Raw genomic sequence first — 114,980 nt, 5'->3', positions numbered from 1 at the left:
AAAAAGCTCATTTAATTTCCCTCATTAATAAAATTATCAGACGTTTAACGGCGGAACCGCTTTGCCCGTCCGTTGGTAGAACTCGCTAACAAAGCGCTCCAATTTACCCTCTTCAATAGCCTGGCGTAAACCCGCCATCAGGCGCTGGTAATAGCGCAGGTTATGAATGGTATTCAGGCGCGCGCCGAGTATTTCGTTACAGCGATCAAGATGATGCAAGTAGGCACGGCTGTAATTGCGACAGGTGTAGCAATCACACTCCGCATCCAGCGGCGAGGTGTCGTCTTTATGCTTCGCGTTACGGATTTTCACCACGCCGTCGGTGACAAACAGATGGCCGTTGCGCGCGTTGCGCGTCGGCATCACGCAGTCGAACATATCTATGCCGCGACGTACGCCTTCCACCAGATCTTCCGGTTTGCCGACGCCCATCAGGTAACGAGGTTTATCCTGCGGGATCTGCGGACAAACGTGCTCCAGGATGCGATGCATGTCCTCTTTCGGCTCACCCACCGCCAGGCCGCCCACAGCGTACCCATCAAAGCCAATCTCTACCAGACCTTTGACCGAGACATCACGTAAATCTTCGTAAACAGAACCCTGAATAATGCCGAACAGCGCGTTCTTGTTGCCCAGGCTGTCGAAGCGGTCGCGGCTGCGTTTTGCCCAGCGCAGCGACATCTCCATAGAGCGTTTCGCGTAGTCCCAGTCCGCCGGGTATGGCGTACACTCATCGAAGATCATCACGATGTCCGATCCCAGATCGAACTGAATCTCCATCGACTTTTCAGGATCGAGGAAGATCGGATCGCCGTTGATCGGGTTGCGGAAGTGCACGCCCGCTTCGGTGATCTTACGAATATCGCCGAGGCTGAAGACCTGGAAGCCGCCGGAGTCGGTCAGGATCGGGCCTTTCCACTGCATAAAGTCGTGCAGGTCGCCGTGCAGCTTCATGATCTCCTGACCGGGACGCAGCCAGAGATGAAAGGTGTTGCCGAGAATAATCTGCGCGCCGGTCTCCTGTACCTCTTCCGGCGTCATGCCTTTAACCGTGCCGTAGGTGCCCACCGGCATAAACGCCGGGGTTTCCACCACGCCGCGATCGAAAATCAGACGGCCACGGCGCGCGCGCCCGTCGGTAGTGTCGAGTTCAAACTTCACAAAGCCTCCATCAGAGAAACAGTCTGATGCGATGGTTAAACAAGCAGTTTACGGCGCAGCCGTAAACCGGACGTCATCAGGCACCGACTTTCTCGTGCGGCGCCTGCGGATTTTTAGTAATGAACATTGCGTCGCCATAGCTGAAGAAGCGATAGGCTTCGGCGACGGCAGCCTGATAGGCCGCCATAGTATGCTGATACCCGGCAAACGCCGACACCAGCATAATCAGGGTGGATTCCGGCAGGTGGAAATTGGTGATCAGCGCGTCGATCACCTGATATTCGTAGCCCGGATAGATAAAGATCTGCGTGTCGTCAAAGAAAGGCGCAATCAGCGCCTCTTTGCTCGCCTGCGCGGCGCTCTCCAGCGAGCGCACCGACGTCGTGCCGACGGCGACCACTTTATTGCCGCGCGCTTTGCACGCCAGCACCGCATCAACCACCTCCTGCGGCACCTCAGCATATTCGGAATGCATCACATGCTCTTCAATGCTGTCGACGCGCACCGGCTGGAAGGTGCCCGCGCCAACGTGCAGCGTGACGAACGCCATCTCTACGCCCTTCTCGCGCAGCGCGGCCAGCAAAGGCTCGTCGAAATGCAGACCGGCGGTCGGTGCCGCCACCGCGCCGGGACGGGCGCTGTAGACGGTCTGGTAAAGCTCGCGGTCCGCCTCTTCATCAGGACGATCGATATAGGGCGGCAGCGGCATATGGCCGACGCTGTTGAGGATATCCAGCACCGCGCGGTCGTCTTCGAACGCGATCTCAAACAGCGTATCGTGGCGCGCCACCATAGTTGCTTTAACGCTTTCGTCATCGCCAAGCAGCAGCTGCGCGCCGGGCTTAGGCGCTTTGGAGGCGCGCACGTGCGCCAGCACGCGCTTCTCGTCCAGCATGCGCTCCACCAGCATTTCGATTTTGCCGCCGCTCGCCTTACGGCCATAGACGCGCGCCGGGATCACCCGCGTATTGTTGAATACCAGCAGATCGCCGGGATTTAGCTTCTCCAGCACGTCGGTAAACACCCCGTGCGTCAGCTGCCCGCTCGGACCGTCCAGCGACAGCAAGCGACAACCGCTACGCTGCGCCTGCGGATAGTGGGCGATTAAGGATTCAGGCAACTCAAAAGCAAAATCGGCAACACGCATGGCTAACTTCTTACTCAGGCATAAAAACAGGCGGCACAGTTTAGCGGAAAAGCGGCCAATTCTGAACAACTGGCTGCGCGTTCGCACTTCTGGCTATAATGCGGCATGAACTTTCTTGCTCATCTTCACCTCGCCCACCTCGCCGAAAGCTCGCTGCTCGGCAACCTGCTGGCGGATTTCGTGCGCGGAAATCCGCACGAACGGTGGCCGATGCCGGTCGCTGACGGCATTCTGATGCACCGCCGACTGGATGCGATGACTGACGCGCTGCCTGAAGTGCAGGAAGCGCGCCCGCTGTTTCGTCCGCAGACGCGTCGCGTCGCGCCCATTACGCTTGACGTGGTCTGGGATCACTTTCTCGCCCGCCACTGGGACCAGATCTGCCCCGACATGACGCTGACCGCCTTCTCGCGCTTTGCCGAACAGCGCGTCGTGCCGCAGCTGGCGGGCACGCCGGAGAGCTTCCAGGCGCTGAACGCGGTGATGTGGCGCGAACGCTGGTTTGAGCACTATGCCGAGCCGACGCGCATGGCGCGCGTGCTCAACGGCATGGCCCAGCGGCGGCCGCGCCTCGCTGCGCTGCGCGACTCTTATCAGGACTTCACCGATCACTACGCCCTGCTGGAAACGCTGTTTTTCCGCTTCTATCCGCGCCTGATGACGCTGGCGCGCAGCAAAACGCTCTGATCTTTTCCCGACTTGCCAGCACTTCGCATTTCCGGCTTAATGAAACCCTGCTTAACAATAGCGCGCTCCCCGCGCGTTATTTCCGGCCCGTGATCGATTCAGCCTGTGATAAATGATAAGAGGGAAAGGATGTCATCCGCTTCACAAACCGAAACAGACGCACGTTACCACTATGCCTGTGAAATCGCCCGCGCGGCGGCCAGCCGCGCCTATGCATGGTACCAGCAGCGCCAGCAGCTGGTGGTGGAACACAAGCGGGATTTACAGGATGTTGTCAGCGAGGCGGATCGCAACGTTGAAGAGCTGATTAAAACCCTTATCGCCGAACGTTTCCCGGACGATGCGGTGCTGGGCGAAGAGAGCGGTGGCGACGTCGAAGGCGCCCGCTGGGTATGGGTCGTGGACCCTATTGACGGCACTGCCTGCTTCCTCAACGGCCTGCATAACTGGTGCGTCTCGCTTGCCGTACTGTGCGACGGCGAAGCGCTAATCGGTGTCGTCTGCGATCCAAACCATCAGGAGCTGTTTCACGCCCGCGCGGGCCGCGGCGCCTGGGTCAACGAGACGCGCCTGCAGGCACACGGCGCGCAGCACCTCAGCGAGGGCGTGCTGGGGTTAAGCAACTCCAGCCGCGCGCCGGCGGCTCAAACCGCCGGTTTCATTCAGGGCCTGCTTGAACAGGGCGGCATGTTCGTACGTATCGGCTCTGGCGCGCTCACCACCGCCTGGGCGGCCGCGGGCCGTTTGATCGGCTACTACGAAGCGCATATGAATCCCTGGGACAGCCTGCCAGGTATCGTGCTGATGCGCGAAGCGGGCGGCGTTACCAATGACTATCTGGCCAACAACGGCCTGAAAAACGGCAATCCGGTGCTGCTTGCTAACCCGGCCATCTATGCGCAAGTTAATGCGCTGCTCGGCGCTGCTGCCGTTGAGCAAGGGTAATCGCAAACGGAGAGCGCCTTCGTCTGAGACGCGGCTGGCAGGTCGCGTCGTTACCCTGCCCGCGTTAATTCCGCCGTTATCTCACTGTAACGCTTCTTATCTGTCGCCCTTTTATCCATAACCTTCCCTACACCATTTTTTTAGCGCCGCTACGGACTTTTCTATATTCACCCTCTGCATGATTTCATCGCCTTTTTTTGACTTAATATAGTGGCGTCAATCATCCCTTTATCATTATTTATTTTGTCATTTGCTTATTTCGGCGACTGGATTCGCCGATTTCTTTATGGGCAGCGCCAGCGCATCAGCGGTATTCACTACCTTTGCCGATACTCGGGGAACCCAATAATGAAAACGCGCTTACCCGCGGATTATCGCGCGGATATTGATGGCCTGCGCGCCATAGCGATCCTGATGGTTGTGCTGTTCCACGCAGGTGTCAGCACGTTGCCGGGCGGCTATACGGGCGTCGACATCGCCTTTGTTATTTCAGGCTTTCTTATCGGCTCTCTTCTCAGCCGCGACATCGCCTCCGGCCAGTTTTCACTCTTTCAGTTCGCTCTGCGACGTATTCGTCGCATTGCGCCTGCCCTGATGACCATGCTGTTCAGCCTGCTCTTTATCGGCTATTTCCTGCTCTCGCCGCTGGAATATAGTCAGCTGGCGAAATACAGCTTCGCCCTGTTTCTCTCGGTGCCCAATATTATTCTGCTAAAAGGCGCGGATTATTTCAGCGCCCCGGCAGATTTAAATCCGCTGCTGACAACCTGGTCGCTCGGCATTGAAGTGCAGTTCTATATTGCGCTGCCGATCATAATGCTGCTGGCGGCCAGAGCGCGCCTCCCGATGTTCGTCGCGGTGGCGCTGCTGAGCCTGCTGTCTCTGGCGAGCTGCATCTGGCTGACGCCGCAAGAGAGTTCGCAGGCCTTCTATCTGCTGCCGACGCGCGGCTGGGAGCTGGGTGCCGGGGTGCTGCTGGCGCTGTGGAAGCCGAAACCAGTCGGCGGCGGCTGGGCCAGCCTCTTTACCCTCGCCGGGCTGGCGCTCATCGCCTTCTGCGCCCTGAAGCTGAATAAAAGCGACGCGTTTCCCGGCTATCAGGCGCTGCTGCCGGTGCTGGCGGCGTGCCTGATTATTATGGCGCGCGGCGCGCTCAGCCGTCTGGCGCTGGAAAATGCGCCGATGCGCTTTATCGGCAAACTCTCCTACTCCTGGTATCTGTGGCACTGGCCGCTGCTGGCGCTGGCGCGTATCTGCAGCGACGGACCGGTCAGCGTCAACCAGGGACTGAGCATCAGCGCGATGGCGCTGGGGATCGCCTGGCTGACCTGGCGCTATGTCGAACAGCCCTTTCGCCGCCCGGCCAGCGCGCCGCGCGCCGTCATTCCTGCCTACTGCCTGATCTCGCTCGCCGCTGCCGCCGCAATGGTGGGCGTATGGAGCAGCGGCGGCCTCCCCTGGCGCGTTAACGACAAAGTGATCAGCAGCGAAACCTACAAAATTGACGCCCAGGCGAATCCTTGCCTGCTTGATACCGGCCCAAATCTGCCCTCGACGGATAAACGCTGTCAGCCGGAGACGTCGCGTCCCGGCATCGCGCTGGCAGGCGACAGCCATGCAGCAGCGATGCGCAGCGCCGTGGCACGCTACGCAGAAGCGCAGCATAAGCCGCTCTATCAGTTCACTAAAATCGCCTGTCCGCTGCTGGCGGCGGGCTTTACGCGCGCGCTTTACCAGCAGCCGGCGCACGCCAGCCAGTGCGCAGCGTTCAATGAGGCGGTAATGAAAGAATTATTAAGCGACCGCATCGATGAGGTCGTGATCGCCGCCTCCTGGGCGTCAGGCATCGAAACCCTGCCCGGCGCTGGCTACCGCGATCTTACTCATCCCGATAAAGACAACCTCAGCGCCCTGAACCAGGGCATGGGCGGGGTCATTGCCCAACTGCGCCAGGCGGGCAAAAAAGTGGTGCTGATTGAGGAGGCACCATCGCTCTCTCTGGACCCTCTGCGCTACAGCAACAACCGCAATATGCCGCTGCGCCGCGAGCTAAGCCAGTGGTTAAGCGACTGGAAACCTCTGCCGACGCAGAACGCACGCACCAGGCTCTATTCGCTGCCGGAAGCGGATTTGACGCGGCTGCTGCACAGCTATGAACAGCGCGACGTGCGCGTGGTGTCGTTACAGGAGAATCTTTGCAATCGCAGCGGCTGTCTGGTGACCTGGCAGGGTCTGCCGCTCTATTACGACGATAACCATCTGAGCCCGCAGGGGGTGGAAATCGCGCTGGGCAGTCGCTGGTAGGTGGGCTGAAAGAGGCGTCATAACGCCAGATGCGGCAGGCGCCGACCGAGCGCCATAAAGATTAAGGGGGGCATCGCCCCCCTCTGATTATGCAGTCTTGCGTACCAGCTTATAGCCCGCCAGCAGCAGCACGATCCACACCATTCCCACATAGAGCGAAATGCGCGTATCCGGGAAGTAGCCGATCAGCGCAATGATAAAGCCCAGGAACAACACGCCGAACAGAGATGTCCAGACGCCGCCCGGCACGGCAAACCGCAGCTTGCTCGCCGCCTCTTTGCCAATCTTACGGCGGAAGGCGATCTGCGACAGCAGGATCATAATCCACACCCAGACGGTGGCGAAGGTCGCCAGCGAGGCGATAACCAGAAAGACCTTTTCCGGCATCAGGTAGTTGAGATAGACCGCCACCAGCATCGCCGCCATCATCACGACCACTGTAACCCAGGGAATGCCGCGTGCTGAGACCTTCATAAAGACTTTCGGCGCATGGCCCTGCTGCGCCATACCGTGCAGCATGCGGCCTACGCCGAACACGTCGCTGTTAATCGCCGACAGCGAGGCCGTCAACACCACAAAATTCAGGATAGAAGCGGCCGCCGCGATCCCCAGATGCTGGAAGGTCAGAACGAAAGGCGAGCCGCTGGTGCCGACCTGATTCCACGGATAGATAGACATAATCACAAACAGGGTGCCGACGTAAAACACCAGAATACGCATCGGCACCGAGTTAATAGCGCGCGGAATCGACTGCGCCGGATCTTTGGCTTCGCCAGCGGTGATGCCGATAATTTCAATGCCGCCGTAGGCGAACATCACCATTTGCAGCGACAGCAGCATGCCGACCACGCCGTGGGCAAAGAAGCCGCCGTTGCTCCACAGGTTATGAATGCCAGTTGGCTGGCCGCCGTTGCCGATGCCCCAGAAAATCATGGCGAAACCGGCAATAATCATCACGACAATGGTGGCGACCTTAAAGAAAGAGAACCAGAACTCAACTTCGCCGAACACCTTTACGCTCATCAGGTTGACGGCACCAATAATCAGCACCACGCTCAGCACCCATATCCAGTGCGGCACGTCCGGGAACCAGACGCCCATATAGATGCCGAAGGCGGTAACGTCGGCAATGGCGACAATCAGGATTTCAAAGCAGTAGGTCCAGCCGGTGATGTAGCCCGCCAGCGGCCCGAGATAATCCTGCGCATAGCGCGAGAAAGAGCTGGCCTGCGGATTGTTCACCGACATCTCGCCGAGGGCGCGCATGATGATATACGCCACCGCACCGCCGATAATATAGGCGAGCAGCACGCTTGGTCCCGCCATTTTGATGGCATCCGCCGACCCGTAGAACAGTCCGGTGCCAATCGCCGATCCCAGCGCCATAAAACGGATGTGGCGCGTGCTCAGTCCGCGTTTGAGCTTATTGGTTTCTTGCATAACAACCTGTACCTGTGAAAAGAAAAACCACGGGCAAGCCCGTGGTCGGAGAAAACAGCTGTGGCGGTTACGAGTGAACGCTAACCTGCTCGCGTCCTTTCACGCGATCCACAATCGCCGCGATCAGCAGCATCACCAGCGCGGGCGGCAACCAGGCGAGTCCCTGGTCCGCCAGCGGCAGCTGCTGGCAGAACGCGGGCAGCATATCTTTAAAGCTGGTGGTTTTCACCCCGTCGATGATGCCGAAGATCAGGCTGACCAGCATGGTCGGCGCAATCAGGCGGCTGCTCTTGTTCCACCAGTTAAGGGTGAAACTCAGCACAACCAGCACAATACAGGGCGGATAGATCGCCGTCAGCACGGGAATCGAAATCTGAATCAGATGGCTCAGGCCGAGGTTTGACACCACCATCGAGAACAGACCCAGAATAAAGACCAGTGCTTTATACGACAACGGCAGGTGTTGCGCAAAAAATTCCGCACAGGCACAGGTCAGGCCGACCGCCGTCACCATGCAGGCGACGAAAATCAGCGCCGCAAGGAAGAAGCTGCCCATGCCGCCGAAGGTCTGCTGTACATAAGCGTGCAGGATTGCCGCGCCGTTCGCGCTCTGTGCCACCAGCGCGCCGCTGCCGTTGCCGAGCTTAAACAGGCTGAGGTAGACCAGCGTCAGGCCGACGCCCGCGATAAGTCCCGCCATCACCGTGTAACGCGTCAGCAGGCTGGCGCTCTCAACGCCGCGCGAACGCGCCGCATTAACGATAACGATGCCGAATACCAGCGCGCCAAGGGTATCCATAGTGAGATAACCGTTAACGAAGCCGCTGGAGAAGGCGGCGCGCTGATAATCTTCGGTGGCAGGCGCGATGGTACCCGCCGGCCAGATCAGCGCCGCAACGCCGAGCACCGTCAGCGCCACGATTTTCAGCGGCGCCAGGAAGTGGCCCACGGTATCCAGCAGCTTGCCCGGATAGAGCGAAATGGCGATCACCAGCGCAAAGTAGATAAGGCTGTAAATGAACAGCGGCAGTGCGCCGTCGCCGGTCAGCGGAGCGATGCCCACTTCAAATGAGACGGTCGCAGTACGCGGCGTGGCGAACAGCGGGCCGACCGCCAGATAGCAGACGGTCGCCAGCAGCAGGCCTGCGGCCTTGCCGATAGGCGAACTGAGCGCGTCAATGCCGCCGCCGACGCGCGCGAGCGCGATAACGGTTATAACCGGCAGGCCAACAGCGGTGAGCAGGAAACCAAGGGCGGCGGTCCAGACGTGTTCGCCTGACTGAATACCGACCATCGGCGGGAAAATAATGTTACCCGCGCCAACAAACAGGGCGAACGTCATGAAGCCCAGCGCGAGGATATCCTTCGAGGTTAAGCGGTGTGTCATACAACTGTATAGCCTGTTACGAGTGTTGCGGTGGAAGTTGGGTTTCTGTTGTCCCCAAACCGCGCAATGACAACGATTTAGCACACGATGCCAGAGCATTGTGCTTGCTGTAATCGAATCGCGCAGGTGATTTAAGCTGCTTTTGTTCTGTTCACAAGGGGGATGATGCGACAACGGCCGTTAGTAGAACGTTTATAGCGGAGAAAGGCAATACGGGATCGGAAAACCGGAAGGTTATGGCGGAAAACAGAGGAAAAGCAGTGAAAACAGCGGTTATATCACCACAGGGCATCAGATGATGTGCTTATTTTTACCGCAGCGCGTGGGAAATTTCAGCATTGACGCCCGTTGCTATGCACAAAAGGCGCGTATTACGCGCCTGTTTGCACAATTTTACAGCGTTACCACACCTGACCGGCGATATCGACCACCAGGCGGATCTTCGCCCACTGCTGCTCTTCGCTCAGGCTGTTGCCCTCTTCGGTCGAGGCGAAGCCGCATTGCGGGCTAAGGCAGATCTGGTCAAGGCTGACGAATTTCGCTGCTTCCTGCAGACGCGCTTTCACCTGCGCCGGATCTTCCAGCTCGCCGTTTTTGGTGGTCACCAGACCCAGCACCACTTTCTGATGGCCCGGTTTGATAAAGCGCAGTGGCTCAAAGCCGCCGGAGCGCTCGTTATCATACTCCAGGAAGAAAGCGTCGATGTTCACGCCGCCGAACAGGATCTCCGCTACTGGCTCATAGCCGCCTTCGGAAATCCAGGTGGAGCGGAAGTTGCCGCGACAGACATGCAGACCCACGGTCAGATCGGCAGGCTTGCCCTCCAGCGCCTTGTTAAGCACGCGGGCATAAGTATGCGCCAGCTGCTCAGGATCGTCGCCGCGCTCGCGGATCTGACGCTTCTGATCTTCCGAGCAGAGATAGGCCCAGACGGTATCATCCAGCTGCAGATAGCGGCAGCCCGCATCGTAAAAGGCTTTAATCGCTGTTTTATAGGTTTCGGCCAGATCGTCAAAGTAGTCCGCCAGATCGGGATAAACGGTCTCGTCGATCACCTTGCGGCCGCCGCGGAAGTGCAGCACGCTCGGGCTGGGAATGGTCATCTTCGGCACTGCATTGCCTGCGATACTTTGCAGGAACCGGAAATGCTGCAGCATCGGGTGATCGCGAAAGCCCAGCTTGCCCACAACGCGCACGCCGTGTGCTTTGGTCTGCACGCCGTTAAACTGAATGCCCTGCTCAGCTTCGAACAGCTCAACGCCCTCCAGCCCGCCGAAAAAGTCGAAGTGCCACCAGGCGCGGCGGAATTCGCCGTCGGTCACCACCTGCAAACCGTTGGCGATCTGCTTGCTGACGACGTCGCGAATCGCTTCATCTTCGACACGGGTCAGCTCGGTTTTATCGATCTGCCCAGCGGCATATTGCTCGCGCGCATTTTTAATCGCGGCGGGACGCAGGAAGCTGCCGACGGTATCGGCGCGGAAGGGGGCGGTCTGTACGGTCATCTTCACTCCTGACACCCTGACCGTTAATTACGGCAGGGAATAATTTCGCTAAGTTATGTGCAGCCATCTGGATGGCTAAACGTCTGGAAACAGAGTGACATGAGCGCGGTTCATCTGCAACAGAAGAAATTTCAGCTGTGATGAAAAAAATTCATGTTAGCGTTCACTGCGCTTCAATCGCCGCCAGCGCCTGCGCGCGCTGCGCCGCCGATAACGGCAGATAGCCTGCCTCGCTGACTCGCTGCTGCCCCTGCGGCGAGAGCACCTGATGTAAAAAGGCATTTACCAGCGGCGGCAGTGGTTTGCCAGGGGGTTTATTAACGTAGATATAGAGCGGGCGCGCCCAGGGATAACGCCCGCTGCGGATAGAGTCGGCGTCCGGTGCGACCGCCGCGCCCTGCGCATCGACTACAGCGAGCATCTTCACACCGCTGAGATGAAAGCCGAAGCTGGCGTAGCCGATGCTGCGCGGATTAGCGGCGACCGCCTGTACCACGGCCGCTGAGCCGGGAAACTCCGCCACGTCAGAACGAAAATCGCCGTTGCACAGCGCCTGCTGTTTAAAGAAACCCCAGGTCCCCGAGGCGGAATTGCGCCCGTAGCGCTGGATCGGTCGGCGCGCCCAGTCGGGCTGGCGCTCGCCCATATCGCCCCAGCGCGTTGGCACCTGAGTCGCACCGCACAGGCGCGTCACGGAAAAAATAGCGTCCAGCTGGCGCATATCGATCTGCGTCAGCGGGTTGCGCTGATTGACCACCACCACCAGCGCGTCGAGCGCCACCGGTACGGCGAGAGGCGCATAGCCATAGCGCGCCTGAAAGGTTTGTCGCTCTTCCGCCTGCATGGGACGGCTCATCGGGCCTAGCTGCGCGGCGCCTGCCGCCAGCGCGGTCGGCGCGGTGGAAGAGCCAGAGGCCTGCACCTGCAAATTCACGCCCGGCGCCAGCGCGCTGAAATCCTCGCTCCATAGCATCATCAGCGTGCCCAGCGTGTCTGATCCGACGCTGCTGAGGTTGCCGGTCAGCATTTCGGGCTGCGGCGCCGCCAGCGTCATCGCGGGCATAAAAAGTGAAAGCAACAGCAGCAAGGCGCGCATGAAAGATTCCATTAACGGTTAATGGACGGCATTCTCCTGCAATCCCGCGCTGACGATCAACCTCGACGGCAGCGTAAAGGTAAAACAGGTCTCTTTATCGGGAATGCTGGTGATCTCCAGCCGCGCGTTATGGTGGCTGAGGGCGTGCTTAACGATCGCCAGTCCCAGCCCGCTGCCGCCGGTTGCGCGCGAGCGCGCCTTATCTACGCGGTAGAAGCGCTCCGTCAGGCGCGGCAGATGTTCAGCCGGAATACCAGGCCCGTTGTCGCATACCTTAAACTGCGCGCCCTGCCGGTTGCGCAGCCAGCTGATGTCGATACGGGTGCCTTCCGGCGTATGGTTCACCGCGTTATAGACCAGGTTAGAGATGGCGCTGCGCAGCTGATCGTCATCGCCGAGCACCTTGAGATGCGGGTCGGTATGAAAATGGATCTCGTGGCGGCCGCTGCTCAGCGTCTCCGCTTCGCGCTGCAGCAGATGCAGCATCATCGGCACGTCTACCGTCTCTTTCATATCGATCGCTGGCGCGGCCTCGATACGCGACAGCGTCAGCAGCTGGCGCACCAGGCTGTCCATCCGGCGCGTCTGCTCCTGCATAGTCTGCAGCGCCTTGCCGCGCGAGCGCTCGTTCATTACCGAGTCGTTCATCATCTCCAGATAGCCCTGCAGCACCGTAAGCGGCGTGCGCAGCTCGTGGCTGACGTTGGCGAAAAAGTTGCGGCGCGCGCCCTCCAGCTGGTGCATCTGCGTGACGTCGCGCGCCACCATCAGCCACTGCCCTTCGCTATAGGGCATAACGCGGAACTCCATATGGTGCTGGTTATTCAGGATTAAGGTGAGCGGCTTATTGAAATCGCGCTGGCGGATGTAGCGGGAGAATTCGGGATAGCGCAGCAGGTTAAGGATGTTCTGCCCGTTATCTTCCGGCCAGCGCAAGCCAAGATGCTGCTGCGCCAGCCCGTTGCACCAGAAAATGGTGCCCTCTTCCGTGGTCAGCACCACCGCGTCGGGCAGCGTCTCGGCGCCGCTGCGAAAGCGCTTAATCAGATTGCCCAGCTCGCGCCGCCGCCGCCGGTTGCGCAGCTGCATCTGATAAAGGCCGTAAAACAGCGGCTCCCAGCTCGCCTGGCCCGTTGGGGGCGTCATGGTGCGATCCACCCACAGCCAGTGCGACAGGCGCATCAGATTGTGAAAGTGCCACAGCAGCACCGCCAGGGCGCTAATCAGCAGTAGCCAGGGCAGATAACCGAAAATCAGCCCGATAATCAGCGCGGGCAGAGACGCCAGCGCCAGCTCAGAGAGCAATCTCTTCCAGGAGAGTCGTTCCAGCACGGTTAAGACTCCGTTTAGTAGCGGGCGGAGAAACGATACCCCGTACCGCGAACGGTTTGAACCATGCGGTCATGGCCGGAAACTTCCAGCGCCTTACGTAAGCGGCGGATGTGCACGTCAACGGTGCGATCCTCCACGTACACATTGGTGCCCCAGACGTGGTTCAGCAGCTGTTCGCGGCTGTAGACGCGCTCTGGATGCGTCATAAAGAAGTGCAGCAGTTTATATTCGGTCGGCCCCATTTCCAGCGGCGTCGACTCCGACATCACGCGGTGCGACGAAGGGTCCAGACTCAGGCCCTGCATCTCGATCACCTCTTCCACCGCCATCGGCGAAATGCGGCGCATTACCGCCTTGATACGCGCCATCAGCTCTTTCGGCGAGAAAGGCTTGGTGATATAGTCGTCCGCGCCCACTTCCAGACCGCGCACGCGATCTTCCTCTTCGCCGCGCGCCGTCAGCATCATCACCGGAATATCGCGGGTCAGCGCTTCGCGCTTCAGATGTTTAATAAACTGAATACCGCTGCCGCCCGGCAACATCCAGTCCAGCAGAATTAAATCTGGCCAGGGCTCAATCAGTTTCCCTACCGCGCTGTCATAATCCTCGGCCTCGATGGGCTGGTAGTCGTTCTGCTCCAGAACGAAGCACAACATTTCACGGATAGGGGCTTCATCTTCCACAACCAAAATGCGCTTAGCCATTGTAACTCCTGCTGATGTGACCGCTGTCACCGTTATATGCGGCGCCATTATGCGTCAGATTTATGACACTTTTATGAAAAACATAGCCGCTTAATCAGCGCTTTAACACTGCTTTATGACAGCCGGCGCGGCTTTTTTCGCTTTTGCGCCATAGCCGGTATAATCGTCCGGCAAACCGTTACGGCAGGGAGTTTTATGCGCATCATTCACACCGCGGACTGGCACCTCGGTCAGTTTTTCTATAACAAGAGCCGGGCGGCTGAGCACCAGGCTTTTCTGGACTGGCTGCTGGCGCGCATTGAAGAGCATCAGGTCGATGCGCTGATCGTCGCAGGCGATCTCTTTGATAGCGGCACGCCGCCAAGCTACGCGCGTGAACTTTTTAACCGTTTCGTGGTGGCGCTGCAGCCCACCGGCTGCCAGCTGGTGGTGCTGGCGGGCAACCATGACTCGGTCGCCACGCTCAACGAGTCGCGCGCGCTGCTCGCCTGTCTTAATACCCAGGTGATCACCACGCCGCAGGCGGATCATAACCTGCTGCTGCTGCGGGATCGCGCCGGCGAGCCGGGCGCGCTCCTGTGCGCCATTCCCTATCTGCGTCCGCGCGATATTATGCGCAGCCGGCCGGGCCAGTCGGGGCGCGAGAAGCAGCTCAGCCTGCTGGAAGCGATAGCCGCGCATTATCAGCGCAGCGTCGACGCGGCGCGCGCGCATCCGCTGACGCTGCCGGTGATCGCCACCGGCCACCTCACCACCGTCGGCGTCAGCAAAAGCGACTCAGTGCGCGATATCTATATCGGCACGCTCGACGCCTTTCCCGCGTCAGCTTTTCCCGACGTCGATTACGTGGCGCTCGGCCATATCCATCGCGCCCAGCGCGTCGCCAACAGCGATCATATCCGCTACAGCGGCTCGCCTCTACCGCTCAGCTTCGACGAGCTCGGCAGCGAAAAGAGCGTGTTTTTAGTGGAGCTGGGTAACGCAGGCTTACAAAACGTCACAGCGCTGCCGGTACCGCCGTTCCAGCCGATGAAAATGCTGAAAGGCTCGCTGGCGCAGATCGAAGCCCAGCTGGCACCTTTCGCCGCCCATGAAGGCGAGAAGCCGGTATGGCTCGATATTGAGGTCACCACCGAGGAGTTTCTCAGCGATCTGCAGCGCCGCATCGAAGCGCTGACCGCTGAGCTGCCGGTCGAAGTTTTGCTGCTGCGCCGCAGCCGCGAACAGCGTCAGCACAGCCTGGCGCAGCTGAAAAACGAAACCCTGAGCGAGCTAAAGGTAGAAGAGGTCTTCGCCCGCCGCATCGCACTGGCGGAAGATATTGATGAGGCGCGGCAGGCGCGCCTCAGCGACCTGTTCCGTTCCACCCTTGCGTCCCTTGAGGAGAGTGAATGAAGATCCTCACGCTGCGCTTTAAAAACCTTAATGCGCTGAAAGGCGAATGGTTTATCGACTTTCGCGCCGAACCCTTCGCCAGCAACGGCCTGTTCGCCATTACCGGCGCAACAGGCGCAGGCAAAACCACCCTGCTTGACGCCATCTGCCTGGCGCTTTATCACCAGACGCCGCGCCTCGGCGTGCTGTCGCAGACGCAAAACGGGCTGATGACGCGCGACACCGCCGAATGCCTCGCCGAAGTAGAGTTTGAGATCAAAGGCGAAGCCTGGCGCGCCTTCTGGAGCCAGAACCGCGCGCGCGGCGCGGCCGACGGCAAGCTGCAGGCGCCGCGCGTCGAGCTGGCGCGCTGCGTCGACGACAAAATTTTCGCGGATAAGGTAAACGATAAACTAAAGCTGATTGAGTCGCTGTCGGGCCTCGATTTTGAGCGCTTTACCCGCTCGATGATGCTGTCGCAGGGGCAGTTCGCCGCCTTCCTGAATGCGAAGCCCGGCGAGCGCGCCGAACTGCTGGAAGAGCTGACCGGTACCGAAATCTACGGCCAGATCTCCGTCGCCATCTATGAACGTCACAAGGCGGCGCGGCTGGCGCTGGAGAACCTGCGCAGCCGCGCGGGCACCCTGACGCTGCTCGACGCTGACGCGCGCGACGCGCTGCAGCAGCAGCTGGCGACGCTGACCGAAGCGGAGCAGGCGCTTACTCAGCAGAACACGCGCCTGCATCAGCAGCATCAGTGGCTGACCCAGGCAGAGCAGCTGGACAGCGATATTCAGGCCGCGCAGGCGGCGCTGGACGCGGCGGAGCAGGCATGGCTCGGCGCAGAAGCGGATCGCCAGCGCCTGGCGCGCAGCGAACCGGCGGAGAAGCTGCGCGATAAGCTCGTCCAGCGCGACAGCCTGCTGCATGAACAGCAACATCTGCAGCAGACGCAGCAGCAGCTGGCGCAGCAGCGTCAGGCCATCGAACAGCAGACAAAAAGCGACCAGCAGCGCCGTGACGCAGCCCAGGCGGCGCGCGACGCCGCGCTGCGCGAGCAGCAGGCGCAGGAGACGCTGCTGACGGAACAGGTGATCCCGCTCGATCAGCAGATCGCCGCCCTGCTCGCGCAGGCGCAGCAACAGCAGCGGGAAGCTGACCAGCAGCAGCAGGCGCTGACGCAAAGCCAGAAGGCGCTGCAGCAGGAAACGGCGCAGCGGGAGCAGTTACAGGCGGCGCTGACGGAGCAGCAGCAGTGGCGCGCGGATCAGGGCACGCTGCCGCAGTGGGGCCCTTCACTGGCGCTGTGGCAGGAGCGTTTCGCCCAGCTGGCGCAGCGGGAAACCGCGCTGGAATCGCTTCGTGAGCAGCGGCGTCAGCAGCAGCAGACGCTGGCGCAGCGGCAGACGAATATCGCGCAGCTGCAGCAGCAGGCGACGCCGCTGAGCCACGCCGAGCGGCAGGCGGCCGACGCGTTGCAGAGGGCGGAACAGGCGCAGGCCGCGTCAGAGCAGACCCATCCGCCACAGGCGCTGCAGGCCCGTCAGGCGCAGTTTGAGGCGAGCCGCCCGCTGCGCCAGCAGCTGGCGGTGCTGGCCTCGCAGTGGACGCCGCTGCAGCAGCATATCTCCGCGCGTCAGCAGCGCCTCGCCGCGCTGGAAAAGACGCTGCGGCAGGATGACGAGACGCTGCAAACGCTGCGCGCGACCTTTGCACGCGAAAAAGCAGCGCTGGCCGATATCAAAAAAATCTGCGAGCTGGAGCAGCATATCGCCGATCTGGCGGCCTGGCGCGCACGCCTTGAGCCGGAGCAGCCCTGCCCCCTGTGCGGCTCCTGCCAGCACCCGGCGGTGGAGCGCTACGCTGCGCTGGAGCTGAGCGAGAATCAGCGTCGTCTGGCCGATCAGGAACAGCAGGTCGAGGCGCTGCGCGAACAGGGCATCAAAAAAGGCGAGGCCGTTAAGCAGGCGAAAGCCGAACAGCAGCGACTGCAGGAAGAGCTTGCCGCAGAAACCCAGCAGCTGGACGCGCTAAATCAGCAGTGGCAGGCCCTGCAGAGTGAGCTGGCGCTTACATTCGATGCGGGCGACAGCGCCGCACTGGCCGCCTGGCAGCAGCAGCAAAGCAGCGAGGAACAGGCGCTGCAGCAGCTTGTCCGTCAGCAGGAGGCCGCCGCGCGCCAGCGTCAGCAGGCGAAAGATGAGTACCTGCGACATCAACAGGCGCTGCAGCAGCATCAGCAGCAGCTTCAACTGGCCCAGCAAACGCTCACTAACCTGCAGGAGAGCGCCACAGCGCTGGCGCAGCGTCTGGAGCAGGAGGAGCGCGAATGGCGGGAGCGCAGCGACGCGCTGCAGCAGGAACTGGCCGGTGCGGGAGTCGCCCTGCCCGATGCCGCGGCGCGCGACGGCTGGCTGCAACAGCAGCAGCAGCGCTGGCGGCGCTGGACTGAGAGCGAGCAGCGGCTCGCCGAGCTACAACCGCAGCTGGCGCGCGCCGAAGCGCAGTGCGCCAGCCTGCAGCAGCGCGTGGAGAGCGAGCGTCAGCGGCTCGATACCCTGCAACAGCTGCGCGCGCAAACCGAGGCGACGCTGACGCAGCAGCGCGCGGCCCGGCAGGCGCTGTTTGGCGATCGCGACGTCGCTGCGGCGCGGCGACAGGCGCAGGCGCAGCTCCAGCAGCAGGAGGCCGCGCTCTCCGCCGCGCTGGAGGCGCTGCAAAAAACGCAGAGCCAGCTCAGCCAGCTGGCGGGACGCGCGGCGGAACTCGACGCGCAGCAGGCCAAAGTCACTCAGTCGCTGAGCGCGGCGCAGCAGCAGCTCAGTGCCGCGCTGGCCGCCGCCGACTTCAGCGATGAGGCCAGCCTGCGCGCCGCGCTGCTTGATGAAGAGGAGGCGCGCGCGCTGCGAAGCCAGATGCAGCAGCTTGAGCAGCAGCGACACGCCCTGCAGGCCCAGCGGCAGCAGCTGGCGCAGCGTCGGGCGACGCATCAGCAAAGCCAGCCAGAGGAGACGCCGCAGAGCGCCGCCGCGCTGGAGGCGCAGCTTGAGCAGCTGCGTCTGGCGCTGCGCGACAATGCGCGTCAGCAGGGCGAAGCTCAGCAGCAGTTGCAGAGCGATGCGCGCCTGCGCGAACAGCAGCAAAGCCTGATGACCCAGATAGAGGAAGATGAAGCGGCGCTTGAGCAGTGGAGTCAGCTGAATGATTTGATCGGCTCCGCCAGCGGCGATAAGTTCCGCCGCTTCGCGCAGGGACTGACGCTGGATCACCTGGTGGCGCTCGCCAACCGCCAGCTTGATCGGCTGCACGGTCGTTATCTGCTGCAACGCCGCGCCAGCGACGCGCTGGAGCTGGACGTGATCGATACCTGGCAGGCCGACGCCGCGCGCGATACGCGCACCCTTTCCGGCGGCGAAAGTTTTCTGGTCAGCCTCGCGCTGGCGCTGGCGCTTTCAGATTTAGTCAGCGTGAAAACGCGCATAGAATCTTTGTTTCTCGACGAGGGCTTCGGTACGCTGGACGCCGAAACGCTCGACACCGCGCTGGACGCGCTGGATGCGCTCAACGCCAGCGGCAAAACCATCGGCGTTATCAGCCATGTCGAGGCGATGAAAGAGCGCATTCCGGTGCAGATCCGGGTGCGCAAGATTAACGGGCTAGGCTACAGCAAACTGGAGCTGCCCCGCGCTCAGGAGGCGTAATGAAAACAGGCATGGCGCTGCTGCTCGCCAGCGCGCTGCTGGCGGGATGCAGCAGCAAACCGCAAAGCGATCCCGCCTGCGACCGCCACTACTCGGCGGCGCAGTGCAACTATTTACGCGACGTTCAGCAGCAGCTGATGGGCACCTTTAACAGCACCGTCGCGCCGCGCTATCCGGGGCGGACCTGTCTGGTTTCGGCGCACCGCCGCGCCGACGGCGGCTACAGCGTGCTGCGCACCGAAGGCGACGAGGCGCTTTGCCTGCGCGCCTGGCAGCAGGTAAGCAGCGCGCGCAACCTGCCGCTGCCGCCGGTCGGGGTGCCGGAGGACTGGCAGTTCGCCTTCGGCTCGGCGCAGTAACGCGTCACGCTTAACCTTTTAGCGGCTTAGCGGCCACAGCCAGGCCGCGCCGCGCACCCCGCTTGAATCGCCGTGTTTTGCCTTCAGCACCGGCGTTTCGCACTCTCCGCCGAATACCCACTGCTTCATCAGCGTCGGCACGTTCTGATAGAGACGATCGTTATTGCTCATGCCGCCGCCGAGTACAATCACATCTGGATCCAGCAGGTTTACTACCTGCGCCAGCGACTTCGCCAGCCGGGTTTCGTAGCGCCGCATCGCCTGCTCGGCGATCGGATCCTGCTGCGCGATCAGCCTGACGATCTCCGCGCCCCGCAGCGGCTGTCCGCTCAGTCGCCGGTAATCGGTGGCGAATCCGGTGCCGGAGACAAAGGTCTCGATACAGCCCTTCTGCCCGCAGTAGCACGGCACTTCCTCGCGGTAGCGCAGCTCCTCTTCGTCCATCCACGGCAGCGGGTTGTGGCCCCACTCGCCCGCGTTGCCGTTGCCGCCGATGCGTGCCTCACCGCCGATCGCCACGCCCGCGCCCGATCCGGTGCCGATGATCACCGCAAACACCAGCGGCTGGCCCGCGCCCGCGCCGTCCACCGCCTCGGAAACCGCCAGACAGTTGGCGTCATTGGCGATGCGCACCTCACGCTGCAGCGCCAGCGCCAGATCGCGATCCAGCGGCTGGCCGTTGAGCCAGGTGGAGTTGGCGTTTTTCACAAGGTGCGTGTATGGCGAAATCGTGCCGGGAATGCCGACGCCGACGCTGCCGGTCTGGCCGGTCTTCGCTTCGGCGAGATGCACCAGGTCGGCAATTGCCTTTACCGTGGCGGCGTAGTCGTCGCGCGGCGTATCCACGCGGTGGCGAAACAGCTCAATTCCCTCGTCAGACAGGGCGATCACTTCAACTTTGGTGCCGCCCAAATCAATACCTATACGCACGTGTTATTCCTCATTCCTGGTCAGGGTGAGAGATACATTAGGAGCGGCGTCGGGGAAAGGCAATGAAACCGCTCCGATGTTTCGCTATCATGCGCGCTGACCTCTCGACTTGTGCGCCAGATCGCGCGCCCCGGTAAGGAATTGTGATGTTGTGGTTTAAAAATATGATGGTTTATCATCTCAATCGGGACATTCCCCTCTCGGCAGACGATATGGAAAAGCAGCTTGAGGCGTACACGTTCTCGCCCTGCGGCAGTCAGGATATGAGTAAAACCGGCTGGGTGTCGCCGATGGGTAACCGCAGCGATGCGCTGACCCATGTGAACAACGGCCAGATTGTGATCTGCGCCCGTAAAGAGGAAAAAATCCTGCCGTCGCCGGTAGTGAAACAGGCGCTGGAGGCGAAGATCAGCAAGCTGGAGGCGGAGCAGAGCCGCAAGCTGAAGAAGACCGAAAAAGATTCTCTGAAAGATGAAGTGCTGCACAGCCTGCTGCCGCGCGCCTTCAGCCGTTTCAGCCAGACCTTTCTCTGGATCGACACCGTTAACAACCTGATTATGGTCGACTGCGCCAGCGCGAAAAAAGCGGAAGATACGCTGGCGCTGCTGCGTAAGAGCCTGGGTTCCCTGCCGGTGGTGCCGCTGACCCTAGAAAAACCTATTGAGCTGACGCTCACTGAGTGGGTGCGCTCCGGCGACCTGCCCGCTGGTTTCGCCCTGATGGACGAAGCAGAGCTGAAGGCGCTGCTGGAAGATGGCGGCGTGATCCGCTGCAAAAAGCAGGATCTGGTGTGCGATGAGATCGCCAACCATATCGAAGCGGGCAAAATGGTAACCAAACTGGCGCTCGACTGGCAGGAGCGCATTCAGTTCGTACTGGCGGATGACGGTTCGGTGAAGCGCCTGAAATTCAGCGACACGCTGCGCGAGCAGAATGACGATATCGACCGCGAAGATTTCGCTCAGCGTTTCGACGCTGATTTTATCCTGATGACCAGCGAGCTCGCCGCGCTCACCAGCAATCTGGTGGAAGCGCTGGGCGGCGAAGCGCAACGCTAAAAAGAAAGGGCCGCGTTGCGGCCCTTTTTTTAGTCTTTCAGATAGCGGCAGAGATAGGAGCTCGGCTCGCCCACCTGCAGATGAAACTCGCTGTGGCCCGGCACGTTGAATACCGAACCTGCTTCAAACCATTGCCACTCGGTCTCGCCCGGCAGCAGTACCTTCAGCGATCCGCTCACCACCGTCATCTCTTCCGGTTGCGCCGTGCCAAAGGTGTATTCCCCTTCCGCCATCACGCCAACGCTGGCACGACCGGTGCTCGCACTGTCGAAACCAATAGATTTCACTTTTCCGTCAAAATACTCACTTACATTGAGCATGTTACTTCCTCACAGCACATTAAGGTGTCTGGCAGTGTAGAGCGGAACTCGCTGATCTGTCACGCGAATTGCAGCTTCGCCTCTGGGTTTGTGATCGCGCGGGGATTAGACGATAAGCTCCGCGGCGAGTTTAGCCACCAGCACGTTAGAGAGCAGCACCGGAATGCCGAGCAGCTTCTGCAAAAAGTCGCGATGCGTCTGGTTATAGCCGATGCAGTCGAGCACCACGACATCCGCGCCCTGCTCCTGCAGCGAGAGCGCGGCATCGGTGAGCTTCTCATTATCAGGGATGTAGGGGCTGGCGACGGCGAAACAGGGGCGATGCTTCAGATTGCGCCATTTATTCGCCTGCTGTTGGATCTGCTCCTCCACCGGCACCACGATGCCGACCTGATGGTCCTGCACAATAGCGGAAACCAGCGGCGGGATAATGCGGTCGGGCTCCAGCAGCAGTGCGCTTTGAGTCTTCAGCGCGCCGAACTCGCCGGTGCAGAGCAGCAGGATCGTGTCGTAGCCCTCCGCTTCCAGCGCGTCGATTTTCGCCTGCAGTCCCTGCTCTACCTTCGCCGTGGCCAGCCGCGCCTGCGCGCCGTTCTGCAAACGCGATACCAGCACGCCGTCATGCTCGTCAGGCGCGAAGCGCGCGGCGATCTCCGCCTCGCTCAGCCCGTCCAGCAGGCCGACATGGTCGGTATGCTCGCTCGGTAAAAACTCTGTCAGCAGCGGCATGATATCGCTGCGCGGCGACTGACCAATGGTCAGCGTAACCAGGGATTTCGTCATCGTTAGTCTCGTTTACGCAGGTGGCTCAAACTACCATACAACGCCAGCAAACGGCTATATTCGTCCGCGTCGTAGAAATGGCAGGTCTCACGGCCAAATTCCTTCGCCACTTCCACCGCAAACTTCGCCGCCGCCGCGATATCCACTTCATGGCTCGCGCCGGTGCCGCAGCCCGGTACTACCGACTCGGCGGTGATCGCCACGCCCACGACCGGCACATCGGTCGCGGTAGAGGGTTGCAGAATGCTGTTCAGGTGATAAATGCCGTTGCCGTAAGGAGTAATGTCCTGGGTGGTAATCGGGAAGGTCACCGCGGGACGGCCGGTGGTCATCTCCATAATGCGCAGCAGATCGTCCGACACGCGCAGGACATAACCCTCTTTTACCGTAGGCGAAAGCGCGAACCCTTTGTGATTGATAATGCGGTTGCCTTTGGTGGTATCAATCGACAGGATGGCGTCTACCTCCTGCACCACTTCATTATCGTTCATGGTGACATCGTCGATAGGCGAATCCATAAAATCCACCGGCTCGTGCGGACGTGTCGGCGCATCCGGGCAGATATGAGTGGTAACAATGACGTCGCCCGCCAGCACGTCGCCTTTGGTCTGCATCAGCGCCAGCTTTAGCGCGCTGGTCACCGCCGCGACGGCGCCATCGGCGTCAGAAACCATACCGATACGCGTCGGGCGCGCGCCGATGCCGCCAAGACGGCCGATAATACCCAGCGTCGGCGCGCTGCCGCCGCTGGCTTTGCCCTGCGCGCCTGGAATGTCGATGCGAACGAAATCGGTGCGCCCTTTCGGCCCGCTGACGCGTTTATAGCTGGCCTTAACGCCGGGAAAGGCGCTGAAGAGATCCACCACCTGCTGACCATCAACGAAAGCGCTGTCGAATAACTCAAAGACCTGTAATGTCTGATGCAGACTCATGGGATTCCTTAATTATTTTTTTCCGCTGGCAAACAGCGAGTTAAAGAAGCTGTAGAGAGCGTCGCCGGCGATAAAGCCTGCCGCCATCACCTCCATCGGCGAGCGGCCGCGTTCGCCCCATACGCGAATAATGACGATGCGCAGCGCAATACCCACCACAACCGCCCAGCCGGCCATCGCGTTATTGATCAGCAAGCCGGTGGCGAGCAGTACGCCGAGCTGGCGCTTAGGCCCGCCGATCAGCTGAATAATGGCGCCTGGAATCGCCCACATCAGCAGGCTGCCGGCGATACCGGGCTCGGCGCCCGCCTGGATGGTTTTAGCGTAGACGCGCGCAACGGGCGGCAGCAGGTTTTCCGCAAAGAACAGGTTGTGCGCGTACCAGACGACGGGAATCGAGACAAGAAAGGCGATCATGGCGGCGATCAGCTGAATGCGGCGCCCCCACAGCTCCTGCTGCAGATCCGCGCCGTTGCCGCGCAGAATAAAGCCTGCTTTAAGGTCATAGCCCATATCGGCGAAGGCGGGTCCGGTCGCCGCGGTGAAGCCGCACAGCAGGCAGAGCGCCAGTGGCGGAAAGCCAAGCAGAATGCCGACGATCAGCGTAATGAGCGCCACGGCGAACGCCGGGAACCAGCCGGAGTGCATCGCGGCGATGCCGACGATCAGCTCATGCACAAAAGCGGCGAAGGCGGCGTAAAACACAAACAGCAGCAGCATCGGGATGCTCATCTCGCTCCACAGCCCGCCTGCCAGCGCCAGCAGCGCCGAAATGATTAAATAGCCCGCGCCGCCGAGGCCAAGCGCGCGCCTGACCTCATTACCGCCGCGACTCACTTTCTGCTCGTCGTTGCGGCGGCTGCGAATCACCATAACGACCTGAATCAGCGCCACCAGCCCTGCGCCGACCATCACGCCGTGTGGCAGGTAGAGCGCGTTGATATCGATGCCGGCAACCGGTTGCGCATAAGCGCGCACCAGAAAGCCCAGCCCGAGCATACCGAGCGCCCAGATGTTACCGATAAAAGCGGTGCCGAAAGCGGACATCGGGATCTTGAGCATCGAGCCAACGATACCGCCGACGATGCCCGCCACGAGCAGCCAGGCCTGACGACCGCCTCTGTCGCCCGCTTTGATCGCCTCTGCCGCGGCCACGCCCGGCGGCCAGGCGTTGCTGGCAGGAAACACGCGGGTATCGAACAGACGATAGAGCAGGTAAGCGTCCAGCAGCATCGCCGCGCTGACGCCGCAAAACATTGGCAATACCAGCTGCGGCTGGCCCAGCGCCCAGGGTACGGCGATCGGCATTAATAAGCTGTTCGCCGCGCCGAAAGTGGCGGAAGAAATAGCGGTTTGAGCGAGGTTCTGAATTTCAATCGAGCGGTAGCGGCGAAATGCCTGCAGCGGAATACGCGCCAGCAGCATGGCGAATAACGCGCCGATAATAGAGGTATTCGGCGTTACGCCGATGGTGGTAATAAGCTGCACGCCGATAATCGCGCCCGCAACCGACAAGGCGATTAATACTATCGCCACGCCAGCCTGTTTTACTGGATTAACCTTCTCCATATTGTCCCCGTCAGGAATGCCGGTAGAAATGAATGGACGCTTCGCGAGCCTGAATCAGGCTCGCTTACGTCGTTTTTTTATTTCGTCCGTGAGTGTGAATAAACAGGCCCGAAGGCCTGGCGTTTTCCCGGTGTGGCGAAAGTATTGCGCCGATAAAAAATGAATTCAGAGTGGCGTTGCGCCATATTTCTCGGCCAGGTCACTGGCCGTTATGCGTAATTCTTCCAGCAGCGCAGGCGGATAACCTGTCGCATTTTCTTGCGATAAAAATGAAAGGCAAAGCGCCACCGTATCGCCGTGATATTTATTATGCAGCGCGACGGAGATCGAACTGATGCCGGGCAATGTTTCGTTGCGCGCCAGCGACCAGTTCTGGCGGCGGATCTCCGCCAGCTGCGCGCAAAGCGCATCCAGCGTTTGCGGCGAATTGGGCGGCAGTGTCTGCCAGGCATCGTGGTAGCGCTGGCGCACCTCATCTTCGCTCAACTGCGCCAGCAGCACGCGGCCGGTTGAGGTCGCGGCCGCCAGCATGCGGCTTCCTGGCGGCGTCACCAGCTGGGTGAAGTGACGTCCGTGAAACATACGCATCACCACCAGATCGCGCCCGTCGAGGCGCGAGATATAGCCAATACTGCCGGTTTTATCCGCCAGCCGCGCCATCGCGGGCGAGGCGCTGTCCACCAGCGGCGCGGAGAGATAGTGCCCGGCAACCGACAGCAGCACGCGACCAATATGAAAACAACGGCTGTCCGCATCCCGCTCCAGCATTCCCTGACTTTCCATCGTGGCAAGCAGTCGCGATACGGTGCTTTTCGGCAGCCGCAGCGCTTCCACGACATCGGTAAACGTCAGCCCGGGGTTCCCCTGCGATACCCCTTTTTGCTGAAACAGCTTAAGTACCGCGGCAGCGTTTTCGAGTGTGGTCATATTGCGAGTTTCACTATATGGAACTGAGTTCCTGTATCGATGCCCTAAAACTAAAACGCGACGGAATAAGGGTCAAGCGACAATTTTGACCAGTGGAAATATGGCGCAGTCAAATAACAGGGTGAGAGGCAAAGGAGAATGATTTTATAGGGCAGTTAAGAGAAATAGCAGAATGGATGGGATATTTACTGCTCAGATGCAGGGAATAACAGCAAATGCAGACGCAGGATAAATAACAATGAAGGCTGGCGTCCCTGCCAGAGAGATTGCCCTATTCTTTTTCCACATCCTCATAACGGACTTTGGCATCCTGCGCTTCAGCTTCCGTAGTATGTTCGCTAATTAAAGTATTGGGCGATGGATGATCGGCACGTAACTCCCATGACTTTACGGTGCTACCCGGCGGTCCCTTCTCAACGGTGACGACGCGGGCTTCGCGTGGATAAGGTGGTCTGGTTGGCATATTCAATCCCTCCTGGCTGATCGTATTCCACACGACGAGACAATTCCCGTCAGAGAATCAGTATAGCCAGGCTACGCTACCCAGGCGGGAAAGCGGGAAGAATCTGAGGGAAAAGCGTAACAATTAGCTGGCACGCGCCAGCGACAGCGACTGGAGAATATCGTCAATAACCCGATCGGGGGCCTGCATGGCGTTGACTTCATGATGTGCGGCGTCGCGATAAAGGTGCGCGCGCTCGCGCAAAATATCGCCCATCTCTTCGGCAATGGGACGGCCGGTCAGCGTGGGTCGCTGCGCCGCTTCCGGCTGGCTCTCCAGCCGCTGCGCCAGAATATGCGACGGCGCGCTGAGCCAGATCACCCGCCCCTGCTCGCGCATAAAGCGACGATTATGCTCCGCCAGCACCATGCCACCGCCGGTGGCGATAACGGTCGCTGGCGCGGTAACTGCCTTCAGCGACTCGGTTTCTCGCGCACGAAAGCCTTCCCAACCCTCTTGCGCCACAATCTGCGCGACGCTGCGCTGCGTGCTGAGCTGAAGATGATGGTCGGTATCGCGAAAGGCGTAGCCCAGCGCGCGTGATAAGGCCTCGCCCACCGTGGTTTTGCCGCAGCCGCGCGCGCCGATCAGATAAATGGGTAAAGACATCGGGCAGTTCCTCCGCCGTTGCAGGCCGTATAACGCGGCGTATCGCTTAATAATGCGACGCATAATAACTGGAAACCGCTATAGCCTCCACCCGTGAAGCAGGAATTGCGCATCCTTTTATCAATTTCACAAAGATTTCATTAAAATTTAGCGGGTTAACCATGCGTATTTCGTGCAGATCGGGGAAGATCAAGCGGCGGCAACATTTGCTTACCTGGCGGATTTTACTTTGTCGCATCCCGCCCCCATATACTTATTAAGTCGTAACAGGAGAGCCCTCATGTATAGCCAGGAACACCAATTGATTGAAGGTCTGTTCAGCCGACTGAAACAGGCCGAGAGCCAGACCGGCCCCCGCGACGCGGCGGCGGAACAGCTGATTAAAGAACATCTGCAGCAGCAGCCCGGCGCGCCCTACTATATGGCGCAGGCGATCCTGATCCAGGAAGCTGCGATGAAGAAACTCAACGATCGCATTACCGAGCTGGAGAACCGCCTGGCGCAACAGCAACAGCAACAGCAACAGCCGCAGCACCAGAGCAGCGGTGGTTTTCTGTCGAGCCTGTTCGGCGGTTCGCGGCAACAGCCCTCTGCGCCGCAGCAGCAACAGCCCGCGTGGAACAACGCGCCGCAGCAACAGCAGCAGCCTGCATGGAACAACGCGCAGCAGCCGCCGCAGTATAACAACGCCCCGGCCGCTCCGGCGCGCGGCACCGGTTTTCTCGGCGGCGCGCTGCAAACAGCGGTCGGCGTCGCAGGCGGCGTAGTGGCAGCGAATATGCTGACCAGCCTGTTCCATCACTCGCAGCCGGAAGAGATCGTCAATATTATCAACGAACCGCCATTGCCGCAGGTGGATGAGAATCTCGACACCTTTAACAGCGGCGGAAATGGTTTCCTCGACCAGAATAACGGCTGGGATAACAACTACGCGGACAATAACGACTTCAACGATGTCGGCAACGACAGCTTTGACGACTTTAACGACGACGACGACAGTTTCGTCTGACGTTAACGCTGGCGCTGCGTAAGCCAGCTGTCGAGCGCATTAGCGAACTGCTGGCGGTCTCGCGGACTCATGGCCGCCGGACCGCCTGTTTGCACGCCGCTGGCGCGCATCGTATCCATAAAGTCGCGCATGGTTAGCTTTTCGCGGATAGTGGCGTGAGAATAGCGCTCGCCGCGCGGATTGAGCGCCTCGCCCCCTTTTTCCAGCACTTCCGCCGCCAGCGGGATATCGGCGGTTATCACCAGATCGCCTTTCTCCACCCGCTTTACGATCTCATTATCCGCTACGTCAAAGCCGGCGGGCACGCGCAGCGTTTTTAGCCAGGGCGACGGCGGAACGCGCAGCGACTGATTGGCGACAAAGGTCACCTGCGTTTTGGTACGGTCCGCCGCGCGGTAGAGCACCTCTTTAATGACGTTGGGGCAGGCGTCGGCATCAACCCAGATAACCATCTTCTTTCCTTACTCTTTGGGAATAATGGAGATCTTGCCGGTCTTCTCCAGAATGGCAAACTTTATTTGGTCCAGTCGCTCCAGCCCCTGCGAGCTGCGCGCGCTTTGCAGAATATCCTCTTCGTCTACGCCCGCGCGTTTCGCCCGCTGGCGCAGCAGTTTGCCCTCCTCCACCAGAATCAGCGAGGAGCCGTCGATCAGCCGCTCGACGCGCGGAAAGCGGGTTTTCATGGTGCCGAACAAAATATCGATGACAATAAGCGTCACGATAGTCAGTCCAGCGCCGGTGACGGAAAAATCATCCCCGAGCAGCGCCTGCTGCGTCGCCTCGCTGATGATCAGCAGCAGAATCAGGTCGAACGAGGTCATCTCCATTAGCGTGCGCCGTCCGGCGATTTTAAAAACCACCATTAACAGCAGGTACATGCTGGCTGCGCGCAAAACCGTTTCCATGTGGGTCTCCTAAGGATAAACAAACTGACTAAACTGCACGTCTGACGTCTCGTCCAGCGTGACAGTCAAACGATAGTGGCCAAAGTCCTGCGCCTGCGTGCCGATCCAGACCGTGGCGTCCTGCTGATCGGCGCGCCGCTTCCAGCGCAGCACCAGACTATCACCGGTGCTCCAGGCGTCGTCCGGCTGCGGCTGGAGCGTCTGCAGCTGAATATCGTCCAGCTGCGGACCGCGTAGTCGGACCTGGTAATAGTCGCCGCGCAGCTGCTTTAAGCGCAGCGTCATATCCATGTTGCTTTCCCGCCGCCCGAAGCGTTCATAATCCACGCTCAGCCGTTTATCCGCGCTGCTGACGCTCTGATTGCTCAGCCATCCTTTTGAAAAAAGACCTGCCGCGCCGGCAAAGACGATCAGCAGCAACAGCACGAAACCCGCATGCTGGATCCGCCAGTCAATACGTTGCCACGGCATATTCTCTTTAACCGGGTAGTGCCGACTTTCATTTTCATTATCTGCCATGCAGTGTTCTCCTTGCTGACTTGTTATTAATCCTGGCTGAAGTAAGCTAACACGTTAAGATTTTCGAACTTTCTTAAGGATACGGCGATGCTGGAGAAGAAAATTGGGTTTATCGGCGGCGGCAATATGGCTAAAGCCATTATCGGCGGTCTGGTGAAAAGCGGCCAGGTTGCGCCGTCGAATATCTGGGTTTTTGACCGCAAAGCGGAGACTAACCAGGCGCTGGCGCGCGAGCACGGTATCCATGCCGCAGAGAGCGCCGAGGCGCTGGCGCGCGAGGTGGATATTCTGTTCGGCGCGGTAAAACCCAATGTCATTCTGAAGGTGCTGAAAGATCTGGCGAACCAGCTGAAAAAAGAGGCGCTGGTGGTCTCTATCGCGGCGGGCGTAACGCTCGACTCGCTGGCGACGGTGCTGGGTCACGATCGCAAGATCGTCCGCGTGATGCCAAATACGCCAGCGCTGGTCAACGAAGGCATGACCTCCGTCACCCCTAACGTGCTGGTTGAGCAGGCGGAGATCGACGAAGTGGTGTCGATTTTTGAGAGCTTCGGCAAAGCGGCTGTGGTCAGCGAGTATCTGATCCACTCGGTAGTCGGCGTCAGCGGCTCCGCGCCGGCTTACGTATTTATGTTTATCGAGGCGATGGCGGATGCCGCCGTGCTCGGCGGCATGCCGCGCGCCCAGGCCTACCAGTTCGCTGCGCAGGCGGTAAAAGGCTCGGCGCAGATGGTGCTGGAGACGGGCAAACACCCAGCCGAGCTGAAGGATATGGTCTGCTCGCCTGGCGGCACCACTATCGAAGCGGTGAAGGTGCTGGAAGAGAAAGGTTTTCGCGCCGCCGTGATGGAGGCGATGCAGCAGTGCATGGCGAAGTCTGAAGCGCTAAGCAAAAAATAGTATGCCGGGCGGAGCCGCAAACCGGCTCCGCCCGCTGTCGCTACGCCTGCTGTCGGCTTTCCACTGCCGCCAGCGCCTGCCCCATCGTCATCGGCTGCTGCATCTCCAGCACCAGCGCCGCCGTCAGCGTATACATGCCGCAGGAGAAGACCGCCGCCAGCTTGCCCTGCTGACCATAGAGCGCAATGAATTTTTTCTCCTCCAGCGAGCCGATCAAACGGTACTCATCCCACTCTTGCGCATGGCCGAGATACTCGTAGCGCGTGCCGAAGTGCGTGGTCCAGAAAAAGGGCACGCGATCGTACATAACGCGCTTGTCCAGCATGTTAAAAGCGGCGATGCGTCCCTGCTGATGCGCGACGCGATAGTGCTCGATGCGCAGCGGCCCCTGCGGCGTCAGATAGCTGGCGATATCCCCCGCCACCCAGACGTTCTCCGTGACGCGTAGCTGGCTGTCGGCAAGCAGGCTGCCATCCTCTCGCAGCGGCAGATCGTGAATAAAACCAGTAGCGGGCCGGATGCCGGTCGCCAGCAGCACCACGTCCGCTTTGATGCGTTGGCCATCCTGCATACGCAGCCCGGTCACGTGATGTTCTCCCTCCAGCTCCGCCGGATCGCCATCCACAAAGTGAACGCCGTTGCTGCCGTGCAGATCGCGGAAATAGCGCCCGACCTGCTCGCCGAACTGGCGTGCAAACGGCAGTGGATGCCGCGCCACCACGCTGACCTCGATATCGCGATTGCGCAGCGCCGACGCCATCTCCATGCCGATAAAGCTGTTGCCGATAATTACCAGCTGCTGGCTCTGATCGACCTCTTGCAGCAGCGCGTCGGCCTGATCCCGTGAACGCAGCAGATGCACGCCCGCCAGATCGCTGCCTGGCAGGTCGGGACGCTGCGGCACGCCGCCGGAAGCGATAAGCAGCTTGTCGTAAAAGAGCGACGCGCCGTCAGCGAAGTGGATACGCTGTTCACGCGTGTCGAGACGCGACACCTCGCCCTGCACGCGATCCACATGCTGCAAAATGTCCTCTTTTAAAATACGCGGCACATCCTTGATATCCATCTTGCCGGAGGGAACGAATTTCGTCAGCGCCGTGCGGTCGTAAGGCGCATCCGGCTCACGCTCCACCAGCACCACCTTGCCTTTAAAACCTTCGCGGCGCAGCGTCCAGATTGCCGCACTGCCCGCCGCGCCGCCGCCGAGGACGGCATACACCGGCGCGTCACCGCCGCTGCCGATGGGCGTCGCCGATGACATGGCTTTAGGATTGACCTGCACAATGCCCTTCTCGACGCGAAGCGGAAACTGTTTGAGATCGGCCAGCGCCAGCGGCTCGCACATATGGCCATCTTCCAGCGCAAACACGGCTTTATGCCAGGGGCAGATCAGCTTATCGCCGCAGATAGCGCCCTGCTCAAGCGGCGCGCCCGCATGAGGGCATTTGGCCTGATAAGCGCGCACCTTCTCTCCGTCGCGCACCAGCAGGATGTCGGTATCGGCAATTTTCGTTTTGGTCGGCTGGCGCTCAGGCAGATCCTTTAAGGCGATGACGGGCTGGTAATTCATGACATGGCTCCTTCTTTGTCGTTATTGATAAATGCGCCGCTTGCGGGTGCGGCTAATCCCCTACAAAAAGTAAGTGTGGTAAAGGAAAGCGGGAGCCTGAGTCTGAAAATAAAAAAAGCGGTTAACTCCTTGTTAAACCGCCTGTTTAAAGTTTTAGCAAGTGTGAATATTAAAAGAAGAGGCTGGGGATGATAATCAGGGCGAATATCGCGGCGATCAGGCTGTGTTTGACCCAGTAGTAGAATTTACGGTTGCGCTTCTTCAGATTCTGGCCCGCATCGCGCAGCGCATAGACATATTTAAAAATGCGATTGATAAAGCCGGTGCGGTCGTTTTCATCATTGGGCGAGGCGGCTGCTGACATCAGCGAGCTGCCGACCCAGTGATTCACCGCCTGCGCCCAGCGCCACTTCATTGGCCGCTCGATATCGCAAAACAGGATAATGCGCGTTTGCTCGCTTTCGTTTTGCGCCCAGTGCACATAGGTTTCGTCAAAAATCACCGCCTCGCCGTCGCGCCAGCTATGGCGCTGACCATCGACCTCAATAAAGCAGCGATCGTCGTTCGGCGTTTGCAGACCGAGATGGTAGCGCACCGATCCGGCATAGGGATCACGATGTTTGCCCAGATGGCTGCCCGCCGGCAGTTCGGCGAACATAGCCGCCTTCACGGAAGGAATACGACTGACCAGTTCGGTAGTGACCGGACAGAGTTCGCGCGCCGAAGGATGCGCATCGCTGTACCATTTCAGATAAAAGCGCTTCCAGCCGCGTTTAAAAAAGGTATTAAAACCAGCGTCGTTGTTTGTCTGCGCCGCCTTGATATGATCCTGCAGGCGCAACGCCTCTTCACGGATTACCTGCCAGTTTTCGGTGAGCTGACGCAGTTCGGGAAAATCGTCTACTGGAAAATAGGGCTGTTTTGCCGGCAGCGTTGAAAAGCCGGTCATAAACATATTAATCGGCGCCATAAACGTAGAGTGATCGAAAAGCTGGCGCGATAACTTCTGTTTTTCCACACCGCGGGAATGGGCATAAAAAACGCTAAGCAGAAAAACGCCAATAATAATAGCCGCGACCATACAACGGGTTCCTTATGTTGCACTTTTGAAGGTTTCGATTGCGCTAAACGCAATGAAATAGCGAGGAAATAATATTTAGATAAATTTTTATTTAGCGGTTTTGCAACGCGTGCGGCGAGCTGCGCCTTTATTAAACGCAGGTTAAACGGTCTGTGCGGAGAAGCGATCACGGCCGCGGCGCGGCCGTGTAAAACAGAGGAGGATCAGGCTTTTTTCAGGCAGCTGCTCATAAAGGTTTTACGGGCGTCGCCGCTGAGCTTTTTATCGCCCGCTTCGGTATTACAGCTTTTCATTTTCATCTGCTGCGGCGACATGCCGGACATTTTGCTCTCTTTTTTCAGACACTCGCTCATAAAAGATTTACGCGCGTCGCCCTTCAGGTTTTGTGAACTGGCGTGCTGATTGCACTGCGTCATTTTTTGCTGCTGCGCCGTTTTTTCGGCGGCATGGGCCGCGCCAAAGCCGCTGGTCAGCAAACCTGCCATCACTACTGCCGCTAAATGCAACTTCATGGTTGAGACTCCACAATGAACAATCCGTTAATTCTGGCACGAGGGAAACAGCGCGATGAAACTTTGCGCGATTTTGCAACCCCGATCGCACAGCCGCGTTATTCTCTCTCAGACGCGAGGATGGTTAAGTAATTTGTCCAGGTAGTTACGCAACAAAAGCGCATCTTCACTACTGGTGTCGGCATTCGCATTCTGCATTGCGTTGTCGATGCCTGCGGCGATAGCGTGTTGCTGTTCCGGCTCAAGCTTACGTAGCATTGCCGTAACGATAATCTCCAGTGCCTCGACCTGAGCCACCAGTTCCTTAGACTCCGCTTCTTTCGCCGCCAGTTTTACCAGTAATTCAGCGATAAGGTTCTTCATGCCCTTGTCTCACAGGTTAATAAAAGCAGACGTTATCACTCGCCAAAATAAAAACATAGCGCTTTTAGCCGATTTTCCTTGGCTGCTTATCATCACTTTTATCAAAACAGGGGCTAAACGAATTTCAGGAAGCGGGCGAAACGTTTTACGGTTAATTAAGCGAGACGTAAATCGTTTCAGCCCAAAATAAAGCGGATGCTATGTGGGATTAACGCGGACCAGCAAAACCGTGACCTGGACCGCCCCAACCGCCACCACCACCGCCGCCGCCAGGGCCACCGCCGCCGCCGCCCGGAGGCGGGAAAAGACAACCGCTAAGCGCGGTGACCAGCGCCACGACCGCGGCAATTTTAACAATACGTACCATAACAACCTCAGGGTAGATGAAAACGGGCTGAGTGTATGAGTGCCCAGACAGGGCGACAAGAGAGAATACTCTTACTCAGAGCGGTATTAACCATTGCATACCAGGCTTAACAATTTGCTGGCACGAAAGTGACATAAAAATCGTATCCGGCCCGTTTCTGGCGCAGAGTGGGATAAAAAATTCAGCACAGTATTCAACCGACACGCTTTACAGCGAGCGGGAAAACCCTCATTGTGAGCGCAATACATTTTTGAGGATCCTGTCATGTCTGCTTCGCCGATTTCGCTGAGTGATATCCTGGCCCGTCGCGACTGGGAAAACCCGGTCGTTACGAGTCTTAAGCGCCTCGACGCTCATCCGCCTTTCGCCAGCTGGCGCAGTGAAACGGCGGCGCGCGATGAACGGCCATCACCCGCACTGCGCAGCCTGAACGGCCAGTGGGGCTTCAGCTATTTCAGCTGCCCTGAAGCGGTGCCGCACAGCTGGCTGCTGCAGGATCTGCCTGATGCCGTTTCCCTTCCGGTGCCCGCGAACTGGCAGATGCACGGTTATGACGCGCCTGTTTACACCAACGTCCAGTACCCGATCCCGATGACTCCGCCCTTCGTGCCGCGCGAGAACCCGACAGGATGTTACTCGCTCACATTCACTGTTGACGAGAGCTGGCCTGAGGCGGGGCAAACGCGCATTATTTTTGATGGCGTCAGCTCCGCTTTTTATCTCTGGTGCAACGGTCAGTGGATAGGCTATTCGCAGGACAGCCGTCTGCCTGCTGAATTTGACCTCAGCGCGGCGCTGGTGCGCGGCGTTAACCGCATTGCGGTGATGGTGCTGCGCTGGAGTGACGGCACCTGGCTGGAAGATCAGGATATGTGGCGCATGAGCGGCATCTTCCGCGACGTCTCGCTGCTGCATAAACCGGAAACGCATCTTGCTGACATTCAGCTGGAGACGCTGCTCAGCCCGGAGTACCGCAGCGCTGACCTGCTGGCGCGCGTGCGCGTCACCGCAGAGGATGCGGCCCTGCGTTTACGGCTGACGCTGTGGCGGGATGGCGCGCAGGTGGGCGTTGTCGAGCAGCCGCTTGGCAGCGCCATAATTGACGAACGTGGCCACTATGGCGATCGCGCCGAACTGCGGCTGCACGTTGACGCGCCCGCGCTGTGGAGCGCCGAAATCCCGACCCTCTATCGCGCCACGCTGGCGCTGCTCGATGCGCAAGGCGAGGTGGTGGAGGTCGAGGCGTATGATGTCGGCTTCCGCCGCGTCGCCATCGAAAATGGTCTGCTCTGCCTGAACGGGCAGCCGCTGCTGATACGCGGCGTAAACCGCCACGAGCATCATCCAGAGAAAGGCCAGGTTGTGGATGAGGCGCTGATGCGGCGCGACATCGAACTGATGAAGCAGCATAACTTTAACGCGGTGCGCTGCTCGCACTATCCTGACCATCCCCTCTGGTATCGCCTGTGCGACCGCTACGGCCTTTATGTGGTCGATGAAGCCAATATTGAAACCCACGGCATGCAGCCAATGAGCCGTCTGGCGGACGATCCGCGCTGGTTCGCCGCCTTTAGCGAGCGCGTGACGCGTATGGTGCAGCGCGATCGCAATCACTGCAGCATTATCATCTGGTCGCTGGGCAATGAGTCGGGACACGGCAGCACGCACGATGCGCTCTATCGCTGGGTGAAAAGCGCCGATCCGACTCGCCCCGTGCAGTATGAAGGCGGGGGCGCTAACAGTGCGGCGACCGATATTCTTTGTCCGATGTATGCCCGCGTCGATGAAGATCAGCCCTTCCCTGCTGTACCGAAATGGTCGCTGAAGAAGTGGATCGGCCTGCCGGGCGAAAACCGGCCGCTGATCCTGTGCGAATACGCGCACGCTATGGGTAACAGCCTGGGCGGCTTTGCAAAATACTGGCAGGCGTTTCACCAGTTTCCACGCCTGCAGGGCGGCTTCGTCTGGGACTGGGTCGATCAGAGCCTGACGCGCTATGACGAAAACGGGCAGCCCTGGCAGGCCTACGGCGGTGATTTCGGCGACAAACCCAACGACCGACAATTTTGCATGAACGGCCTGGTGTTTGCTGATCGCACGCCGCATCCGGCGCTGTTTGAAGCGCAGCGCGCGCAGCAGTTCTACCAGTTTGCGCCCGACGCCAACGATCCCTGGCACTTTACCGTCAGCAGCGACTACCTGTTTCGCCGCAGCGATAACGAACTGCTGCGCTGGCGCATCGAGCAGCAGGGTGAAGTAGTGGCGCAGGGCGAAGTGACGCTGGATATTCCGCCGCAGGGCGCGCAGCGTATTAGCGTCCCGCCAGCGGAAAACCTGACGGGCGAGTGCTGGCTGAATGTTGCCGTGCATCAGCGTGCAGCGACGCCCTGGTCTGAAGCTGACTGGCGCGTCGCCTGGCACCAGTGGCCGCTGCCCGCCGCGCTGGCGCTGCCGCCGCAGCCAGCAGCAGGCGAGCCGCCGACGCTGAATGTCGATGAGGCCACTATCGCCGTGGCGCATCGCGGCCAGCGCTGGCACTTTAGCCGCCGCAGCGGCGAGCTGACGCAGTGGCTTATCGACGAACAGGCGATGCTGTTGTCGCCCTTACAGGACTGCTTTATCCGCGCGCCGCTGGACAACGACATCGGCACCAGCGAAGCGGAACGCATCGATCCCAACGCCTGGTCGGAGCGCTGGAAAGCGGCCGGTTACAACGCTATGACGAGTCGCGTGGAGCAAACAGAAACCGAGAGTCTGTCGGACGCCGTGCAGATTAGCGTGCTGCACGGCTGGTATGCACAAGGCAGGCTGGCGTTTCTCAGCCGTAAACGCTACCGGTTCGACGCGCAGGGCGAAATGAGCCTGGAGGTTGAGGTGGAGCAGGCGTCCAGCCTGCCCGCACCAGCGCGCATCGGCCTGCGCTGTCAGCTCGCCGCCGCCCCGCAGCAGGTCGCCTGGCTGGGGCTGGGCCCGCATGAAAACTATCCGGATCGCCAGCTGGCGGCGCAGTTCTCCCGCTGGCAGCTGCCGCTCGAGGCGCTGTATACGCCTTACGTTTTCCCGAGCGAAAACGGACTGCGCGGCGGAACGCGCCAGCTTGATGGGGAACAATGGCGCGTCAGCGGCGAGTTCAGCTTTTCGCTAAGCCGCTACAGCCTTGAACAGCTGCGCGACGTTTCGCATCGCCACCTGCTGCGCGCGGAGCCAGGATGCTGGCTCCATCTTGACGCCGCGCATATGGGCGTGGGCGGCGACGATTCATGGAGTCCGAGCGTCAGCGCCGAGTTTCTGTTGACTCAGCGCCGCTGGCGCTATGCGCTGCGCTTTTCTCCTTCGGCTCCAGCACCGTGCGCGGACGACGATAGAAACGCTTCAGCAGCACCACGTTAAGCAGCACCACCAGCGCGGTGGCGAAGAAGACCCAGCGGTAGCCAGTCAGCGCCGAGACCGCCGCGCCGAGCAGCGGGCCAGCGACGTTGCCAAGATACATAAATGACTGGTTGTAGCCGAAGATACGGCCGGTAATGTTGTCGCGCGAATGGCGCACCAGCAGCGTTTGCACCGCGGGCATCATCGCCCCGTCGGCGAAGCCGAGCAGAAAGCGCAATACGCCAAGCTGGGTGGCGCTGGTAACGAAAGACATGGCGATTAACAGCAGCAACGACACCACCATGGTCGCCAGCAGAATACGCTGGGTGCCGATGCGATCCCCTAACCTGCCGAGGCGCGGTGCCGCAATCAGCGCCGAGATGCCCGGCAGCGCGGCGATAACGCCGCTGAGGAAAGCGATATTCTCCGCCGTCGGCGCCAGCTCACGCACAAACAGCGTCAGGATTGGGTTTACCGAGCCGTTACACATCTGGATCACCATGGTGGTGACAAACAGGCAGAGCATCAGCCTGGGATTATCGAGCGAGGCGAATACCTCGCGCCCGCTCAGCTTATCCTGCTTGCTGACCGGCTTGTAGCCGGTCTCCTTAATCAGAAACAGCGTTACCAGAAAGCTGATCAGCAGCAGCGCGGCGGTAACGATAAACACCATGCGCAGTCCGACCCAGTCAGCGAGCAGCCCGCCAAGCATCGGGCCGAGGATCACGCCGCCTATCTGGCCGGTTGAGACGCAGCTCAGCGCCCAGCCGCTGCGCTCGCGTGGCACCTGCGCCGCCACCAGCGCCATAGCGTTGGGGATATAGCCCGAGGTCAACCCCATCAGCGCGCGCAGCAGCAGCAGTTGCCAGGCCTGGGTGACAAATGCCTGCATCAGGATCACCACGCCCATACCAAACGCCGCACGCAGCAGCATCAGCTTGCGCCCTTTTCGATCGGCGAGGCTGCCCCACAGCGGCGCGACGGCGGCCGAGACGATAAAGGTAATGCTGAAGGTCAGTCCCGACCAGAGGCTAAGCGCATCGCCGCCGTTAATGCCGAGCTGTTCGATATAGAGCGGCAGAAAAGGAATGATCTGACTGATGGCCAGGCCGGTAAAAAAACAGCCGAACCAGACTGAGATAAGATTTATTTTCCAGGATTCAATTGTGGACGGCATGAGCAAAGAGGCGGTAACAGAGGGAAGCGCCAGTCTAGCAACGCCTCATAATCCCTGAGCGACAAAACATGGCACCTAATGAAAAACGCCGTTTTTCGCTGCCCGTCGCCCTTTTTATTCTCTTATATAAACCATTAACGCTTTTTAGCAGCGATTCCGTTCGCTTAGCAGCGCGTCTGCGCTCGGGATCCCACGGAGTGTCAGGAGAAATGAAAAAATATGTCAGCCTGTTACTGACAAGCGCTGGCGTCAGTTGTATGTTTAAAAAAACGCCAGTTTCCACTGGCGTCGGCGTGGCGTCCTGGCCACGCTAACGCCTCCGCCAGATCCCGTCGCGGCAGGTCCACAGTTAAAAATCACGTTGACTATCACGCTGCGCTCGCAGGCCGTGACAGACGCGCCGTCGCCTTAGCGGAGGTGAATATGAGAGCTCAAAACAGTGCCAGCCGTGCAATTGTGGACTATTTCAATAGCCCCGCATGGAACGCTCCGCAGGCGTCTGAGCTGCTGGCGGTGATCCTGCGAGAATTAATGGAAGCTGGCCAGCCCGCAACCAATAAAGCCGTGATTGCGCGCGTCATTCAGCGACTGGAGGTGGAAGGCGATGCGCGTCGTCTGGAAACCTATCGTCAGTTACTGGCGCAGTTAATGGAAACCGATTCGCAGGATTAGGCTAAAAAAATTCCCGCCGAGGCGGGAATAAACAAGACGAGCATTGCATATTGAGAGTGACGAGGAAATCTCTGTTATCCGCGATCTATCCTCGTCCCCCTTGATGACCAGCGCATGACAATGCCACGCTTTTTTTATGACGCGTCAGCCGCAGTAAACCTGGCTGATGGTGCCGCTCTTGTCCGCCAGGAAGTTCAGGCGATGCAGATTGAAGTCCATCGTGACCGCGCTGTTCCACGGAATGGCGCGCACCGGCGTGTCAAAACGCAGGCTGTTGACGGCACTGAGCGGTTTTCCTCTGTAGTTCTGATACTGCGAGGCGCCACAGGTGTCGCTTTCAGCGTCCGCGCCTGATGCGGTTTGGTCGGGTTTGCTGCCCGACTGGCAGGCGGTCAGGGCGAGCATTCCCAGCGCCAGCAGCGCTTTTCCATAATATTTCACGTTTTCTCCTCATCAACGGGGTGAACCGGCCCCGGATCCTAGCAAAGCATCGCGTCAGGCTTAACCCTTTACCCGATAAAAGATGCCGCGGGCAGGCCATATGCAGCGATTCCCGCTACTTTTTTCAGATAAATCGCACTTACTGACCAAAACAGGCGGGTCGGATCGCTAGAATTATTAAGACTTATCTGAGGAGGATCCTATGGAACTGGCAATTTTTGTGGGCTTTGCCGTTCTGATGACCGCCGTGGCGGTTAAAGTACGTTAAGCCCGAACCGATGTAGTCGCAGATGTGTTGTCCAGAAGCGCAGTAAAGTCCGTCAGCGGCATCGGCCGCCCCAGAAAGTAGCCCTGCCCCTCTTCGCAGGCGAGCTGCTTCAAGCGGTCAAGCTGCGCTTCTGTCTCGATCCCTTCTGCCGTAATCGTCAGCGCAAAAGCGTGCGCCAGCGCAATAATGCCCGCCACCACCGATTCCGCCTGCTGCGACTCCGGAAAATCCTTCATCCAGGAACGATCGATCTTCAGCCCGTTAAAAGGAAACGTCTTCAGATAGCCCAGCGCCGCATAGCCGGTGCCGAAATCATCGACCGTCAACCGCACGCCCAGCGCGCGCAGCCCTTTCATCACCTCCAGCGCCTGCTGCGGATGTTCGAACGTGACGTTTTCCGTAATCTCCAGCTCCAGCCGCGTCGCGGGCAGCCCGCTGTTGGCCAGCGCGCGCGCAACACGCTGCACTAAATCGTTGGTGCGGAACTCTACCGGCGAGATATTGACCGATACATAGCGATCCGCGCCCCAGGCGCTGGCGTCCTGACAGGCGCGCGCCAGCACCCAGTCGCTGATGGCGACGATCAGACCATTCTCCTCCGCCAGCGGGATAAAGCGATCGGGCGTAATCGGCTGGCTGCCTGCAGGCTGCCAGCGGATCAGCGCTTCCGCCCCCGCCAGCCTGTCGCTTTGCAACTGATAGCGCGGCTGATAGTGCAGGCAAAACTCCTCGTTGTGCAGCGCCTGTTCAATACGTTGCGCCATATCGCGCTTATGGTCGCGCTGGCTGGCCATGTTATTGGCGTACCAGACCCAGCAGTTGCGCCCCGCCGCGCGCGCTTCGTTAAGGGCGATATCCGACATGCGCAGCAGCGCTTCAGGATGGCTGGCGTCCTGCGGCGCACAGGCGATGCCGATGCTGGCAGTCAGGTAGTGCGCATGCTGGCCGGTATAGATCGGCTGCTGCACTTCCTGCAGCAGACGGGCGCAGCGGTGTTCCACAATCTCCGCGTCGCCTTCGTGCAGCACCAGCACAAACTCATCGCCACCCAGCCGCGCCGCCAGTTCGTGAGGACCAACGCCGCGCTGCAATCGCTGCGCCATCTGATTCAGCACCTGATCGCCTGCCGTGTGGCCCCAGTTATCGTTCAGCGGCTTGAACTGATCGAGATCGAGGCTGACGATCGCCAGCGGCGAAGCCAGATGAGGCGGTTCCAGATGGCGCGTCAGGAACTCCTGCAGCTGAATGCGGTTGGAGAGCCCGGTCAGCGCATCATGGCGTGAAAGAAACTGGATGCGCGCCTCCGCTTCCATCCCCTGAGTAATATCCGATACGGTGCCGCGAAACCCTGCGCGACGGCCGTTGTGCCAGATGGTTTTCGCCACCAGATGGCCGATGCGGCGCTCCCCCTGCGCGCTCATAAACTGACAGCGCAGCGGCGCAGAGGGGCTGCTCTCCTCCTGACGCATCAGCCAGGCCACCAGCGAATGACTGGAGTGCGTCAACAGACGATCGATATGCTCGCCCGTCCAGTCGGCGATCTGATGGCCGGTCAGGCGATGAAAGCGCGAGGAGAGATAGATGAGCCGCCCCTGCTCATCGGTTTCCCAGATCCAGTCCGAGGCGGCCTCAGCCAGATCGCGAAAGCGCGCCTCGCTGTGCGCCAGCTCCTGCTGGCTAATCGTCAGCATGGCGAAGCGCCGATCGGAGAGAATGGCGTGATGCAGCGCGTGGCGGCTGACGCGGCGCGTAATCCAGCCGGTGACCAGCGCCATCGCCGCCAGGATCGGCAGCAGCAGCATAAGCAGGCGCGTGCCGGGCATTTTCGGCTGCCAGCGCAGTACCACTGCTTTGCCGTCCATCGCCTCCAGCGTCATGGACGGCAGCCGCTGCTCGTCGCTGCCGTCCGCGGTTCCACGCGGCGCCCAGACGTCGAGCATCTTGCCCAGCGACTCCAGTTTGGCGGGCGTAAACAGGTTAACGAAGATCATTACCGATGGCGCTCCCGACTGGCCAGACAACCTTGTCGCTTTTCCCATCGTGATGGGCGCCGCCACGATAATGGCTGGCTGTTGTTCAATCACGGCGTTGCGTGCCAGCGCGGCGTTATCCAGCCTGCGCGCATCGCGCAGCAGCGAGGCGCTCTGCGCACCAAGCCAGGCTTCCAGCGGCAAATCAGTCAGTTTTCCGTTAATGACGGCATAGCGCGTGTGGCCAGCGTTATCCACCACAAAGACGCCTTCGTAGTGATATTCGTTATAGAGATCCGGCCCGAGATTCTCTTCATCCCAGGCCCAGCGTTTATTTATCGTCGCGTGCAGGTTATGCCAGGCTTCGCCCCAGAACGCATAGTCGCGCACGTCTGTCAGCATCGTCTCCTGGCGGGCCTCCCACGCCTGGTGCAGCCGCTGACGATCGTGGGCGGTGGCGTCGCGGTTCTGCCGCTGGGCGATGACGAGCACCATCAGCACGGCGAGCAGCAGCACGCCCGAGAGCAGCAGCGAAAAGATGCGCAGGCTGCGGCGCGTGCTGCGCAGGGTGCGATCTTCAGCCGCCAGCGCAAAAAGGCGCGACGGCGATTCCGGTGGAACAAAAGTCATCAGGAGCGCTCACAACAAAGCGGTAATATGCGTTCGGGCGGCAGAGCGTCTACGGCTGACGCTGTGGAGCCGAACAGGTTTAAGCGTTATCGGCGCGCAGCGCCGCGGTTTTAGCCTGAGGGCGGAATTTACTGTGGTGAGTTTGTAGACGCGCCTCCCTCGACAGGGATCGGGCGCGTTGCTACTATGCGCTTTCCTTCAATGGCTGGGTCGCCTATGAACACCAATCCCGACAGAGTGACGTTGACGCTGTTCTATGTCGGCAGCTTTGTGGTCTATTACCTCGTGACGATGCTGATTACGCTGTTTCCTAATTACGGCGTGCTGCGTAACGACGGTCTGCTGGTGCCGGTGCTCTGCCTGTTTGAATTCGCTGTGATCTATCCGCTTTACCGTTTTTATTGCCAGCGCCGCAGCGATCTGCCGCTGGGCGAGTTGCGCGTTCGTCAGACGCTGCTCTTTATTTTCGCGCTGTTTGTGCTGATGGCGGCGCAGACGCAATTTTTGCAGCCGGAAGGCTGGCTGGTGGAGCAGGCGCAGCAGGGACGCAATTCAATGCTGATCCTGCTGCTGACCGCCGTGCTGCTGGCGCCGGTATTTGAAGAGGTGCTGTTTCGCGGTTTTCTGCTGCAGGCGTTTCTGCTGTGGGCGCCGCGCAGCCGCTTCGCCTGTATGCTGCTGACCTCGCTGCTGTTTGCGGCGATGCATACGCAGTATGTGCACTGGGAAACGCTGGTGGCGCTGACGCTCTTTTCGCTGCTGCTCTGCTATGCCCGCCTGCGCAGCAACAGCCTGGCCTTGCCGATTTTTCTGCATACCTTCAATAACCTTATCGCCCTGCTGCCCGCCTGGTTTTTATCCTGAGGCGCAAAACCGCTCAGGCGGATAATGCCGTGCCGACACGTTTGTCTATACTGGATCGTAAAAAAGGAATCTAAGCATCACAGTCCGTACCAATGAGACCGTGTAAAGGAGTCGAGCCATGTTGATTGGATTTGTGTTGTTAGTGAGCGCCTGCGGCCACGACGCCTGCGATGCCTTGCCGGTATCAGAGCGGATTTATCCGACTAAAGCGGCCTGTGAAGCCATGGCGGATCGTATCCATAAAGTACGACCTGGCGTGGTCCTGCTGTGCGGTGAAGTGCATCGCTAATTAAGGCCATCGATAGCGGTGGATAAAAAAGAGGCAGTTTTAACGTTGCAGCCAGCGGCAACAGCGTTCAAAATATAAGCTGTTTTAAACTATTATCGTTGTGATCCCCATGAAAACACCACGCCCCCGTCGTCCGACTGGACGCTGGGTTTATTACATTTTGTATGACGGCATTCTCTGGCCCTGCCCGGTGCGCTGGGAGTGGGAAAGCGGCTACGGCGGCTGGCTGCCGTTTTACTATTCGCCGACCTTTGAGTTTGTCGCAGGCGATCCAGGCAAGGCGTATCGCATCGCCCGCAGCGACGTGCGCGCTAAACGGCGCGAGCAGGAGGAGCGTGAATATGTGTAATGCAGCTCAGCGGGAAACCCAGGGCAGCCAGGATGAAGTCATCAGAAAGTGAATCAGCTCCAGCGCCAGCACGATCATCACTAATACGCCCAGCTTGTGGCGGCAAATCCATGTTTTCAGGCCCATATCATCGCCGCCCAGCGGATCAGCAGCAATGCGCCGCAAATACAGAGTAGTACCAGCACCATTTTCCAGGAGTTTTTTGACGGCAGATATTTCGCCACGCCTCCCCTCCTTCCGCAGAAAGAAAAGATGCGCCACTGGGCGCATCCATCGAGGTTCATAAGAACCGGGCCAGCATAGCGTGGTCGCCGGTTAAGGGCGACCTGCTGGATCAATTATTCAGGGTATAGTCGAGCGTAATCTCAGCGTTCAGCACCTGAGAGACCGGGCAGCCCGCTTTCGCCTTTTGAATGATTTCATCAAACGCCGCGTTGTCGATGCCAGGCAGACGAATGGTGCTGTTCAGCGCGACTTTGGTGATGGCAAAACCCTCGCCTTTTTTATCCAGCGAGACGTCAGCCGTGGTATCGATGCTCTCGGGCTTATGGCCTGCATTGCCCAGCATCAGCGACAGCGCCATGGAGAAACAGGCGGCGTGCGCCGCGCCGATCAGCTCTTCCGGGTTAGTGCCCTTCGCGCCTTCGAAGCGGGTGTTGAAACCGTAAGGCGTCTGGCTCAGCACGCCACTTTCGGTGCTGATGGTGCCTTTCCCTTTAATATCGCCTTCCCAGTGCGCCGATCCTTTCTTGTGAATAGTCATTTCATTCCTCCGGTTGGTGACGAGTGAGTAAGTATAGACAAGCCTCAGCTAACGGCACGGGGACGCGGCGCGGCGCCCAGGTTGGCGAGCGCGGCGCCGGCATCCACCAGCGCGTCACGCGTAATGTCGGCGATCGATTTCGCGCCGGTCAGCGTCATCGCCACGCGCATCTCTTTCTCCACCAGCGAAAGTAAATTTTCCACGCCGCGCTGGCCGTGCGTCGCCAGCGCATACAGGTAAGCGCGCCCCAGCAGCACGCTGTCGGCGCCGAGCGCGATCATGCGCACCACGTCCAGCCCGTTGCGAATGCCGCTGTCGGCGAGAATAGTGATATCGCCCTTCACCGCATCGGCGATAGCGGGCAGCGCGCGTGCCGACGACAGCACGCCGTCAAGCTGGCGGCCGCCGTGGTTCGACACCACGATGCCGTCCGCGCCGAAACGCACCGCATCACGCGCGTCTTCCGGATCGAGAATGCCTTTGATCACCATCGGGCCATCCCAGAACTCGCGGATCCACTCCAGATCGCTCCAGGAGATCGACGGATCGAAGTTTTTCGCCAGCCAGCCGATGTAATCCTCCAGCCCGGTCGGCTTGCCGAGGTAGGTGGAAATATTGCCGAGATCGTGCGGGCGGCCGTGCAGGCCAACATCCCACGCCCACTGAGGGTGCGTTACCGCCTGCCAGTAGCGGCGCAGGGCAGCGTGCTGCCCGCTCATGCCGGAGTGCGCATCGCGATAGCGCGCGCCGGGCGTCGGCATATCGACGGTAAAGACCAGCGTCGAACAGCCTGCGGCTTTGGCGCGCTCCAGCGCGTTGCGCATAAAGCCGCGGTCGCGCAGCACGTAAAGCTGGAACCACATCGGACGGTTAATAGCGGGAGCAACCTCCTCAATCGGACAGACGGAAACCGTCGACAGCGTAAAGGGGATGCCTTTTAGCGCCGCGGCACGGGCGGCCTGCACCTCGCCGCGTCGCGCGTACATGCCGCACAGGCCTACCGGGCCCAGCGCCACCGGCATCGCCAGGGTTTCGTTGAACAGACGGGTTTCCAGACTCAGCTCAGACATATTCTTCAGCACGCGCTGACGCAGCGCCACGTCGGCCAGATCCTCGACGTTGCGCTGCAGCGTACGTTCGCTGTAGGCGCCGCCGTCGATGTAGTGGAAGAGAAACGGCGGCAGAATACGCTGCGCGGCGGCGCGGTAATCGGAGGCGGCGGAGATAATCATAGGGCGTTTTCCTTGCGTTAAAGAGAGTTATTGCCCGGCAGACGCGTGATGCGCGCCTGGCGCGCTTCGTCTTCATGCAGGCTTTTCAGGGTAGCGTGAACAAAGCCGAGGTGCTCCATCGCCGCCCGTCGCGCCTCCTCCGCCTCTCCGGCGAGGATCGCGTCGAGCAGGCGCTGATGCTGTTCGGTGAGGCGGGCGAAAATCGGCGGCTGGCTGTACATACGCTGTCGGCTTTGCAGCACCGAGGACTGCAGCAGCTCAAAGAAACCGCGCATGGTCTGCAGCAGCACAACATTGTGCGACGCTTCGGCGATAGCGAGATGAAACCGCACGTCGGCCTGCGCGGCGAGGTCGGGATCGTCGCTCTCTTTCAGCTTCAGCGTAGCGTCGAAAGCGAGCCGCAGACGCTCTTTATCCGCCTCGGTGGCGCGCTGCGCCGCATACCAGGCGGTGCTCGCCTCTATCGCATGACGCGCTTCAAGAATGTCGTAGCGATAGTCGGGATCGTCCTGCAGCAGTGCGCGTACAGGCGCGACGATGCGCTGCTCCGCCCAGGGGGCAAGCGGCTGGCGCAGCCAGGTGCCGCCGCCGCGACGGCTAATCAGCATGCCGCTGCTGACCAGCCGCTGCAGCGCTTCGCGCAGCGAGGAGCGCGACACACCCAGCTCGGCGGCCAGCTGACGCTCTGCGGGGAGTTTCATGCCCGGCTCCAGCTTCTGCTGTTCTATATAGCGTCGCAGCCGCACGACGAGATGCTCGGTAACCGGCGATAGGGATTCAGTCATGGCGTTATCCAGACGCGGCGCGGCGTATTTGGTCGGACCAAAAAGGCGCTATGGGTCAATAGAGGGTTAAATGGTTAATTCTTTGTTAACCTGAAACAACCTTTTGCGCCGTGATTTTTCCGCTTCTGTGATTTGTCCCGAAAAGTAAGATGAGATTGGTAGGACCAAACTGGCGAGACTGGGGCGGATAAGGAAACGAACGGGCATAAAAAAAGCCTCCAGATGGAGGCTTCGTTCAGCAGGACGGCGTTGTCAGGCGCTCTTCGCCCATTTTTGAGCCGTCATCATCTCCATCGCCAGCGTAAACAGCGCCTGCTGGTTCTGTTCCGCGTTTTCGGCGTAGCAGCCGATCATTGAGACAACCTTGTCAGCAGATAAGCTTTCACCGTGGAGATGCAGCGTCAGCACTGCGCGACCAACGATTTTCAGCACATCTTCATGTGATCCCTGGGCAATATTACTCAATGGAAAACCCTCAAACTGTCGTTGTAATAGAAGTATGGCGCGCTAAATATAAAGCAATTGCGGTGATTATTTTATCGGCTGTGTGAGTGAGATTATTTAATGATTAATTCTTTTGCTGGAGTTAAAAAAAAGGAATCATCTGATATAAAAAGGATTAAACTTTTCACAACGGGGATTTATAAAGCTTCGACTGGCCTTAAAAAGCAACAAATTATGCACAAATAGTTCATCATCACCTGGAAGCATTAAAAGATTACATCCATTCTCATACATCTTCGGGTTATTCCTAAACGCCTGCGAAGCGAAGCTTTCGTGCAGGTTACCCTTTTCCCTGGTTGCCGCGCGACGCGCATTCTGCCAGACTTGCCGCGCTATTTTTCGACCACCTTTTGCCGCCGAGGCCGCCTGTGACCGCATTTTCTACCCTTACCGCTCTTCCCGCCAGTCAGATCGCCAACCTGGGCGAAATGGGCTACACCGATATGACGCCCATCCAGGCCGCCACGCTACCCGCTATTCTGGCGCGACGCGACGTGCGGGCGCAGGCCAAAACCGGCAGCGGCAAAACAGCGGCGTTCGGCATCGGCCTGCTGCAGCATATCGACAGTAGCCGTTACGTTACCCAGGCGCTGGTCCTCTGTCCGACGCGCGAGCTGGCGGATCAGGTCAGCAACGTGCTGCGCCAGCTGGCGCGCTTTACCCGCAATATTAAAATTCTCACCCTGTGCGGCGGCCAGCCGTTGAGCGCGCAGCGCGACTCGCTGGCGCACGCGCCACATATCGTGGTCGGCACGCCGGGCCGTATTCTCGATCATCTGAAGCGCGAAACGCTGAAGCTCGATCAGCTCGCCACGCTGGTGCTGGACGAGGCGGATCGCATGCTGGAAATGGGCTTTCGCGATGATATGGAGGCGGTGGCCGCGCTGACGCCCGCCAGCCGCCAGACGCTGCTCTTCTCCGCCACCTGGCCGGAGAGCATCGCCTCGCTTAGCGCGCGCTTTCAGCGCGACGACGCGCTGCATGTCGCCACGGAAGAGGTCAGCGAGCTGCCCGCCATCGAACAGGAATTTATCGAAGCGAGCCAGAACGAAAAGCTGCCGCTGCTGCAGGCGCTGCTGTCGCAGCGCCAGCCAGCCTCATGCGTGGTGTTCTGCAACACCAAACGCGAGTGCGACGATATTGCCGCCGCGCTCAATCAGCAGGATATCAGCGCGCTGGCGCTGCATGGCGATCTGGAGCAGCGCGATCGCGAACGAGTGCTGATCCGCTTTGCTAACGGCAGCGGTCGCGTGCTGGTGGCGACCGACGTCGCGGCGCGCGGGCTGGATATTAAAGCGCTGGCGATGGTGGTGAACTACCAGCTGGCGTGGGATCCGGAAGTGCATGTGCACCGCATTGGCCGCACCGGCCGCGCAGGCGAACAAGGCAGCGCGGTAAGTTTTGTCGCAGCGGACGAAATGGCGCGCGCCCACGCGCTGGAAGATTTTCTGCAGCAGCCGCTCAACTGGGTGGCGGCAAGCGCGCTGAAAAAAGGCGTGCGCCAGCCGCTGCCAGCCGCCATGATGACGCTCTGCATTGATGGCGGCCGCAAAGCGAAGATCCGTCCGGGGGATATTCTTGGCGCCCTTACCGGCGAGGCGGGCTTTCGCGCCGACCAGATCGGCAAAATCGATATCACCCCCAGCCATGCTTACGTCGCCGTTGCGGCGAGCGAAGCCAAAGCCGCGCTGGTCAGGCTGAAGCAGGGAAAAATGAAAGGCAAAAGCGTGCGAGCGATTCTGCTGAAGGACTGAAATAAGCGGCTGGATAGCGCGGGGAGCGAAACGTCCCGCGCTATTGACTAAAACAAGGCAACGCGCTGGCGCGAAGAGCAACGCACCTCAGGGATAAGGTGCGGATTTACCCGGGGTGGACGAACAAGTGTCCCTGAGTAACGTAGCGATCGGGCCAGGACAGGCTACGTCGCAGCGCCAGGGTGCCCTCCGGGCTGTTACGGCTCGTCAATCTGCGTAACCTGCAGCACCGTTTTCTCACCTTTGCCGTGTACGCGGCCGCTGACGCGCACCTGCTCGTCCGCTTTGTAGGTTTTGCCGCCGAAGGTTTTTTGCGGTGCGATAATAGTGATAGTGCCGGTACTGTCGCGGAACTGGTAGTTATCGCCCTGCAGTTTCTTCAGGATATATCCCTCAAGCGTGACGTAACCGTCCTGACGGAAATCGCGGATCTGGTTGATATGCGTCTGGCCGGTATCCTCTGAACCTTTATAACCTGCATCCTGCTTTTTCTGCGGCGGCGGCGTCGCGCCCGCTTCAAAACCGCCCTTCTCGGCCAGCGCCGGTAAACTCAACAAGGCCAACAGCGTAAACGTCATGACTTTTTTCATGGTGCGCTCCTTTAGTGAAATTTTTCCGTTGTTACCCGTTAAGCCTGGCACAAGAATCGCTAACCGCCTGGTCGATCTATTTTTCACCACTGCCTCTTACTTTTTTGCGAACTGTGCCGATAACGCTCTTAACACCCACTATCGCCGCGCAACAGGCGGCAGCAAGGCAGAGCCAACGATGGATAATTTTCAAAAAGAGATAGATGAAAGAGCAAATCTGGCGTTATCAAACCGCTTTGAACTGCTGCTGTTCCGCCTGGTCACCGATCAGGCTAAAGGGAAATCCGAACTGTTCGGCATTAACGTTTTCAAACTGCGTGAAATCGTGCCGATGCAGCCGATCACCCGCGCAGCGGGCATGCGTTCGCCGCTGCTGGGCATGACCAATATTCGCGGTCAGTTTATCCCGGTCATTGATCTGCCAGCGGTCGCAGGTTGTACGCCGGAGACCGGCCTGAACCTGCTGCTGGTTACCGAGTATGCGCGTAATACGCAGGCCTTCGCCGTAGAGTCGGTCGATAATATTGTGCGCCTCGACTGGAGCCAGGTGCATACTGCTGAAAAAGGCATTGGCGGCCGCAATATCACCAGTATCGCCTGCCTCGAAGATGACAAAGGCAGCAATAACCTGGCGATGGTGCTCGACGTTGAACAGATCCTGTATGACGTGATCCCATCGGTGCGCGGCGACGAGCCGGCGCCGGAAATCGTGCGCAGCTTTAAGATCAAGCCGGGCGCGGTGGCTATTGTGGCTGAGGACTCGAAAGTGGCGCGTCAGCTGCTGGAGCAGGGCCTGAAAAGCATGGGCATTCCGGCGCTGATGCACAACACCGGACTTGAAGCCTGGCTGAAGATCAAAGAGATGACCGAAGCGGCGCAGGCGGCGGGCGAGTCGATTCACGACAAAATTGCGCTGGTGCTGACCGATCTCGAAATGCCGGAGATGGATGGCTTTACCCTGACGCGCAATATCAAGCGCGAAGAGGCGCTGAAGCGCATTCCGGTCGTGATCCACTCTTCGCTCTCCGGCAGCGCCAACGAAGACCATGTGCGTAAAGTCGGCGCGGACGGCTACGTCGCGAAATTCGAAATTAATGAACTCTCCTCCGTGATCCACAGCGTGCTGGAAAAAGCGCCCTGATGCTCGCTGAACACGCGACGCCCCGTCGCGTGTTCCTTTTCTGTTTCGCTTCTCCCCCTGCGTTGCCCTGCTTTCGCTCTGATGGCCTCATCAGCGCCTGCCCTTGCTCGCCTGCTGCTTAACGGACCAGATTCAACTGCTTAGCCTGATTAATCTGATAGCTCGCTAAGGTCTTCTGATCCTCTCCGCCGCTAATGATAAGCACCCGGCGCGCCCTTTATGCCGCTACGCCGGCCAGAAAACGCTCGGAAAAAATTAAAGTCAAAACAAAAACATCCGATAACCTGTGCGCCAGCTCTCATTCTTAGCCGTTATCGTGCGGCCTGGGAATCCGGCGCAGACTGGTCACGCACAGGCGTTAAAAACTTAACTATTGAAGCAGAACATTTTATGTAATCGCGGGGAGAACAGAGATGTGGAGTTTAAAAAACATGAAGGTCGGCGTCCGGCTTGGCGTCGCCTTCGGCATTGTGGTGGTGTTGATGGTGATCATTGGGATAACAACCGTCAGCAAAATCCAGAGCATCAACAGCGGCATTTCCGCTATCGTTGACGACCGCTACGTCAAAGTGCGTCTCGCCTTTGACGTGCGTGACGGCGTCAACGATCAGATTAAGTACCTGCGCGGGCTGGTCATCGACACCCCGCATCCGGACAGAAACGTCAAACGCTACGGCCAGCTTGATGAAGCGACCCAGCGCACCAATACCGCAATGAACCGCATCGCCGCCATTCAGGTTACTGCCGTCGGCAAAAAGAAAATCCAGGGTCTGATTGAAGCGGGCAAGCAATTCGAAACCGCGAAAAGCGCGCTGATCGCGCTGGTGAAAGCGGGTGATTTCGAAAACGCCGGTGTCTATGCGCTGAAAACCATGACGCCAGCCCAGAATGCTTTCCTTGAAGGCGCAGAGAAGTTCGCCAACTCGCAGGATTTACAGCTGCGCAACGAAGGCCGGACTATCGTCAGCGCCGCCAGCACCGCAATAATGATTACGCTGATCTGCGCCGCACTGGCGATCGTCGCCTCGATTCTGCTGGGCATTTACCTGACTCGCTCAATCGTGCGCCCGCTCACCGAAGCGGTTGGCGTCGCCGAGCGCGTCGCCGCGGGCGATCTCAGCTCAAAAATCACTATCGACAGTCGCGATGAAACCGGCGTGCTGATGCGCGCGCTACAGCAAATGAACGACAATCTGCTGAGCATTGTGACCGAAGTCCGTACTGGCTCCGATACCATTGCCGTCGCGTCGAACCAGATCTCCAGCGGCAACCTGGATCTCTCTACCCGTACCGAACAGCAGGCGAGCTCGCTGGAAGAAACTGCCTCGGCGATGGAGCAGATGACCTCTACCGTGAAGCACAATGCCGACAACGCGCGTGAAGCCAATCAGCTGGTCGCGACGACGTCCGCCGTGGCGCGTGAAGGCGGCGTGGTGATGGAACAGGTCATCGAGAAAATGGAGGCCATTGCGCTGTCGTCGAAGAAAATTGTCGACATTATCAGCGTGATCGACTCTATCGCCTTCCAGACCAATATTCTGTCGCTTAACGCTGCCGTCGAAGCGGCGCGCGCGGGCGAACAGGGACGCGGTTTTGCCGTAGTGGCGAGCGAAGTGCGTAATCTGGCGCAGCGCTCGGCGTCGGCGGCGAAAGAGATCAAACTGCTGATTGAAGATTCCGTGATGAAAGTGGATGAAGGCAGCAGGCTGGTTTCCCACGCGGGCTCAACCATCGGCGAGGTGGTCAACAGCGTGAATAGCGTGGCGGGCATCATGAGCGAAATCACTATCGCCAGCAGCGAGCAGAGCACCGGCATCAGCGAAATCAATATGGCAATTACCCAGATGGAAGCGGTGACGCAGCAGAATGCCGCGCTGGTACAGGAAGCTTCGGCTGCCTCGCAGGCGTTGCAGGATCAGGCGGAACGTATGGCGCAGGCGATGAGCGTGTTTAAAACCGGCGCGCTGCGCCCCGCTCAGTAAGCGATTCAGCATCGGGCGGCCGTTGCGGGCCGCCCGACGTGATTAACGATGATAAGCCAGAGAAACGTAAAATCCGGTCGTGTGTAGCGGATGAAATACATCCATTAAAAAGCGCGCGCCTTATACAGGGCGTAAAGACAGTAATAAGCCGCAAAACTATTGAAATTCATAATAATATATTTCAGTTTTTCATTGCGGTTCAGCAGGATAAAAATTCCTTTCGAATATTTGCCGCGTTTAATCTCATTAATTTCGCGTGAGATTTCATTGTGCGTAAAGGAGTCGTGATACATCGACGTCACTATCTGCATATCCAGCGCCAGTACCCGCTTAGAGACGCCTTTCAGAAAGTAGTCGAGATCGCGGTGCGTATACTTATTCATGATGGTGTCATACAGGCCGGTCAGAAACTGCTTGCGCTCCTTGAGTTCGTTGTACTGAACACGCTTCTTTGACAGCGAATCCATCACGTTCTCGTAATGGTAGGCTGTGCTGTCGATCACCAGACAGTTACTGACGTTGTAAAAGTACTTGAGGTTGAACAACAGATCTTCGCTCATGGAGATCCCCTCAAGAAAATGGAGATTATTCACCTCAATTACGCGTCGACTGTAACACTTGTTGTGCAGATAACCGATATTATCGCTCATCTCCAGTTCGCCCAGCAGATAAGGCATCTCCTGCGCCGCAAAATAGCCATATTTACGGATGCTGCCGATACGATCGTCGACCAGGTTGCCGACGATTAAGTCTACCGGCCTGCCGTGGCTGTTATCCAGCGACTGCTGAAAGCTGGCGAGAAAGTGCTCGTCAACCCAGTCGTCAGCGTCGAGGAAAAGAATAAAATCCCCCTGCGCCTGCTTCAGCGCGCGATTACGCGCCGCGCTGACGCCGCCATTCGGCTGACTGATAACGTGAATATTCTGCTGGTAGCTAAACTCCTCCAGCAACGCGGCGGTGCCGTCGGTGCTGCCGTCATTAACCACTATCACTTCATAATCGTCGCAGGTCTGCTGTAAAACACTGATTAATGTTCTTCTCAATGTTTTTTGCGCATTCCACGCGGGAATAATAATGCTGAACTTGGGTGTAGATATCATTTTTCATTCCTCTTAACTATCTGAGGGTTTTAGCGTCGTTTAATAAAAACCATATTTTTTTAGGACTGAAAAAAGAACGATGAATGGTTAACATCGGTTGGGCGGCAAAAAAGTAATTCAGCAGCGTGAACGAGAGCAGTTCGGTCAAAATAACGCTAAAGGCTGCGCCGGTCAGGCCATAGAGCGGCACCAGAACAGCAGAAGAAACCAGGCAAATCAGCAGCACGAAAAAGGTTTTTTTCACCAGATAGGCGTAACCGTTGTATTTGATAATAAAGCGATCCATCACGCTGCTCAGCAGGCCGAACATCGCGCCCAGACAGAGCCAGACCGTAGGCGCGACCGCATCCTGGTAGGCAGGACCGTAAAAGTAATGAATAAAGGGCGGTGCCAGCAGCGCGACGGCGGCGATCACCAGCGCCGACACCCCCACTACCAGCAGGTGCAGCTGCTGAATTTTAACGATGGCGCGTTTAGGATCGCGTTCAGAGAAAAAGGCGGGATAGAACGACGCCAGCAGCGCATTGGGCAAAAAGACCCAGGCGCCGGAGAGCGTTAACGCCACCGAAAAGACACCAGCCTCTTTAACGCCGAGAAAATAGCTGACGCTGAACTGGTTCAGACGCGTATAGAGCGCCACGGCGATAACTGAGAAGATAAGCGTGCCGCCGGACGCCAGCATATAGCGTGAATAGATTTTAAGCTGTTTGCGGCTCGGCGTGCTCAGCGCGCCTTCATAGCGGCGGAACAGCGCCAGCTTGATAACAAAGGGAATAAAGGTCGCCAGCACGATCGGCAGCGCCAGATAGTGCGGATCCAGCTCGAAGTATGAGATGACGAAGCGTATCGTCAGGCTAATGGTTAAGCCGATAGCGTTGGCAATGACGTTGAGTTTCGCATTCAGCATCGCCTCGTTGAAGACGTTGACCAGATCGATGGCGGAAAAGAGGCAGGCGATGGCCGCAGCGACAATAAAGATCTGCGCCTGCGAGGTCATCTCTGCGCGCATTATCACCATACCGGCCGACGCCAGCACCAGATAGAGCGTGAAGATCAGTACCGATGCGGAGAGCATCAGCCTGATGCCGGAGTGTTTATTCTGCGACAGCCGTTTCAGCAGAATGACATCGCTGCCCATATAGGCCACGGTCTGCAAAAACTGAAACACCAGCAGCGAGATGGAAATAATGCCGAAGGTGGTCGGCCCGACATATTTCGCCACGAAGGAGGTAACGAAAATCAGGCCAAAGACCGCAATGATCTTCTCGGCGATCATCCACAACGAATTCTTCAGTTTATCTTTCATGATTACCCTCCGCGAACCGCGCTTTGCGCCAGCTTGCGCAGCTGGGAGACCAGACGCGGCGAGCAGAAAAAAAGCGTGAAGTAGAGGCTCCAGCCGTTAACGATGACCCCCGAAGAGAGGTAGGCTTTAAAAGCCTGCCGGTAACGGCGTATATGATCGTTGATAAAGGCGGAATTAAACTCGCCTGAGACGATGGCTTTATATAAATAGGCTGAGGAGACCTTCAGCAGCAGGAAATAGAAAAATTTGTCGTTGCTGCGCGACAGCAGCCGCTGCATTTCACTAAATGAACGGGCGAATGAAAAATGTTTTTCGCGCACCGACGAGCGCGTCGCCGAGTTCTCAGACTCAACGTAGTTGTAAATGACGCTGTTGATGCATATCACCCGCTGGCTTTTAAGCAGGCTGAGATACTGCATGACAAACAGCAGGTCTTCGAAATTAGCGATCTGCTCATTAAAGCGCAGCTGATGCGCGCGAATCAGCTCGCCGTTAAAGAGCTTGTCGCAGATGCCGTGACGCGGATGGAAATAGAGCAGATCGTTGACAGCGTCGCTGGCGCTGAGCACCCGACGCGCCGCAGAGGAAAACGTACGCGCAACAGGCCGCCCCTGCGGTGTAAAGTGCTGCGACTCGCCGACAATCAGGCCAACGTCATCATTCATTAGCGACAGGCAGAGGCTTAATGCGTTGTCGGGCAGAAAATCATCCGCATCGACGAAGCGCAAATAAACGCCGCGCGACGCCGCAATGCCCGCATTGCGCGCCGATGAAACGCCGGCGTTACGCTGGGTAATAATGCGCACCTGGGGATGGTCGCGCCAGCTCTCCAGTATCAGCGGCGAGCTGTCGGTCGACCCGTCGTCAACCAGAATCAGTTCAACGCGCGCCTCTCGCTGCGCCAGCACGCTTTCAACACAGCGAATAATCGAGTTTTCCGCATTATATACCGGCACAATTACGCTAATTAACGGGCTGTTAAGCGTTACCATAGATCCTCTGGGAAAAGTGTTTTACGTCCACGCTAAAAGCGCAGCAATAACCGCAATAAAACGTTAGTGCCGGGCTCACTTCAGCATTTTTATTTTTCCCGGATAAATAGTGTGCGACTACAGAAAAAATCAGGATTGAATGATGAGATATTACGTGCCGCTTTTATTCCGTCAATGGGGCGAACGCGAAACCGGAATTTCCGCACAGACGCTCTGCTTATTCATCAGAATGAATGGATAAGCAGGGATTACGCTTATCTGTGAGATTTATCACCTGTCTGAACTGGCGTCCTTAAACGGTAAAAAACCCACTAATAACGGTTCCTCTTCAACCCGCAGAAAAGCAGTTTTAGCCTTAGGATTTATCCTGGCAGGAAAAAGCAAAAAAAGCTGTGCTTTCATGACGTCGTACAAACCGACGTGAAATTAGATTAACCGGGCTTAATAAGTTTTATTTCTCGATGCGTGCAATATTTATCTGCGGTCAGCAAGGCACTCTTAAGAAGAATAACAATATGCATTTAAAACATAGCGCCAGCTTAAACAGTGCTGATGTAAAAAAAGCGGGGATAAAGGCGGAAAAATTAAGGCGGTTAACGTGACGAATATCTCATCAATTTCGCCGGGCGGCCTAAGAATTGGCCGAGAGGTCAGGACAGAGGGAAATAAGGCATCGGGCGTGGTGCGTAACGGTAAAGGGCTGGCTTTAGCCCTTCACCCTCTGCGTTACAGCGCGTTTAAGGCGTGCATTACCGCATCCGGCATGCTGGGCCTGCCATTGCTGAGGCAGGTTGCGACAAAAGTCGCCTCGGCATAAGTCACGCCGTCGACTCTGATCTGCTGAACGAAGTTAACCCGATTGCGCTTTTCATTTTTTTCCAGCGCACAGGTCACTTCCAGTCGGTCGCCCTTTTGCAGGCTCTTGCGGAAGCGCAGCGAATATTCCAGCACCATATAGAGGCGTCCCTGTTTAAACTCCTCTTCAATGTCGATACCCAGCGCTTCGCGCATATAGGCATGGCGCGTCCATTCCATATAGAAAGGATAATAGAGGCCATCGACGATGCCCTGGAAATCGATATGGTTTTCATCAACATCATAGTGCTTTGCAAACATGTCTGTATCCTGCAGTCGTGAGTGGAGTAACAGCTTGATTTTGCGAATTTAACCTGGCGCAGTCTCTGGTGCACTGCTTTTTGTGTGCGCGGCGAGGTAAAAAAAGCCAGGCAGGTTGCCTGGCAAAGGGAGTTAATTCAGATGCGTTTTTAGCTCATCGGCCGCCTGGCGCAGCGCAGTACGTACCGCAGGTACGTTGCTCAGTCCGTTCAGCAAGCCGTAATCGTGGATCAGACCGTTGTAGCGCGTTAACGTGACGTCGACGCCAGCGGCATCCAGCTTACGCCCAAAGGCTTCGCCTTCGTCGCGCAGCACGTCCAGCTCGGCGGTCTGGATCAAAGTTGGCGGCAGCCCCTGCAGCTGTTCGCGGGTAGCGCGCAGCGGCGAAGCCAGAATATTGTTTCGATCGCTCGCTTTAGTGGTGTAGTTATCCCAGAACCATTTCATCATGTTGCGCGTCAGAAAATAGCCATTCTGGAACTGATGATATGACCCGGTATCAAAGTGCGCGTCGGTCACCGGCCACAGCATCACGTCATAGCGAATCGCTGGCGTATGCTGCTGCTTCGCCTGCAGCGCGACCGCCGCCACCATATTGCCGCCGACGCTGTTGCCCACCAGCGCCAGACGTTTGCCATCCACGCCAATCTCGGCGCCATGTTCTGCGACCCAGCGGGTTGCGGCATACGCCTGATTGATGGCGACGGGATAGTGCGCTTCCGGTGACGGCGTATAGTTAACGAATACCGCCGCGGCGCCCGACTCGACGACCAGATCACGCACCAGGCGTTCATGGGTCGGGAAATCCCCTAATACCCAGCCGCCGCCGTGAAAGAACATAAACACCGGCAGCGTGCCCTGCGCGCCTTTGGGCTTAACAATATTGAGTTTTAAAGGCTGTGCGTTTATCTCGATGGTTTTTTCCGTTACCTCTGCGTCAGGCAACGTCGCGCCTTTTTGCGCGCCGATCAGCACCTGCCGCGCCGCCTGCGGCGAGAGCTGTTCAAGCGGTTTGCCGCCGCTGCTGTTCAGGGCATTTAAAAAGCTTTGTACGTGACGTTCCGGCTGCGGTGCTTCAGCGAAGCTGTTAGCAGAAGCGGCGGCCAGCGCCACGGCTAAAAAGGTATATTTAATTTTCATGAGGTTACTCCTTTAATCAATTCACTATTAAATCGCACGCTATTTAAATGCACCGCCTTAGCTACGGCGCATTCGGGATGAGCTGAATTTACATAGCGCGCTACTTAATAGCAAACAAAAAATAATACACTTTCTTCAAATAAAGCGTATCCATTTGATTATCATTGCTTTTTATTTTACCAGGCGGCACGCAGTGCTAAAAAGAGAGGGGCGACAAGGCTGAGGTCGATGAGAAGGGTTCAGTGGTTTACAGCAAGGGGGATTTTGAGCACTCCTTCAGTCCCAAATCTGTCACACAGGCTAAAAGGAGAAGGAACGAATGATGGGTAACGCTTTGATATAACTGGTGCCGGAAACAGGAGTCGAACCTGCGACCTTCGCATTACGAATGCGCTGCTCTACCAACTGAGCTACACCGGCATTAAGGCGAGAACTACGGGGCAATAAGGTAGAAAAAAGCGCTATCTGCGTCAAGAGCCGCAGCGTGCAGATGCTGCTTTTCTCGTCATTTGATACCTGAAATCGCTCCCCCGCTCGCTTTCTGCGCCAGAAACAAAAAAAGGCGAGGCCGCAGCCTCGCCAAAACGTGCCTGTCATCAATCGTAATAAGGAACCTTGCGGTCGGTACCATTGATATTGATAAGCACAAAGCCCGAAGGCGTGGTTTTGTTAGTCGGCGTACCCGCGGTCGTCGCGAGCGTGACTACGCCTTTCTCGTTGGCGCCGATCCCTGCCAGTCCATTATGCAAGCCAAAGCGTGCGGCCGGTTTCAGCGTCCCCATCTTGGTGGTGTCCGTTACCACCGACATATCGGACTGGAACAGCGAGCAGGAGCCGCTATCGAAGCGCGTTGGGCCGGTACATTGCAGGTTGAACATAGTGTCCCCACTGTTCGCGGCCAGCTTTACCCACACCACCGCATAGGTGGTGCCGACACGACTGTAGCGAATATCCAGCACCGCCGGTTGCCCCATATGGCAGGCGTCGGCCCAGACGGTTTCCAGTCGCTGCAGGTTGATCCAGGTTTTACCGGTCCCCACCATATTGACCGGCGAGGTGGCGGTCGTGGACGGTGAAGTGGCGTCGCCTTTACCAATCATCTCAATAACCCATTGCTGATTAGGGTTAGGGAAGAAGAACTGGCCGAGGCGATACCAGTTATCGGTGCTGGTATTGTTGGTTACTTTATAACCGCTGTAGTACCCTGCTCGCAGCGAGCCGGTCATAAAGGTGCCGTGGTTCTCGTCACGACGATAACCATACTCAAAGGTAGAGAGCCAGCGGCCGCTGACGGCATCCTGAGAGATAGTGCCGCCCGACTGCAGGCCGATCTGGCGCATCACCACGCGCGCATTGTTCAGATTGAATGGGTTGTCGCAAGCTTCAATGTTCAGCGTGTCGATAGTCCAGCCGCCGTCGGAGAGATTGCCGGGGTTGCGCGTATGCTCAATCCAGACGTTGCGCATAATCCCCTGAGTCACACGCGGCATATAGAGCGTGGCGTCGCCGTAACCAGTCTGGAAGTTAGCGTTGCTCAGCTCGATTGCCGTTGAGTGATCCCAGACGCCATACGGTGAGTTTGACCAGCCCACATCAAACACGCGCGAATAGGTGTAGAGGGTATAGATCTGGTCAAACTTACTGTCGAGCGTATCCAGCAGTTTGAACACTGTGCCGCCGGTATTCTGCGCGCGGAAGCAGTGAATATTCACCGTTTCCCCTTCGATACAGGTGTTCTCAAAGAACGGCTGGGTGTTGCTCACCAGATCGGCGGTGATGGTGCCGGTGTTCTTCACGGTATCGGCGCTGGCCTGACCGTTCCACGCCATCCCGGTGATCACCGTACGGCGCGCTTTTACCTTAAACACCGGCGTGGCGCTTTTATCAGAGATAATGGTGGTACGCGGCAGCGAACCCAGCGGCGAGTCATCGCCGAGCAGACCAAAGAAGGTCGCATCAGTGGCGCTGAGATCGATAGGCTTGATCAGGAATTTCCCGCCGGGAAAACGCACGGGCAGCGCGACGCAGTTGGCGTTCCAGGTTTTGGTCCAGTTGTACATGCGCATAAAGGCGTCGGTGTCGTCAGTGTAGCCATCGCCTTTCGCACCGAAGTGCAGCACGTTCAACTCGGATGGATCGTTAATGGTGCGCTTCCAGTAGAAGCCATCGCCCACCGCAATTGTGCCACCGTCATCTTTCAGCGTGGTGGTGCCGAGGTAGCCGATAAAATCGCCGCCGCCACGGAAGGTTGAATCCTTATCATAATAGCGGTTCAGGCTGGCGACCTGGCCTGCTGCTGCGGGTTTGGTGGTACGCAGTTCAGCATAAGAGTTCACTTCAATCATGGTATCCTCCTCAGGATTTCAGGGTACTAATGCTCTGACGTCTGTCAGTGCGTGGCCGGACGGCCGCAAAGTTGGTCCCACATGTCGTTGTGGGTATTGATGGCGCGAACGGTGCGAACGTCCATGCGTTGCGCATCGTCGCCGTGGGTGTAAATCGGTGAAAAAAGCACGCAGGCCGAATCGGTGACGGCCGCTGGCTCAGGGTTTGTTGTATTTCGACTGCTGCAGCTTGTCGCGAGCAGCAGCGTCATCAAGATTGCTGTTCTCGGTCGTAACACGGGTCGCCTCCTCGCTATGCAGTTGTTGCTGATGCGCGACGGCGGCAGTTTGCGCCGCCTCTTTCTTCGCGCTCTCCGTATCGGCTTTGGCCTGCTGCTGCACCTTGCCGATCTTTTTGCCGCCGAAGTAGCTGGCGCCCAGCGCGGCAATTAGCGCCCCAATAACGGCGATCCAGTGCCAGCCGCCTGAGAGCAGTGCGGTAAACAGGCTCATTTTTTCTTCGTCTCCAGTTCTTGCTTTTGCAGCAGCAGATTCTTCTGCCGAACAAACTGCGCAATGACGCCCATCGCCACCATAAAGGCGCCGATCAGGCCGAGATAGTTGTGGGGAAGAATGGCTTTAACGTCTTCCGGCAGGGTGTTCCAGGCGTCCAGCGCCGCAGTGGGAAAGGACTGCACCCAGGCACTGAGCATCGATCCCAGCGACGCCAGCCAGACAGACCAGGTTTTAAACAGCAGCCGCGCATGGGCGACAAACTCCAGGGTGGTGAAGCGCTGCATAATCAGCAGCACAACGATGACCGCCAGGACGGCGATGATAAAAAGCAACCATTTCATAGCAGCCCCCGATAAACGTCATAGGTGCCGCTGCGCATCACTTCGGCATGACGACGGGCGCGTCCCGGCGTCTGACGCGCCCACAGGCTGTTGAGCATGGAGTTGGCCGCGCTGTCGTAGTCCTCCGCCGCCACCGCGCTCAGCATGCTGGTAAACAGAGAGAGACCATCGACCCCGAGCTGGTACGCCATGCTGTAAAGCACGTCGCTGCGCGCGTCGTTGCACTTCGCCAGCGCCTGTTGCAGCAGCGGTCGGCTCTGCATCTGCTGGGCTTTGCCCTCGATGATGCATTTCTTCCAGACGTCGCCGACCTGACGCGGCACGCGAAACACATAGTTATTGAGTGACGCGCCTTTTGGTCCGATGCGAATGCCACCCGCCACGGTAGGAAACCCCTGCGTGTCGAGATAAGGCGCTTCGACGTAACCCTCTTCAAAATTGAGAATCTCAATAATCTGGCTCATGACCATTCCTCTATTACGGGCATGGGAAAGCGTTCCCGATGCGACAACGACAGTTAAAGCGCACTGATCAGTGCCAGAGATAACCCCAGCAATGCCCCAGGCGAACCCAGCAGCAGGCCTAAACAGTGCGGTCAGGATCCCCGTTCAGACAAAACGGGAGAAAAGGTGAAGTACAGCGGTACAGGCAGGAAACAGGGCAGATTCAGCGCACGGCGTAGAGGTGCACATGCGGCAGACAGCAGTTATCGAAACTGGCGTTTTCGGAACGGTTAACGTGCGTCGGGGCGATTGCCCGTTCAACACGCGAAGTCACCGGACGCTGAGCGATGCGTTCGGCGTGACGTAAAGGGGGATTTTCGGGTTCGCAGCCCAGCGCCTGATCGATGCTGAGCTTGAGTCGACTGAGCGGCTGACGCCGACGATGTCTGCGGGTGCGTGCATTACCTACGAATACGCTTTTGCCATAATGTATTATCGCCATAACTCCTCCTGTGAATGAGTCTTTGGCGATGGGGTGGCAGGCGCGGGTTTTCGGCAAGCCGAACCGTCCCGGATGCCGCGTTTTCCGCTCACAGCGCAGTGCCCCGGCTGTAATAACAGCCAGGCTAAGCGCGAGTTGGGAGAAAAAGGCGGCATCTGACGACGCTGCATGTGCGCATCCACCCCATCCCAAAGTTCACTGACTTTGGATGGTTTGATTCGCGCTTGTGCAGCGCCTCGATTGTTTAAGAGCGGCTCACTCCGTGAGAGAAGGGCTTCGTTGGTCCACGCTCAAATTATTAACCTGTTCTTATGCTTTATCAAACACCAACAGTTAATTTTTTATTTACTATTGGTTAAATTTTTGAATTTTGCTGAATTATTTTTTTTCAGCAGGCTGGTACTGAACAGATTTTAGACAGACGCTAACCCAGTAGCTGATAGTGCCGCGCCTGGCTCAGGATGACCTTGGCCATCACCTGCATACTGTCTACATCCTCCCGATTAAGATACCAAGTTTCATAACGCTTATTATCTGAAATTACAGCGATTTTTTTATGCTGCAGCTGCAGTCGCTTGAGGTAAAGCTGGTTATCCAGGGTAAAGATATAGATACCGTCTCCGTCGAAAACCTTCACGCTGATGTCCACGAACAGCTGATCGCGCGGCGCAAAGGTCTCTACCATCGAATCGCTGTTGATGGCAATTAATCGAATATTTTCCGCCGGACGGCCATTGAAGAGCACGCGCGCCTCATCCACGCCATATTCAATGGCATGGATGGTCTCGACGAACTCTTCGCGTACATACAGCCCGGATGCTGACTTTTGCCCAATATCGAGGCTTTCAATACGGAACACATTGCGCTGCGCGTTAAGACTGTCGATCGACAGCGATTCGGCAGGCTTTTCCATTCCGTACTGCAGCCATTCAACCCGCACGCCCAGTAGCCGGCTCAACGCCAGCAAATTATTATCATCGGGCACCGATTGCGCGTTAAACCACTTCCACACGCCCGGCGTCGATATTTTGCACCCCAACTGTTGTAACGCTTTGGCAACCTGTTTATTTCGTCCATGTCCGACAATTCCCGCGCTTTCGCAAGCGGCAATCAGCCTGGCAGTAAAAGCTTGTCTCGTACTCTCTTTTTTAACCATTAGTTAATAATCTGCCATAGAGGAGATACTGGATGTTATTTTCATTATTGCTACCAGTTCATTTTATATTACCGTCCGTTTGCTACCCAATTGCTTTTGTAAAGCAGCGCTAATTATCATTATCCTCTTCACGTCTTGAGCAACCAGTCTCGAATGCACTGCGGCCCGTTGCGGCGCGGCTTTCAGGAATGTTCCGTAGAAAAATGGGCAAAAAACAGGCAGCCGCTTTGCGGAAAAAAAAGTGACGTCCTGACGCGCCGCAAGTCGCACCGGAAAACTCCAAATTTAACTGGATCGAAAAAGCGGCGTTAAAAAAAAAGGCGCCCGCTCTGGACACCCTTTTTGTTAAATAAAATCGCGATCAGGGGCGCAGCGTATCGTCGCCCCATGCGACCCATTTATAGGTCGTCAACGCCTCCAGCCCCATCGGGCCGCGCGCATGCAGCTTCTGCGTGCTCACTGCGACTTCCGCGCCGAGTCCAAACTGACCGCCGTCGGTAAAACGCGTGCTGGCGTTTACGTATACCGCCGAAGAGTCGACCTGTTTAACAAAGCGGCTGGCATTCTGCGTGCTGCGCGTCAGGATAGCGTCTGAATGCTGGGTGCCGTGCGTGCGGATATGCTCGATAGCCGCATCCATATCATCCACCAGCTTTACGTTGAGATCGAGCGACAGCCACTCGTCGACGTAGTCGCCCGTTTTGATCGGCGTGACGCTGGCGGGGCCGTCCTGCAACTGCGCCAGCACATTCTCATCGGCGTGCAGCGGGATCCCCTCCTGCGCCATACGCGCCGTGAATGCCGGTAAGAAACGATTGGCGATCGCGCGATGGATCAGCAAGGTTTCCAGCGAGTTACAGGCGCTGGGCCGCTGTTTTTTCGCGTTGACGATCACCTCCAGCGCCGGCGCGATCTCCATGGTTTCATCCAGGTAGATATGGCAAACGCCGATCCCGCCAGTAATCACCGGTATCGTCGAATTTTCGCGGCAGAGCTTATGCAGCCCTGCCCCGCCGCGCGGGATCAGCATATCGACATAGCGATCCAGCTTCAGCAGCTGGTTCACCAGTTCGCGATCCGGATTCTCAATCGCCTGCACCGCCGCCGCCGGCAAACCGTACTGCTGCAGCGCATTCTGGATTACCCGCACCGTGGCCGCGTTGGTGCGCCATGTCTCCTTGCCGCCGCGCAGGATCGAGGCGTTGCCGGTTTTCAGGCACAGGCTGGCGACATCCACCGTCACGTTGGGGCGCGCCTCATAAATCACGCCTACCACGCCGAGCGGAACGCGGCGACGCTCGATGCGCAGGCCGCTGTCGAGCTGGCCGCCATCGATCAGCTGGCCGACCGGATCGGCGAGCTGGCATACCTTACGCACGTCGTCGGCGATGGCACTCAGGCGCTGCGGATTCAGCGTCAGGCGATCGAGCAGCGCGGCGCTCATGCCGTTCGCGCGCGCATCGGCGAGATCCTGCTCGTTGGCCGCCAGAATCGTATCGCGTTCCTCATCGAGACGATCGGCGATCGCCAGCAGGACCTGATTTTTCTCAGCGGTCGAGAGATCGGCCAGCTTATACGCAGCGGCGCGCGCCGCTTTTCCCATTTCTTCAAGCATTTGACCGCTCCTTAACTGACGATCATGTCGTCGCGATGCACGGCCACCGGACCGTATTCATAACCGAGGATCTCCCCGATCTGCTGACTGTGACGACCAGCGATCATCCGCAGCGCATCGCTGTTATAGCGCGAGACGCCATGCGCGATATCGCGCCCTTGCAGGCTGCGAATGCGGATCACCTCGCCGCGTGAAAAGTTGCCGCGCACGTCGCGTATGCCTTTCGGCAGCAGCGAACTGCCGCGTTCGAGCATCGCCGCCAGCGCGCCGTCGTCGACGGTGATTTCGCCCGCAGGCGGCGCGCCAAAGATCCAGCGCTTGCGGTTCTCCAGCGGGGTCTGCATGGCGTGAAAGCGCGTGCCGACCGGTTGACCGGCAATCACGTCGGCGATAACGCCGGGTCGGCTGCCCGCAGCGATAATGGTGTCGATACCGGCGCGACAGGTGACGTCCGCCGCCTGCAATTTGGTGGACATGCCGCCGGTTCCCAGACCGGACACGCTGTCCCCCGCCAGCGCGCGTAGCGCGTCGTCGATTTCATGCACGTCGCTAATCAGCTCCGCCTGCGGGTTACTGCGCGGATCGGCCGTGTAGAGCCCCTGCTGATCGGTGAGCAGCAGCAGCTTGTCGGCGCCGCCCAGCATCGCCGCCAGCGCCGACAGGTTATCGTTGTCGCCGACTTTGATCTCCGCCGTCGCCACCGCGTCATTTTCGTTGATCACCGGCACGATATGGTTGTCCAGCAGCGCGCGCAGGGTATCGCGCGCGTTCAGGAAACGCTCGCGATCTTCCATATCCGCGCGGGTCAGCAGCATCTGGCCGATATGGATGCCGTAGATAGAGAACAGCTGCTCCCACAGCTGAATCAAACGGCTCTGCCCCACCGCAGCCAGCAGCTGCTTTGAGGCGATGGTAGGGGGCAGTTCCGGGTAACCCAGGTGCTCGCGTCCGGCCGCCATTGCGCCGGAGGTAACGATCACGATGCGATGGCCGGCCGCGTGCTGCTGCGCGCACTGACGAACCAGTTCCACCATATGCGCCCGGTTCAACCGGCGCGAACCGCCGGTAAGGACGCTGGTCCCCAATTTGACCACCAGGGTCTGACTGCCGCTCATATTTCCTGCCGTTTAAGTAAAAAAAGAAAAAAATTTCTGCGAAGGAACTTTTTATCAGGAGTCAGAAGCGAAGCCAACTCTCCACCGGGGAAAAGCACGAAAAACCCCGGACAATCCGGTAGACCAAAAGTTCGCAGATAACAAGAAATCAGAAAAAATGTCATAAAACTTTCATCTACAACCGGTAAAACGTCCCCTGTTTAATAAGCCCTTTTCAGGGGCATAACACATTTTACTCATTGGGATTGATAGCAAATGAAGAAAAGTACACTGGCACTCGTCGTATCGGCTCTGGCGCTGACTTCTGCTGCTCATGCGGCGGAAGTGTATAACAAAGACGGCAACAAGCTGGACTTCTACGGCAAAGTAAAAGCGATGCACTATCTGAGCGACGCGGACAGCCAGGACGGGGATAAGTCCTATGTACGTATCGGCTTCAAAGGCCAGACCCAGATCAACGACCTGATGACCGGTTACGGCCAGTGGGAATATCAGTACAACATCAATAACTCCGAAGGCTCCGACGCCAACAACGGCAACAAAACCCGTCTGGGCTTTGCCGGTCTGAAATTCGGCCAGTATGGCTCGTTCGACTACGGTCGCAACTACGGCGTACTTTACGACGTAGAAGCCTGGACCGACGTATTCCCGGAATTCGGCGGCGACGGCACGGCGCGTGCTGACAGCTATATGACGCAGCGCGCGACCGGCGTAGCCACCTATCGCAACAACAACTTCTTCGGTCTGGTTGACGGCCTGCGCTTCGCGCTGCAGTACCAGGGCCGCAACGACGCCAACGGCGGCAACTCGCGTACCGATATCAACCGCCAGAATGGCGACGGCTACGGCGCGTCACTGGGCTACACCATTGGCGATACCGGTATCAGCCTGATGTCGGCGATTACCTCTTCCGACCGCACCAACCAGCAGCAGGCGCGTACTTACGGCAAGGGCGACCGCGCTGACTCCTGGGGCGCTGGCGTGAAGTATGATGCCAACAGCGTCTACCTGGCGGCGATCTACACCGAAACGCGCAACATGACCCCGTTCAGCGGCACCGACCGCGCAACGGGTCTGGCAGCAGCGGGCGCGGCGAACAAAGCGCAGAACATCGAGCTGGTGGCGCAGTATCAGTTTGATTTCGGCCTGCGTCCGTCACTGGGCTACGTTCAGACCAAAGGCAAAGATATCGAAAACGGTATCGGCGATGCGGATCTGGTTAAATATATCGACGTGGGTGCCACCTACTACTTCAACAAAAACATGTCAGCGTTCGTGGATTACAAAATCAACCAGCTGGACGACGACAACCGTCTGAGCCTGAACAACGACGACGTGGTTGCTGTAGGCATGACTTACCAGTTCTAACCCTCTGACGCCGCTGCGAAGCGACGCGCGACGGCGACAGTGCTTTACCCTCAATGTGTCTGTAAATAAGGGCCGCCTCATCAGCGGCCCTTTCTTTTTGTCGCTTGAGCAGTGGCGATCAGAACGTCCAGCGCACCCCGGCGTTATAGCGCCAGCCCTTCACGCCGTTGCCGTCAATCTCCTTGCGGTAGTCCGCCTCGGCATAGAGCGAAACATCGCTGCGAAAGCGGGTCGTCCCCCCGATGCCGACGTCCCACGTCTGACCGAACTGACCGCTGTTGAAGTCCTGACTGATAGCGTTCTCCGCCGAGCCGACCTTCACCTTCGATCCGCCGCCCCAGCCGTGCGTATAGCTGGCGCGCAGATAAGGCGTATACTCGCGCTGCGCATCGTCCTGCCAGGTGCGATCCAGCCGCGCGCCAAGACGGCCGATAGTCTGGTCGTCGTCGTCGAACGCCACGTCAACGCCATCCTTATCGCGGGTATCATCAAACTTCAGACGCATCCATGTCAGCTGCGCCTGCGGCTCCAGACGCACGCCGTTGGCGAAGATAAAGGGATAGCCCGACTCCAGCGAGGCGCTCCAGCCGTCACCCTTCACTTTCCCGACCTCTTTTTGCCGCGCGATATCGGTATCGCCGCGGTGCCAGCTCCAGCTCAGCGAGCCGTCAAGATAGAACCCGCTGTCGCGCTGCCAGGTGCCATAGAACGAGACGCTGTCGCTGTCGAAGGTTGTGGAGCTAAAGCCGTCGGCCGCGTGTGGACGGATACGCGTATTGCCGCGCGTATAGGCCACGCCGCCGCGCAGGCTGTCGCTCTCCCCGTCCAGCTGCAGCAGGTTGCCGCCAAGCTGCACCGCGCTGAAGTCGATATCGGCGTCAAAGCCGTAGTCGCTAACGTCGCGATTGCTCATATAGGTCAGGTTCGAACCGAGATAGCGCAGGAAGAGTTCGCCGCCCGCGCCGCTGCGCTGACCGTCGCGCAGCTCGCCGAGACGCTTATGCAGATCGTCAGTGATCGCCTGGGTGTACCAGGCGAGGCCCACCGGCGCGGAAAGATAAGAGGGCACCTGCGGCGCTAACGCCGGTCGCACCGCTCGCGATGCCGCGCGCCCCGCCTGCGGCTGACAAAGCGAGCCATCTTCGCACACGTAGCGGCTGGCAAGCCGGTAATCCCAGCCCTGGTCACCGCTGTCAGGCGCAAAAGCGTAGAGCCCGTACTGCCAGGGACCGGCGACGAGGTAGCCCCTTTTCAGCGCGAAACTGTCAGCGCTGGCGCTGCCGGAAACCTGCGCCAGTGAGATCCCTTCGCTGCCGTCGATAACGCCGTCGCCGTTGGCGTCGCTCTGCGCTGTGACGCTGCTGGCGCTCAGCCGATCCTCAATCAGCGTGGTGCCAGTGGCGTTGCCGTTTACCCGCAGCGCGTCGCTCTGGCCGCCTGCGCCGTTAAGCCGGGTCGCGAGCTTCAGCGTGCCGCCGAGCGACGCCAGCGTGCCGTCAATCGTAAGCCGATTACTGGCCGCGTCGCCGTTGCTCAGATCCAGCGTACCGGCGTTGTTTACCACCAGCGAGTCATTGGTCGCGCCCGCCAGCAGCGGATTAATGCCATTTCCGGCAAACAGCGTGGAGTCGCGATCGATATTAATCGTGCTGTGTGCCAGTTTGAGGTTGTCGGTCAGCGTCCACTGCGTTTTATAGAAGTTGAGCGTGCTCCAGCCCGCGCCGAGGTTAACCCCTTTGCTGAGATCGTCGCGGCTGAACGAGCCGCCGCTGGCGTTGATGTTGCTGAAGCTGAGCGTACTGCCCATGCCGCCCGCGGTGGTGATATGGCGGGTATTCGCCAGGCTAACGTTCTCTATCAGCGCCTGATTATTCTCGCCGCTGCCCAGGGTCAGGCTGCCGTTGAGGGTACCGCCGGTAACGGCAAGGGTATCGCTGCCGTTGCCGGTATCGACATCGCCAACCACGCTGCCGCCGATAAAAGCGAGCCTGTCGCTGGTCGCGCCGCCCGCCACGATAGGGGTATCGGGATCGACCGCGCTGATATCGCCCTGGTTAATAAACAACGACTGGCCGCCGCGCAGATCGATAACCGGTGCCACGCGGCTGTAGGAGATAATGGAGCCGCGGTTGATCACTTCGCTGGCAGTATGGGTGACGATGGCCGAGCCGCCCGCCTCACTGGCGATGGCGATAAAGCCATCGGAGAAGACCCGGCCGGTGGTGTTGGCGTGAATGCCGTCGCCGCTGCCGTTGACGATAATCTGATAGCCTGGCGGCACCACCAGATCGTGAGTGGTGGTCGAACCATCCTCATTCTGAAACAGATAGCCTGTCGCCCCTTCAAGAATGGAAAGATAGGCTTTCCCGCCATAGTCGAAGGAGGTGGCGGAGCGTATGCCTGCGCCATTGATGGCGATGATATAGGCATTATTCAGCGCAATATTCGCGGTTTCGGCGCGGTTATTGATGGCGCTGCCGCCGCCCTCGGCGCTCAGGGTAATTTCGCTTGCCTGTAATCCGGCCGCGCCGCGATCCAGCAAGACCGTATCCGCGCCGCCGCGGGCCCAGATACCGCTGCGGAAAAACTGATCCCCCTGAATATCCAGCGTGGCGTTTTCCCCGACGCGCGCGCCAGCGATGCCGCCGTCTACCTGCACCGTGCCGTTATAAGGCTGATAAATGCCTGCCCCCTGGCTGACGTCAATGCCTACGCCGGATGCCACACTGATCCAGACGTTGTTGATGGCGCGGCCGCCGTTCAACAGCCGCACGCCGGTGTTGTTTTCGCCGGAAAGCAGAATAGTGCCGTTGTTCATGACCGTTGCGCCGTCGCTTGCCTGCAACGCGGTGACGTTTTTGCCGCTGCCGATGATGTTGCCGTTGCTGAACACCGCGCCGTCGCCATTCTCGCTGATGGCGCCGATGCTGTTTTCGCCGTTCAGCCACACATCGCCTAAATCTCCGTAGGCGCCGTTTGAGGCGCGCAGCGCCACCGCGCCCTTACCGTTAACAAAATAGGTCTCATTGTCATACAGGGTGGCGGTGCCGGACATCTTCACCCCGGTGGTATTGGCGCCGCTCAGCGTGATCTCCCCAAGACGCTGCAGCGAAAGAATGGCACCGTCGCCCAGTTGGTAGAGCGTTGAACCCTCGGTAGAGACATCCTGGTTGCTGCCGTAGGCATAGATAATGCCGCCGCCCTCCACCACCCGCCAGGCGGTCTGGTTGGGGTCGTGAAACACGACGTTGGTCTGCTGACCAAGCACGAGCGTGCCGCCGTTGAGCGCCTCGCCCGCCAGCGCGTTGCCGCCGTAGAGATTAACCGTACCGTTCTGCTCAATACGCGCCGCATCACCCGAGGCATAGAGGCCGGTAGTAGGGAAAAAACCGTCCGCGCTGCCTGCCGTCACGTTCAGCGTGCCGCTGCTGGTAATCGCGGTGCCGCCGCCAGGGGAGTCAAACGAGTAGCCTGACGCAAAGAGCGCTACAGCACCGTCGCTGACGCTGATATTGCCGCTGTTAACCGCCTGGCCGCTGATGAGCGCCTGGATGCCGTAGCTCTGGTCGCCGCGCAGATTAATATCACCGGTATTGGTCAGCGCCCCGCGATACTGAGCGATCAGACCGATCTGCTGATTGCCCTGCCCGTTGATGGCCGCATGGTTGACGAGGGTGGAAGCGAAAGGCTGATCGAAGCTGTTGGTGATGTAGCGCGTCAGGTTGTAGTAATTACCGTCTACCACCGCCGCCGTCGCGCCGCCCACGTTCAGGTTAAGCTGCGTCGCCGCATCGATAGTGGCCTGTGCGCCGCCCTCAATGCGCAGACCGGTCGAGGTGTTGCCGATGTTAAACGTCGCGCCGCGGGTGTTGACTACCGAGCCTTCGCCAACGGCCTCAATGCCGGTCGAGAAGGCTGCGCCCGGCGCGATGGTCAGGCCTGCGCCGTCAAATTCCGCACCGTCCTGATAGCGAAAAATAGTGGCATACCAGTCGTCGGGACCGGTCGCATAGTTGCCCGCTTTCGGCAGAGCGATCCTGGCTTCTGGCCCTATGGCCAGAAAGCCCATCTGATATTGCCCGCTGCCGCCCAGCTGCGGCACCGCGTCGGCGGTAAGATCCACCGTCGACCTGCCCTCGGCGCGAATGCCGATGGCGCCGCTGCCCTGGAGAGCGATCGGCCCGCTCAGCGTGGCGGAGGCGACGCCGCTGCCCTGTCCGTTGACCCATACCGCCGTGTTGAAGCTGCCGTTCAGGGTATCGGCGCGGCCGGTGACGTTGATCGCGCCGCTGGAAAAGACGCTGGCGCGCTCGCCGTCGCTGGCAATGACCTTGATGCCGGTGCCGCCGTCGCCGTTGAGGTTGATGGTGCCGGTGTTGCCCACCAGCCCGCCGCTGCCGGCATTGATCGCCAGCAGGCCGACGTTTTCTGCCGGTCTGAACTGCGCCCGGCCGTTGATATCAATAGTGCCGTTGTTAAGCGCAACCGCTTCAGGGCCATCCTCGACGCGCATCGCTACGCCGTTCTGCACTTTGCTGCCGAGCACGATGCGCCCGTCGTTAATGACCGTCGAGTTAAGCGACTGAGAAATGGCGCTGACGCCGCCGCTCTGGTTAATCGCCACATCCTCCGTGGCATCGCCTTTATCATTCTGCGGCGTGCGGCCAACGTAGATAACGCCGCCCGCACCGTTGATAAAGCTGGCGTTGTCGGTATTGAGCACCACGCCAGCGCTGCTGCGGCTGCCGGCGGCGTCCGCCACGCCGATATTCATATTGCCGTTGTTGATCCCCAGCGCGTCGCTTAGCCGCAGCGCGCTGCTGGCATCGCCCTCTTGCGTGATGGCGTAATTCAGCACGCCGTTGTTGATAAAGCGGCTGCCGTCGGTCGCCAGCACCGTGGTGCCGCTGTAGCCCAGCGTTGCAGGATCCACGCCGCTGCCGTCGGGGTTGTTAAAGAAGCCGCCGTTGATAACGCCATTGTTGACGCCGCGGCTGCCGGAGAGGCGCAGCGCCGTGTTCTCATGAGCCGCCGATCCGCTGGCCGCCAGCTTGCCATCAATCGTTGCTTTTGCGCCGTTGGTGGCGCGCACCGCGCCGCCGTCCGAGTCCACCACTTCCAGCGTCGCCCCCTTCTGCACCGAGACGCTGGCGCCAGGGCCGTCCGCGCTCAGCACTACGCGCTCGCCTACTGGCTGCGTTACCTCGTCGTTGTACTCATCGGCGTCGATCACGTAGGCGATGGGCGCGCTGTAGAGAGAGAGCGCTTTGTTGAATTCGGCATTGTAGCTGCCAGCGCTGAGGTTGCCGCTCTGCAGCTGCTCAATCAGCCAGTCGTTGTACCGCTGCAGATCGCTCAGGCTGGCGACGTTGAACTCACGGCGGTTGCCGTCCAGCGTGGTCACGCTGAAAGGGCCGCTGTACTGGGCGACATTATCGACCCAGTACGCCAGATTGTAGGTATATTCCGTTGCCGAGCCGGTAAAGGCGATACGGTTGTCAGACTGCCAGTTCATCGCGCCGCTGCCGCTGGCGGTAAACAACTGGCTCTGTTTCGCCGCCATGCTCCAGCCGTTGGTGGCGGCGGTGGTTGCCGCGCCATCGACGCCGATATCGACATTGATGACGCCGTTGCTCACCTGCGCCACGCGGGTATTGATATATTGCTGTCCGTTGACGTTGTAGTAGTTGGGCAGCTCGCTGGCGGGCGTCACCGAGGCGAGCGCGCTGATATTCGCCGTATTAAAAACCTGCAGCTGATTATTTCCGCTGCCGTTGACGTCAGGCACGCTAATCACATAATTTTGCGCGCCGAACGTCAGCCGATCCGCGCCAATAACATTGTCATCAGAAATAATTCTGCCGCGACTTAATAATTCGCCGATGGTAATACGACCGCCGCCATCCTCGCCCGGCTGAAAGCGTTGAATACCGCTCAGGGTTTGCGTCGAACCATTACAGACGCAAAAGACGCCTGCTTTATTGTCATTTAATAAGGGTGAAAAAGGTTTTAACGTGGCGGCATGACTAAAAGTAACGGGGAAAAACAGCCCGGGCGCAGCGGCCAGGCTTAATAATATGGGATTTAATTTAAACAAAACGTTTTCCTCCAGAGAGACAGCGCAGGACCACCCAGACTTTTAGGGGCGTCCGGGTTGGCATTGTTTTTATAGCGAGAACAAACGGAGAAAAGCCGCGACAAAGGCAATCGCGCTGGCTGTTATCACACCATTTCGTCAGGAAAACGTCTACAAAGCGTCAGTGCGATCGGCCTCAATAAAATGAGAATAAGAATTATGCTGTGCCGCACTCTGTTTTATCTGGACCGATTATTTTAAGTGGCCGCGTTGATTACAAAGGTTTTATAAAGCGGAGTTAGTTAATAACCATAATCAAATAAGCAGAGAGAATGTTTTTAACGCGTAGGCGTCTGAAAAAATAAAAAGCGGCAGTTAGCCAGGATATTACAGGGCGGTGGGGAAATATAAACGTAGCGGAAAATTCAGGGTAATGCAGAACAGGCATAGCCGAGCGAATCGGGCTATGCCTGCCGTTAAAAGTTTAGCAGCGTCAGGCGCTGAGTTTGACCGGCTGTTCGTCGAAGCCGCTGGCGGGCGTCAGCCCCAGATTCAGCTCCTGCAGCATCGCTTTCAGACGGGTGTGGAAGTTACGCAGCGTCTCTTCCACCTTCTGATTATTCTCTTTCCCCTTGATGTTCGCGACAGACCAGTCGCCATCTTTATCGAACAGGCCAATATGATAGACGTAGGTAAAATGGTCCTGTTGCGCCTCCAGCTCCATCCACCAGCCCCAGAACTCGCGGCTTTCCGGCGCGGGTTTGACATTGACGCAGGCGGCCAGGCAGTCGAAAAAGAACCGCGTTTCTTCACATTTCCCTTCGCGGATATACGGTCCCAGCTCGGTGAAGCGCTTAAGCAGGCGACTACGGGGGTGACCACTCGGTAACGTCATGCTAATTCTCCATAAGTTTGACCGTTAGTATTAAAGCAAACCGCAGTGAATTTGCCAGCTACTGTTGTAACCGCTTTGCCAGCCAGTCGCAAACCTGATTCAGGGCGCGCTCAAAATTCGCCAGCGCCGGTCTGGCGGCAATCGGCAGCAGTTTGCCGTCGGCGGAGGAGTGGGCGATCAGCCGCGCATCCTCTTCCGGGCCGAAAGGATCGCCCGGCCAGTAGCCTGCGAGCATCGGCGTCGGCGTGCGGCGTCCCAGCAGCCCCTGCACTTTGAGCGAGTAGCGATTAAGCTCGGTGCGCAGCGCACTGTCGCTGGTAAAGGCCATACCGAGGCGGCTGGCGAGCATATCCATATACATATCCGGAATAGCGTCCTGCTGCTGTGCGCTGGTCAGCAGGCTGTGCACCATCGGGCCCAGCGTCGCCACGGCGCGCAGGCGCGGCGCTTCCAGATAAGCCAGACGCACCGCGACGTTGGCGCCGAAGCGATAGCCGAACGCCGCCACGCGCCGGTGATCGATCCAGGGCACGTTTGCCAGCTCGCGCAGCACCTGCTGATGCAGAAAGCTGGTGTCCTGGTTGAGCCGCCATTTTACGGAGAAGCCCACCGACGGCATATCCAGCGTCAGCATGGCGATGCCGCGCGGCGCAAGATAGTCGTGAAACAGCCGGTAGTGGTCGCTTTGCAGCGAATCGAGACCGCCGCACAGCAGCACGACTGGATAAGGCGCCGACGCGTTGGGCGGCATATGAAGAAAGCCGGTAATCGGACTGCCGCCTTCGATATTGAAGCTGAGCGCTTTAAGCTCGCCGGGCAGACGGCGCGTCGCCTCTTCATAGGCGCGATTCGCCAGCGTCTGCGCCTGATCCGCCAGTTCATCCCCTTTGATATAGGGATAGGCGGCCAGGCTAAAAAGGTGCGAGGCGCGCAGCCAGTGTTCGCCGGCGCGGCTGTCGTCGCCCTCTTCCTGAGCGCGCTGCTGCCAGAGGCCCGCCTGCTTCGACCACTCAAACGCCCAGTTGCCGCTGCGAAAGCCGATCACGGTATCGAGCAGCGCGTCGTCGGTATGCCGCTGGTCGCTGATGGCAATACGTGCCAGCACTTCGCTGATTTCCTGCGGCGGCACGCCGCGCCACGTCCACATCAGCTTATTGAGCATGCGATACCAGCCGTGCTGGCTGCTGCCGTCCAGCGTCGCTTCGACGTCCACGGCGGCATGATGCTGACGATGCACCAGTGATGAAGTTTCGGGATAGTTGTAGTGCGGCTTGAACAGCTCTTCGCTGAGGTTTTTGCTCGACATACTCGGTTCTCCTGACGGCCCTGGCAGAGGCTAAGTGTACTGCAGGGTCAGGGGCGGCGCGAGGCGCAAAAGAGCGCAATGCCCGAGCGCGGCGGCAGGCAGCGTGGCGTTTAGCCAGCTTACGACAAAAAGCACAACGCCCGGCAAGCCGGGCGTTGTCAGAAGTGGTAGATCAGGCGCCTTTAACGATAGGCGGGATGTAAACCACCCCCATGTCCCACGGCTGCTCAATCCAGGTATTCTGAGGGATATCAACCACGTAATCGTCTACCAGCGGGCGGCCTGCCGGTTTAGCGAAGATAGTGACGAAGTGCGCTTTAGGGTACATCTCACGGATCGCCTGCGCGGTGCCACCGGTATCGACCAGATCGTCAATAACGATAAAGCCTTCGCCGTCGCCTTCCGCGCGCTTGAGGACTTTCATCTCGCGCTGATGGTCGTGGTCGTAGCTGGAGATGCAGACGGTATCGACATAGCGGATGCCCAGCTCGCGCGCCAGCAGCGAAGCAGGCACCAGGCCGCCGCGGCTGACTGCGATAATGCCTTTCCACTGTTCAACAGGAAGCAGGCGCTGAGCCAGTTTGCGGGCATGAATCTGCAGCATGTCCCAGGTAACGACGTATTTTTCACTCATGAATAGCGATCCCAGCCAACTTAATCGGCTTAAATAATGTGCAACGGGAAAAAGGTTGCGCGAGATTATAAGGATCCTCAGCGCTAAAAACCAGCATCCGAACCACTGGTTGCGGGTTTTTAGCGCGCCTGAGTACGCACCTGACGATAACAGTGATATTCTCAGCCTCATCACGTCAGATCCGCTGACGGCGACCATTCACTGGAAACTCGCGCACACCGGCCTGGCCGGCGCACTGACACAGGAGACCTGTCGTGTCTGAATTGTCTCAGCTTTCTCCCCAACCGCTGTGGGATATCTTCGCCAAAATCTGCTCCATTCCGCACCCCTCTTTTCATGAAGAAGCGCTGGCCACTTATATTGTCGGCTGGGCAAAAGAGCAGGGTTTCTGGGTCGAACGCGACGCAGTCGGCAATATCCTGATCCGTAAACCGGCTACCGCTGGAATGGAAAACCGCACGCCGGTAGCGCTGCAGGCGCACCTCGATATGGTGCCGCAGAAAAACAACGACACCGTGCATGACTTTACCAAAGATCCGATTCAGCCCTATATCGACGGCGAATGGGTGAAGGCACGTGGCACCACGCTGGGCGCCGATAACGGCATCGGCATGGCCTCCGCGCTGGCGGTACTGGCCGACAGCAGCCTGACTCACGGCCCGCTGGAAGTGCTGCTCACCATGACCGAAGAGACCGGCATGGACGGCGCTTTCGGTCTGCAGCCGAACTGGCTTCAGGCTGAGATTCTGATCAACACCGACTCGGAAGAGGAAGGCGAGATCTATATGGGCTGCGCGGGCGGCATCGACTTTATCACCACGCTGCCGCTGACGCGCGAAGCGGTGCCCGCTGATTTCCAGACGCTGAAGCTGACCCTGAAAGGGCTGCGCGGCGGCCACTCCGGTGCGGATATCCATATGGGTCTCGGCAACGCCAACAAGCTGCTGGCGCGTTTCCTCGCCGCGCACGCTGCCGAGCTCGACCTGCGTCTGATTGATTTTACCGGCGGCACGCTGCGCAACGCCATTCCGCGCGAGGCCTTCGCCACGCTGGCGGTAGAGAGCCACAAAGTCGACGCCCTGAAAGCGGCGGCGGCGCACTTCCTGCTGGCGCTGCAAAACGAACACGGCGTCAAAGAGAAGAATATCAACGTCGTCACCGAGCCGCTGGCGCATCAGGGCGACGCGCTGAGCGCGGAGAGCCGCGACCGCTTCCTTAACCTGCTGAACAGCACGCCGAACGGCGTTATCCGCAATTCCGACGTCGCGAAAGGCGTGGTAGAAACCTCGCTTAACGTCGGCGTCGTCACGATGGATCACGACAAGGCGGAGATTAACTGCCTGATCCGTTCGCTGATCGATACCGGCCGCGACTATGTGGTGCAGATGCTGACCTCGCTCGGCCAGCTGGCTGGCGCGCAGACTAAGCCGAAAGGCGGTTATCCGGGCTGGCAGCCTGACGCAAACTCGCCGATTATGGCGCTGACCCGTCAGACCTATATCGCGCTGTTCGACAAAACGCCGAATATTCAGGTGATCCACGCCGGTCTTGAGTGCGGCCTGTTCAAGAAGCCTTACCCGAACATGGATATGGTCTCTATCGGACCCACCATCACCGGTCCGCACTCGCCGGACGAGCAGGTGCATATTGAGAGCGTCGGCCTTTACTGGAAACTGCTCACGACCTTGCTGAATGCGATTCCAGAAAAGTAAGCGCCCTACCGCGTAACAAACCAGGCTCCGGCCTGGTTTTTTTATATCTGTGCGTCAGACCAGCATAAAACACCGCGTTATTTTCATTCCCCCCTGTAAAAAACCAGCGTTGCCTGGTACGCCAGCTTTAGCCGCCAAACAATCCAGATGTCTGGATGGCTAATAAGTTTTCGTGCTAGCTTATGCGCTTTCGGCTGTTGCCGCGCCTGAAACTTCAGGAAAAAATTGCGGCCAGCCAGTGACAGGGGAGCTTCAGCTGATGAGTGCGTTAAACCGCCTTGAGATGCGTAATATCTCGATCGCATTCGGCGGATTCGCTGCGTTGACGCAGGTGAATTTTGTCGCGGACGGCCGCTCGGTACACGCCCTGACCGGCGCCAACGGCGCGGGCAAGTCAACGCTGATGGCAGTGCTGTCAGGTGCGCACAGCCACTACAGCGGGGAAATCTGGCTTGACGGCGTCCCGGTCTCGATACGCAGCCCGCGCGACGCGAAACAGCTTGGCATTCATCTGGTGCAGCAGGAGGTCGACGTCGCGCTGGTGCCCCAGCTCAGCGTGGCGGAAAACATTCTGCTGGATCGACTGGCAGAGCCAGGACACGGCTTCCGCTGGCGCGCCATTCGCCGCCAGGCGCGCGCCCTGCTGGCGCAGCTGGAGGTGAGCCTCGACGTGAACCGCCTGGTGGATCGCTGCACCCTGGCGGAGAAGCAGCAGATTTTGCTGGCGCGCGCGCTGTCGCACCACTGTCGTTTTCTTATTCTCGACGAACCCACCGCCCCGCTCGATCGGCACGAGAGCGAACGGCTCTTCGCCGTGGTGCGCCGTCTGCAAAGCAGCGGCATCGGCGTGGTGTTTATCTCGCACCGCATCCACGAGCTGAAAGCGATCTGTGACCGGCTGACGGTGCTGCGCGACGGCCGCCTGATCGAGAGCGGTCCGATGGCAGCGCTCAGCGGCGAGCAGATCGTCGAAAAGATGCTCGGCCATGAGCTGACCGATATCTATCCGCCGCGTCGCCCCGCTCGCCCCCAGCCGCTGCTGCTGGCGGTAGAAGGCCTGCATGACGATCGGCTGTTGCAGGATATTTCGCTGCGGCTGCACAAAGGCGAGATCCTCGGCATCGCCGGGCTGGCGGGCGCGGGTAAAACCGAGCTGTGCAAGGCCCTGTTCGGCGCCAGCAAAAGCCGCGTGACGCGCGGCGAACTGCACGGCAAACCGTGGCGGCCGCGTTCGCCGCACGATTCGGTGCGCCAGCGCATGGCGCTGGTGCCGGAAGAGCGGCGCAAGGAAGGAATTTTTATCGACGAGCCGGTGGCGATGAATCTCAGCGTCAGCGCCGACAGCAGCTTTTCACGCTGGGGGCTGTTTGGCCACCGTCAGGCGTGGCGCTGGGCGGAAGAGATTATCCAGCGCCTGAACGTGCGTACCACCGGCCCGGCGCAGTCGCTGCGCCGCCTCTCCGGCGGCAATCAGCAAAAAATCGCCATCGGCAAGTGGCTGCTCAGCCACGCTGACGTGCTGATCTTCGATGAGCCGACCAAAGGGGTCGATATTAAGGCGAAAACCGAACTGTTTCGGCTCATCAGCGGGCTGGCGCAGGAAGGCAAAGGCGTTATTTACGCCTCCGGCGAGTTTTCTGAACTGGTTGGTCTTTGCGACCGAATTTGCGTGCTCTGGGACGGGCGCATCGTGGCCGAGCTGGATGCGCGAGCGGCCACCGAAGAGACGCTTCTGCTTTATTCCACTGGAGGAACCCCTGCGTGAGCAGCAAAGATATTTCCCTGACCGCGGCGTCAACGCCGCTGCGCCATCGACTGTTCGATTTTCTCTATAAGTGGGGCATGCTGATCACGGTCGCTATCCTGATTGCAGGCTTTGGCCTCGCCTCCGATAGCTTTCTGGAACCGAATAACATCATCAATATCCTGCGCGCTATCGCCATTGTGACGGTGATCGCCGTGGGCGTCTCGGCGTCGCTTACCGTCGGTGGCTTTGACCTGTCGGTCGGTTCTACCGCCTCGCTGGCCAACGCGCTGGTGATCTCGCTCTTTGTCTGGTATGGCATGAACACCGCCGAGGCGATAGCGATCACCCTGGCGCTCTGTACGCTCATCGGCCTGTTCAACGCCTTCCTGATCGTCATTCTGCGCATTCCCGATATGCTGGCGACCCTCGCCACGCTGTTTATTATCCAGGGCGTGGCGATGACCTACAGCTTTGGCGGCTCCATCACGGAAAACATGGTAATGCCGAACGGCGATATGGCGGAAGGCACCATCCCGGCGGGCTTCGGCCTGCTCGGTCAGGTGCCGGTGATCGTAATCGTTATGCTGGTGGTGACGGTGGTGGCGCAGCTGGCGCTCTCGCTGACCACTCATGGCCGCCGCATGTATGCGCTGGGCGGCAATCCGGAGGCGGCGCGCCTTTCCGGCATCCGCACCACGCGCTATCGCGTGCTGGCTTACGTCATCGCCTCGCTGCTGGCGGGACTGGGCGGCATTCTGCTGGCGTCGCGCATCGGCTCATCACAGGTCAACGCGGGCGGTGGATACCTGATGGACGCCGTAGCGGCCGCCTGGATCGGCCTGTCGCTGGCCGGCTCCGGCAAACCTAACGCGCTGGGCACGCTGGTAGGCGCGGTGCTGCTCGGCGTGCTGCAAAACGGGCTGGTGATGCTCTCCGTTCCCTATTACGCCATGGACATTATTAAAGGACTGGTGCTGGCTCTGGCACTGGCGATGACCTACGTTCAGCGCCGCTGACGCTGATTAACCTGGAAAAAACAATGAAAAAAATATCGTTTTCTCTGCTGACCCTCAGCCTGCTCTCCGTCGGGGCCTTCGCCGATACCGTCACGCCGGTGCCCGCCCCCATTGCCAGCCATAACGGGCCGGTGCGCATCGCGGTGATCCGCAATCTGGGCTCCGACGACAACACCACGCAGTTTGTCGCGGGCGCTATTCAGGAGGGCCGCAAGCTGGGCTTTAAGGTCAGTACCTTTCTCAGCAACGGCGACGACGCGCGCTTTCAGGATTTCGTCAACCAGGCGATCAGTCAGAAGTATGACGGCATTATTCTCTCGCACGGCAAAGCGCCCTACGCCAGTGGGCTGGTGAAGCGCATCGCCGACGCAGGCATTAAAGTCTCGGTATTCGATACCCCGGTCGATACGCCTGTGCCGGGCGTTACCGTGACCGCGCAGGATGACGCCTCGCTGGCGCAGGCCTCCCTCGGCCAGCTGATCCAGGATTTCCACGGCAAAGCCAATATCCTCAAGCTGTGGGTCGCGGGCTTCCCGCCGATGGAGCGCCGTCAGGTGGTGTATGAAAAGCTGCTGAAAGAGAATCCAGGCATTCATCAGCTGGAGTCGATCGGCGCCGTCTCCTCTGACGTACAGGGCGATACCGCCAACAAAATCGGCGCGATTCTGGCGAAATATCCGAAAGGCAAGATTGATGCGATCTGGGGCGCGTGGGACGCCTTCAGCCAGGGCGCTTATAAAGCCCTGCAGGAGAATGGCCGTACTGAGATCAAGCTCTACAGCATTGACGTCTCCAATCAGGATCTGCAGCTGATGCGTGAGAAAAACAGCCCCTGGGTGCAGACCGTGGCGGTCGATCCGAAAATCATCGGCGCGGTGAATATGCGTCTGGTGGCGAACAAGATCGCCGGTGAAACCACACCCGCCACTTACGATTTCAAAGGGGCGTCCATCTCTCAGCAGCAGCTGAACAGCCAGCCGGGCGCGATTAACGTGGCGTCATTGAACAAGATCGTCCCCGGCTGGGGCGGCAATACCGACTTTATTGTGCCCTGGTTCGCGACGCTGGAAGCGAAGTATAAGAAGTAAGCCGCGTCTTCAGACCGCGCCGGAACTGATAAGCGGATGAGAGAGTCGAGGAGCAAAGCGACAGCGAAAAAATGGCGGGAGCGTTTTTGCATTACGCCCAGTCAGGCCCGGTGACGGAGGCGCCTCAGGGATGAGGTGCCGCCGGGAAACGCTGTTTTGCCTGTTTGCGGACGGGCCGTTTCATCCGCGTCCGCACGTATCCAGACACCCGCTGGTGTTATTTCAGCTCGCCGCCCATTTTCAGCGTTGCCGCGATATTGCGGGCCGCCAGCCGCAGGTTGGTTTCCGCGTTCGCCAGCGCCTCCTCCAGCGTACAGATGCTGTAAAGCACGCTGAATACCGCATCCAGGCCGTGCTGGTGCACAACGCCGACATCCGCCGTCAGGCTGCCGGCAATGCCAATAACCGGCTTATTAAACTCTTTTGCCACCTGCGCTACGCCAATCGGCACCTTGCCGTTGATGCTCTGGCTGTCGATGCGTCCTTCGCCGGTAATGACCAGCGATGCGTCTTTCACCTGTTCCGCCAGCCCCAGCGCCTCGGTGACGATCTCGATGCCGCGCCGCAAATCCGCCTGGCAGAAAGCGTGCAGCGCCGCGCCCATGCCGCCCGCTGCGCCGCCGCCGGGAATATGCAGCACGTCGATATCGAGATCGCGCTGAATAATCGCAGCATAGTGCGCCAGCGCGCGATCCAGCTGCTCAACCAGCTCCGGCGTCGCGCCTTTTTGCGGGCCGAATATGGCCGAGGCGCCGTCGCGGCCGGTCAGCGGGTTGGTGACGTCGCACGCCACTTCGAAACGACACTGCCGCACGCGCGCGTCGAGCCCGTCGATATCAATCTTCGCCAGCGCTGGCAGCGCGCCACCGCCGAAGCCGATCTCTTTTCCCTGCGCATCCAGCAGCTTCGCGCCCAGCGCCTGCATCATGCCTGCGCCGCCGTCGTTAGTGGCGCTGCCGCCGATGCCGATAATGATATGCCCGACGCCCTTATCCAGCGCGCTCCGGATAAGCTCTCCCGTCCCGAACGACGTGGTGGTTAAGGGATCGCGCTGCGCGGCAGGCACCAGCTCCAGCCCGCTGGCGGCCGCCATCTCGATAAAGGCGGTGCGCGCGTCGCCGGAAAGGCCGTAGAAAGCCTCAACCGGCGCGCCAAGCGGCCCGGTCACGCGCAGGTTAACGATACTCCCCGCTGTCGCCGCCACCATCGCCTCAACCGTGCCCTCACCGCCGTCGGCAACCGGTATCTTTACGTAGGTGGCGTCAGGAAAGATGTCGCGGAAGCCCGCTTCAATCGCGGCTGCCACGCCTGAGGCGGATAAACTCTCTTTGTATGAATCCGGTGCGATTACGATTTTCATAGGCAATCCAGGCGCTGTTGATAGACGATTCATCATCCGTGATGGCGCGTTGCGGCGGCCGCGCCGGGCCGCCGCAACGCGTTAACGGGTAATCTCAACTTTCGCTAATTTTTCATAATAGCAGGCAAGCGCGCTGTGGTCGGCGTTACCCTGCCCGTCATTGCGCAGCGCCTGCATCATCTCCATTACCGCGGCGGTGAGCGGAAGATGTGCGCCGATGCCGTGTGAGGTATCCAGCGCGTTCGCCAGATCCTTGATATGCAGGTCGATGCGGAAACCCGGCTTGAAGTTGCGATCCAGCACCATCGGCGCCTTGGCGTCGAGTACGGTGCTGCCCGCCAGACCGCCGCGGATCGCCTGATAGACCAGCTCAGGATTAACGCCGGCTTTGGTCGCCAGCGAGAGCGCTTCTGACATCGCCGCGATATTGAGCGCCACGATAACCTGATTCGCCAGTTTGGTGACGTTGCCTGCACCGATATCGCCGGTGTGCACCACCGAGCCCGCCATCGCCTTCATGATGTCGTAGCAGCTGTCGAAGACCGCTTTATCGCCGCCCACCATCACGGAAAGCGTGCCTTCGATCGCTTTCGGCTCGCCGCCACTGACCGGCGCATCGAGCATTTTGATGCCCTTCTTCGCCAGCGCGTCATGCACTTCGCGGCTGGCGAGCGGCGCGATAGAGCTCATATCGATGACAATCAGGCCCGGCTTAGCGCCGTCGATAATGCCGTTTTCACCCAGGCATACCTCTTTCACCTGCGGCGAGTTCGGCACCATGGTGATCACCACGTCAACCTGCTCGGCCACCTCTTTCGGCGATTTCGCCACGGTGGCACCCAGTTCGGTTAATTCCGCTTCGTTGCTGGCGTTGTGATCGCGCACCACCAGGGAATAACCGGCTTTCACCAGGTTTTTACTCATCGGTTTGCCCATGATGCCGAGGCCGATAAATCCAATTTTCATTGCCTTTCCTCTTCGTCAGTTACTGCTTAAATTTGTCGCACAGCGCCTGAGTGGCGTTGCGAAAGACCCCTAAATCGCTGCCTACGGCAACAAAGCTGGCGCCCCATTCCAGATAGCGGCGCGCGTCCGCTTCCACCGGCGCCAGGATGCCGCTCGGCTTGCCCGCCGCTTTGGCGCGTTCAAACACATGCCTGATGACCTTCAGCACTTCGGGATGCGCAGGCTGGCCGAGATAGCCGAGCGCGGCGGAGAGATCGCCTGGTCCAACAAAGATGCCGTCGACGCCTTCTACCGCCGCGATGGCGTCGATATTGTCGACCGCCTGCTGAGTTTCAATCTGCACCAGCAGCGTGATGTTCTCGTTCACCGTGGCGTTGTAGTCCGGCAGCGTGCCGTACATGTTGCTGCGATGCGATACCGATACGCCGCGAATGCCGGCGGGCGGATAGCGGGTCGACGCCACGGCGCGCAGCGCCTCTTCTTCGGTTTCCACAAACGGGATCAGAAAGTTATAGAAGCCGATATCCAGCAGGCGCTTGATGATTACCGGCTCGTTGCAGGGCGGGCGCACCACCGGCGCGCTGACGCTGCCCTTGAGCGCCATCAGCTGCGGCACAAAGGTGGTAATGTCGTTGGGCGCATGTTCGCCGTCCAGCACCAGCCAGTCGAAACCGGCCAGGCCAAGCACTTCGGTGGTAATAGGGTTCGCCAGCGCGCACCAGCTGCCGATCAGGGTCTCTCCTGCCTGCAGGCGACGGCGAAAGGTGTTCGGCCAGGCTCTGTTACTCATCATCTCTTCTCCCGTGACAACCGCTCCCCGCAGGGAGCAGAAAAGTTAGCGCACCAGACATGGACGTTTATTGTCGAAGGTCCAGTTCGGCACAAGGAACTGCATCGCCTGCGCATCGTCGCGCGCGCCAAGCCCGTGTTTTTGATAAAGCGCGTTAGCCTGCATGACCTGATCCATATCCAGTTCGACCCCCAGCCCCGGTTTCTGCGGCACCTGCACCATGCCGCCTTTGATCTGCAGTGGCTCTTTGGTCAGGCGCTGGTTGCCCTCCTGCCAGATCCAGTGGGTATCGATGGCGGTAATGGCGCCTGGCGCGGCGGCGGCGACGTGCGTGAACATCGCCAGCGAGACGTCGAAATGGTTATTGGAGTGCGAGCCCCAGGTCAGGCCGAAGTCATGACACATCTGCGCCACGCGCACTGAGCCCTGCATGGTCCAGAAGTGCGGATCGGCCAGCGGAATATCGACCGACTGCAGCGACAGCGTGTGGCCCATCTGCCGCCAGTCGGTGGCGATCATATTAGTAGCGGTCGGCATGCCGGTGGCGCGGCGGAACTCCGCCATCACTTCGCGGCCGGAATACCCCTGCTCCGAGCCGCACGGATCTTCCGCATAGGCCAGCACGCCTTTCAGCTGTTTGCCGAGCAGGATCGCCTCGTTGAGCGACCAGGCGCCGTTGGGATCGAGCGTAATGCGCGCCTCCGGGAAGCGCTTCGCCAGCGCCGTTACCGCCTCCGCCTCTTCGCCGCCGCGCAGCACGCCGCCCTTAAGTTTGAAGTCGTTAAAGCCATATTTGTCATAGGCCGCTTCGGCCAGACGCACGATCGCTTCCGGCGTCAGTGCCTCTTCGTGGCGCAGCCGATACCAGTCGCAGGCTTCATCTTCCTGGCTCTGATAGGGCAGCGCCGTCTTTTTACGATCGCCAACGTAGAACAGATAGCCGAGCATCTCGACGCGGTCGCGCTGCTGGCCGTCGCCCAGCAGCGTCGCGACGTTGACCTGCAGGTGCTGCCCCAGCAGGTCAAGCAGCGCCGCCTCGATGCCGGTGACCACATGGATGGTGGTGCGCAGGTCAAAGGTCTGGCTACCGCGTCCCGCTGAATCGCGGTCGGCGAAAGTGCTGCGCACCAGGCTGAGTACGTTCTTGTACTCGCCGACCGTTTTGCCGATCACCAGCGACGCCGCATCCTCCAGCGTCTGGCGGATTTTCTCGCCGCCGGGGATTTCGCCTACGCCGGTGTGACCCGCGTTATCCTTGATAATTACGATATTACGGGTGAAAAAAGGCGCGTGCGCGCCGCTCAGGTTGAGCAACATGCTGTCGTAACCGGCTACCGGAATAACCTGCATCGCTGTGACTTTCGGTGTCGAACTCATCTCCTGCTCCTTACACTGTGGCGCGGCCAAATGCCGGGCGCTTGCGGTCGAACGTCCAACCGGGAATCAGATACTGCATGGCGGTGGCGTCGTTACGCGCACCCGCTGGCAGTGATTTATACAGGTCGTTGGCCTGGCGCAGCCGATCCCAGTCCAGCTCAATCCCGAGGCCGGGGGCATCGGGCACGGCGATTTTGCCGTTGCGGATCTGCAGCGGCTGCTTCGTCAGGCGCTGGTCGCCCTCCTGCCAGATCCAGTGCGTATCGAGAGCGGTCGGGTTACCCGGCGCGGCCGCGCCAACGTGGGTAAACATCGCCAGCGAGATATCGAAGTGGTTATTCGAGTGACAGCCCCAGGTGAGTCCCCACTCGTCGCAAAGCTGCGCCACACGCACCGCGCCGCTCAGCGTCCAGAAGTGGGGATCGGCCAGCGGGATATCGACCGCGTTCAGCATTACCGCATGGTTCATCTCGCGCCAGTTGGTGGCGATCATATTGGTGGCGACCGGCAGCCCGGTGGCGCGGCGGAACTCCGCCATCACTTCGCGGCCCGAATAGCCCTGCTCCGCGCCGCACGGATCTTCCGCATAGGTCAGCACGTCACCCATGCCTTTGCAGAGGCGAATCGCCTCGTCCAGCCCCCATGCGCCGTTAGGATCGACCGTAATGCGCGCGTCCGGAAAGCGCCGCTTCAGCGCCGCGGCGGACTCGATTTCCTGTTCGCCCGGCAGCACGCCGCCTTTGAGTTTGAAATCCTTAAAGCCATATTTCTCCTGCGCCGCCTCGGCCAGACGCACCACCGCTTCGGGCGTCAGCGCCTCCTGATGGCGCAGGCGATACCAGTCGCAGTCGCCGTTTTCGCCGCTCAGGTACGGCAGATCGGTTTTGCGCCGGTCGCCGATATAGAAGAGATAGCCCAGCACCGTAACCTCATCGCGCTGCTGGCCGGGACCGAGCAGTTCCGCTACCGGCACGCCGAGGCACTGGCCGAGCAGATCGAGCAGCGCCGCCTCCAGCGCCGCAACGGCGTTGACGCGCAGCTCAAAGGTCCAGGCGCCCTTGCCGAAAGTGTCGAAGTCGGCCGACTGGTTGCCTTTGTGCACCTGCTGCACCAGCCGGTTCATACGCGCCACCTGCTGGCCCTCTACCTGCGGGATCGCCTCTACCAGCGTCTGATAAATGGTGTCGCCACCCGGCGCTTCGCCAACGCCGGTGTGGCCCGCGCTGTCGGTCAGCACCACAATATTGCGGGTAAAGCAGGCGTTATGCGCGCCGCCGATATTCAGCAGCATGCTGTCGTATCCGGCGACCGGGATCACCTGCATTCTGGTGATAACCGGTGAGCTTTGCGTAGACATATTCTCTCCTTATGTCCGGTGTTTCAGTTCGATACGTTTGATATCGCCCGCAATCACCAGGAAGCTGAACGCGGCGATAAACGCATGGATGCCCACATAAACCAGCGCGCCTTCAAACGAGCCGCTGGTGGCGATGATGTAGCCGATAGCGATAGGCGTCACGATGCCGGATAAGTTGCCGAACATATTGAACAGGCCGCCGCTCAGGCCGCTGATCTCTTTCGGCGCGGTATCCGCCATGACCGCCCAGCCCAGCGCGCCGATGCCTTTGCCGAAGAAGGCGAGCGCCATAAAGAACACCACCACCCACTCCGTATCGCTGTAGTTACACATCACCATGCTGATAGAGAGCAGCATGCCGAGCACGATAGGGGTTTTGCGCGCAATGTTGAGCGAGCCGGTTTTACGCATCAGATAATCGGAGATAACGCCGCCGAGCACGCCGCCAAGGAAGCCGCACACCGCTGGAATCGAGGCGATCATCCCGGCTTTCAGAATCGACATACCGCGCGCCTGCACCAGATAGACCGGGAACCAGGTGATAAAAAAGTAGGTCAGCGCATTGATGCAGTACTGCCCGAGATAGATGCCCACCATCATGCGTGAGGTGAGCAGCTGTTTGATCTGATACCACTTCTCAGCCCAGCTGACCTTATGCTCGCTCTTTTTCGCATCCATATTGATCAGCGCGCCGCCCTGCTCCATATACTCCAGCTCGGCTTTATTCACACCAGGATGGTCATTGGGATCATGGATCACTTTCAGCCAGATAAAGCTGAGAATGATGCCGAGGCCGCCCATAAACCAGAACACATGCGACCAGCCCACCTTAGCGACCAGCCAGCCCATAATCGGCGCAAAGATGACCGTGGCGAAATACTGCGCGGAGTTGAAAATTGCTACTGCGGTGCCGCGCTCCTGCGCCGGGAACCAGGCCGCGACGATACGGCTGTTGCCAGGGAAAGAAGGTGCTTCGGCCAGGCCGACCATAAAACGCAGCAGGAACAGCGAAACGATAATGCCGAAGCCGCTGAAGATATCGACGAAGCCTTGCAGCAGGGTAAAGAGCGACCAGGTAAAGATGCTCCAGAAATAGACGCGTTTTGAGCCGAAGCGGTCCAGCAACCAGCCGCCAGGGATTTGGCCAATAACATAAGCCCATGAGAATGCTGAGAAGATGTAGCCCAGTCCGACAGAGTCCAGACCGATATCTTTTGACATGGCGGAACCGGCGATCGAAATGGTGGCGCGGTCGCCGTAGTTGAACGAGGTGACGATAAACAACATCACCACGATCCAGTAGCGGGCATTGGTGCGCTTCTGCACCGCTTCCGCCGTCTGGCTGTAACTATTCATGATGCACTCCTGAAATATAGCGTTCGCTACATTCGCTCTGACTGCATACACATCGCGTTGGGTATCAGAGAGAAGTCGGGTTAAACACGGCGATTTTTTATAGGGGCAAACCGATAGTGCGTCGTGACGAATAACCTAACGTCGTATAACGAAAGCCAGTATAGGAATGGTAAAAGGCGGTGACACTGGAAGAACGCCTGACAATTAAGGCCGTTTAGCACGCATTGTCTGGCAGTTGCCCAATCGACTGCGGCGCGCTTCACGGAAAGCGTTTTTTTCAGCGAGAAATGGCTATTTTTTAAGCGGAGGCAGGCACCTTTGTGAGACTCTTCACTTGCGTTTGGGAAAGCGAACCAAAAAGAGGTGGAAATGCGCTGAAATGCCGGTCAGTTGCACAATGCGGCAGAGAAGGCTGCTTCATATACTGAAGCTGGCAAATCCGATGTGCGTAATGAAGAACGATAGCGCGCCGCCATGTACGGCGCGCCAGGCCAGTGATAAAGCCTGAACGCGGGCTATCTCATCCGCGCAGACAGGTTATTAATAAACTCGCGCATGACTGGAAGGTGAGTGATGAACCGAATGCTAAATGAGCCACCGCTCCGTATCAAAGTCCATGAGGATGACAATGTCGCGATCGTGGTCAATAACCAGGGGTTGCCGGCTGGCACCCGATTTCCCGACGGGCTGACGTTGACGGAGCATGTCCCGCAAGGGCATAAAGTGGCGCTCGCGCCGATTCCGCAGGGCGCGCCTATCCTTCGCTATGGCGAAGTGATCGGCTATGCCCTGCGCGATATTGCGCCGGGCAGCTGGATTGACGAGTCGCTGGTGGCGCTACCCGAAGCGCCGCCGCTCGCCACCCTGCCGCTCGCGACTAATGTTCCCCCCGATCTGCCGCCGCTGGAAGGCTACACCTTCGAAGGCTATCGCAACGCAGACGGCAGCGTCGGCACGCGCAACCTGCTCGGCATTACCACCAGCGTGCACTGCGTAGCGGGCGTGGTGGACTATGTGGTGCAGATTATTGAGCGCGAACTGCTGCCGAACTACCCCAACGTCGATGGCGTGGTGGCGCTGAACCACCTTTACGGCTGCGGCGTGGCGATTAACGCGCCGGCGGCGGTGGTACCGATTCGCACCATTCATAACCTGGCGCTGAACGCCAACTTCGGCGGCGAAATCATGGTGGTCAGCCTCGGCTGCGAAAAACTGCAGCCCGAGCGGCTGCTGACCGGCACCGATGACGTACAGGCGATCTCGCTGGATGAGAGCGATATCGTGCGCTTACAGGATGAACGCCATATCGGCTTCGGTGCAATGGTGGAAGAGATCCTCAGCGTGGCGAAAAGGCACCTTGAACGCCTTAATCAGCGCCAGCGCGAAACCTGCCCCGCCTCAGAGCTGATCGTCGGCATGCAGTGCGGCGGCAGCGACGCCTTTTCCGGCGTGACTGCCAACCCCGCCGTAGGCTTCGCCTCCGATCTGCTGGTGCGCTGCGGCGCGACGGTGATGTTCTCCGAAGTGACCGAAGTGCGCGATGCGATTCACCTGCTGACGCCGCGCGTGATTAATGAAGAGGTAGGCAGGCGGCTGCTGGAGGAGATGGCATGGTATGACGACTATCTCGATCAGGGCAAAACCGACCGTAGCGCCAATCCCTCACCCGGCAATAAAAAAGGCGGACTGGCTAACGTGGTGGAAAAAGCGCTCGGCTCCATCGCCAAATCGGGCCGCAGCGCGATTGTCGAAGTGCTGTCGCCGGGTCAGCGCCCGACGCGGCGCGGGCTGATCTACGCCGCCACGCCCGCCAGCGATTTTGTCTGCGGCACGCAGCAGATGGCGTCAGGCATTACGCTGCAGGTGTTTACCACCGGACGCGGCACGCCTTACGGTCTGGCGGCGATTCCGGTTATCAAGATGGCGACGCGTAACGCGCTGGCCGATCGCTGGCACGATCTGATGGATATTAATGCGGGTACTATCGCCACGGGCGAAGAGACGATTGAGCAGGTCGGCTGGCGACTCTTCCGGCTGATTCTGGAGATCGCCAGCGGTCGCCAGCAAACCTGGTCGGATCGCTGGGGCATTCGTAACCAGCTGGCGGTATTCAATCCGGCGCCGGTAACCTGATAAGCGCGCGCCCTGCATCGATTCCGACACAGGGCGCCATTAACTCAGAGCTGTTTTCCCCAGGCCTCAACCCAGGGAGAGGTGACCGACTCCGGCTCGGGGTCTTCGGTCGCATCCACCAGCAGCACCTCGCCGATACGCTTCGCGCTTTGCTCCTGCAGGAGCGCGTCGAAGGTTTTGCCTGCGCCGCAGAAGTGATCGTAGCTGCTGTCGCCCAGCGCGATAACGCCGTAACGCAGCTCCGGCTGATAGCCCAGCTTATCTTTCATATCCTGATAAAGAGCGGCGATATTGTCCGGAAAATTGCCCTGCCCGGTTGTCGAGGTGATCACCAGCGCCACTTCGCTGCTGTAATTTTGCCACTGCGCTAACGTCGGATCGTCATACACCGCAACGTCGTGCCCCTGGGCCTGTAAAATCGGCTGCGCCTCTTCCGCTACCAGCAGCGCGTTGCCATATACTGTGCCTACAAAAATGCCAATCTTCGCCATGTGCCTGCTCCTTAAACTGAGGTGCTATCCTCGCCTGTCGCGTCGGCAAACTCAAGCCCTGCGGCGGCGAGCGCCTCCTGCCAGCCAAATTGCCGGGCCATCTGCCGCCAGACCGCATCCAGCCCGGCGCGGATCACCAGCGGCTCGCCGGTTATCGGGTGCGTCAGCGCCAGGCTGCTGGCGTGCAGCATCAGGCGACTGGCGCCGAAATGCTGTGCCGCGCCGCGGTTTTGCCGCAGATCGCCGTGGGTGGTGTCGCCAATGATCGGATGGCGCAGATGCGCCATATGACGACGCAGCTGATGCTTGCGGCCAGTGCGTGGAGAGAGCTGCATCAGGCTGTAGCGCGCGCTCGTATAGCGGCCAATCGGTACCGGCATCTCTGCCCAGGCCAGCGCCTGATAATCGGTCACCGCCGGCTGCGCCGTACGCGTTTCCGTCGCAAACTTATCGGCGATCTTGTCCAGCTCTTCCACCAGCGGATAGTCGAGCGTGCCGCTCTCCTGCAGCCAGCCGCGCGTGACGGCGTGATAGGTTTTCTTCATCTGATGCTGCTCGAACTGCTGCGCCAGCAAACGCCCCACCTCGCTGGAGAGGCCCATCAGCAGCACGCCGGAAGTTGGGCGGTCGAGACGATGCGCGGTAAAGACGTGCTGGCCAATCTGATCGCGCACGGTCTGCATCACCACAACTTTTTCTTTGCGATCCAGCCAGCTGCGATGCACCAGCCAGCCGGCAGGCTTGTTAACCGCCACCAGCCATTGATCCTGATAAATAATTTCCAGCATCAGGCGGGATCGTCCATAAACAGCGCGTCGAGCTGCGTCAGGCTGTGCAGGATTGGCGCGTGGCCTGGCGTAGCAGAGGTCAGCGCGATTTCAAAATAGGGCGCGATGGCGAAGTTTTGCGGCAGCGGCTGCTGCGCGGCGATAAGCGCCCGCATACGCGGGATCAGTACCCACTGGAGCCACTCGAGCGGCTCCAGCGTATCAAGACAGAAAGGCTGGTTGCTGGCGAGCGCGCTGGCGGACGGGGGCGTCTCCTGCCAGTGATGATGATCGCGCATCAGGGTTTCGAGCTGCTCCAGCCGTTGTAACAGTAAAAGGGTCATGCGCCACCTCCAGCGAGCAATAAATGGGGGCGGCAAGCATACCACCGCCAGACGCGCGCGCAAAAAAAGGGAGCACTGTTAAAACAGTGCTCCCGGTTCGTTTGCAGCTTTCCCGCCACGCTGATGCTCCCTGCTCTTCCTTGACAACTTTTCCTGTGCGCCATCCTGCGCTTATCATCCTGATAATTCCTTTGGCTTCCAGGCCCGCCGCGCATCATATGCGGCTCTCGTTCTCCTTCCTGGAGGTGTCCCTGACTCTCTCCTGAGTATCCTGCTTCATCCTGAAGCCTTCCGTGTGACGTAAGCTCCGTTACGGTCCCGCCTCCTGGCATGACGTATCCTGACGCTATCTTCAATCCTCTGGCTTCCTGCCAACTGCTGACTATTCTGGCAGAGGCCGCTGAATAAACAAGGTACTAAACAGCGTTACTGTATTTGTTTATAGACCAGTTTTAGGAGTAACGCCATTAAGTTAATGATTCACAATATCTTTACATTGCAGACTTCTGGATGTCCCCCAATAGAAATGCCAATCTCTCACAAGGCATGTAAGAGATATCTCACAAAACCATTAGCGATTGTCTGCAAATCAGGGGATAACCACCTGTAAAGATTTAAGAAAATTCTGGATATTTTCCGATAAAACCTCTCGTTTTTTCGTGTCAGGCTGTTCGAGAATCACTTCGCCAGACAGATTGCAGAGCGAAATGATCTCCTGCTCCGATTCAGTCGCGGCGATAAACAGCGTCGGCGTCTGTTTCAGGCGGCGCTTCATGATCAAATGCCCTATCAGATTCTCCTGCAGGCGCAAAAAATCTTCCTCGCTCCAGACCTGTAACAGCGAAAGTTCCCGCTGCCCGCAGCGCGCCGCCATGTCTCCAGCAAACTGCGCGGTATAAAAGGCGGCGATATCCTGCTGAAGGGTTATATCCAGCGCACGCTCTACCGCTTCCAGCGTGGCGGGCAAGGTAAAGGGCTGCGGTTGCCACCATACTTCGTCAGCCTGGGTCGCGATAATACAGGGGGACGGCACGCCATAAAGCGCCTGGCTGGCTGGCGCGTGGCCGGTGCGCTGCTGCCAGGCATCGCAATAGCGGGCGGTAAATTCGCGCAGGGCATCCACAGTCTGTTGCATGACTCTTTTTCTCACGTCTGATGGGTTACACTTATCCACTTTGTTTGGAATGACGGGTAACCGCTATGTCTTTATATGAAAAGGATCAGGCGCTGAGCAACCTGACCCTGGGCAAACCCACAGCCTATCACGATCAATACGATCCCAGCCTGCTGCAGGCGGTGCCGCGCAGCCTGAACCGCACGCCGCTGGGGCTGATGCCTGATTCGCTGCCCTTTACGGGCGCAGATATCTGGACGCTTTACGAACTCTCCTGGCTCAACAGCAAGGGGGTGCCGCAGGTCGCGCTGGGCGAAGTGGTGCTGAACGCCACCAGCGAACATCTTATCGAGTCGAAGAGCTTTAAGCTCTACCTTAACAGCTTTAACCAGACGCGCTTCGCCGACTGGGGCGAAGTCCGCCAGACGCTGGAGCGCGATCTCAGCGCCTGCGCGCAGGGCGACGTCAGCGTTGCCCTGTTTCGCCTGAGCGAAGTAGAGGGACAGCCCATCGGTCAGTTTAGCGGTTACTGCATTGATGAGCAGGATATTGAGATCGCGGACTACAGCTTCAACGCCGACTACCTCGCCGATGCGGCGGGCAGCGAAGTGGTGGAAGAGACGCTGGTCAGCCATCTGCTGAAATCCAACTGCTTGATCACCAACCAGCCCGACTGGGGTTCGGTGATGATCCGTTACAAAGGCCCGCGCATCGACCGCGAAGCGCTGCTGCGCTACCTTATCTCTTTCCGCCAGCACAATGAGTTTCACGAGCAGTGCGTGGAGCGCATCTTCAACGACGTGCTGCGTTTCTGTCAGCCGCAGCAACTTACGGTCTATGCACGCTACACGCGCCGCGGCGGTCTGGATATTAACCCCTGGCGCAGCAACGTGCCCTTCACGCCGGGATATTCTCGTCTGGCGCGGCAGTAGCTTTGCGAGTCCTCTCGCAGCCTGCGCGTCAGGCGTTGCGTTCCCCTTGAGCATTCACGGTCGACAAGGCACTCTGGTGAAGGCGGCGATCGGAGGATCGTCGGCCAGGAATTTTCGCCACCGCAACAGCGGTGTCATTAGTCACCCAGGCGGGTGTAACGGAGTTCATTTGATTACGCATATCAGCCCTCTTGGCTCGATGGATCTACTGTCTCAGCTGGAAGTGGACATGCTCAAGCGCACGGCGAGCAGCGATCTTTACCAGCTGTTTCGTAACTGCTCGCTCGCCGTGCTGAATTCAGGCAGTCAGACCGACAGCAGCCACGAACTGCTTTCCCGCTTTAAAAACTTCGATATTAACGTGCTGCGTCGCGAACGCGGTGTAAAGCTGGAACTGATCAATCCGCCAGAAGAGGCGTTTGTCGACGGTCGCATTATCCGCTCGCTGCAGGCCAACCTGTTTGCCGTACTGCGCGACATTCTTTTCGTTAACGGCCAGCTGTCGATTGCCGGGATGCAGGAGGCGGCGCCGGAAGATTCGGCGCATATCACTAACCAGGTTTTCTCTATACTGCGCAACGCGCGCGCGCTGCACGTCGGTGAGTATCCCAATACCGTTGTCTGCTGGGGCGGCCACTCGATCAACGCGGTGGAGTATCAATACTGCCGCAACGTCGGCACCCAGTTGGGCCTGCGCGAGCTGAATATCTGCACCGGCTGCGGGCCAGGCGTAATGGAAGCGCCGATGAAAGGCGCAGCGGTAGGCCATGCGCAGCAGCGCTACCGCGACAGCCGCTTTATCGGGCTGACCGAGCCGTCAATTATCGCCGCTGAGCCGCCTAACCCGCTGGTGAATGAACTCATCATCATGCCGGATATCGAAAAACGCCTGGAAGCCTTTGTGCGCATCGCGCACGGCATCATTATCTTCCCGGGCGGCGTGGGCACAGCGGAGGAGCTGCTCTATCTGCTGGGAATTATGATGAACCCGCAGAACCACGAGCAGGTGCTGCCGCTTATCCTCACCGGACCGCAGGAGAGCGCCGACTACTTCCACGTGCTCGACGACTTTATCGTCAATACGCTGGGCGAAGCGGCGCGCAAACACTACAAGATCGTCATTGATGATGCCGCCGAAGTGGCGCGTCTGATGAAAAAAGCGATGCCGCAGGTGAAAGAGTATCGTCGGGAAACCGGTGACGCCTACAGCTTCAACTGGTCAATCCGCATCTCACCCGATCTGCAAAAGCCATTTCTGCCGACGCATGAAAATATGGCCAATCTCAATCTCTATACCAACCAGCCCGCGGAGCAGCTGGCGGCTGACCTGCGACGCGCCTTCTCCGGCATCGTCGCCGGAAACGTAAAAGAGATCGGCATACGCGAGATCCGGGAAAAAGGGCCGTATAAACTGCATGGCGAGCCGGACATTATGCGCCGCATGGATGAGCTGCTGCAGGGATTTGTCGCCCAGCACCGTATGAAGCTGCCGGGCACCGCCTATATCCCCTGCTATGAGATCATTAAATAAAACGCAAGGAAGGCAGCTCATACGGGCTGCCGTTTAGCTTATGTCATTTCACCTTCTTATCGTAGACGCGCTCAACCTGATACGTCGTCTGCACGCAGTACAGGGATCGCCCTGCGTCGAGGGTTGCCTCGCGGCGCTGCGCCAGCTTCTGGGGCATACGCAGCCGACTCACGTCGTAGCGGTCTTCGACAGCGAACAGCGCCATCAGGGCTGGCGTCATCAGCTGTTGCCGGACTATAAAAGCGGTCGACCGCCGATGCCGGAAGATCTGCAGGCTGAACTGCCCGCGCTGCAGGAGGCGTTCCGCCGCGCAGGCGTCAGTTGCTGGATCGCCGGGGCGGACGAAGCGGACGATCTGGCGGCCACGCTGGCGGTAAAAATGGCGCAGGCGGGCCATCAGGCCACCATCGTCTCCACTGATAAAGGCTATTGCCAGCTGCTCGCGCCGCAGATTCGCATCCGCGACTACTTTCAGAAGCGCTGGCTGGATCTGCCCTTTATTGAAAACGAGTTCGGCGTTGCGCCGCAGCGGCTGCCCGATTACTGGGGACTGTGCGGCATCAGCAGCAGCAAAATTCCCGGCGTAGCGGGCATCGGCCCGAAAAGCGCAAAAACACTGTTGCAGACATTTGGGTCGCTGGATGATATCTATGCGCAGCTTGATAACGTACCGGAGAAATGGCGCGCGAAGCTGGCGGCTGGCCGCGAGTCGGCCTTAATCAGCCGACAGGTTGCGGTGCTGAAGCAGGATCTGGTGTTGCAGGGCAATCTGAAAACGCTGCGTTATGAAGGCCAGGCGGCGCAGCGCCCGGCCTGACGCTTAACGTTCGTCGCGGCGGCCAGGGATCGCGCCCCAGATGCGGCGAATATGAACCGTGACCTCTTCGCGGTCGTGGTAGAGCTGGCGGGCGCGAATCTGGGCGTTAATGCCCTGCGCCTTCAGCGCCTCGTCGATCATCGCCAGGTTCTGCGTCACCTCTTCGTAGCGCTTTTTCATCGGCAGCTTGAGGTTGAAGATCGCCTCGCGGCACCAGCCGTTGACCAGCCATTCGGTCATCAGGTTGGCGACGCGCACCGGCTTCTCTACCATGTCGCACACCAGCCAGTCGTTGTTATTACGCGTCGGGCGAAACTTAAAGCCGTCTTCGCGGCAGTGCGTCACCTGTCCGGTATCCATCAGGCTCGGCGCCATCGGGCCGTTATCAACTGCGTACACCCACATGCTGCGCTTCACCAGCTGATAGGTCCAGCCGCCGGGACAGGCACCGAGATCGACCGCGTGCATACCGCCCGCCAGGCGTTCATCCCACTCGTCGGCGGGGATAAAAACGTGGAACGCCTCTTCCAGCTTCAGCGTGGAGCGGCTCGGCGCATCGGCCGGGAACTTCAGGCGCGGAATGCCCATATAGAACGGCGAGTTGTTGCCGACAAACGAGTAGCCGACGTAGCAGGCGCCAGGCGCAATAAAGAAGACATGCACCACCGGGCGCTTCGGGCTTTCGTAATTGAGCAGGATCCCCGCTTCGCGCAGGCTGGCGCGCAGCGGCACGGTGAACTTGCGGCAAAACTTCGTCAGCTCTTTCGCTTCGTTGGTGTCCGGCACCTCGACGCGCAGCTCGCCGCCCTTCTCGACCACGCCGGTCAACATGCCGACAATCGGCGCAATGCGATCGTCCGGCGGCAGATCTTTCAGCAGCTCGCCGACCACCAGCATCTGGCGGGCAAAAATCAGCGTATCGAAAGGAAGATCGCGCACCAGGCGATCGGCCTCTTCGTGCTGATAACATTCGAACAGTACGTAGCCGCTGTTCTCTTTAACCCGCGGGAAACCATAGATTTCACGCTCGGCGGCTCTGGCGGCGATTTCCGCCGCGCACTCTTTTTCAAAACCGGGACGGCAATAGAGTAAAACTTTATTCATGGCGATCTGCCTTTCGTTTAAGACGCAGCGCGCCAATCAACATCAGGAACCAGCCGATCAGGAAGCAAAACCCGCCGACCGGCGTAACAAAAACCCAAAACTTGAGATGCGACAGCGCCAGAGAGTAAAGGCTGCCGCTAAACAGCACGATGCCAAGGGCAAGAAAGGCGCTGCTCCAGTAAAACCAGAGATTGGCGCGGCGCAGCATCGCTGCACCCAGGCCGATTACCGCCAGCGTGTGATACGCCTGATACTCCAGCCCGGTATGGATCCAGGCCATTTCGGCCGGGCCGAGCGAACGGCTTAATACGTGGGCACCAAAAGCGCCAAAGGCCACCAGCAAAAACCCGCTGATGGCGGCAAAAATAAACATGGCACGACTGGACATCTGACTATCCTCAAGGTGCATCTGTACCTCACTGTACAGAAATCAATAAGTTAGTGGTCGTAGCGAAAGCGGAATTTTTCTTGTTCGCTGGCGGCTTTCGCGATGATCCACTGCCGAAAGGCGGCTATTTTACCCAGTTCTGCCTGGCTGTCATGACAAACCAGATAAAAAGCATTTTTACTGACCAGTACGTCGTTGAACGGGCAGATTAGCCGGCCGGCTTCGATCTCGCTCTGCGCCATCACATTATTCGCCAGCGCCACGCCCTGGCCGTGAATCGCGGCCTGCAATACCATGGCGCTGTGGCTGAAAATCGGTCCCTGCTGGACATTAATGTGCTGCAAGCCAAGCTGGCGGATATAGGATTGCCAGTCGCGCCGCGAGGCGTCGTGCAGCAGGGTAAAACGCGACAGATCCATCGGCGTTTTCAACGGATTATCGCCGGTCATCAACGTGGGTGAACAGACCGGCAGCAGATATTCGGCGTAAAGTTTTTCTACGCGCAGTCCCGGCCAGTTGCCGCGACCGTAGAAGATCGCCACGTCAACATCGTCGGCCAGCTTCTCTTCATCGCGATCCACCGCCTGGATACGCACGTCAATGCCCGGATAAGCCATATTAAAGCTGGAGAGGCGCGGTACCAGCCACTGAATGGCGAAGCTGGGCAGCAGGCTGACGGTCAGGGCACCCTTCGCGCTGCGCGCCTGCAGTTTGCGCGTCGCATCATTAAGGGCGGTGAAAATCTCTTTGATATCGAGATAGTAGCTCTGGCCCTCCTCCGTCAGTAACAGCGATCGATTCCTGCGGCGAAACAGCTTAAGCCCGAGAAAATCTTCCAGCGATTTTATCTGATGGCTTACTGCGGCCTGAGTAACGAACAGCTCTTCGGCGGCTTTTGTAAAGCTGAGATGGCGCGCCGCAGCGTCAAACACGCGGAGTGCATTAAGAGGAGGAAGGCGTTTCGACATGGTTTTCCGTGCTCGGATCAGGGGCAAAATACGTGCGCTTATAACAAGCATTCACATATTAGTTTTAGTAATCCGAGGCATTATAAATTGTCCGTTGAGGAAGCTCCAGCAAATACCTATAGTTGCCGCACTTCCTGAGCCGGAACGAAAAGATTTCAGGATTTGTGAGTGAGTTCGCAGACTTCCGGAAAACTTTTGGCTTGTGGTCGTGATGTTGTGTTTGCATTTTGATCTGACGATTGCAGATCAAGCTTTTAATTCCTGTAGATTTACCCTGTCTGTCCATAGTGATTTTGAATAGCACCGCAAATTGCGGTGCTTTTTTTTGCCTGAAGCAGGCGCCGGAGCGCTTACTTCATCTCAACCATCTCTTTGACATCTGAACGGTTAATCTGCTGCTTGTTGCCGTTAGCGTCTTTATAGCTGATCATACCGGTATCGTTGTCTACTGAAGGCTTACCTGCTGAGACAATGGTGCGACCATCATTGGTATGCATGACATAATTGCTTGAACACGCGGCCAGAGTAAAAGCCATAACGCAGACAGCCAGCACTGCTGAAAGTTTTTTCATTTTCTATCTCCTTGTAGATTGATTGCATCAAACCACCCGGCCAGCTGACCCTAGTCAAATCGACTAAAGAAGGTTGCTCATTGTACGGGTTTTGGTTTAAACCTTGCATTAATCAGCATAACGCGCTTTTACAGCTTTGCCAGGAGAGAGCCAGGCTTTTGCTCTGGTCCTGTTTATTTATAAGACGAGACAAAGCATGACCGCATTCAATCCAACCGCATTCCGCCAGCAATTTCCGGCGCTGAACGATGCAGGTGTTTATCTCGACAGCGCCGCGACTACGCTCAAGCCTCAGGTGGTGATTGATACCACGCAACAGTTTTACAGCCTGAGCGCCGGCACCGTGCATCGCAGCCAGTATGGCGCGGCGCAACAGCTGACCGAGCGTTACGAACAGGCGCGGCATCAGGTGGCGCGCCTGTTGAATGCGGCGCATGGCCACCAGATTGTCTGGACGCGCGGCACCACGGAAGCGATCAACCTGGTTGCCAACAGCTGGCTGCTGCCACGCCTGAAGGCGGGCGATGAGATCCTGGTGAGCGAAGCGGAGCATCACGCTAATCTGGTGCCCTGGCTGATAGCGGCCCAGGCGCGCGGCGCGAAGGTGGTGAAATGGCCCATCGGCGCGGATCGCCTGCCGGATATGGCGCTGCTGCCGTCGCTGCTCAACGCGCGTACCCGACTGCTGGCGATAGGCCAGATGTCCAACGTAACGGGCGGCTGCCCGGATCTGGCGCAGGCTATCGCGCTGGCGCACAGCGTCGGTGCGAAAGTGATGGTCGACGGCGCGCAGGGTGTGGCGCACTGCCCGCCTGACGTACAGGCGCTGGAGATCGATTTCTACGCCTTCTCCGCCCACAAGCTCTACGGCCCAACCGGCATCGGCGTGCTGTATGGCAAAGCCGAGCTGCTGGAAGAGATGGTGCCCTGGCAAGGCGGCGGCAAGATGCTCACTCAGGTGGATTTCAGCGGCTTTACGCCGCAGCCGGTCCCCTGGCGTTTCGAAGCGGGAACGCCTAACGTCGCGGGCGTGGTGGGGTTAAGCGCCGCGCTCAGCTGGCTCGAGCAGCATGACCGGCTGAAAGCGGAGATGTGGAGCCAGCAGCTCGCCAGCCTGGCTGAAGAGCAGCTCAGCGAGTTTCCCGGTTTCCGCAGCTACCGTGTCGGGCGCTCAAGCGTGCTGGCGTTTGATTTCGAGGGCGTACACCACAGCGATATCGTGACGCTGCTGGCGGAACAGGGCATTGCGCTGCGCGCAGGCCAGCACTGCGCACAGCCGCTGATGGCGGCGCTTGGCGTAAGCGGCACGCTGCGCGTCTCTTTCGCGCCCTATAATAATTTGCAGGATGTGGATGCGCTGACCCGCGCTATCTATACCACGCTCGACCTGTTGTCTGAGGAGGAAGCATGAGTCAGACCCTGGCTGGCCCGCACCCGTTTGGCGATCTGATCACCCTTGACGGCCTGAAAGAAAAATTCGCCCACTTTCAGCAGTGGGAAGATCGCTATCGCCAGCTGATTCAGCTCAGCCGCCAGCTGCCCGCCCTGCCGGATGCGCTGAAGACCGCCGACATTGAGCTGACCGGCTGCGAAAACCGCGTCTGGCTCGGCAGCCAGCTGCGCCACGACGGCACGCTGCATTTTTATGGCGACAGCGAAGGCCGCATCGTGCGTGGTCTGCTTGCGGTGCTACTTACTGCTGTGGAAGGAAAAACGCCGCAGGCGCTGCTGGCGGAAGACCCGCTGCAGCTGTTTGATGAACTGGGCCTGCGCGCCCAGCTCAGCGCCTCGCGCAGCAGCGGCCTGAAGGCGCTGGCGGAGGCGGTACATCAGGCCGCGCACGCGGCGCAGCCCTGATTCCTTACGCAGCCTGACGCGCCGCGCGCGCCAGATATTTCTTCAGCGCATGGGAAACGGCGACAAAGCCAAAGGTGGCGGTCACCATAGTGGCGGCGCCAAAGCCCGCTTCGCAATCCATTCTTTTTGGCCCTTCGGCGGTGCTGCGCGCGGCGCAGACGCTGCCGTCCGGCTGCGGATACATCAGCGCTTCGGTAGAGAAGACGCAGTCGATACCCAGCTTGCCTTTGCTGTTTTTCACCACGCCGAGCGCCTTTAGCCGCTCGCGCAGTTTGGCCGCCAGCGGATCCTGAATCGTCTTCGCCAGATCGGCGACCTGAATCTGCGTCGGATCGATCTGACCGCCCGCGCCGCCGGTGGTGATCAGCGGGATCTTATTACGGCGGCACCAGGCGATCAGCGCCGCTTTCGGACGCACGCTGTCGATCGCATCGATCACATAGTCATAGCCCGCCGCCATCAGCTCCGCCGTGTTATCCGGCGTAATGAAATCGTCGATGCAGATGACTTCGCAGTCGGGATTGATGGCGCGCAGGCGCTCGGCCATCACCTCGGTTTTCGCCTTGCCGACGTTGCCGTTCAGCGCATGGATCTGACGATTGGTATTGGTGATGCAGACATCATCCATATCAATCAGGGTAATTTTGCCGATGCCGGTGCGCACCAGCGCTTCCGCCGCCCAGGAGCCGACGCCGCCGATGCCAATAACGCAGAAGTGCGCCGCGGCGAAACGCGTCAGCGCTTCCTGCCCATAGAGACGTGCCGTGCCGCCAAAACGCTGACGCCAGGCCTCGTTAACCACACTCATAATCAACCTTGTCACGTCATGCGGGCCGCTCGGCCCGCAGAGAAATCAGTTTGAACCCAGTAACAGCGAGCCATTATCGCCGTTTTGCGGGTTGCTGAACAGCGGCTGTCCGGCGCCCGGCGCGGCTTTCAGCACCCAGACGCGTCCGTAGTGGTTGTAAAAGCCCGCCAGGTGCGCCGCATCAGGACCGATACCCTGATAGATATCAAAATGCTGGCCCTTAATTGCGCCGCCAACGTCCAGCGCCACCATCAGGCGCATCTCATATTTACCGTTGAACTTGCCCTTTTCATTGAGCTGCGGCACTTCCGCCAGCAGCGCGGTTCCCGCCGGGATCAGCGAGCGGTCCGATGCCACCGAGGCTTTCGCCACCAGCGGCACCGCGCTGGCACCACGTACCGGCGTGTAGGGTTCCGGTTTAAAGAAGACGAACGACGGGTTCGTCTCCAGCAGCGCGCGCACCTCTTGCGGGGAGTGCGCTGCCGCCCAGTCGCGGATAGCCTGCATTGACATATCTTCGCGCTTAACTTCGCCGCGATCGATCAGCTCTTTGCCAATGCTGTGATAGGCCCAGCCGTTTTTGCCGCCATAGCCGAAAAAGGTCATCGGACGGCCGTCGCCGTAATCCACGTAGCCGCTGCCCTGCACGTCCATAATAAAGTTATCGATTAGCGAGTTGCTCCAGCCGATAACATAGCGGTCGTCCAGCGCGCCGCTATAGATAGAGGCGCGGCTCGGCAGCTTCGCTCCGCGCTTGCGCGGCGGCATACGGTAGATGGGATACTGGAATTCGCCCTGACGCGTGTAGCGCGCCTGCACAACCGGCGTGTAGTAGCCGGTAAACTGCACGTTGCCATAGTTATCGGTCCCCTCCATCTGGAAGGCGTTCAGACCGAACTGACGCAGCTGGCGCGTATCGGCACCGGCCATCAGCCAGTTCTCAATCGCGCTGTAGGTGCCGGTGTGGCGTCCATAGAGGGCCGAGGAGGCGTACTGTATCTGTCGTACCTGCTCGCCGAAGTCCCTGCCGTTAACCGGTCGGCCTTTGGCGTTGGGCTGATTGACCAGCGCCAGCGGCTGTTCCAGCTTGCCGTCTTTATATTGCTGCCCGCGATCGGTTGGTTTCGAGCTACAACCCGCCAGCAGCGCAAACATTGCACCAGTAAGTACATACTTCGCCCAGTGTCCTTTATTCATCGCCGTCTCTTATTCATTAGTGTTCGTCGCCACGCGACGATAGCAAAGCGTCCATCAGATTGAAATCCACGTGCTCTTTCCACGCGCACGGCTGTGCGATAATTAGCCAGATGGAGAAAATAATCAGCAAACAGTAGCCAATTTGGCGCTTCGCGGCAAAAAGGGGTTGCATCATCAGCTCCGCGAGGTATAGTGCGCATCCACGGACGCGGGATGGAGCAGCCTGGTAGCTCGTCGGGCTCATAACCCGAAGGTCGTCGGTTCAAATCCGGCTCCCGCAACCAACTCTTTTAACGAAGAGCCAAAGTGACAAGACGCAAAGCGCAAGACGGACGCGGGGTGGAGCAGCCTGGTAGCTCGTCGGGCTCATAACCCGAAGGTCGTCGGTTCAAATCCGGCCCCCGCAACCAATCATTTAAGCACCTGAAAGGGTGCTTTTTTGTTTTTGTGCTTTATGAAAAACGGGACAGCCTGCGCTATCCCCTCTTCTTTAACGACGCGCCAGCGCCCCGCCATTATCAAAATAGGCTTTTATCCCGTGAAAAATCGCCTCGGCGACCTGCTGCTGATAACGGCTGGTGCGTAGCTTTCGCTCCTCTTCCACATTGCTGATAAAGGCGGTTTCCACCAGAATCGACGGAATATCCGGTGCTTTCAGTACCGCGAAGCCAGCCTGATCGACGGTACGCTTATGCAGATGGTTGATGCGGCCCATACGGTGTAGCACCTCTTTGCCGAACTTCAGGCTGTCGTGAATAGTCTGCCGTTGCACCATATCGAACATGGTGTGATCGAGGTAGCGATCGCCGCTTTTGCTGACGCCGCCGATGAGATCCGATTCGTTTTGCGTCTGCGCCAGGAAACGCGCTGCCGCCGAGGTCGCTCCTTTGGTCGAGAGCGCGAATACCGAAGAGCCACGCGCGCTGCGGCTGGTAAAGGCGTCGGCGTGGATAGAGACAAACAGATCGGCGCGCTGCTTGCGCGCTTTCGCCACCCGAACCCGCAACGGAATAAACACATCCTCGTTGCGCGTCATGTAGGCCTTCATATTCGGCTCTTTTTCGATCAGTGCTTTTAGCCGTCGCCCAATCTTCAGCACGATATCTTTTTCACGCGTCTTGTATTTACCGTGCGCGCCGGGATCTTCGCCGCCGTGGCCGGGATCGATCATGATGATCATCGGCCTGTCGCGCCCCGCCTTACCAGGCAGCGGCGCGGTCGCCGGTTCATTCCGTTCCAGATCGCCCTGGTTGTAATCCTTAAGCAGCGCCAGCAGCGGATCGTCGACCGAGGTATCCTGGCTGGGATAGAGATCCACCACCAGCCGGTGTTTGATCCCCGCCACCGGCGCCAGGGTGAAGGTTTTCGGCGCGACGTTGCGCTTTAGCTCCAGCACGATACGCACGGTACTGGCGTCGAACTGCCCTACCCGCGCATTTTTGATAAAGGGATCGTTAACGCGCACCAGCTTATCGACGCCTTTCAGCACCGGGTTGAGGTGCATATTTTTGATATCGATTACCAGCCGATCCGGATGCGTAAGCGCAAACTGCTTATAGTGAAGCGGCACGCTGGATTCCAGCGTCATGCGCGAATAGGTCGAAGAGGGCCAGATACGTACCGCGACAATATGATTTTTCGCTGCCAGGCCTGCGCGGCTGACACTCAGCAGCAATAATGCGCCTGTACCCTGCAAGAGCCTTCTGCGGGAAATAAGAGGATTTGATTCTGACATGCCGCCCCAGCTGCTCTGTTCTGTCTAAAAAAGCGCCACTTCAATAAACGGCGGTAAAAACTTTAGCCCATACCTTTGGCCAAGTCATCCTGGAAAAGCTAAATAATGCAGTCTCTTAGCGTTTGACGCACCCGAAAAAACGTAAATTTACGTCAGGTTTAATCCTTGCAAAAGTGGCCCTGAAAGAATAAAAATACAGAAATTACGAATAATCATTCATTGAGGTTTGCCGTGAAGGAACGTAGTACTGAGCTGGTTCAGGGTTTTCGCCACACCGTTCCCTATATCAATGCCCATCGGGACAAGACCTTTGTCATCATGCTGGGCGGCGAAGCGATCGAGCACGAAAATTTCTCCAGCATCGTCAATGATATCGGTTTGCTGCACAGCCTCGGGATACGTCTGGTGGTGGTGTATGGCGCGCGTCCGCAGATTGACGCCAGCCTGGCGCAGCATCAGCTGGAGCCGGTTTACCACAAGCACACCCGCGTCACCGATGCGCAATCGCTGGAGCTGGTGAAGCAGGCGGCGGGACGGTTACAGCTCGATATTACGGCGCGACTTTCAATGAGCCTTAACAATACGCCGCTGCAGGGCGCGCATATCAATGTCGTTAGCGGCAACTTCATTATCGCGCAGCCGCTGGGCGTGGATGACGGCGTGGATTACTGCCACAGCGGGCGTATTCGCCGCATCGACGAAGAGGCGATCCATCGGCAGCTGGATAACAATGCAATCGTGCTGCTCGGTCCGGTGGCGGTCTCTGTTACCGGCGAAAGCTTTAACCTGACGTCGGAAGAGGTCGCCACCCAGCTGGCGATCAAGCTGAAGGCGGAAAAGATGATTGGTTTCTGCTCCGAGCAGGGCGTGACCAGCCGCGACGGCGCGATTATCTCCGAACTCTTCCCGAATGACGCGCAGGCGCGCATTGAGGAGATGGAGAGCGACGGCGACTATCTGTCCGGCACGGTGCGTTTCCTGCGTGGCGCGGTGAAAGCCTGCCGGAGCGGCGTGCGCCGCAGCCATCTCATCAGCTATCAGGAAGATGGCGCGCTGTTGCAGGAACTCTTTTCACGCGACGGTATCGGCACGCAGATCGTTATGGAGTCGAGTGAGCAGATCCGCCGCGCCACTATTAACGATATCGGCGGCATTCTGGAGCTGATCCGCCCGCTGGAGCAGCAGGGTATTCTGGTACGTCGCTCGCGCGAGCAGCTGGAAATGGAGATCGACAAGTTCACCATTATCATACGCGACAATCTGACCATCGCCTGTGCGGCGCTCTACCCCTTTATGGATGAGAAAATTGGCGAAATGGCCTGCGTGGCGGTGCATCCTGACTATCGCAGCTCCTCACGCGGCGAGATGTTGCTGCAGCGCGTTGCGCTTCAGGCGCGACAAATGGGGCTGGAGAAGCTGTTTGTTCTGACGACGCGCAGCATTCACTGGTTTCAGGAACGCGGCTTTACGCCGGTGGATATTGAGTCGCTGCCAGAGAGTAAAAAGCAGATGTACAACTATCAGCGGCGCTCTAAGGTGCTGATGGCGGATCTGACCTGATTTGGAACAGCTTGCGCCAGACTGATGAGCAGGCACGGGCAACAGGGGCTGTTCCACAAAGTCGCTCAAGCATCCCTGCCCGCTCGGCCCGCGCCTTCCCTGGCGCGGGACGCTTTGTTCCACAGCCCCTGTTGCCCGCGCAGTAATGTACTGAGTCGTTTGCCAGAAACACCCGTCAGACGGCGAGACTAAGCCTTTCCACCAGCCCGCTGCGGCGCTGGGTTTGCAGCTGCACCGCACGCTGAAACACCGCAGGTTCGCTGTAGAGCGTCAGCCGCTTGCGCGCGCGGGTAATGGCGGTATAGACCAGCTCGCGCGTCAAAACCGGCGAAAACTGAGCGGGCATTACCAGCGCAGTATGTTCGAACTCCGACCCCTGCGACTTATGCACCGTCATCGCCCAGGCGGTATCGTGCGGCGGCAGGCGGCTCGGCTGTACTGCCTTCACCGAACCATCCGGCAGCGGGAAAAAGACCTTCAGCTGATTCTCTGCATCGCGCAGGGTAATGCCGATATCGCCGTTGAAGAGCCCCAGCGCGCTGTCGTTTCGCGTCACCATCACTGGCCGTCCCGCATACCAGCGGCTGCCGACCGCCGGACGGCGGATGCGCTGCAGCTGAACCAGACGCTGCTCGATGCGCTGATTCAACCCCTGAACGCCAAAGGGGCCGTCACGCAATGCGCAAAGCAGCTGATAGCGGCTGAACGCCTGCAGGATCTCCTCAACCGGCGCGCGCGCCTGCACTAATTTCAGGTAAGGACGGTAGCCCTCCGCTACGGCATCGAGCATAGCCTGATAGGCTTCGCCGCTCTGCAGCGCCTGAAAATCGATATCCTCAAAGGCGGCGTTAATCACCGCCTCGACCTCGCGCGCATCGCCGAGATTGACCGCGCGCGCCAGCTGACCAATGCCCGATTTCGCGTCGAAACGGTAACTTTTGCGCAGCAGGCAAATGCTGTCGCGCACGTCGGGGGCGCGCGCGTCATCCGCGCCGTCGAGCGCGCACTGCGTCAGCGCCACCAGCTGCTGCGCGCGCGACAGGCTGTAACCCGTTTCAGCGCAGCGACAGATATCGCCCAGCACGGCGCCCGCTTCCACCGACGCCAGCTGATCGCGATCGCCGAGGAAAATCACGCGCGCATGGTCAGGCAGCGCCGCGATCAGTTTCGCCATCATCGAGAGATCGACCATAGAGGCTTCGTCCACCACCAGCACATCAAGATGAAGCCGGTTTGAGGCGTGATAGCGCAGCCGCTGCGTATCGGGCTGCGCGCCCAGCAGGCGATGCAGCGTTGTGGCTTCGCTGGGAAAACGCGCCCGCTCCTCGTCGCTTACCGACAGCGCCTGCAGCGCCTGGCCGAGCGATTCGGTAAGGCGCGCCGCCGCTTTTCCGGTCGGTGCCGCCAGCTGAATACGCAGGCTGCTGCGGCTCAGGCGGATCATCGCCGCCAGCAGCTTCGCCACGGTGGTGGTTTTGCCCGTGCCGGGGCCGCCAGATATCACCGCCGTTTTGCGCGTCAGCGCCACGGCGGCAGCAATTTTTTGCCAGTCATCGGGACGATCGCCAAACAGCGCACTCAACACGTTCTGCGCGGCGGCGATATCCATCTCCGCCATCTCCACCTGCCGGGTGAAAAAGCGCGCCACCTGGCCTTCGCTTTGCCACAGGCGATGCAGATAAAGCCGTTCATGATTGAGCACCAGCGGCGTGGCGATGCCGCCATCGCTCAGCGCCGGCCAGCCCGATAGCGCCGTTTTCCAGCACGGCGGCGCGCCCGCTGCGCGCCATAAGGCCTGCGCCAGTTCGGGGTGACGTCCGGCGAACAGCGTCTCTGGGGTCAGGTGCGCCAGCGGCAGGCAGACATGGCCGTCGCCCGCTTCGGCGCTGACGCAGGCGGCCGCCAGCAGCCACGCGGGCTGTGAGGCGTCGGCGAGCAGCCGCGCGAACTGGAGATCGAGCGACCGCAGCAGACGTTTCTCTACCGCCTGATCGAGCAATGACACTATCTCCGTCATGCTTCCTCCTCTTTCGGGCGACGAAACAACGCGTCCAGCCCGTCGACGAACGCCGTCGACGGCCGCGCGGTAAAGATGCCGTTTTCCGGCGAACTGCCATCGACGCCGCGCAAAAACAGATAAAACACGCCGCCAAAGTGGCGTTGATAATCATAACCGGGCAGACGATGCTGCAGATAGCGATGCAGCGCCAGCGTATAGAGCTGGTATTGCAAGTCGTAGCGGTGATCCACCATCGCCTGCGCCATCGCCTCTGGGGTATAGGCCGCTTCGCTGTCGCCTAGCCAGTTGGATTTATAATCCAGCAGATAATATTGACCGTTCCAGCGAAATACCAGATCGATAAAGCCTTTCAGCATCCCCTGCACCTGATGAAACTCCAGACGCGGCGCGCGTGCCGACAGCGCATCGTGCTGGCGCATCAGCGTATCCAGCTCCGCTGCGTTAAGCATACGCTCCAGCGGCAGATAAAAAGCCATCTCTACCAGGCGGTCATGGTTTTGCAGCGCGCCCAGCGTCAGCCCGTCGTGATTAAGCGGCGTGTGCAGCACGCGCGCGATCCACGTCTCCAGCACCGGCAGCCAGTGCGGGGGGTAGCCGTTCTGTTCCAGCTGCGTCTCCAGCAGCGTCCGATCCGGCGGCCGGGTAAAATCGAACGATTCAAACAGGCCGTGCAAAAAGGTGCCCGGCGCCGCGCCGCGCGGAAAGTGATGCGGCGTCAGCACGTTCTCTGCTTCGCCGCCCTCTTCGCCAGCCGCGTCGATATCGAAAGTAGGCATCGCTTCCAGCAGCGGCGAACTGTTGTGCTGCTGTAAACCTGAGTAGCTGGTGACGCGCCAGGCGTCGCGTAGGTCGCGCGTGACCTGACGGCTGCTGAGCGCATCGTCGGGCTGCGCCTGCTCGCGCCAGTTTTCGCCGGGGATCAGATCGTCGCTCACTACCTCGGTATCACCATCCGCCAGCGTCGCCAGACAGGTGCGCAGACGGTCGGCGTTGCCGCTCTCTCCCTGCTGCACCAGATAGCCCAGCGCGCTCTTGTGCAGATCGCTGTCGCCCTCTTTTTTGCGCGCGCCTTTAAACAGCGGCGCAACGCCAACGCTACAGTGGTACACCGAGCGCGTCAGGGCGACGTAGAGCAGGCGCAAATCTTCCGCCAGTCGCTCCTGCTCGGCCAGCTCCATGCTCTGCTCGTCGCCCTGCACGTCGAGCAGCGTCGCGAAGCTCTCCCGGTCGTGATAGAGCGCGCTGGCCGCCTCACGAAAGCCGGCGGCGAAAGGCAGCCACACCAGCGGGTACTGCAATCCTTTGGATTTATGGATGGTAACGATCTGTACCAGATGGCGATCGCTCTCCAGGCGCAGCTGCTGATCCGCCGACTGGCTATTGGGCCGGGCGATCTGCTGGGCGAGAAAGCGCACCAGCGCATGGGGACTGTCGAGCTGCGTCGAGGCCTCTTGCAACAGCTCGCCAAGGTGCATCAGATCGGTGAGCCTGCGCTCGCCGTTCTCCGAGGCCAGCATATTTTCCGCCAGCTGCCGCTGATTCATCACGTCGCGCAGCATTGGCAGCACGCCGCGCTGGTGCCATAGCTGCTGCCAGCCAGCGAACTGCTCTACCAGCGCATCCCATTCGCGCTCGTTCTGGCTCAGCGTATCCAGCGAGGCGGCGTCGATAGCGAAAATCGAGGTGGCGAGCGCGCTGCGCAGCAGACGCTCCTGCTCCGGCGCCTGTATCGCCTGCAACAGCCACAGCAGCTCGCGCGCCTCGGGAGTGGTATAGACGCTGTCGCGGTTAGAGAGGTAGACCGACGGAATCGACAGGCCGTTCAGCGCGTCGCGAACCAGTCCTGCTTCGTTGCGGCTGCGCACCAGCACGGTAATATCGGACGCCTGAACCGGCCGCAGATTATCGCCCTTACCCAGCAGAGCGCGTCCCTGCTGTCCGGCCACCAGCCAGCGGCTGATATCGGCGGCGCACTGCTGCGCCATAAATTGCTGATAGTCACTTACGCCCACGCCGTCGCCGGGCTGCAGCCAGAAACGCAGCGCCGCCTGCGGCTGCGCATCTTTCAACAGCGTCAGATGCTGGTTCGGCTCGGCGGGTTTAACCGGCAGAAACGGGATAGCCGAAAAGAGAAACGGCGAATCCATGCGGGCGAAAAGGCGGTTTACGCTCTGCACCATTCCTGGCGACGATCGCCAGTTGGTATCAAGCGTGTAGTGGGCGCTGACCTCGCTGCGCGCGCGCAGATAGGTAAAAATATCGGCGCCGCGGAAGGCGTAAATAGCCTGTTTGGGATCGCCGATCAGCAGCAGCGCCAGCTCAGGCTGATTAAGATAGAGCGTGCGGAAAATACGGTACTGTTGCGGATCGGTATCCTGGAATTCATCGATCAGCGCCACCGGAAAACGGCCGCGGATAGTGTCGGCCAGCAGCGCGCCGCCCGGCTGCTGCAGCGCCTCGTCGAGCCGGCTCAGCAGATCGTCGAAGCCGAGCAGCGCGCGCAGGCGCTTCTCTTTACGCACCGCGTCGCGTACTTCCACCAGCGCGCGGGCGATAACCAGGTCACGCAGCGACAGCGGCTCGGCGAGAAAGGCCTCTACCGCCTGAAACAGCGGATGCTGCGGCGGCTCGCCTTTTTTGGTTTTTTCCAGCAGCACGCGCTGGGCGAAACGCTCCAGCTCTTTAGGAAAAAGATAGTCCACCGTTTCGCTGTTGGCCCACTGGGTGATTTTCGCCACCCAGAGCGGCAGATATTTACTGCTGTAGCTGCGCTTATCAACGCCGGACTGGCTGACGATGCCTTCAACTTCGTCGCTTACCGCCTGCCACTGCTGCTTCATGGCGCTGATGCGCGCCAGGTTGGCGGCGTGGCGCGTCGCAAGGGTTTCATCGTCGGCAGGTGGACGCTTCAGGCGCGGCGACTCGCCCTGCAGCCAGGGCCGCAGCGTCGTCAGCAGGCTTTCGGGTCCGTTCCACTCAGCGATAATGGCGCGCGCCACCTCCAGCGTCAGCGGATAGCAGTGGCGTCGCCAGAAGTCCGCCGTCGCCTGTTTAAACAGCGCCGCCTCATCCTCTATCAGCTCCTGCTCGAACAGCATGCCGGACTCAAAGGCGTTCAGGTTAAGCATGCGCTGGCAGAAGCCGTGAATAGTGAATATCGCCGCCTCGTCCATCTGACGCTCCGCCGCCAGCAGCAGCGAAGCGGCCTGCGAGAGATCGTCAATCTGGCCCAGCAGCTGCGCCAGCATCGGATTACTGCTGGCGCCGCGCACGCAGGCCAGCCGCAGCTCATGAATATTTTCGCGGATGCGTCCGCGCAGTTCAGCGGTGGCGGCCTCGGTAAAGGTCACTACCAGAATTTCTTCGACCGACAGCGGGCGGCTGTAACTGTTTTCGCCGCCCAACCCCAACAGCAGGCGCAAATAGAGCACGCCGATAGTGAAGGTTTTGCCGGTTCCCGCCGAAGCCTCGATCAGACGCTCGCCGCGCAGCGGCAGCGTCAGAGGATTCAGCGACTCAGGGTAACTCATTGCGTCTCACTCTTAACCGGTAGCGACTGCTGCAGTTTCGCTACCTCATTCCAGGTTTTCCATCCGGGCAGCCGCGCAAAGGCGACTTTTTCCGCGCTGTTGCCCGCAATCTGCGACGTCATCGCCATGCCCTCTTTTTTCATCACGGCACGGTGGAAGAAGTCCGCCAGCTCGCCCGGCGTCAGCTGCTGGATCGCTTCTATAACTTTCTGTCGGGTATCGAAGGCGTAATTCTGGCGATCGAAATCCCGGCTGTAGCGCGACGCCTCTTCATCAAGGGTTTGCGGCCGCTGCTTCAGCTGATTAATCATTGCCTGCTGATACTGGGCGAAGTCGCTCTGCGGCATGGCGCGCAGCCGTTTTTCCGCCTGCGGGTAAAAAGCCTGATAGCGCTGCAGCAGATAAGCGGGCTGCTTGCTGTTGCTTTGCAGCAGGAAGCCGATGCCCCACTGACGGCCGACCGGCATCTGGAAAGCGAATACCGCATAGCCCAGCTGCTCCTCGGTGCGCAGCTGATTGTAGAACCAGGGCTGCACGATCTGACTCAGCATAGAGCTGTTCGCCATGCTCTGATATTCGCCGTAGCCGAGTGGCACATAGAGCGCCGCCAGCGCCGAATCGGTGCTGCTGCCGGTTTTTTGCAGGTTGGCTTTCACGGGCTTAGCGAAGGAAACATAGTTGTTGCGCCAGAGCTGCGTACCCTGGGTCTGCATCTGCTGCTTCAGCTCGCGACCAAGCTGCGTCACGCTGTCGGCGCTGAGATTGCCGACCGCCAGCAGTTCAGGCGTCGCATGATGGATCAGATTGTCGCGATACGCCACTACCTCGTCGAGCCCGATCGCTTTGACCAGCGCGCGGCGCGTCTCGCGCTGCGTATAGGGAAGCTGCGACAGCATCTGCATCGGCTGGATAGCCATTTCAAACGCTTTGCCTTTGTCCGCCGCGTCCAGCTGATCCAGATACCAGGATTTCGCCTGCTCCAGCTGCTGCTGCGTCGGCTGGAACGTGGCATAGCCTTCAACCAGTTTTTTCAGCAGCGTCGGCAACCGCTGGGTAAAGCCGCTGGCGGTGAACACCAGCCCATCATTTTCGCTGGTAGAGAAGCTGATGCCGCCGACCGAGGCCTGCGAGTTCAGCTCATCCAGCGCCAGGCTGGAGAGATAATCGTTCAGGCCGAACAGCACCTGCTGGCGCGCGTCGCTGATGGCGTGCTGATTGCGCAGCGCCAGCATCACAGAGGCTTTCGGCTCGCTGGCGTAGAACTGGCTGGGCATCCAGTAGATAGGCATGCCGACGTCATTGGGCAGCGAAACTGGATGGGTATAGCTTTTGCCGTCCTGCGTGATCAGGGTGAAATCGTCAGGAATATAGGGGTTCAGCGTCGGCATTGAGAGCTGGATATGGCTGGCGCGCTGTCGCCAGTCGGCGAAGGTCTGATCGCTGATACGATCGACCTGATAGGGCGCATTAACAAAGTAGGCCACTTTGTTGTGCGGCTCCTGCGGGCTGATATACCAGATGCGCGCATGCTGCGGCGTCATCTCGTCAAGGCGCGCTTTAATGGCGGCGGCGTCGTAGTCATCGGCCAGATAAGGCGCATCCAGCGTATGCTCAACCGGC

103 protein-coding genes and 3 tRNA genes (2 of these 106 only partly in view) are annotated in these 114,980 nt (G+C 59.1%); 32 read left to right on the top strand and 74 right to left on the bottom strand.

The genetic code is table 11. The features are described 5' to 3' along the window. The 3 genes from yajC to queA all read right to left on the bottom strand — a co-directional run. Positions 1-11 carry the 5' portion of a preprotein translocase subunit YajC gene (yajC, locus tag EKL29_RS07445; protein ID WP_120451260.1) on the bottom strand. The gene continues 322 nt to the left of window position 1, outside the view, so only the first 11 of its 333 coding nucleotides appear in the window; the start codon lies at positions 9-11; its stop codon lies off the left edge, out of view. Between the two features lie 25 nt (positions 12-36). Next, the gene (gene tgt, locus EKL29_RS07440) at positions 37-1,161 is read right to left on the bottom strand and encodes a tRNA guanosine(34) transglycosylase Tgt (protein WP_120451259.1); all 1,125 of its coding nucleotides are present in this window, start codon (positions 1,159-1,161) and stop codon (positions 37-39) included. Positions 1,162-1,237: 76 nt separating this feature from the next. Beyond that, positions 1,238-2,308, bottom strand: coding sequence for a tRNA preQ1(34) S-adenosylmethionine ribosyltransferase-isomerase QueA (queA, locus tag EKL29_RS07435; protein ID WP_126689252.1), 1,071 nt, complete (start codon positions 2,306-2,308; stop codon positions 1,238-1,240). A gap of 105 nt (positions 2,309-2,413) precedes the next feature. Here queA and EKL29_RS07430 point away from each other — a divergent pair, with 105 nt between their 5' ends. The 3 genes from EKL29_RS07430 (at position 2,414) to EKL29_RS07420 (ending at position 6,244) form a co-directional block, all read left to right on the top strand. After that, positions 2,414-2,995 (top strand): ACP phosphodiesterase, encoded by a 582-nt coding sequence (locus EKL29_RS07430; protein ID WP_126689251.1) that lies wholly within the window; start codon positions 2,414-2,416, stop codon positions 2,993-2,995. Positions 2,996-3,124: 129 nt separating this feature from the next. Beyond that, a complete protein-coding gene (locus tag EKL29_RS07425; protein WP_120451256.1) occupies positions 3,125-3,940 on the top strand; it encodes an inositol monophosphatase family protein in 816 nt (271 codons plus the stop codon). 348 nt (positions 3,941-4,288) lie between these two features. Then, positions 4,289-6,244, top strand: coding sequence for an acyltransferase family protein (locus EKL29_RS07420; protein ID WP_126689250.1), 1,956 nt, complete (start codon positions 4,289-4,291; stop codon positions 6,242-6,244). An 87-nt stretch (positions 6,245-6,331) separates the two neighbouring features. Here the strand turns inward: EKL29_RS07420 and proY are convergent, their stop codons facing one another. From proY to phoB, 6 genes are all read right to left on the bottom strand, one after another. After that, entirely contained in the window at positions 6,332-7,684 is a 1,353-nt protein-coding gene (gene proY / locus EKL29_RS07415) for a proline-specific permease ProY (protein ID WP_120451254.1), read from the bottom strand. Between the two features lie 67 nt (positions 7,685-7,751). Then, positions 7,752-9,071, bottom strand: a complete 1,320-nt coding sequence (gene brnQ, locus EKL29_RS07410; protein ID WP_126689249.1) for a branched-chain amino acid transporter carrier protein BrnQ — start codon at positions 9,069-9,071, stop codon at positions 7,752-7,754. 401 nt (positions 9,072-9,472) lie between these two features. Next, positions 9,473-10,576, bottom strand: coding sequence for a cobalamin-independent methionine synthase II family protein (locus EKL29_RS07405; protein ID WP_126689248.1), 1,104 nt, complete (start codon positions 10,574-10,576; stop codon positions 9,473-9,475). A 163-nt stretch (positions 10,577-10,739) separates the two neighbouring features. Next, positions 10,740-11,672, bottom strand: a complete 933-nt coding sequence (locus EKL29_RS07400; RefSeq protein ID WP_120452821.1) for a PstS family phosphate ABC transporter substrate-binding protein — start codon at positions 11,670-11,672, stop codon at positions 10,740-10,742. A gap of 18 nt (positions 11,673-11,690) precedes the next feature. After that, the gene (gene phoR / locus EKL29_RS07395) at positions 11,691-13,004 is read right to left on the bottom strand and encodes a phosphate regulon sensor histidine kinase PhoR (protein WP_120451251.1); all 1,314 of its coding nucleotides are present in this window, start codon (positions 13,002-13,004) and stop codon (positions 11,691-11,693) included. Between the two features lie 14 nt (positions 13,005-13,018). Further along, positions 13,019-13,708, bottom strand: coding sequence for a phosphate response regulator transcription factor PhoB (phoB, locus tag EKL29_RS07390; protein ID WP_033788773.1), 690 nt, complete (start codon positions 13,706-13,708; stop codon positions 13,019-13,021). Positions 13,709-13,903: 195 nt separating this feature from the next. Here phoB and sbcD point away from each other — a divergent pair, with 195 nt between their 5' ends. Genes sbcD through EKL29_RS07375 form a run of 3 tightly spaced genes read left to right on the top strand, consistent with a single transcriptional unit; the run spans position 13,904 to position 19,142 of the window. Next, positions 13,904-15,103: an exonuclease subunit SbcD gene (gene sbcD / locus EKL29_RS07385; protein ID WP_126689247.1), complete on the top strand. Its 1,200-nt coding sequence runs from the start codon at positions 13,904-13,906 to the stop codon at positions 15,101-15,103. Beyond that, a complete protein-coding gene (locus EKL29_RS07380; RefSeq protein WP_126689246.1) occupies positions 15,100-18,783 on the top strand; it encodes an AAA family ATPase in 3,684 nt (1,227 codons plus the stop codon). The genes sbcD and EKL29_RS07380 overlap by 4 nt, the downstream gene beginning before the upstream one ends. Then, on the top strand, positions 18,783-19,142 hold the full coding sequence (locus EKL29_RS07375; RefSeq protein ID WP_126689245.1) for a cell envelope integrity protein TolA: 360 nt from the start codon (positions 18,783-18,785) through the stop codon (positions 19,140-19,142). The genes EKL29_RS07380 and EKL29_RS07375 overlap by 1 nt, the downstream gene beginning before the upstream one ends. An 18-nt stretch (positions 19,143-19,160) precedes the next feature. Here the strand turns inward: EKL29_RS07375 and mak are convergent, their stop codons facing one another. Then, on the bottom strand, positions 19,161-20,072 hold the full coding sequence (mak, locus tag EKL29_RS07370) for a fructokinase (RefSeq protein WP_126689244.1): 912 nt from the start codon (positions 20,070-20,072) through the stop codon (positions 19,161-19,163). A gap of 146 nt (positions 20,073-20,218) precedes the next feature. On the opposite strand from mak, the gene rdgC reads away from it, so the two are divergent. Further along, on the top strand, positions 20,219-21,130 hold the full coding sequence (rdgC, locus tag EKL29_RS07365; RefSeq protein ID WP_126689243.1) for a recombination-associated protein RdgC: 912 nt from the start codon (positions 20,219-20,221) through the stop codon (positions 21,128-21,130). A gap of 29 nt (positions 21,131-21,159) precedes the next feature. Here the strand turns inward: rdgC and ppnP are convergent, their stop codons facing one another. From ppnP to aroL, 7 genes are all read right to left on the bottom strand, one after another. After that, positions 21,160-21,450 carry a pyrimidine/purine nucleoside phosphorylase gene (gene ppnP / locus EKL29_RS07360; protein WP_081139266.1) on the bottom strand — a complete coding sequence of 97 codons (291 nt, stop codon included), beginning with the start codon at positions 21,448-21,450 and terminating at the stop codon, positions 21,160-21,162. A gap of 105 nt (positions 21,451-21,555) precedes the next feature. After that, a complete protein-coding gene (locus EKL29_RS07355; protein WP_120451245.1) occupies positions 21,556-22,233 on the bottom strand; it encodes an AroM family protein in 678 nt (225 codons plus the stop codon). A 2-nt stretch (positions 22,234-22,235) separates the two neighbouring features. Further along, positions 22,236-23,165 carry a DUF1177 domain-containing protein gene (locus EKL29_RS07350; protein ID WP_126689242.1) on the bottom strand — a complete coding sequence of 310 codons (930 nt, stop codon included), beginning with the start codon at positions 23,163-23,165 and terminating at the stop codon, positions 22,236-22,238. A 12-nt stretch (positions 23,166-23,177) separates the two neighbouring features. Beyond that, positions 23,178-24,734 carry an OPT/YSL family transporter gene (locus tag EKL29_RS07345; RefSeq protein ID WP_120451243.1) on the bottom strand — a complete coding sequence of 519 codons (1,557 nt, stop codon included), beginning with the start codon at positions 24,732-24,734 and terminating at the stop codon, positions 23,178-23,180. A 165-nt stretch (positions 24,735-24,899) separates the two neighbouring features. Further along, a complete protein-coding gene (locus EKL29_RS07340) occupies positions 24,900-25,661 on the bottom strand; it encodes an IclR family transcriptional regulator (protein WP_126689241.1) in 762 nt (253 codons plus the stop codon). 271 nt (positions 25,662-25,932) lie between these two features. Continuing rightward, complete coding sequence (locus EKL29_RS07335; RefSeq protein ID WP_120451241.1) at positions 25,933-26,124, bottom strand: YaiA family protein; 192 nt, start codon at positions 26,122-26,124, stop codon at positions 25,933-25,935. Positions 26,125-26,247: 123 nt separating this feature from the next. After that, positions 26,248-26,772, bottom strand: a complete 525-nt coding sequence (gene aroL / locus EKL29_RS07330; protein ID WP_120451240.1) for a shikimate kinase AroL — start codon at positions 26,770-26,772, stop codon at positions 26,248-26,250. 280 nt (positions 26,773-27,052) lie between these two features. Here aroL and EKL29_RS07325 point away from each other — a divergent pair, with 280 nt between their 5' ends. Then, on the top strand, positions 27,053-27,781 hold the full coding sequence (locus tag EKL29_RS07325) for a DUF2076 domain-containing protein (RefSeq protein ID WP_126689240.1): 729 nt from the start codon (positions 27,053-27,055) through the stop codon (positions 27,779-27,781). A 2-nt stretch (positions 27,782-27,783) separates the two neighbouring features. On the opposite strand, the gene EKL29_RS07320 is transcribed toward EKL29_RS07325, so the two are convergent. The 3 genes from EKL29_RS07320 to EKL29_RS07310 are packed head-to-tail and all read right to left on the bottom strand — an operon-like array spanning position 27,784 to position 29,205. Next, entirely contained in the window at positions 27,784-28,233 is a 450-nt protein-coding gene (locus EKL29_RS07320) for a YaiI/YqxD family protein (protein ID WP_120451238.1), read from the bottom strand. 9 nt (positions 28,234-28,242) lie between these two features. Then, entirely contained in the window at positions 28,243-28,686 is a 444-nt protein-coding gene (locus EKL29_RS07315) for a DUF421 domain-containing protein (RefSeq protein ID WP_120451237.1), read from the bottom strand. Between the two features lie 9 nt (positions 28,687-28,695). Beyond that, positions 28,696-29,205, bottom strand: coding sequence for a hypothetical protein (locus EKL29_RS07310; protein ID WP_126689239.1), 510 nt, complete (start codon positions 29,203-29,205; stop codon positions 28,696-28,698). Between the two features lie 87 nt (positions 29,206-29,292). Here EKL29_RS07310 and proC point away from each other — a divergent pair, with 87 nt between their 5' ends. Then, complete coding sequence (gene proC, locus EKL29_RS07305; RefSeq protein ID WP_120451235.1) at positions 29,293-30,105, top strand: pyrroline-5-carboxylate reductase; 813 nt, start codon at positions 29,293-29,295, stop codon at positions 30,103-30,105. 40 nt (positions 30,106-30,145) lie between these two features. Here the strand turns inward: proC and EKL29_RS07300 are convergent, their stop codons facing one another. From EKL29_RS07300 to EKL29_RS23245, 5 genes are all read right to left on the bottom strand, one after another. Continuing rightward, entirely contained in the window at positions 30,146-31,675 is a 1,530-nt protein-coding gene (locus EKL29_RS07300) for an FAD-dependent oxidoreductase (protein WP_126689238.1), read from the bottom strand. A 169-nt stretch (positions 31,676-31,844) separates the two neighbouring features. Continuing rightward, the gene (lpxO, locus tag EKL29_RS07295) at positions 31,845-32,756 is read right to left on the bottom strand and encodes a lipid A hydroxylase LpxO (RefSeq protein WP_126689237.1); all 912 of its coding nucleotides are present in this window, start codon (positions 32,754-32,756) and stop codon (positions 31,845-31,847) included. 203 nt (positions 32,757-32,959) lie between these two features. Next, entirely contained in the window at positions 32,960-33,268 is a 309-nt protein-coding gene (locus EKL29_RS07290; protein ID WP_120451232.1) for a PsiF family protein, read from the bottom strand. Positions 33,269-33,376: 108 nt separating this feature from the next. Next, a complete protein-coding gene (gene iraP / locus EKL29_RS07285; protein ID WP_120451231.1) occupies positions 33,377-33,631 on the bottom strand; it encodes an anti-adapter protein IraP in 255 nt (84 codons plus the stop codon). A gap of 208 nt (positions 33,632-33,839) precedes the next feature. Then, positions 33,840-33,998, bottom strand: a complete 159-nt coding sequence (locus tag EKL29_RS23245; RefSeq protein ID WP_311778981.1) for a hypothetical protein — start codon at positions 33,996-33,998, stop codon at positions 33,840-33,842. Between the two features lie 264 nt (positions 33,999-34,262). Between EKL29_RS23245 and EKL29_RS07280 the strand changes: the two genes are divergently transcribed. Beyond that, the gene (locus tag EKL29_RS07280) at positions 34,263-37,388 is read left to right on the top strand and encodes a beta-galactosidase (protein ID WP_126689236.1); all 3,126 of its coding nucleotides are present in this window, start codon (positions 34,263-34,265) and stop codon (positions 37,386-37,388) included. Here the strand turns inward: EKL29_RS07280 and EKL29_RS07275 are convergent. Further along, positions 37,273-38,544: a multidrug efflux MFS transporter gene (locus tag EKL29_RS07275; RefSeq protein WP_120451229.1), complete on the bottom strand. Its 1,272-nt coding sequence runs from the start codon at positions 38,542-38,544 to the stop codon at positions 37,273-37,275. The genes EKL29_RS07280 and EKL29_RS07275 overlap by 116 nt on opposite strands. 68 nt (positions 38,545-38,612) lie before the next feature. Here EKL29_RS07275 and EKL29_RS07270 point away from each other — a divergent pair, with 68 nt between their 5' ends. Together EKL29_RS07270 and EKL29_RS07265 are read left to right on the top strand one after the other, a co-directional pair. Further along, a complete protein-coding gene (locus tag EKL29_RS07270) occupies positions 38,613-38,858 on the top strand; it encodes a hypothetical protein (RefSeq protein WP_126689235.1) in 246 nt (81 codons plus the stop codon). Between the two features lie 109 nt (positions 38,859-38,967). Beyond that, positions 38,968-39,216 carry a biofilm development regulator YmgB/AriR family protein gene (locus EKL29_RS07265; RefSeq protein ID WP_120451228.1) on the top strand — a complete coding sequence of 83 codons (249 nt, stop codon included), beginning with the start codon at positions 38,968-38,970 and terminating at the stop codon, positions 39,214-39,216. A gap of 144 nt (positions 39,217-39,360) precedes the next feature. On the opposite strand, the gene EKL29_RS07260 is transcribed toward EKL29_RS07265, so the two are convergent. Further along, positions 39,361-39,657, bottom strand: coding sequence for an I78 family peptidase inhibitor (locus EKL29_RS07260; protein WP_120451227.1), 297 nt, complete (start codon positions 39,655-39,657; stop codon positions 39,361-39,363). A gap of 264 nt (positions 39,658-39,921) precedes the next feature. After that, complete coding sequence (locus EKL29_RS07255; protein ID WP_126689234.1) at positions 39,922-42,525, bottom strand: EAL domain-containing protein; 2,604 nt, start codon at positions 42,523-42,525, stop codon at positions 39,922-39,924. 216 nt (positions 42,526-42,741) lie between these two features. On the opposite strand from EKL29_RS07255, the gene EKL29_RS07250 reads away from it, so the two are divergent. From EKL29_RS07250 to EKL29_RS07245, 3 genes are all read left to right on the top strand, one after another. Continuing rightward, entirely contained in the window at positions 42,742-43,389 is a 648-nt protein-coding gene (locus EKL29_RS07250) for a CPBP family intramembrane glutamic endopeptidase (protein WP_120451225.1), read from the top strand. A 118-nt stretch (positions 43,390-43,507) separates the two neighbouring features. Next, complete coding sequence (locus tag EKL29_RS23240; protein ID WP_167456942.1) at positions 43,508-43,678, top strand: hypothetical protein; 171 nt, start codon at positions 43,508-43,510, stop codon at positions 43,676-43,678. Positions 43,679-43,787: 109 nt separating this feature from the next. Beyond that, a complete protein-coding gene (locus EKL29_RS07245; protein ID WP_120451224.1) occupies positions 43,788-44,027 on the top strand; it encodes a hypothetical protein in 240 nt (79 codons plus the stop codon). Between the two features lie 116 nt (positions 44,028-44,143). Here EKL29_RS07245 and yniD read toward each other — a convergent pair whose 3' ends face one another. From yniD to EKL29_RS07225, 5 genes are all read right to left on the bottom strand, one after another. Further along, a complete protein-coding gene (yniD, locus tag EKL29_RS23235; protein ID WP_240629425.1) occupies positions 44,144-44,251 on the bottom strand; it encodes a small membrane protein YniD in 108 nt (35 codons plus the stop codon). 110 nt (positions 44,252-44,361) lie between these two features. After that, positions 44,362-44,790 (bottom strand): OsmC family protein, encoded by a 429-nt coding sequence (locus EKL29_RS07240; protein ID WP_126689233.1) that lies wholly within the window; start codon positions 44,788-44,790, stop codon positions 44,362-44,364. A gap of 44 nt (positions 44,791-44,834) precedes the next feature. Beyond that, positions 44,835-46,022 (bottom strand): FMN-dependent L-lactate dehydrogenase LldD, encoded by a 1,188-nt coding sequence (lldD, locus tag EKL29_RS07235; RefSeq protein ID WP_120451222.1) that lies wholly within the window; start codon positions 46,020-46,022, stop codon positions 44,835-44,837. Positions 46,023-46,039: 17 nt separating this feature from the next. Then, entirely contained in the window at positions 46,040-46,807 is a 768-nt protein-coding gene (gene lldR, locus EKL29_RS07230) for a transcriptional regulator LldR (protein ID WP_120451221.1), read from the bottom strand. Between the two features lie 252 nt (positions 46,808-47,059). Then, positions 47,060-47,272 carry a hypothetical protein gene (locus EKL29_RS07225; RefSeq protein WP_120451220.1) on the bottom strand — a complete coding sequence of 71 codons (213 nt, stop codon included), beginning with the start codon at positions 47,270-47,272 and terminating at the stop codon, positions 47,060-47,062. Between the two features lie 407 nt (positions 47,273-47,679). Here EKL29_RS07225 and dbpA point away from each other — a divergent pair, with 407 nt between their 5' ends. Then, the gene (gene dbpA / locus EKL29_RS07220; RefSeq protein ID WP_126689232.1) at positions 47,680-49,065 is read left to right on the top strand and encodes an ATP-dependent RNA helicase DbpA; all 1,386 of its coding nucleotides are present in this window, start codon (positions 47,680-47,682) and stop codon (positions 49,063-49,065) included. 197 nt (positions 49,066-49,262) lie between these two features. Here dbpA and EKL29_RS07215 read toward each other — a convergent pair whose 3' ends face one another. Beyond that, positions 49,263-49,655 (bottom strand): YgiW/YdeI family stress tolerance OB fold protein, encoded by a 393-nt coding sequence (locus EKL29_RS07215; RefSeq protein WP_120451218.1) that lies wholly within the window; start codon positions 49,653-49,655, stop codon positions 49,263-49,265. A gap of 178 nt (positions 49,656-49,833) precedes the next feature. Here EKL29_RS07215 and EKL29_RS07210 point away from each other — a divergent pair, with 178 nt between their 5' ends. After that, complete coding sequence (locus tag EKL29_RS07210) at positions 49,834-50,796, top strand: chemotaxis protein (protein WP_126689231.1); 963 nt, start codon at positions 49,834-49,836, stop codon at positions 50,794-50,796. A 413-nt stretch (positions 50,797-51,209) separates the two neighbouring features. Then, positions 51,210-52,778, top strand: coding sequence for a methyl-accepting chemotaxis protein (locus tag EKL29_RS07205; RefSeq protein WP_126689230.1), 1,569 nt, complete (start codon positions 51,210-51,212; stop codon positions 52,776-52,778). Positions 52,779-52,882: 104 nt separating this feature from the next. Here EKL29_RS07205 and EKL29_RS07200 read toward each other — a convergent pair whose 3' ends face one another. The 15 genes from EKL29_RS07200 to proB all read right to left on the bottom strand — a co-directional run bounded on the left by EKL29_RS07200 (position 52,883) and on the right by proB (position 66,444). After that, positions 52,883-53,878 (bottom strand): glycosyltransferase family 2 protein, encoded by a 996-nt coding sequence (locus EKL29_RS07200; protein ID WP_120451216.1) that lies wholly within the window; start codon positions 53,876-53,878, stop codon positions 52,883-52,885. A gap of 16 nt (positions 53,879-53,894) precedes the next feature. Beyond that, positions 53,895-55,184 carry an oligosaccharide flippase family protein gene (locus EKL29_RS07195; RefSeq protein ID WP_126689229.1) on the bottom strand — a complete coding sequence of 430 codons (1,290 nt, stop codon included), beginning with the start codon at positions 55,182-55,184 and terminating at the stop codon, positions 53,895-53,897. A gap of 2 nt (positions 55,185-55,186) precedes the next feature. Continuing rightward, positions 55,187-56,176: a glycosyltransferase gene (locus tag EKL29_RS07190; protein ID WP_126689228.1), complete on the bottom strand. Its 990-nt coding sequence runs from the start codon at positions 56,174-56,176 to the stop codon at positions 55,187-55,189. 726 nt (positions 56,177-56,902) lie between these two features. Then, a complete protein-coding gene (locus EKL29_RS07185; protein WP_126689227.1) occupies positions 56,903-57,292 on the bottom strand; it encodes a thioesterase family protein in 390 nt (129 codons plus the stop codon). 132 nt (positions 57,293-57,424) lie between these two features. After that, a complete protein-coding gene (locus EKL29_RS07180; protein ID WP_126689226.1) occupies positions 57,425-58,432 on the bottom strand; it encodes an alpha/beta hydrolase in 1,008 nt (335 codons plus the stop codon). A 344-nt stretch (positions 58,433-58,776) separates the two neighbouring features. Then, a tRNA-Thr gene (locus tag EKL29_RS07175) sits at positions 58,777-58,852 on the bottom strand. A 176-nt stretch (positions 58,853-59,028) separates the two neighbouring features. Beyond that, on the bottom strand, positions 59,029-60,777 hold the full coding sequence (locus tag EKL29_RS07170) for an amylovoran biosynthesis protein AmsF (RefSeq protein WP_126689225.1): 1,749 nt from the start codon (positions 60,775-60,777) through the stop codon (positions 59,029-59,031). Between the two features lie 44 nt (positions 60,778-60,821). Beyond that, a complete protein-coding gene (locus tag EKL29_RS23230) occupies positions 60,822-60,947 on the bottom strand; it encodes a hypothetical protein (RefSeq protein ID WP_257026002.1) in 126 nt (41 codons plus the stop codon). A 28-nt stretch (positions 60,948-60,975) separates the two neighbouring features. Beyond that, complete coding sequence (locus EKL29_RS07165; RefSeq protein WP_126689224.1) at positions 60,976-61,269, bottom strand: hypothetical protein; 294 nt, start codon at positions 61,267-61,269, stop codon at positions 60,976-60,978. Then, complete coding sequence (locus EKL29_RS07160; protein WP_120451204.1) at positions 61,266-61,613, bottom strand: hypothetical protein; 348 nt, start codon at positions 61,611-61,613, stop codon at positions 61,266-61,268. The genes EKL29_RS07165 and EKL29_RS07160 overlap by 4 nt, the downstream gene beginning before the upstream one ends. Continuing rightward, a complete protein-coding gene (locus EKL29_RS07155) occupies positions 61,610-62,077 on the bottom strand; it encodes a glycoside hydrolase family protein (protein WP_120451203.1) in 468 nt (155 codons plus the stop codon). The genes EKL29_RS07160 and EKL29_RS07155 overlap by 4 nt, the downstream gene beginning before the upstream one ends. 202 nt (positions 62,078-62,279) lie before the next feature. Further along, complete coding sequence (locus tag EKL29_RS07150; protein ID WP_120451202.1) at positions 62,280-62,558, bottom strand: hypothetical protein; 279 nt, start codon at positions 62,556-62,558, stop codon at positions 62,280-62,282. Between the two features lie 424 nt (positions 62,559-62,982). Continuing rightward, positions 62,983-63,714, bottom strand: a complete 732-nt coding sequence (locus tag EKL29_RS07145) for an XRE family transcriptional regulator (RefSeq protein ID WP_120451201.1) — start codon at positions 63,712-63,714, stop codon at positions 62,983-62,985. A gap of 361 nt (positions 63,715-64,075) precedes the next feature. Then, a complete protein-coding gene (gene proA, locus EKL29_RS07140; protein WP_126689223.1) occupies positions 64,076-65,329 on the bottom strand; it encodes a glutamate-5-semialdehyde dehydrogenase in 1,254 nt (417 codons plus the stop codon). A gap of 11 nt (positions 65,330-65,340) precedes the next feature. Further along, complete coding sequence (gene proB / locus EKL29_RS07135) at positions 65,341-66,444, bottom strand: glutamate 5-kinase (protein WP_126689222.1); 1,104 nt, start codon at positions 66,442-66,444, stop codon at positions 65,341-65,343. A gap of 255 nt (positions 66,445-66,699) precedes the next feature. Here proB and ompC point away from each other — a divergent pair, with 255 nt between their 5' ends. After that, positions 66,700-67,812, top strand: a complete 1,113-nt coding sequence (ompC, locus tag EKL29_RS07130) for a porin OmpC (protein ID WP_120451198.1) — start codon at positions 66,700-66,702, stop codon at positions 67,810-67,812. Between the two features lie 118 nt (positions 67,813-67,930). Here ompC and EKL29_RS07125 read toward each other — a convergent pair whose 3' ends face one another. From EKL29_RS07125 to gpt, 4 genes are all read right to left on the bottom strand, one after another. Beyond that, a complete protein-coding gene (locus tag EKL29_RS07125; RefSeq protein ID WP_126689221.1) occupies positions 67,931-73,909 on the bottom strand; it encodes an autotransporter outer membrane beta-barrel domain-containing protein in 5,979 nt (1,992 codons plus the stop codon). Between the two features lie 472 nt (positions 73,910-74,381). After that, positions 74,382-74,783 (bottom strand): sigma factor-binding protein Crl, encoded by a 402-nt coding sequence (gene crl, locus EKL29_RS07120; protein WP_120451196.1) that lies wholly within the window; start codon positions 74,781-74,783, stop codon positions 74,382-74,384. Positions 74,784-74,841: 58 nt separating this feature from the next. Beyond that, entirely contained in the window at positions 74,842-76,089 is a 1,248-nt protein-coding gene (gene frsA / locus EKL29_RS07115; protein ID WP_120451195.1) for an esterase FrsA, read from the bottom strand. 172 nt (positions 76,090-76,261) lie between these two features. Continuing rightward, positions 76,262-76,723 (bottom strand): xanthine phosphoribosyltransferase, encoded by a 462-nt coding sequence (gene gpt / locus EKL29_RS07110; RefSeq protein ID WP_081141165.1) that lies wholly within the window; start codon positions 76,721-76,723, stop codon positions 76,262-76,264. Between the two features lie 254 nt (positions 76,724-76,977). Here gpt and pepD point away from each other — a divergent pair, with 254 nt between their 5' ends. The 4 genes from pepD to EKL29_RS07090 all read left to right on the top strand — a co-directional run bounded on the left by pepD (position 76,978) and on the right by EKL29_RS07090 (position 82,286). Further along, entirely contained in the window at positions 76,978-78,435 is a 1,458-nt protein-coding gene (gene pepD, locus EKL29_RS07105; RefSeq protein WP_126689220.1) for a beta-Ala-His dipeptidase, read from the top strand. A 259-nt stretch (positions 78,436-78,694) separates the two neighbouring features. After that, positions 78,695-80,200 carry a sugar ABC transporter ATP-binding protein gene (locus tag EKL29_RS07100; protein ID WP_126689219.1) on the top strand — a complete coding sequence of 502 codons (1,506 nt, stop codon included), beginning with the start codon at positions 78,695-78,697 and terminating at the stop codon, positions 80,198-80,200. Next, on the top strand, positions 80,197-81,198 hold the full coding sequence (locus tag EKL29_RS07095; RefSeq protein WP_126689218.1) for an ABC transporter permease: 1,002 nt from the start codon (positions 80,197-80,199) through the stop codon (positions 81,196-81,198). The genes EKL29_RS07100 and EKL29_RS07095 overlap by 4 nt, the downstream gene beginning before the upstream one ends. A gap of 23 nt (positions 81,199-81,221) precedes the next feature. Continuing rightward, positions 81,222-82,286, top strand: a complete 1,065-nt coding sequence (locus EKL29_RS07090; RefSeq protein WP_126689217.1) for a sugar ABC transporter substrate-binding protein — start codon at positions 81,222-81,224, stop codon at positions 82,284-82,286. A gap of 217 nt (positions 82,287-82,503) precedes the next feature. Here EKL29_RS07090 and EKL29_RS07085 read toward each other — a convergent pair whose 3' ends face one another. From EKL29_RS07085 to EKL29_RS07060, 6 genes are all read right to left on the bottom strand, one after another. Further along, positions 82,504-83,646: a glycerate kinase gene (locus EKL29_RS07085; RefSeq protein WP_126689216.1), complete on the bottom strand. Its 1,143-nt coding sequence runs from the start codon at positions 83,644-83,646 to the stop codon at positions 82,504-82,506. A gap of 81 nt (positions 83,647-83,727) precedes the next feature. Beyond that, positions 83,728-84,612 carry a 2-hydroxy-3-oxopropionate reductase gene (garR, locus tag EKL29_RS07080; RefSeq protein ID WP_120451188.1) on the bottom strand — a complete coding sequence of 295 codons (885 nt, stop codon included), beginning with the start codon at positions 84,610-84,612 and terminating at the stop codon, positions 83,728-83,730. A gap of 19 nt (positions 84,613-84,631) precedes the next feature. Beyond that, on the bottom strand, positions 84,632-85,402 hold the full coding sequence (gene garL / locus EKL29_RS07075) for a 2-dehydro-3-deoxyglucarate aldolase (RefSeq protein WP_120452818.1): 771 nt from the start codon (positions 85,400-85,402) through the stop codon (positions 84,632-84,634). Positions 85,403-85,447: 45 nt separating this feature from the next. Continuing rightward, positions 85,448-86,779, bottom strand: coding sequence for a glucarate dehydratase (gudD, locus tag EKL29_RS07070; protein WP_120451187.1), 1,332 nt, complete (start codon positions 86,777-86,779; stop codon positions 85,448-85,450). Between the two features lie 10 nt (positions 86,780-86,789). Then, positions 86,790-88,136, bottom strand: a complete 1,347-nt coding sequence (locus EKL29_RS07065; RefSeq protein ID WP_120451186.1) for an enolase C-terminal domain-like protein — start codon at positions 88,134-88,136, stop codon at positions 86,790-86,792. 9 nt (positions 88,137-88,145) lie between these two features. Next, positions 88,146-89,492 carry an MFS transporter gene (locus tag EKL29_RS07060; RefSeq protein WP_120451185.1) on the bottom strand — a complete coding sequence of 449 codons (1,347 nt, stop codon included), beginning with the start codon at positions 89,490-89,492 and terminating at the stop codon, positions 88,146-88,148. 573 nt (positions 89,493-90,065) lie between these two features. Here EKL29_RS07060 and garD point away from each other — a divergent pair. Further along, on the top strand, positions 90,066-91,625 hold the full coding sequence (garD, locus tag EKL29_RS07055; protein WP_126689215.1) for a galactarate dehydratase: 1,560 nt from the start codon (positions 90,066-90,068) through the stop codon (positions 91,623-91,625). 44 nt (positions 91,626-91,669) lie between these two features. On the opposite strand, the gene EKL29_RS07050 is transcribed toward garD, so the two are convergent. The 4 genes from EKL29_RS07050 to syd form a co-directional block, all read right to left on the bottom strand. Beyond that, positions 91,670-92,116, bottom strand: coding sequence for a flavodoxin (locus EKL29_RS07050; protein WP_126689214.1), 447 nt, complete (start codon positions 92,114-92,116; stop codon positions 91,670-91,672). Positions 92,117-92,127: 11 nt separating this feature from the next. Beyond that, positions 92,128-92,904, bottom strand: coding sequence for a tRNA pseudouridine(65) synthase TruC (truC, locus tag EKL29_RS07045; RefSeq protein WP_126689213.1), 777 nt, complete (start codon positions 92,902-92,904; stop codon positions 92,128-92,130). Continuing rightward, a complete protein-coding gene (locus tag EKL29_RS07040; protein WP_120451181.1) occupies positions 92,904-93,227 on the bottom strand; it encodes a YqcC family protein in 324 nt (107 codons plus the stop codon). Before EKL29_RS07040 ends, truC begins: the two co-directional genes overlap by 1 nt. Positions 93,228-93,816: 589 nt before the next feature. Further along, a complete protein-coding gene (gene syd, locus EKL29_RS07035) occupies positions 93,817-94,362 on the bottom strand; it encodes a SecY-interacting protein (RefSeq protein ID WP_126689212.1) in 546 nt (181 codons plus the stop codon). Positions 94,363-94,427: 65 nt separating this feature from the next. Here syd and queF point away from each other — a divergent pair, with 65 nt between their 5' ends. The 3 genes from queF to xni all read left to right on the top strand — a co-directional run bounded on the left by queF (position 94,428) and on the right by xni (position 97,621). After that, positions 94,428-95,273 carry an NADPH-dependent 7-cyano-7-deazaguanine reductase QueF gene (gene queF, locus EKL29_RS07030; protein ID WP_120451179.1) on the top strand — a complete coding sequence of 282 codons (846 nt, stop codon included), beginning with the start codon at positions 94,428-94,430 and terminating at the stop codon, positions 95,271-95,273. 169 nt (positions 95,274-95,442) lie between these two features. Next, positions 95,443-96,804 (top strand): nucleotide 5'-monophosphate nucleosidase PpnN, encoded by a 1,362-nt coding sequence (gene ppnN, locus EKL29_RS07025; RefSeq protein ID WP_126689211.1) that lies wholly within the window; start codon positions 95,443-95,445, stop codon positions 96,802-96,804. A gap of 40 nt (positions 96,805-96,844) precedes the next feature. Continuing rightward, positions 96,845-97,621 (top strand): flap endonuclease Xni, encoded by a 777-nt coding sequence (xni, locus tag EKL29_RS07020; protein ID WP_126689210.1) that lies wholly within the window; start codon positions 96,845-96,847, stop codon positions 97,619-97,621. 3 nt (positions 97,622-97,624) lie between these two features. Here the strand turns inward: xni and rlmM are convergent, their stop codons facing one another. The 4 genes from rlmM to EKL29_RS07000 all read right to left on the bottom strand — a co-directional run bounded on the left by rlmM (position 97,625) and on the right by EKL29_RS07000 (position 100,653). Then, on the bottom strand, positions 97,625-98,725 hold the full coding sequence (rlmM, locus tag EKL29_RS07015) for a 23S rRNA (cytidine(2498)-2'-O)-methyltransferase RlmM (RefSeq protein ID WP_120451176.1): 1,101 nt from the start codon (positions 98,723-98,725) through the stop codon (positions 97,625-97,627). After that, positions 98,718-99,113 carry a DUF423 domain-containing protein gene (locus EKL29_RS07010; RefSeq protein ID WP_120451175.1) on the bottom strand — a complete coding sequence of 132 codons (396 nt, stop codon included), beginning with the start codon at positions 99,111-99,113 and terminating at the stop codon, positions 98,718-98,720. The genes rlmM and EKL29_RS07010 overlap by 8 nt, the downstream gene beginning before the upstream one ends. A gap of 50 nt (positions 99,114-99,163) precedes the next feature. Continuing rightward, positions 99,164-100,081, bottom strand: coding sequence for a transcriptional regulator GcvA (locus EKL29_RS07005; protein WP_120451174.1), 918 nt, complete (start codon positions 100,079-100,081; stop codon positions 99,164-99,166). A 350-nt stretch (positions 100,082-100,431) separates the two neighbouring features. Continuing rightward, on the bottom strand, positions 100,432-100,653 hold the full coding sequence (locus EKL29_RS07000; RefSeq protein ID WP_120451173.1) for a YgdI/YgdR family lipoprotein: 222 nt from the start codon (positions 100,651-100,653) through the stop codon (positions 100,432-100,434). A 196-nt stretch (positions 100,654-100,849) separates the two neighbouring features. On the opposite strand from EKL29_RS07000, the gene csdA reads away from it, so the two are divergent. Beyond that, positions 100,850-102,064 (top strand): cysteine desulfurase CsdA, encoded by a 1,215-nt coding sequence (gene csdA / locus EKL29_RS06995; protein WP_126689209.1) that lies wholly within the window; start codon positions 100,850-100,852, stop codon positions 102,062-102,064. Beyond that, complete coding sequence (csdE, locus tag EKL29_RS06990) at positions 102,061-102,510, top strand: cysteine desulfurase sulfur acceptor subunit CsdE (RefSeq protein ID WP_120451171.1); 450 nt, start codon at positions 102,061-102,063, stop codon at positions 102,508-102,510. The genes csdA and csdE overlap by 4 nt, the downstream gene beginning before the upstream one ends. Positions 102,511-102,514: 4 nt before the next feature. On the opposite strand, the gene tcdA is transcribed toward csdE, so the two are convergent. From tcdA to EKL29_RS23080, 3 genes are read right to left on the bottom strand one after another with little or no spacing between them, the layout of a single operon-like run. After that, positions 102,515-103,318, bottom strand: coding sequence for a tRNA cyclic N6-threonylcarbamoyladenosine(37) synthase TcdA (tcdA, locus tag EKL29_RS06985; RefSeq protein ID WP_120451170.1), 804 nt, complete (start codon positions 103,316-103,318; stop codon positions 102,515-102,517). Between the two features lie 45 nt (positions 103,319-103,363). Next, the gene (gene mltA / locus EKL29_RS06980; RefSeq protein ID WP_120451169.1) at positions 103,364-104,515 is read right to left on the bottom strand and encodes a murein transglycosylase A; all 1,152 of its coding nucleotides are present in this window, start codon (positions 104,513-104,515) and stop codon (positions 103,364-103,366) included. Between the two features lie 16 nt (positions 104,516-104,531). Continuing rightward, a complete protein-coding gene (locus EKL29_RS23080; protein WP_158618921.1) occupies positions 104,532-104,690 on the bottom strand; it encodes a hypothetical protein in 159 nt (52 codons plus the stop codon). 32 nt (positions 104,691-104,722) lie between these two features. Between EKL29_RS23080 and EKL29_RS06975 the strand changes: the two genes are divergently transcribed. Together EKL29_RS06975 and EKL29_RS06970 are read left to right on the top strand one after the other, a co-directional pair. Next, positions 104,723-104,799: transfer RNA gene (locus EKL29_RS06975), tRNA-Met, on the top strand. Positions 104,800-104,848: 49 nt separating this feature from the next. Beyond that, positions 104,849-104,925 (top strand) — tRNA-Met (locus EKL29_RS06970). 80 nt (positions 104,926-105,005) lie between these two features. Here the strand turns inward: EKL29_RS06970 and amiC are convergent. Then, positions 105,006-106,250, bottom strand: a complete 1,245-nt coding sequence (gene amiC, locus EKL29_RS06965; protein ID WP_126689208.1) for an N-acetylmuramoyl-L-alanine amidase AmiC — start codon at positions 106,248-106,250, stop codon at positions 105,006-105,008. A 231-nt stretch (positions 106,251-106,481) separates the two neighbouring features. On the opposite strand from amiC, the gene argA reads away from it, so the two are divergent. After that, positions 106,482-107,810, top strand: coding sequence for an amino-acid N-acetyltransferase (gene argA / locus EKL29_RS06960; protein WP_120451166.1), 1,329 nt, complete (start codon positions 106,482-106,484; stop codon positions 107,808-107,810). Between the two features lie 175 nt (positions 107,811-107,985). Here argA and recD read toward each other — a convergent pair whose 3' ends face one another. The 3 genes in view from recD to ptrA are tightly spaced (each overlapping or abutting the next) and all read right to left on the bottom strand, a layout consistent with a single transcriptional unit that may run on beyond the window. Continuing rightward, positions 107,986-109,827 carry an exodeoxyribonuclease V subunit alpha gene (gene recD, locus EKL29_RS06955; RefSeq protein WP_120451165.1) on the bottom strand — a complete coding sequence of 614 codons (1,842 nt, stop codon included), beginning with the start codon at positions 109,825-109,827 and terminating at the stop codon, positions 107,986-107,988. Then, entirely contained in the window at positions 109,824-113,360 is a 3,537-nt protein-coding gene (gene recB, locus EKL29_RS06950) for an exodeoxyribonuclease V subunit beta (RefSeq protein WP_126689207.1), read from the bottom strand. Before recB ends, recD begins: the two co-directional genes overlap by 4 nt. After that, a protein-coding gene (ptrA, locus tag EKL29_RS06945) for a pitrilysin (RefSeq protein ID WP_126689206.1) crosses the window boundary here: on the bottom strand, positions 113,357-114,980 show its 3' portion. 1,268 nt of this gene lie beyond the right edge of the window; only the last 1,624 of its 2,892 coding nucleotides appear in the window; its start codon lies off the right edge, out of view; it ends in the stop codon at positions 113,357-113,359. The genes recB and ptrA overlap by 4 nt, the downstream gene beginning before the upstream one ends.

Source organism: Pantoea sp. YU22, assembly GCF_003970755.1.
In the GTDB taxonomy this organism is placed as follows: Bacteria; Pseudomonadota; Gammaproteobacteria; order Enterobacterales; family Enterobacteriaceae; genus Pantoea; species Pantoea piersonii.
Note: the sequence above shows the minus strand (reverse complement) of the source record. Positions and strands in the feature narration are given on the sequence as shown.

Coding starts and splice junctions, on each gene's coding strand:
- gpt (WP_081141165.1), bottom strand. CDS start 76,723: ATGAGTGAAAAATACGTCGTTACCTGGGACATGCTGCAGATTCATGCC.
- EKL29_RS07155 (WP_120451203.1), bottom strand. CDS start 62,077: ATGAGCCAGATTATTGAGATTCTCAATTTTGAAGAGGGTTACGTCGAA.
- recD (WP_120451165.1), bottom strand. CDS start 109,827: ATGACGGAGATAGTGTCATTGCTCGATCAGGCGGTAGAGAAACGTCTG.
- csdE (WP_120451171.1), top strand. CDS start 102,061: ATGAGTCAGACCCTGGCTGGCCCGCACCCGTTTGGCGATCTGATCACC.
- EKL29_RS07050 (WP_126689214.1), bottom strand. CDS start 92,116: ATGGCGAAGATTGGCATTTTTGTAGGCACAGTATATGGCAACGCGCTG.
- EKL29_RS07195 (WP_126689229.1), bottom strand. CDS start 55,184: ATGAAAGATAAACTGAAGAATTCGTTGTGGATGATCGCCGAGAAGATC.
- proB (WP_126689222.1), bottom strand. CDS start 66,444: ATGAGCGGCAGTCAGACCCTGGTGGTCAAATTGGGGACCAGCGTCCTT.
- proC (WP_120451235.1), top strand. CDS start 29,293: ATGCTGGAGAAGAAAATTGGGTTTATCGGCGGCGGCAATATGGCTAAA.
- iraP (WP_120451231.1), bottom strand. CDS start 33,631: ATGAAGAACCTTATCGCTGAATTACTGGTAAAACTGGCGGCGAAAGAA.
- EKL29_RS07170 (WP_126689225.1), bottom strand. CDS start 60,777: ATGATTGAAGTGAACTCTTATGCTGAACTGCGTACCACCAAACCCGCA.
- EKL29_RS07320 (WP_120451238.1), bottom strand. CDS start 28,233: ATGGTTATCTGGGTTGATGCCGACGCCTGCCCCAACGTCATTAAAGAG.
- EKL29_RS07300 (WP_126689238.1), bottom strand. CDS start 31,675: ATGAATTACCAGCCCGTCATCGCCTTAAAGGATCTGCCTGAGCGCCAG.
- EKL29_RS07280 (WP_126689236.1), top strand. CDS start 34,263: ATGTCTGCTTCGCCGATTTCGCTGAGTGATATCCTGGCCCGTCGCGAC.
- EKL29_RS23080 (WP_158618921.1), bottom strand. CDS start 104,690: ATGATGCAACCCCTTTTTGCCGCGAAGCGCCAAATTGGCTACTGTTTG.
- EKL29_RS07200 (WP_120451216.1), bottom strand. CDS start 53,878: ATGATATCTACACCCAAGTTCAGCATTATTATTCCCGCGTGGAATGCG.
- brnQ (WP_126689249.1), bottom strand. CDS start 9,071: ATGACACACCGCTTAACCTCGAAGGATATCCTCGCGCTGGGCTTCATG.
- EKL29_RS07065 (WP_120451186.1), bottom strand. CDS start 88,136: ATGTCTACGCAAAGCTCACCGGTTATCACCAGAATGCAGGTGATCCCG.
- EKL29_RS07340 (WP_126689241.1), bottom strand. CDS start 25,661: ATGACCACACTCGAAAACGCTGCCGCGGTACTTAAGCTGTTTCAGCAA.
- EKL29_RS07325 (WP_126689240.1), top strand. CDS start 27,053: ATGTATAGCCAGGAACACCAATTGATTGAAGGTCTGTTCAGCCGACTG.
- EKL29_RS07335 (WP_120451241.1), bottom strand. CDS start 26,124: ATGCCAACCAGACCACCTTATCCACGCGAAGCCCGCGTCGTCACCGTT.
- EKL29_RS07180 (WP_126689226.1), bottom strand. CDS start 58,432: ATGAAAATTAAATATACCTTTTTAGCCGTGGCGCTGGCCGCCGCTTCT.
- EKL29_RS07160 (WP_120451204.1), bottom strand. CDS start 61,613: ATGAAATGGTTGCTTTTTATCATCGCCGTCCTGGCGGTCATCGTTGTG.
- xni (WP_126689210.1), top strand. CDS start 96,845: ATGTCATTTCACCTTCTTATCGTAGACGCGCTCAACCTGATACGTCGT.
- EKL29_RS07000 (WP_120451173.1), bottom strand. CDS start 100,653: ATGAAAAAACTTTCAGCAGTGCTGGCTGTCTGCGTTATGGCTTTTACT.
- lpxO (WP_126689237.1), bottom strand. CDS start 32,756: ATGGTCGCGGCTATTATTATTGGCGTTTTTCTGCTTAGCGTTTTTTAT.
- EKL29_RS07405 (WP_126689248.1), bottom strand. CDS start 10,576: ATGACCGTACAGACCGCCCCCTTCCGCGCCGATACCGTCGGCAGCTTC.
- truC (WP_126689213.1), bottom strand. CDS start 92,904: ATGCTGGAAATTATTTATCAGGATCAATGGCTGGTGGCGGTTAACAAG.
- lldR (WP_120451221.1), bottom strand. CDS start 46,807: ATGACTGAATCCCTATCGCCGGTTACCGAGCATCTCGTCGTGCGGCTG.
- EKL29_RS07290 (WP_120451232.1), bottom strand. CDS start 33,268: ATGAAGTTGCATTTAGCGGCAGTAGTGATGGCAGGTTTGCTGACCAGC.
- EKL29_RS07255 (WP_126689234.1), bottom strand. CDS start 42,525: ATGACTTTTGTTCCACCGGAATCGCCGTCGCGCCTTTTTGCGCTGGCG.
- EKL29_RS07345 (WP_120451243.1), bottom strand. CDS start 24,734: ATGGAGAAGGTTAATCCAGTAAAACAGGCTGGCGTGGCGATAGTATTA.
- EKL29_RS07205 (WP_126689230.1), top strand. CDS start 51,210: ATGTGGAGTTTAAAAAACATGAAGGTCGGCGTCCGGCTTGGCGTCGCC.
- EKL29_RS07165 (WP_126689224.1), bottom strand. CDS start 61,269: ATGAGCCTGTTTACCGCACTGCTCTCAGGCGGCTGGCACTGGATCGCC.
- ppnP (WP_081139266.1), bottom strand. CDS start 21,450: ATGCTCAATGTAAGTGAGTATTTTGACGGAAAAGTGAAATCTATTGGT.
- EKL29_RS07040 (WP_120451181.1), bottom strand. CDS start 93,227: ATGACCCTTTTACTGTTACAACGGCTGGAGCAGCTCGAAACCCTGATG.
- tcdA (WP_120451170.1), bottom strand. CDS start 103,318: ATGAGTGTGGTTAACGAGGCCTGGCGTCAGCGTTTTGGCGGCACGGCA.
- EKL29_RS07420 (WP_126689250.1), top strand. CDS start 4,289: ATGAAAACGCGCTTACCCGCGGATTATCGCGCGGATATTGATGGCCTG.
- EKL29_RS07310 (WP_126689239.1), bottom strand. CDS start 29,205: ATGGCAGATAATGAAAATGAAAGTCGGCACTACCCGGTTAAAGAGAAT.
- EKL29_RS07150 (WP_120451202.1), bottom strand. CDS start 62,558: ATGGCGATAATACATTATGGCAAAAGCGTATTCGTAGGTAATGCACGC.
- EKL29_RS07190 (WP_126689228.1), bottom strand. CDS start 56,176: ATGGTAACGCTTAACAGCCCGTTAATTAGCGTAATTGTGCCGGTATAT.
- frsA (WP_120451195.1), bottom strand. CDS start 76,089: ATGTCGAGCAAAAACCTCAGCGAAGAGCTGTTCAAGCCGCACTACAAC.
- EKL29_RS07400 (WP_120452821.1), bottom strand. CDS start 11,672: ATGCGCGCCTTGCTGCTGTTGCTTTCACTTTTTATGCCCGCGATGACG.
- EKL29_RS07100 (WP_126689219.1), top strand. CDS start 78,695: ATGAGTGCGTTAAACCGCCTTGAGATGCGTAATATCTCGATCGCATTC.
- phoB (WP_033788773.1), bottom strand. CDS start 13,708: ATGGCTAAGCGCATTTTGGTTGTGGAAGATGAAGCCCCTATCCGTGAA.
- EKL29_RS23245 (WP_311778981.1), bottom strand. CDS start 33,998: ATGGTACGTATTGTTAAAATTGCCGCGGTCGTGGCGCTGGTCACCGCG.
- EKL29_RS07265 (WP_120451228.1), top strand. CDS start 38,968: ATGAGAGCTCAAAACAGTGCCAGCCGTGCAATTGTGGACTATTTCAAT.
- EKL29_RS07210 (WP_126689231.1), top strand. CDS start 49,834: ATGGATAATTTTCAAAAAGAGATAGATGAAAGAGCAAATCTGGCGTTA.
- queA (WP_126689252.1), bottom strand. CDS start 2,308: ATGCGTGTTGCCGATTTTGCTTTTGAGTTGCCTGAATCCTTAATCGCC.
- EKL29_RS07215 (WP_120451218.1), bottom strand. CDS start 49,655: ATGAAAAAAGTCATGACGTTTACGCTGTTGGCCTTGTTGAGTTTACCG.
- proA (WP_126689223.1), bottom strand. CDS start 65,329: ATGCTTGAAGAAATGGGAAAAGCGGCGCGCGCCGCTGCGTATAAGCTG.
- gudD (WP_120451187.1), bottom strand. CDS start 86,779: ATGAGTTCGACACCGAAAGTCACAGCGATGCAGGTTATTCCGGTAGCC.
- rdgC (WP_126689243.1), top strand. CDS start 20,219: ATGTTGTGGTTTAAAAATATGATGGTTTATCATCTCAATCGGGACATT.
- aroL (WP_120451240.1), bottom strand. CDS start 26,772: ATGTCTTTACCCATTTATCTGATCGGCGCGCGCGGCTGCGGCAAAACC.
- EKL29_RS07145 (WP_120451201.1), bottom strand. CDS start 63,714: ATGGTTAAAAAAGAGAGTACGAGACAAGCTTTTACTGCCAGGCTGATT.
- mltA (WP_120451169.1), bottom strand. CDS start 104,515: ATGAATAAAGGACACTGGGCGAAGTATGTACTTACTGGTGCAATGTTT.
- garL (WP_120452818.1), bottom strand. CDS start 85,402: ATGAGTAACAGAGCCTGGCCGAACACCTTTCGCCGTCGCCTGCAGGCA.
- EKL29_RS07425 (WP_120451256.1), top strand. CDS start 3,125: ATGTCATCCGCTTCACAAACCGAAACAGACGCACGTTACCACTATGCC.
- EKL29_RS07010 (WP_120451175.1), bottom strand. CDS start 99,113: ATGTCCAGTCGTGCCATGTTTATTTTTGCCGCCATCAGCGGGTTTTTG.
- EKL29_RS07380 (WP_126689246.1), top strand. CDS start 15,100: ATGAAGATCCTCACGCTGCGCTTTAAAAACCTTAATGCGCTGAAAGGC.
- proY (WP_120451254.1), bottom strand. CDS start 7,684: ATGCAAGAAACCAATAAGCTCAAACGCGGACTGAGCACGCGCCACATC.
- EKL29_RS07185 (WP_126689227.1), bottom strand. CDS start 57,292: ATGTTTGCAAAGCACTATGATGTTGATGAAAACCATATCGATTTCCAG.
- sbcD (WP_126689247.1), top strand. CDS start 13,904: ATGCGCATCATTCACACCGCGGACTGGCACCTCGGTCAGTTTTTCTAT.
- EKL29_RS07350 (WP_126689242.1), bottom strand. CDS start 23,165: ATGAGTCTGCATCAGACATTACAGGTCTTTGAGTTATTCGACAGCGCT.
- garR (WP_120451188.1), bottom strand. CDS start 84,612: ATGAAAATTGGATTTATCGGCCTCGGCATCATGGGCAAACCGATGAGT.
- queF (WP_120451179.1), top strand. CDS start 94,428: ATGTCTTTATATGAAAAGGATCAGGCGCTGAGCAACCTGACCCTGGGC.
- EKL29_RS07005 (WP_120451174.1), bottom strand. CDS start 100,081: ATGTCGAAACGCCTTCCTCCTCTTAATGCACTCCGCGTGTTTGACGCT.
- crl (WP_120451196.1), bottom strand. CDS start 74,783: ATGACGTTACCGAGTGGTCACCCCCGTAGTCGCCTGCTTAAGCGCTTC.
- EKL29_RS23240 (WP_167456942.1), top strand. CDS start 43,508: ATGTTGATTGGATTTGTGTTGTTAGTGAGCGCCTGCGGCCACGACGCC.
- recB (WP_126689207.1), bottom strand. CDS start 113,360: ATGAGTTACCCTGAGTCGCTGAATCCTCTGACGCTGCCGCTGCGCGGC.
- EKL29_RS07375 (WP_126689245.1), top strand. CDS start 18,783: ATGAAAACAGGCATGGCGCTGCTGCTCGCCAGCGCGCTGCTGGCGGGA.
- EKL29_RS07090 (WP_126689217.1), top strand. CDS start 81,222: ATGAAAAAAATATCGTTTTCTCTGCTGACCCTCAGCCTGCTCTCCGTC.
- EKL29_RS07060 (WP_120451185.1), bottom strand. CDS start 89,492: ATGAATAGTTACAGCCAGACGGCGGAAGCGGTGCAGAAGCGCACCAAT.
- EKL29_RS07315 (WP_120451237.1), bottom strand. CDS start 28,686: ATGGAAACGGTTTTGCGCGCAGCCAGCATGTACCTGCTGTTAATGGTG.
- ompC (WP_120451198.1), top strand. CDS start 66,700: ATGAAGAAAAGTACACTGGCACTCGTCGTATCGGCTCTGGCGCTGACT.
- EKL29_RS07275 (WP_120451229.1), bottom strand. CDS start 38,544: ATGCCGTCCACAATTGAATCCTGGAAAATAAATCTTATCTCAGTCTGG.
- rlmM (WP_120451176.1), bottom strand. CDS start 98,725: ATGAATAAAGTTTTACTCTATTGCCGTCCCGGTTTTGAAAAAGAGTGC.
- EKL29_RS07085 (WP_126689216.1), bottom strand. CDS start 83,646: ATGAAAATCGTAATCGCACCGGATTCATACAAAGAGAGTTTATCCGCC.
- csdA (WP_126689209.1), top strand. CDS start 100,850: ATGACCGCATTCAATCCAACCGCATTCCGCCAGCAATTTCCGGCGCTG.
- EKL29_RS07355 (WP_120451245.1), bottom strand. CDS start 22,233: ATGACGAAATCCCTGGTTACGCTGACCATTGGTCAGTCGCCGCGCAGC.
- EKL29_RS07430 (WP_126689251.1), top strand. CDS start 2,414: ATGAACTTTCTTGCTCATCTTCACCTCGCCCACCTCGCCGAAAGCTCG.
- EKL29_RS07250 (WP_120451225.1), top strand. CDS start 42,742: ATGAACACCAATCCCGACAGAGTGACGTTGACGCTGTTCTATGTCGGC.
- syd (WP_126689212.1), bottom strand. CDS start 94,362: ATGCAACAGACTGTGGATGCCCTGCGCGAATTTACCGCCCGCTATTGC.
- EKL29_RS07270 (WP_126689235.1), top strand. CDS start 38,613: ATGGCACCTAATGAAAAACGCCGTTTTTCGCTGCCCGTCGCCCTTTTT.
- lldD (WP_120451222.1), bottom strand. CDS start 46,022: ATGATTATCTCCGCCGCCTCCGATTACCGCGCCGCCGCGCAGCGTATT.
- amiC (WP_126689208.1), bottom strand. CDS start 106,250: ATGTCAGAATCAAATCCTCTTATTTCCCGCAGAAGGCTCTTGCAGGGT.
- garD (WP_126689215.1), top strand. CDS start 90,066: ATGAACCGAATGCTAAATGAGCCACCGCTCCGTATCAAAGTCCATGAG.
- EKL29_RS07240 (WP_126689233.1), bottom strand. CDS start 44,790: ATGACTATTCACAAGAAAGGATCGGCGCACTGGGAAGGCGATATTAAA.
- EKL29_RS07245 (WP_120451224.1), top strand. CDS start 43,788: ATGAAAACACCACGCCCCCGTCGTCCGACTGGACGCTGGGTTTATTAC.